The organism is Neochlamydia sp. AcF65, from assembly GCF_018342435.1.
GTDB lineage: Bacteria > Chlamydiota > Chlamydiia > Chlamydiales > Parachlamydiaceae > Neochlamydia.
On record NZ_JAEMUE010000015.1, the window covers coordinates 1 to 92,373 of the forward strand.

Sequence of the window (92,373 nt, forward strand, 5' to 3'; positions counted from 1 at the left end):
GGATTTTGGATGTAGTCTTTGAAGAAGACAAGCAAAAATATAAAGACAAAACAATGGCACAAAATTTAAGTTGTTTGCGAAAAATGGCTTTAAATCTTTTAAAAAAGGATCCTCGCAAAGCATCTTTGCAAGCAAAGCGCTTGAGAGCTGCATGTAATATTACTTACAGAGAAGAACTTTTAAAAAATTTATTTATAATGCGTTAACCCTGATATAGGCAAAAAATGGGTTGAAGTTTGCCACTCAATAGTTTTGATAGATTCATATAGTTTCTCTAACTTGGAGATATTCCAGCACTCCTCTATTTTTTTTTGAATATCTTTCAATTCATTGACGATATCCTGACAATTAGATATTTCTTTTTCTGTTTGGTTTAAAATTAAAGAAAATTTACGACGTTCTTTAATGCTAGGGGGTACTAACCTTTTAACTATTCCAAAACTTTCATAAAGTTCTTTCAAATCTTTCCTTTGAGAAACACTACGAATTTTCTCTTTGAATGAACGCAATATCGACCGGTACTGTGTTTCACGTTTGCCAGTTCCATCATTAATTTCTTTACATTTCTTTTCTAAAAAATTCATTTCCAAAGAAGGAATGATTGCTGTAGGTTGAACTTCTAAGCTCATGATAGTTCCTTATAGTTAATCAAAAAAAATTAAAATAACATCAAAAAAAAAAATACCAACTAAAATTTTTGGTAACTATTCAGGACCGGGTGTAATTAAAAGTGTTTGCAAGATAAAGAAGAATTAATACATACTGAAAGTGTAGCAAAAGGAGGTTGCATATGCTTAACAAAGAAGAAGTTAATAACTCACCTTACGCAGGCATAAAACTCCTTTGTAAATTTTGCAGTTCCTGATAGGCCATCTGATTGGCTTTAAGAATTAACTTATATTTTAAAGCAAAGTGTTTGAGTAAGGTGTTAATTTTAAGAAATTCAAGTTTGCAGTAAGCGATAAGAGATGAAAAAATATGATTTCTTTGAGAGCGAGCAATTTTGGTGGGTGATTTTTCAAGGCTAGCATTTTGCTTTATTGATTTGTGATACTCCTCTATGCGCCACCGTTTGTGGTAGATTTCATAGATTCGGCCAGCCTCATAATTTAGATCGTTAGTTACGATGTGGAGAATGCCTGTAGAGCCGTCTTTGTTTTTAAAGAACTTTGTGATTAAAGCTACGGGGAAGGCTAATTCTTTAAGCCAAACTATCCTTTTATCTCCATCTTTGAAATTAAACGTATTTAAATTTTGATACTGGCTTTTTTTCTTTCTTTGTTTTCACCTCACAAAAATACATATCTTTTTTGATTACTTCAAAGCCGATGGGAAAAGCGTGGTCTCCATAGCTAATAAGGCAGGAAAGTAGATTGATCCCTTTTACACACTTCCTTGAGAATGGGAAAAATGCCAGCAGACGATTTCGTTTTCATCTGTATAGGGCTTTTCCTCTATCGTATCGTCAATAATCAATACATTTCCTTTATCTTGCTCTAGATGGCGCACTTGCTTTTTAACATACTGCCATAGTTCTTTCGATCCCCCTGGATTGCTGTTAAGAAAACGGGGGATTTTATCATGGCTAACCTGGCCATCTAAAAGATTGGATAGCCCTGTAGCTGTAGCTTGTTGGTCTTGGCTAATAAGATAATCTGTATAAATATCAAGAAGATCAAGTTTCATTTTTTTCTCCTCTTTTCAAAGAAAAAAATATATTCTTAGAATAATTTTTTCAACTCATCTGTGCGTAAGGTGAGTTATTAACTTCTTTTTTGTTAAGCATATGCAATCTCCTTTTGCTATACTTTCAGTATGTATTAATCCTTCCTTATCTTGCCAACACTTTTAATTACACCCCTAATTCTCTAATTTCTTATTTGCTTGCTAGAGAAAAATTTATTGAGTAAAATTGGCGCTAACCCTTGTTCTTCATATATTATCCATGCCACTCTTCACTAAAGAAAGCCTTGAAAATCTCCGTCAAAGAATAGACCTTGTCGATGTTTTGAATGCCCATCTCGATCTTAAGCGGGCTGGGGCCGCCTATAAAGGGCTATGCCCCTTCCACGATGAAAAAACCCCCTCCTTTATGATTCAGCGGGGAGACACCCATTATCATTGCTTTGGCTGTGGAGCGCATGGCGACGCCATCCAGTTTTTGATGGCGCATCTTAAAATGAGTTTTTCTGAGGCCGTTGAAAGCTTAGCTGAGCGTTTTCATGTGCCTTTAGAAGTTATGGAAGAGGCCGACTCTAATAAAGGCCCTAGTAAGACTCTCTTAAAAGAAGCTCTTGAGCAGGCTTGCCGTTTTTACCATTTCTATCTTCTTCATACTCAGGAAGGGCATGAAGTGTTACATTACTTATATAAAAGGGGACTGGATCTTGATTTTATTAGACATTTTCAGATTGGGTTAGCTCCTAAAGTTCCGGGTCATTTTCGCCAAGTTATGCATGCAAAGCATATCAAAGATGAAATTTTACGCACGGTTGGACTGATAGCAGAAGGTAAGGAGGGCCGCTGGCGTGATTTTTTTTCGGATAGAATTACTTTTCCTATTCGCGATGCGGCAGGAGCAGTGATTGGATTTTCTGCTCGAAAGTATAAAGAGCAAACTTTTGGGGGTAAATATATTAATACCCCTGAAACTACTCTTTTTAAAAAATCTCGCGTTCTTTTTGGATTAAATTATTGCCGTAGACGCCTTGCTAAAGAAGGTAGAGTAATCATTGTAGAAGGCCAAATTGATGCATTGCGCCTGATCCAAGAAGGCTTTAACTTTACAGTTGCCGGGCAAGGTACCGCTTTTGGAGAGGGACATGCCAAAGAACTATTGATGCTAGGCATAAATTTAGTTTATTTAGCATTGGATGGAGATAGTGCAGGACAAGAGGCGAGTGTAAAAATTGGAGATCTTTTCCAGCGCGAAGGGGTAGAAGTCCGAATGGCTCAGATGCCTAAAGGATTAGATCCCGATGTTTTTCTACGGGAAAAAGGACCTGAAGCTTTTTTGAAGCTACTGGAAACAAGTTCTGATTATTTAGATTTTCTTGTTAAGCATTACTCCCAGCAGTATGATTTGCGTTCACCTGCTGCTAAGCATCAGTGCATCGAGAGAATTGCTAAGCAAATCCGCCAATGGGATCAACCTGTATTAGTGCAAGAAAGCTTACGTAAGTTAGCTCATTTGATGCAAGTTCCTGAAAATACACTCTTACTTGAGCAAATTCATACGCCTAATTTGTATATTAAAAAAGCAGCAAATATTGGATTACAGACTATTGATCCGGATCGTATTCTAGAAATGGACTTGCTGCGTTGGCTGCTCATGATGCCAGAGGAACGTGCCCGTCTTTTAAAAATTGCCCAAGAAAATCTAAAGCCCTCAGATTTTCGTGTGCCTATCTGTCAAAAAATGTATTTAGCCTTATTGGATGCATGCCAAAAGAATGAATTTATTGATGTCATTTCCCTTATTTTAAAAATAGATGATTTAGAAAGCCAATTGATCATTTCTGATCTACTTGAAAAGAAAATTAATAAGGAGAAAGCTGAAGCTAATTTTGTAGAAACCCTGCAAAAGATTCTAACGCGAAATTGGATGGGTACTTGCGAGCTTGTTAAAATGAAAATTCAGAGTGGTCAATGTACGGATGATGAAGTTTTGGAATTAGTCAAAGAATATAATACGCTTAGAAAAAGCCTTCCTAAGGTTAATGTTTCTCTGTAAGGAATGTCTTTTTATGGAGAAAACATAGAGTAGGGTAAAAGCTTTGAGTAGGATAAAAGCTTTAAAAAAATTAAACCTGTTTTAATAGAGCTTGCTGTATGCATTCTTCTACCTCTTCCTCGCTACAACCCATTTGGTTAATGAAGTTCTCATAAATATCTTAGCGCGAGTTAAAGGATAGCTAAGTGTAAAGCAGAAGTTCCATTTTTTATAAGGTTAAAGGGGATAATTAGTTTATTATTAAACCCTTAGGCTTTTTTATTAAAAATTGTAGTCGCCAAAAAATTACTTAGACTGGTTTTCAGCAAATTCCAGAACTACTTCACCAAAATAGATAAATGCTTGAGGCTTTAAAGATAGAGTTACCAAAAGTTTTGCCAAAAAATCATGCGCATGTAGTCACTAGGAAAAAACGCCGGCAACAAATATAAACTGTTAACAATCAATAAATTGTTTACTACTGGTGGTGTCTAAAAAAATGGAACTTCCGGTATAATGGCAAGAAGTTTCTCTCTTTTTTTACAGAGTGTTATGGCTGGGAGAACAACCTTTCTTGCAGGAAGAAGCTAGGCGTATTGTATTCCATCATACGATAAAAGAATTAAAGAATTGCATCAAAAAGAACCATTTTCTCAAATAAGGCAAAGAATCAATCTCATTCTTTTAGCCAAACTAAGATTGCCGCTTCACTTACTCTCCAAAAACTGTGGCTGCTATTAAATGCTTGAAAGGTCTCCACCCTTTTTGTGGATCTATCTGGAAAAAAAGCACCGGTAGGTCATCTGTAAATTGTCTTTTATGGATAAGGATATGAATTGGTTTGACTTGCTTTTTTAATTTTTTTATATTGCCTTTAATAAATAAGAGGCTGAAAAGTTATCATTCTCAAAGGAAATAAAATGCATCCTATCTCTTCGGCCTCTATTGAAAGCTTACCTAATGAATTGCTGCTCCCTATCTTAGAGGCCTGTGCAGTGCCTTCCTTATTTAGCGTTAGTAAAAGATGGCGTCATCTGCTGGCTTCTGAAGTAATGCCTTCTCTTTATAAACAAATAGGTAAAGTACATGTTTCCCAAGAGGATATTAGCAAGCAGGCTTTTATTTTAGATAGGATTTATAAGCTAGAAAGTAGCCTCTCTGAAACAGCAAAGGTAAATGCAATTTTTAGGCAAATCTTTACTTTAGCTAGTTCTCTTTCTCCTCTAGAATTTAAAGGGAAGACTGAAGAAAAGAAATATTTTACTTTAGCTAACTACTCCTCTTATCTGCAAAATATTAATCGTCTTTTACTTTGGAAAAAACTTCCTGGTGGGGAAGAATACTTGAGCCGAGAAGAAATTAAGCACTTGCCTCTAGAGAAAAAAGGAGAGCTTCTTAGAGATTGGATTAAAGAAAATTGTAAAAACATCACAGCTTTAGATTTATCTAAAGTAGGCTTGACTTATTTACCATCGGAAATATACCAGTTATCTCAGCTGCAAAGGCTTAAATTAAATCAAAACCAGCTCACCAGTCTGCCTGGAGAAATCGGGCAATTGTCTCAGCTGCATACCCTTGGCTTAAATCAAAACCAGCTCACCAGTCTTCCTGCAGAAATAGGTCAATTGTCTCAGCTCATACGGCTTGGCTTAAATCAAAACCAGCTCACCGCTCAGCCTGCAGAAATGGGGCAGCTGTCTCAGCTGCAGGAGCTTTCCTTAAATCAAAACCAGCTCACCAGCCTGCCTGGAGAAATCGTCCAACTGTTTGAGCTCCAAACGCTTGATTTAAGCCAAAACCAGCTCACCAGCCTGCCTACAGAAATCGGGCAATTGTCTCAGCTGCAGGAGCTTTCCTTAAATCAAAACCAGCTCACCAGTCTGCCTGCAGAAATAGGTCAATTGTCTCAGCTGATACGACTTGGCTTAAATCAAAACCAGTTCACCAGCCTGCCTACAGAAATTGGGCGATTGCCTCAGCTGCAATGGCTTGATTTAAGCCAAAACCAGCTCACCAGCCTGCCTTTAGAAATCGGGCAATTGTCTCAGCTGCAAGGGCTTGATTTAAGCCAAAACCAGCTCACCAGTCTGCCTTTAGAAATCGGGCAATTGTCTCAGCTGCAAGGGCTTGATTTAAGCCAAAACCAGCTCACCAGTCTGCCTACAGAAATCGTGCAACTTTTTGAGCTCCAAGCGCTTGATTTAAGCCAAAACCAGCTCACCAGCCTGCCTACAGAAATCGGACAATTGTCTCAGCTGCAAGGGCTTGATTTAAGCCAAAACCAGCTCGCCAGTCTGCCTGCAGAAATTGGGCAATTGTCTCAGCTGCAAGGGCTTTACTTAAATCAAAACCAGCTTACCAGTCTTCCTGCAGTAATCGGGCAGCTGTCTCAGCTGCAAGAGCTTGAGTTAAGCCAAAACCAGCTCATCAGCCTGCCTACAGAAATTGGGCAGCTGCCTCAGCTTACCAAGCTTGAATTAGCGGAAAATCCTTTGAAAGATATTCCAGAAAAAATAAGGCAGCGTTTTCCATTGTAGAATGGCCATAAGTACTTTGTAGATTGGGAGGGGCTAAAATGGAATAAAAAACTTTTAGCGGAAGTTCCATTTTTTATAAGGTTAAAATTTCTAATTGGTTTATTATTAAACCCTTAGAGGTTGTTTATAAAAAATTATAGTCGCCAAAAAACTACTTAAACTGGTTTTCAGCAAATTCCAAAACCACGTCACCAAATAGATAAATGCTTGAGGCTTTAAAAATAGAGTTACCAAAAGTTTTGCCAAAGAATCATGCGCATGTAGTCACTAGGAAAAAGCGTCGGCAATAACATAACCTGTTAATATTCAAAAATTTATTTACTACTGATTATTTCAAAAAAATGGAACTGCCGGTAAAAAGGTAACTTAAGCTTGGAATAAATCTTAAATGGTTGGTTTAGAAAATTTTTTGTTTCCTAAAAAAACAAGAGATCTAAGGAAATGGCCCTTAGATCTCTTGGATTTTAGCTACCTATTATCTATCATCAATGAGTACCTATTACCAAGTAACTGTTACGCCTCCAGCAAGGTTCCAGGCAGAAAAACGATCCCACACTTCGCCAGAAAACTCAACATAGCCTTGCCAGCAGTTATAAAAGGTTTTAGCAATATTAACTGAACCTTCAAAACCGCTAGTTTTTTGGTGGACGCCTTTAATTCTAAATTGCGAGCCTAAGTTTTTAAAGTGGGCTTGGAAACGTTCTTGTAACAAGTTAAAGCGATATTTCCAGGCAGCATCGGCATTTAAATGAAGCTCCCACCAAGGTAGATTAGTGCTCAAGTGTGTTCCTAAATAACCCACAGAGGCACTGATGTTTTTGCCACGCACATGTAAGTTGAGTGATTGAGCTCCATGTTCGCTAAGAGCATGGCGACGGTAAGAAGCATGTTCTAGTCGTGCAAAAGGCTGAACATAGAAGTTCTCGTAACCTAAATTTAGGCCAAGTTCTGTAAAAGATGTCCATTCGCTGACTCTAGCTTTTCCTCTAGCTTTTCTCGTAAGGTTACCCACATCAATAGAACGTTTGACTCTTACGCAGTCGGCACCAAGAATTGTTCCAGAAAAAGAATAGAAGTGGGGATTATTCCACATGTAGTAAATAGCTCCTTGCCAATTATTACCCTTGCCATGCCCATTTTGCTTAAAATGAATATGGTCTTTTTCATAAGAACCGGCAATACCAACCGTTAGCCACGAGTTTAAGAAATTAAAATTTAATGGCTTTTGGGCACCAAAGGTAATATTGAAATCATCCATTCTATAACCTTTAGCTCCATGAGAGTTACGTAGACGGCTCTGGCCTCCGCCTACAGCTCCCCATAGTCTATATTCATCACAGTTTTCTCCACATTGTAAGCCTAAGCTATCATTGATGATAGGTTGGTACATCCTACGAATAAATGTTTGGGAAGCTGTTTGATTAGGCTGCATTAAATTAGCATATTGCTCGCCAGACAAATCATTGAGAGCTTCTCTTTGCTCCTTAGAAGAAAGATTAGAGAGGTTATTAATTACCAGCGCTTCATCGGCAGATCCTGTAGTAGTAGAGCTCCATTGCTGAGCGATGTGTCTCTCATTATAGGTAGAGGTAGAAAATGAGGCACTCATCAAATTGCCCAAAGGGCAAATTAAAGTACAACTACTCAAGCAAATTGTTAAAAGGGCTTTTAAATTATTTTTCATACGCATGTCCTATGCTGGTTGATAATGGAAAAACTCACTGATAGGTTTTTTTTAAATTTATCTCAAGAAAAAATTGATAAAGAGGGGGATGAGGTTGATTTGCTTTATTTGCTTTCTTAGCTCTAAGCTTGTTTTGGAGGTTATTTTCTTAATAAATAATTTAGGGGAGAAAACGATTTTTATCCTGTTCTTTTGGGAGCAAGCAGCTATTTTGCAAGAAAAAACTTTGACGATTTTGAGCGATTAATCGATACATCCAATTATATAAAAAAGAAGGAAGAAAGGAAATCCAGCCAATAAGCATCCATCTTCCGCCTAATAGCCATAAAACTTGCAAGGCAGCTTGCCCCCATAAATAAACTTCTTTTTGAGAAGAAGCATAATTTTTAAGAAGAATTAAAGAATTGGCTGTATGAACCTTTCTAGGCAGAGTTCCTAGTAGTTTTCCTGCCGTTAAGCCTTGTAAAGGTGCAAAGACAAATAGTTGCTTGGTATCATGTTTTATAAGAAAATATACAACATGGCTGCAGAGGGCACAGGTGCCATCATAAAAAATTAAATGTTTGTCCATGCTGTTTTTTTTCATCCATCGTTTAAGAAAGGCAAAACAAAGCTCTAAGAGCTAGTTATCTAGATATAATTTTTAACATTAATAAATGTGTTTCATAAGCAAAAAATTATCAAGTAAAAATATCCATCGTATTGCCAGTGATCTGGCATGCAAGCACCTGCTGAGTAATCAACGCGCTAGCAAGCGGCAAGCTCGCTGGGAGGGTTAAAATCCTAAACATGCTCACGATAAAGTGAAGCTTAAGAAAGGTGTGTTTTTCATCATATCTTTAACTTCCTCTTAAAAGCCCTGATCTTTGAGCCTTTCTTTAAGGAATGTTTTGAAGCCTAGCTTGTATTCAATAGGCTAATCAGAGTAGTTTTTTTACGCTTTTTTTCATGGAAAAAAGTTAAAGTTGCTGCTCTCTGGATGAAAAATTGCAAAAAATAAGAAAAGCTTTTTAATCAATCCTATCCACCTAAGCAGCTAGCCATATTCATAGAGGCCTTCCTACTGGCCTTTATTCTTAGGGAGTTTTGAGCAAATAAGCCTCTTCAAATGCTTTTCCCACAATAGATTGGGCTTCATCTAATATTTGCTCTAAATGCTCTTGACCTCGAAAACTTTCTCCATAAATCTTGTAAATGTCTTCTGTCCCTGAAGGGCGAGCAGCAAACCATCCATTTTCGGTAACGACCTTTACCCCTCCTATGGCAGCACTGTTTCCTGCTGCATGAGTAAAGATACCCTGGATAGCTTCGCCTGCTATTTTCTTTGCTTGTATCTGCAAGGCAGAAAAGTTTTTTAATATCTGTCTTTGCTTAAGACTGGCGGGTGCTTCTACTCTATCATAAGCTGGGTTTCCAAATTCGCGAGTTAAATCCTGATAAATTTCACCTGGGTCTTTACCTAGTTTGGCCGTCATTTCAGCAGCTAGTAAGGACAGGATAATCCCATCTTTATCCGTCGTCCAAGTTTTACCATCTAAACGAGCAAAAGAGGCGCCAGCACTTTCTTCGCCACAAAAACCTAAAGATTCATTAAGAAGTCCATCGACAAACCATTTAAACCCTACTGGTACCTCATAAATTTTTCGATTTAATTGAGTGGCCACACGATCAATCATTTGGCTGCTGACGAGCGTTTTGCCTATTGCTGCCCCGGGATTCCATAAAGGCCGATGTTGAAAAAGATAAAAGATGGCGGCAGCGAGATAATGATTAGGGGGAAGTAAGCCTGAACTTTTAGTGACAATGCCATGTCTATCGTGATCAGTATCGCAGGCAAATGCGACATCGAAGCGATTTTTTAAATTGATTAGCCCTTGCATAGCATAGGCTGAAGAGGGATCCATACGAATTTGACCGTCCCAATCTAGAGTCATAAATTGGAAGGTTGGATCAATCGTCTTGTTAACTACGGTAAGGTTTAGCTTGTAACGTTCTGCTATAGGCTCCCAATAATGAATTCCCGCTCCACCTAGTGGATCTACTCCCAAGTTTATCTGGGATTTTTGAATAATCTCCATATTGATTACATTTTTAAGATCGCCAACATAGGCTTCAAGGTAGTTATAGCGTTTAGTGGTAGGCAAGCTTAAGGCTTTTTCATAGGAAATTCTCTTAAGGCCTCTTAGCTCATTACGCATTAGTTCATTGGCTTTTGTTTCAATCCATTGGGTAATATGAAGGTCAGCGGGTCCTCCGCTAGGGGGGTTATATTTGATGCCACCTTGACTAGGGGGATTATGGGAAGGGGTAATGACGATACCATCGGCTAAATTTTTGGTGCGATGGCGGTTATATGACACTATAGCATGGGAGATAACGGGCGTAGGTGTATACTCTTCTCCTTCAGCTAGCAAAATTTCTATTCCATTGGCTGCTAATACTTCTAGAGCACTCATTAAAGCTGGCTTAGAAAGCGCATGCGTATCCATACCCAGAAATAAAGGACCATCAATCCCTTGCTGCTTGCGATACTGGCAAATCGCTTGGCTAATAGCTAGAATATGATGTTCATTGAAGCTTTTCTGTAATGCAGACCCACGGTGGCCCGATGTTCCAAAAGCTACCTGTTGAGCGGTGTCTAGGGGATCGGGCTTTTCAGCGTAATAAGCTGCGATAAGTTGGGGTATATTTACAAGTTTATCAGAAGGACTGATTTTTCCGGCTAGTGGGCTGACTCTCATTTATTTCCTCTTCATATTATATGATAGCATGTTAGCTTAAAGTTTTATTAAGTCCTACTATGAGATTCCTTACAAGGAAAAGGTTTTTAACTTTAACTTGCACCAATAAAATAGTTTATTAGCTTTTTAACCTTCTTCGTTTAAAGGATTCTCCAAGCGGCTTATGGGTGCCAGCTTTGAAGCTTAATATGTGTTTTAAAATATTTTATGTATATAAAATTTATAGGTAACCTTGCAAAAATGTAAAGATGTTGATAAGGTCTGTGCAGGATAAAAAGCAACCCTATCTGCGAAAAAGATAAAGATTCTACAAAATTTTTTTTGCGTTAAGTTGAAAAATACAGAAAGCTTACAAGAGGAGCCTATATGAAAAATACATACAATCCTGTCCCTTCCACCCTGGCAGTATCCACTCATCTCCAAGCGGAAGCAAGTCATGAAATTTCTCAAGTTCTCAATCCCTTAATTGCGGATGCTTTTGCTCTATATGTAAAAACAAAAAGCTATCATTGGCATATGTTTGGCCCTCACTTTCGCGATTATCATCTCTTGATGGATGAGCAAGCCGAGCAGATCTTTGCGATGATCGATGTGCTTGCAGAAAGGGTACGTAAGCTGGGAGCTCTTACCATTCACTCTATCAAACAGATTAGCCAATTGCAAAATGTGCAAGATGATGACGAGCTATCCGTTGAAGCCATCCAGATGCTTAAGCGTTTAGAAGAGGAAAATAGAAACTTGGCTGCTCGCATGCTTGCTGCCCATAAAGTTTGTCAAGAGTACCAGGATGTGGCTACGACTAGCATCCTTGAAGTTTATATCGACGAGGCCGAGCGGCGAGCCTGGTTTCTTTTCGAAACGCAACAGAGCTAAATCCTTTGCTGATCAGGGCTTAAGATACCATAAACTTGGGGGAGCTTGACTTGGATCTTTGAACAAGCTTTATTTCTTGGCTTTGTGTACTTTCTTCTTAAAGAAGAATTTAAAGCTGGTTGATTTTTTTGCAAGAAAATCCTAGAAAGTAAGGAAAAGCTTTTTGAAGCTTACAGGGATAAGTTCCTAACTTAAGGTAGAAAAACAATGAGCAAGACTTAAAGAGGATAGAAATGTTTCATCTGCCTGAATTTCCTTAATCTATTCATAGCTAACCATCAAAAAAAAGTTGATTTGAATTCGGAAATAAAAGATTTATTGTTCATTCTTTCATTTATCTAGACAAAGTGGCTCGCCTCAGATAAAAGGATAAAGAAAAATTTGAATAAATAGATAGGGGTACCAGCAAAGTAGCGGGTGTCTATTATCTTTTTAGGAATTGAAAAAGATGAACAAAATCTACAAATCAGCCTTTTTTATTGTTTCTCTTCTTGCCATCTTCCTCGTAGTAGGATGGTTTGTGCATACTAGCGATATCGCTGTGCTCAATCCCAAAGGAGCGATCGCTCAAAGAGAACTGGACTTAATCATTCAAGCTACTCTTCTGATGTTGATTGTGGTTATTCCAGTATTTATCTTGATGATTGCTATTGCTTGCCGCTATAGAGCCAGCAACTCCAAAGCAAAATATACACCCGATTGGGATCACAGCCATCTTGTTGAGTTTATCTGGTGGGCAATTCCTTTTGTGATTGTTCTGATCCTTTCGGTTATCACTTGGAAAAGTAGTTTTGAATTAGATCCTTTCAAGCCGCTACAGGCAAGCACTAAGCCTCTGACCATACAAGCTGTAGCTCTACAGTGGAAATGGCTATTTATCTATCCTGAGCAGAAAATTGCTACGGTAAATTTTCTTCAGTTTCCCAAAGACACGCCTCTTAATTTTGAAGTCACTGCTGACGCTCCTATGAATGCATTTTGGATCCCGCAACTGGGCGGGCAAGTGTATGCGATGCCCGGCATGAAAGCAAAACTACATCTTATAGCGCATGAGCTAGGCAGCTTTAGAGGTTCTTCTGCAAACTTTAGTGGAGAAGGCTTTGCTGGCATGAAATTTACGGCTAAGGCCACTTCATCCGAAGATTTCGAGCAATGGGTAGAAAAAGCAAAGCAATCACCTAAGCAACTTAGCTTAAACGAGTATAAAAAATTAATCCTACCCACTCACAATTCCTCCGCAGAGACCTATATTTTGCAAAAAGAAAATTTGTTTGATTGGATCCTTATGAGCTACATGATGCCCATGGGCTCAAATCCAAGCAAAAGCGATGCCTCTTTAGAATAATTAGTAAGTATTTGATCTTAATCCATATAGGGAAATGACATGTTTGGAAAATTAAACCTTGAAGCTTTCAAGCACGACCCCATTGAAAGTGGTGCGGGTATAGGCATGGCTATAGCTGGCTTAATGATTGTGGCTCTCTTATTTTATTTCCGTCGGTGGAAATGGCTTTGGAATGAATGGTTAACCTCACTGGACCATAAAAAAATTGGCATGATGTATATCATTGTTTCTCTTTTAATGCTCTTCAAAGGCGTGGTAGATGCTTTGATGTTACGGGCTCAGCAGATACTCGCAGTAGGGGAATCGCAGGGCTTTTTGACCCCTTCCCATTTCCAGCAAGTATTCTCTGCTCATGGGACCACCATGATTTTCTTTGTGAGCATGGGAGCCGTGTTCGGCTTGTTGAACTTAATCGTGCCTTTACAGATAGGCGCTCGGGATGTGGCTTTTCCTTTTATGAATTCCTTGAGCTTTTGGCTGTTTGCAGCAGGTGCATTTTTGGTCAATCTTTCCCTTGTTATAGGAAATTTCTCGGCGACAGGATGGTTAGCTTATCCACCACTTTCAAGCCTACAATACAGCCCTGATGTAGGCGTAGATTACTGGATATGGAGTATACAGATTGCTGGTATGGGCAGCTTGCTCTCGGGAATTAATTTCTTAGTGACTATTTTAAAGATGCGTTGTCCTGGCATGACGCTGATGAAAATGCCTTTATTTACCTGGAGTGCTTTAAATAGCATGGTTTTAGTCATTTTTGCTTTCCCTATTTTAACAGCTACCCTTGTCATGTTGAGCCTAGATCGTACCGTAGGAACCCATTTTTTCACGGCCGATTTTGGAGGCAATCCTATGATGTATATCAACCTCATCTGGGCCTGGGGGCATCCCGAAGTTTATATTCTCATGTTGCCAGGTTTTGGAATTTTCTCAGAAGTTGTGGCAACTTTTTCACATAAGCGCTTATTCGGCTATACCTCCATGGTATGGGCGCTAGCTTCCATTACTTTTCTATCTTTTATCGTCTGGCTGCATCACTTCTTTACGATGGGAGCAGGCGCCAATGTTAACGCCTTCTTTGGCATTATGACCATGCTTGTTGCTATTCCCACGGGCGTAAAAATTTTTAACTGGCTATTTACTATGTGTAGAGGACGTATTCAATTTTCACGGCCTATGCTTTGGTTTTTAGGTTTCGTAGTCATCTTTACGAGTGGAGGCATGACAGGTGTGTTAATGTCTGTGCCTGCTGCTGATTTCCAGGTGCATAATAGCTTATTTTTGGTAGCCCATTTTCATTCCATGGTCATTGGAGGCGTCTTATTTGCTTTTTTCGCCGGCCTTGCTTATTGGCTTCCTAAGTTTTTAGGGTTCAAATTGCATGAAAAGCTGGGAAGATATGCTTTTTGGTGTTGGATTATAGGTTTTTTCTTGGCCTTCATGCCGCTCTATCTCATTGGCTTAATGGGGGCCACCCGCCGTTTAAATCATTATGAGGAGGCCACTGGCTGGCATCCCTTATTTGTGATTGCCGGGGTAGGCGTTTGCATCATTATTGTTGGCGCTTCCCTCCAATTTTTACAACTTATGGTAGGTGTGATTCAACGTAAACAAAATAGGGTGGGTGACGATCCCTGGAATGGCAGGACACTGGAATGGTCCATTTCTTCTCCTCCACCCCTTTATAATTTTGCTATGATCCCTGAAGTGAACGAGCGCGATCCTTATTGGGCTAAAAAACAGGCGCATGTGCTGGATGCAAAGAAGCCTTGTTATCAAGATATTCATCTGCCTAAAAACTCTGCCATGGGTATCTATGTGGCTAGCTTTAGCCTCCTCTTTGGCTTTGCAGTTATTTGGCATATTTGGTGGCTTGCTCTCTTGAGCTTGCTAGGCACTATAATAGGCACCCTTATACGTCTCTTAGATGATAATACCGACTACTACCTATCAGCTGCAGAGGTAGAAAAAATAGAGTTAGCACATGCCAGGAGTAGGGGATAGCTATGACAGATTTAACGACGCTTTCATCCATCAATCATGCGGACTCTTCTCAAGCCACCTCTGCTAAAACGCTCTTTGGCTTTTGGATCTACTTAATGACCGACTGCATTTTGTTTGCCACCTTTTTTGCTACCTATGCCGTGCTGCACAATAGTACATATGGTGGACCTTCTGCTGGTCAATTGTTTAGCCCTACCTTTGCTTTGATAGAAACTCTTATCTTATTAACCAGCAGCTTTACCAGCGGATTGGTTATGTTAGCGGCTCACCGACAAGAAAAAAATAAGACGTTAAGCTATTTAAGCTTAACATTTTTATTAGGGCTATCCTTTTTGATCCTGGAAATAATGGAATTTAACTATCTTATCCAGGAGGGACATAGCTGGCAAAAAAGTGCTTTCCTTTCAGCCTATTTCACCTTGGTTAGCACCCATGGCTTGCATATTCTAGCAGGCTTACTATGGATAGTAGTCCTGGGAATGCAAATTTTGTCCCGGGGTTTGAGCGCAAATACGCTTAGACGATTAGCTTGCTTTAGCATGTTTTGGCATTTTTTAGATATTATATGGATTTTTATCTTCACCTTTGTCTACTTAATGGGAGCGCAGTAACATGAAAGATAATCTTTATCCTATAAAAACTCCGCAAGCTTCTAGGCATGGAAGCTTTAAATCCTATGGAATAGGGTTTGTTTTATCCATCGTATTGACTTTAGCTGCCTATATAGCTGTCCAGGAGCATTTATTCAGCGGTAAAATTTTAGCTCTTACCTTGGTTAGCCTAGGGGGCATGCAAGCTTTAATTCAGCTTTTATTTTTTCTTCACCTTAAGGAAGAGGCCAAGCCCCGCTGGAATCTAGTGGCTTTAACTTTTATGATAGCGGTGATTGCCATTTTAGTAGTCGGCTCGCTATGGATTATGAATGATTTAGATGAAAGATTGATGTCTATGCAAACGATGTTTCACCCCAGCGAATAGAAAATATGGCTATAAACTCCAGGATTAAATCATAAGGCTATTTAAGACGATGACCATTAAAACTTATTACATGTTGACTAAACCTGGCATCATAGCAGGTAATGCGGTAACAACTTTTGGCGGCTTTATGCTTGCTTCAAAAGGACCTTTTAACTTCTGGTTGTTTTGCTTGACTCTTATAGGTCTATCTTTAGTGATTGCCTCAGCATGCGTGTTTAACAACTATATGGATCGAGAGATAGATAAGAAAATGGCCAGGACTAAAAATCGCGCGCTTGTTAAGGGTCTGGTCTCTAAACAAAACGCACTCCTATTTGGTACTTTTCTTGGTTTTTTAGGAATGGGCGTGTTAGCTTTATATGTTAATTTTTTGACAGCCATGATAGCTCTAACTGGTTTTTTATTCTATGTAGTCGTGTATGGCCTATCAAAATATAGATCTTCTTATGGCACGGTAATAGGAAGCCTAGCAGGAGGCGTCCCTCCCGTTGTAGGTTATTGCGCGGCCAGCAATCAATTAGACTTAGGTGCTTTCCTCCTGTTTACCATTATGGTCCTATGGCAAATGCCCCATTTCTTTGCGATTACCCTCTATCGCCTAGAGGATTATGCTGCCGCCTCCATCCCAGTTTTGCCGCTTGAAAAGGGTATATACACAACCAAAATACAAATGTGGCTATATATCATGGCTTTTATCTTGGCGACTGTCATGTTAACGTTCATGGGATATACTGGCTATGCCTATTTAACCGTGGCTGTCCTGATGGGGTTAATGTGGTATGTATTATGTTTAAAAGGTTTTAAAAGTGATAACGACAAGCAATGGGCCCGCCAAATGTTTTTATTTTCTATCGTAGTGATTATGGTCGAATATTTCATGATGGCTATCGATAGGGTTTAAAAGGAAGCGATGGCTGGCTAATCAACCTGATGGCTCTGCTTGGCTATCTTGTAAAAGAGTTTAAGAATCAAGATAATCATTTCTACCGCATTTTTCGCTAGCAAATAGCAAGAATAGATAGACAGTATTAACAGTAACTAAGAATTTATTTTAAGATCCAAGCCTAAAAACTATAAAAGAATCCATTAATACTAAATCAAAGAAATAGCCAAAAAAAATTTACCTTCGCGATTTTAGGTTTATCTCCTTGCTTTTTTAAAGGTGCAAATAGATTTATGAACGAAAAAGGTTGATAGGGTTTAAAAATCTTTGGAGAAAAATTGTTAAATTTTTTTGCAGCAGCATATCTAAAGCTTCCTAGAGGATTAAAACCTATTTCTCACTAATTTTACTAAAGTCTAGCAATTGAGAGAACATGTCAAAAACGCGCTGCAGCAAAGCTAGGCGGTTGCCGCGCAATTTTAGATCATCCGCCAAGATTTTAACTTCATCAAAAAGCTGGGCTAAAGCTGGTTGAATATCTGCAATTAGTTCGTAAGCTTTATCATAATCATGCGTGATAATCGCTTGGCTAAGTTGTATTTGCTTTTGGCCTAGCAAAGCATCCAAGTTTTTCTCAGCATTCTCTTTAAGTAATTCTTTTGAAAAAGCGGCACTTGGAATGTTTGCTAATTGGCCTTTAGCTCTTTTATAAACTTCAAAGAGAAGGGGGAACTTTTTGCTGGTTTGCCTAAAATGGTGAAGGGATTTAGCTTTGCAAAAAGTATCGTAGATATCACTAAAGTTAGAAGAAAGAGAAGCTTCGATTTCATCTTTAGAAAGGTCATATTCTTGGAAAACTGATTTAATACGGTTGGTAATGAAAGCTTCTATCTCTTGTAATAAATGCTCTTTATCTCCTATTAAAGCTGCAGGAAAATGATCAAAACATTGCCGGAAGACCTCCATTAAGGGTAGGCGGTAGCGCCCATTGATAAGCATTTTAATCACGCCGAGAGTCTGGCGCCTTAGCGCATAGGGGTCACTAGAAGAGGTAGGCTTAAGATTCACACAATAGCAACCGATTAAATTATCGATTTTGTCAGCAAGGCTTACTAAGGTGCCTGTAAGGGTTTGGGGTAAAGGAGCATTCTCTCCTCGCGGCATCCAATGTTCATCGAGGGCTTCGGCTACCTCGGGATCCTCGCCTGAAGCTAGCGCATAGTATTTTCCTATTGTACCTTGTAGGTTGGGAAATTCATAAACCATTTCCGAGGCTAAATCGGCTTTACATAACCAAGCTGCTCGTTTAGCTTTTTCTAAGCTACCTTTTTTAAGCAATTTTTGCAAAATTTCTACATGGGAGACAATCCGTTTAACCTTATCCCATACGCTCCCTAAGTGAGCTTGGAAAGTCACTTGTTTAAGCTTTTCATTGTAAGAATCTAAGGATACTTTCAAGCCCTGCTCATATAAAAAAGCTCCATCAGAGAGCCTAGCTGATAAGACACGCTCATTGCCGGCCCGTATATAATCCGAAGGATTGTTGTCAGCGGTGATAATGAAGATGTTTTGCAGTTGCCCGTGAGCATCGGTAACAGGAAAATATTTTTGATGTTCCACCATCTCAGAAATCAATACTTCTTTAGGAACCTTAAGAAAAGAGGCATTGAAGTAGGCATAAGTTACTTGGGGCCACTCCACCAAGTTCAAAACTTGGGGGATGACAGCCTTTCGACAGATAATCTTTGCTTGTAAAGAGTGTTCTAGCTTATCTAGGGTAGCAATGATGGTATTTTCTCTTTCCCCCATATCTACCATCACCTGATGTTTCTTTAAAATTTCCACATACTCTTGGGCTTTATTAAGAGCAAAAGCCTCAGGGCACAGCTGACGATGCCCAAAGGATTTCCGACCGGCCTGAATATTGCCCACGCTAAAGGGGATGATATGAGGGCCATGAAGGCAGGTGATCCAGCGCAGAGGACGTGCGTAAGAAATTTCAAGAGAACCCCAGCGCATTTTTTTAGGAAAATCGAGGCTTAAAATGAGACTAGGTAAGCTTTTAGCTAAGATTTGCGCTGTCGGTATTCCTGGTGTTTGCATGGAGGCAAATAGATAATCGATTCCTTTGATTTGTTGAATGCGGATGGAACCGTCGGTAGCTTCACGGATAGCAGCTAAGGAAATAGGGGAAATGCCAAGCGAGCGAAAGAAACCTTCACCTGCCGGTTTTAATTGCCCATCGCTGCCATAGGCTTGCTCTAAAGAGGGCCCCTTTTTTTCTAGGATTTGCGGGGGCTTAAGGTAAGGAAGATCTTCAACATACAAGGTCAGGCGGCGAGGAGTTCCATAAGTTTTAATGTCTCCATAAGCAATACCTTCTTTATTTAAAAAAGCTTTAAATGCTTTTTCTAGATTTTGACAGCCCAAGCTGACAAATGCTGCGGGGAGCTCTTCAGAGCCAATTTCTAAAAGAAAAGCCTCTTTTTTATTAGAATCAAGCATTTCCATTTCTTCTTCTTTAGAAGGCGTAGGAGCTATAATCTCTTCCTTTCCCGTTGGAGGTTCAAAGTTAAATTTGCCTAGTAACGGGTAGTTAAGTTGCTCGCGGCTCTTTGTATAACTTTCGGCAATTTGCTTAGTAAGATTACGTATACGGGCAATATAACCTGTTCGCTCAGTAACAGAAATGGCGCCGCGTGCATCCAGAATATTAAAAGCATGCGAAGCTTTCATGACAAAATCATAGGCGGGCAGCGGCAAGCCTGCAGCCATTAATGCTTGAGCCTCTTTCTCAAAATCATTAAAGTGTCGAAACCACATTTCGGTTGAAGCGTTTTCGAAATTGTAATGGCTCCATTCCACTTCATTACGATGATAGATATCTTTATAGGTAATCTCTTCATTCCATTGTAAATCAAAGATATTATTGACTTTTTGTAGATACATGGCCAAACGCTCAATCCCATAGGTAATCTCACCGGTGATGGGTTTTAAATTGAGCCCCCCCACGCATTGAAAATAAGTAAATTGGGTAACTTCCATTCCATCCATCCAGACTTCCCATCCTAATCCCCAAGCTCCAAGTGTAGGGGCCTCCCAATCATCATGCACAAAGCGGATATCATGCTCACTTAAGTTAAAGCCAATAGCTTCTAAGGATTTTAGATAAAGATCCTGAATATGCGAGGGTGAGGGCTTGAGAATCACCTGGTATTGAAAATAGTGTTGAAGCCGGTTGGGGTTGGTTCCATAACGTCCATCTGCAGGGCGGCGTGAGGGCTCAATGTAAGCTGCACGATAAGGCTCGGGACCTAAGCAGCGTAGAAAGGTGGCAGGGTTAAAGGTCCCGGCTCCTACTTCAAGATCATATCCTTGATGGATAATACATCCTTGCTGTTCCCAAAAAAGCGAGAGACGTCTTAAAACTTCCTGAAAGGTAATCATATAGATACTCATTTTTTATAAAAGGCATGATGTTATCTTATTTAAGAAAAATAACGCTACATTTTCATCATCTTCACTTCTCTCCTATTGCTTTCCCTTTTATTTTTTATTATAGAGCCCAAAGTTCTTTACTTGCGTTTTCGTCTTGTAAATAGCTTAAACTGAACCCTCCCTAGCTAGGAAATCATAAAAATCGAGGAAGAAAACTTCTAACTAGCCAATAAATAGCTCCCTACATCTTTAGATATATGTATAACTTTTCTATTCTTACCAGGGAAGCTGGCCTTTAATAAAGGAGGTAAGGCACTTTCTCTTATCCCAACAAGCAAGTTTTGAGGCAGGCTCTACAGATTTTTAGTAGGCTTGTTTTTTTAACGCCAGCTAAAATAATTAGTAAGGAATTAACTAGTAGTTATTTAATACATATGGTATGCTGCACTATAAATAAAATTATTGATTGAGAAAATAATGACAAATTTTTGTGACTTAACTTATTCAGAGCTTGTAGATTGGTTAGAAACTTATGAGGAAAAAAAGTTTCATGCACGCCAACTCTTTGAATGGGTGTATAAAAAATCGATCCTGGATTGGGATTTGATGTCTAACCTGAGTAAGCCTCTGCGCGAAAAGCTAAAAAAAGGCTTGTTGTTGCCTACCTTGCAATTGGTAAAAATTACTCCTTCCACAGACTTAGAAACTTATAAATTTCTCTGGAAGTTAAGGGATGGTAATCTGGTCGAATCAGTACTGATCTGCTCTGGTGAGCGTCGTACTGTTTGTGTTTCCTCGCAAGTAGGATGTCCTGCTAACTGCGCCTTTTGTGCTTCGGGAAAACAGGGTTTTTTTCGTAATCTACGACCTGGGGAAATTGTCGAGCAGATCGTACAGATTAACCATTGGTTAAAGCAAAAAGAAGAACGTGTTTGTCATGTGGTTTATATGGGAATGGGTGAGCCTCTTAAAAATTATGAGGCCGTGATGAAATCCATTCATCTCATCATTGATGAGGCAACTCTTAATATTTCTCAAAGAAGGATTACGGTCTCTACGGTAGGAATTGTGGATGGAATCAAGCGTTTAAGCACCGAAAACCTTAAAGTCAATTTGGTTCTTTCTCTTCATGCTCCTAATCAAAATATTCGTAAAAAGATTATTCCCTATGCGCGCAAATATCCTTTAGAAGATATTTTAGCTGCTATGGATGAATATAGTATGAAAACGAAGCGCGATATTACCTATGAATACACTCTGCTTGCGGGTATCAATGATCATCCTGATCATGCGCATGAATTGGCTCATCTATTAAAAGGCAAGCAATGTACAGTTAATTTAATTCCCTACAACCCTATTCCAAATGTTAGGCTGCAGCGGCCTGATAGGAAAGCGATTAAAGAATTTAGAAGCGTTTTGTTTGGATGCAAGATCGTTAACACTTGCCGCTACACCAAAGGTGATGATATTGCGGCAGCCTGTGGGCAATTGGCGATGCAGCAGCAGAACTTACCAAAGCCCGCTTTAGCAATGATGCCAGAGTAAACAAAAGTGATCTGCTTTTTAATCCATTAAGGGGGATGCTTTAAGCAACTGCTAATTCAGAAGTAGGCTTTCGGTATCATTGTAAAAAAAAAAGCTTAGGGAGTGAATTTATCATGATGAAACCCACCTATGAAGATCTTTTCATACTTGTCCAGCATCAGAGCCAGATGGTTTTTGAGCAGGAACAGACGATTAAACGTCTTGAAAAGCGCATTCTCGAGCTTGAAATAATGCTAAATCTTCCTCCCAGCAATCGCTCTAAATCGCCTAGATCTGAGCAAAAGAAAAATCGTCGGTCTCCTAAAAGAGGAGCTAAACCTTAAGTATAAAGGTTGTTTCGGCTATTACTCCCTTCAGAAAAAACCAAGGCTATCATTCTTTCATTTTTGTCTATCGGCTATCCTTATGGATCTAGTTAAACCAGCAATTATTCCCTTAATCTTTGGTAGGATGATATAGAAAAAGATGGCAAGAGAAAAATTTTAAACTTGAAAGAATTGACTTTACTCAAGCGGTTGATGGATTAAATAGGCAGCGCTAGGGCCTAACCACTTGGCGGTAAAGCTTTTTAGGGAAGAATTATTTAAGTTTTCTCTTACTAAACGGCTACCTTTAAAAAGGGGTGAAAAGCCTTAAAAGGAGGTTTTTTCCTGGCTTTCTAGGGAGGAAGGAAAAAGCATTTTTATTTATTAGGTTGCTTAAGATAAGAAGCTCCCTTTAAAATTACGCTCTGCAATAAAAGGTGTTTATGTCTTTTGATCTCAAAAAACTCGATCTTTTTCCTACCCAGCCTGGTGTTTACTTGATGAAGGGGGAGCAAAATGAGATTCTTTACGTGGGCAAAGCCAACAATTTGCGCCAACGGGTCAAGCAATATTTTGCTGCAGGTAGAGATGGGCGTCTAATGGTCCCTTTTTTAATTGCAAAAGTTGAAGAAATTGATACGATTGTTGTTAATTCAGAAAAAGAAGCCTTGTTGTTAGAAAACAATCTGATTAAGCAATACCAGCCTAGATATAATGCTTTACTCAAAGATGATAAAAGTTATATTGCTTTAAAAATTAACAATCGACATCCCTGGCCTATGGTCAGCCTTATACGCTATCGGGGTAAACCTAAATCCGATGGTTACTATTTTGGACCTTATACAAGTGCTCTAGCTGCTCGCCATACTTTAGATTTAATTCAACGTATTTTTCCCTTAAGGCAATGTTCTGATCAGGAACTCGTCCGTCGCCATCGTCCCTGTATTCTTTACGATATCAAGCGTTGCATAGCCCCTTGTGTCAATAAATGTACAAAAGAAGAGTATAATCATTACATGGATGGAGCTATCAAGTTTTTGAGGGGGCAAGATAAGGAAGTTTTGCAAGACTTAAAAGCTGAAATGGAGCGTCAGTCGGAAGCTTTAGAGTTTGAAAGGGCAGGAGAGATTTTACAGACCATTCGTCAGATTGAGAGAACGATTGAAACGCAAAAAGTAGATAAGCCTCTCGGGGAGGATGCCGATGCTTTTGGAATTTTTCGCCAAGGCGATGAGGCCATTCTTTGCCAGCTTTTATTTAGGGCAGGTAAGCTTGTAGGATCAAGGCGCCATAACTTTAGTCAGATCGCTCAAAATGATCATGAGTTGCTCGAATCTTTCCTATTACAAAATTATGATGAGCAGGCTGAATTGCCTCATGAAATTTTACTTTCCGCGCCTGTTAATAACCCGTCGGCTATTGCTGAAATTCTCTCTAGCCAAAGAAAAAGAGGAGTACGCATTTATCATCCGCAGAGGGGTAACAAATTAGCGATGGTTGAAATGGCTATCGCTAATGCCAAAGCTTCTTTTCATCAAGAAAAAGATTTGCAAGCTGTTAGGGAGCGAACCTTATTAGAAATGGAAGAGAGGTTCCATTTGAATAGGTATCCTGAGCGCATCGAATGTTTTGATATTTCTAATATGGCAGGCACCACCATTGTCGCTACGATGGTTGCTTTTACTAATGGTCAAAAAGACTCCAATCGTTATCGCAAGTATAAGATTCGTACGATCGATCAATCGAATGACTATGCTTCTATGCAAGAGGCTTTAAATAGACGTTATCTAAGAGCTAAAGAAGAAAATGATTTACCTGATTTGTTGATAGTGGATGGAGGAAAAGGACATCTTAACATGGCTTTAAAGCTGCTAGCCGATTTAGATATCGCCACCGTCGATGTGATCGGCTTAGCAAAAGAAAGAGGGCGGCACGATCGCGGCATGACAGAAGAGCAGGTGTTCTTGCCAGGTGTTAAAGATCCCCTTTTATTGCATAAGACCTCACCTGTTTTGTTTTTACTCCAGCAAATTCGTGATGAAGCTCACCGTACGGCCATCACCTACCATCGCCATTTAAGAACAAAAAAAACAATTAAAAGTTCCCTCGATGATATCCCGGGCATAGGTCCTAAAAAACGTGCTTTGCTGCTAAAGCATTTCGGTAGTGTTAAAAAAATAAGGGAAGCTACCCTAGAAGAGATCTCGCAACTTCCCCGCCTTACCCAAAAAGATATAAAGGCTTTAACCGAATATTTAAAAAATGCAAAGTGATGGGGCTGCTTATTAAAAATTAAGGGATCATTCTTTTTTGATTGAATAAATTCAGTACTCTCCGTTAACATGCCTTCTTCACTAATCCCGATGGGATATTAGCTCAGTTGGTTAGAGCGCCACGTTGACATCGTGGAGGTCAGCTGTTCGAGTCAGCTATATCCCACCATTTTATGGTTATGACTAATCCGCTAAAAACTCTAAGACAATCGGCTGCAGAGTTATTAGCGCTTGCTATTTGTAGCCTTTTTCCAAAAGCACAGCTATTCCAAGGCGAGGCCACAGATCTGGGCTTCTACTACGATTTTTTTCTTCCCGAAGCTATTACTCACGAGCAATTCTTGTATATCGAAGAGCGCATGCGTGACTTTATGCGGCAAAGCCTGCCCTTCAAGCCTATGGAAATGATGCGCAAAAATGCTATCGAGCTATTTAAACATCAGGGGCAAACCCTTAAAGTTATTTTATTAAAGGCTTGTGCAGAGACTTTAGTGCATGTTTGTCAAGTGGGTGAGTTTTACGATTGGGTGGCACCTCCTTTTGTTGAGACGACTAAGCAGGTGGGAGCCTTTAAATTATTAGAGGTAAGTTCTTTTAAAGTTTCCTTACCCGGTAGACCTAATCTTTCATTAACACGCATCCAGGGAACCGTATTTTCTGAAAGCTATAGCCTTAAGCAATTTCTGAAGAAAAGAGAGATTGCCAAGCAATGCGATCACCGGCAACTGGGTCAGCAGATGAATCTATTCACTATTTTGGACGAGACATGTCCAGGCTGCTGGACCTGGTACCCTAAAGGAGTTATCCTTCGGGAAACATTGCTAAATTGGTTGAAAGCCGAGTATCAACGACAAGGGTGTCAATGGGTAACAACTCCCACGCTGGTAAAGCAGCCTTTTGCCGATTCAATAGAGCCTTTGACTTTACGTTTTAAAGCCGAAGGATTAGATTATGCTTTATGTGCTAGTAAAGCTTCTTTGCATGCCTCTCTTTACAAATCTAAGCCACATTCTTACCAAGAACTGCCCCTCGCTTATGCAGAATACGCTGAATTTTACAATCAAGGGAAAGAGATCCACCAATGGGGAATGTTAAGGTCCCGTTCCTTTCATGCCGATCAGTCTCATATCTTCTGTGGTGCCGAGCAACTTTTAGATGTGCTCATTTCTTCCTTGCAATTCATTAATAAAACTATTAAAGTAATGGGGTTTGGGATCCAATGGCATCTGATTGTTAAAAGCAGAAAGTATAAGAAGCTTCCTAAAAAGTGGGAGGAATCTCAAGCTAGTTTAGTCAGAGCCTTGGATGTAAGCGGCTTTAAATATGTGATTGACAAAGAGCCTCAAGAGTATTATGGTCCTGCTATAGAAGCGCGATTCACTGATATACTGGGGCGTGATTGGAAAAGCTCTTGCATTTATATTGACTTGTACCATCCCGATAAAATGGGCTTATCCTATCCAGGGCAAGATAGCAAAATACATGCGCCTGTCATGGTAGGTCGAGCGGTACTAGGTTCAATTGAACGTTTAACAGCTATTCTCCTTGAACACTATGCCGGGAACTTGCCTCTATGGCTTGCTCCTGAACAGATACGCATCATTCCAGAGATGAATAAAAATTTCGATTATGCTATTCAGGTGTTTGAGGAGATAGAAAAAGCTGGTTTCCGGGTGAGTATGGATGATTCTACTCACAATGCTGGGTTAAAGATTCAAGCCGCTCACTATGAAAAAATTCCTTATCTTGTAAGAGTAGGGGATAAAGAAGAAGAAAATCGCACCGTTATATTTAAGAAATATCAGCAAGAAAGCGTGCAAGAGGAAGTTTTAAATAAATTTCTTGAGCAATTGAAGTTAGAAAACGAATTAAAAACTTAAATGAAGTCTACCTCTTTAAGAAAGAGGTCTAATAAAAACTAAGAAGTGCAAGGTAACATTTTTGTGCTTCTATAACGAGGGTGGAATTTCGGTTGAAAGTTAACAGAGAAATACGTGCTCCGCGCGTTCGTTTGATTACGCAAACTGGTGAGCAAATTGGTGTAGTCCCTTTGCATGAAGCCTTAGCTAGAGCTGAAGAAGATGGATTAGATTTGGTAGAAATATCAGCAGGCTCTAATCCACCCGTATGTAAAATTATCAACTACGGCAAATTTCGTTACGATCAAACGAAACGAGAAAAAGAGAGCAAGAAAGCTCAACATCAAGTTAAAGTAAAAGAAATTAAGGTCAAGCCGAATATCGATATCCATGACCTAGAGACAAAGATTAGACATGCTCGAGATTTTATCGCTAAAGGCAATAAAGTCAAGTTAACATGCATGTTTAGAGGGCGAGAGATGGCTCATCCAGAGATTGGAGAAAAGGTTCTTCGTAAAGTGTGCGAAGATCTAGAAGAAATCGCCACTGTAGAGTCTCCTTCTAAGCTATTTGGAAGAATGCTCATTGTCATATTAGCACCTGGTGGAAAGAAGAAAAAAGAAGGCGCGAAAGGCCCCTCGAATGAGAGCCAGCCTACCAGGGAAGAAGAAAGCGCATAGGCAAAATGAAAAGATATGTAGGGAGAAGTTCACGTGCCTAAGATGAAAACAAAAAAGGCTGTTGCGGCCAGATTCAAATTGACGGCAACTGGTAAGCTCAAAAGAGGGCGTCCAGGTAAGCGGCATATTTTGAATAAAAAAACACCTAAGCGTAAACGCCAGCTATCCAAACCGGCGTTAGTTAATGAGGCGCAATTGAAAACGTACAAACGATTAATGTGCGTATAAAATATAGATCTGACTAGCTAAAAGTCAGAAAGATGAATGAAACGATCTAATATTTTAATAATTAAAGAATTAGACAAATAACAGTGGAGATAAGCTATGGTTAGAGTAACCAATGCTGTTGCTTCACATCGTCGCAAAAAAAGACTACTTAAGAGAGCTAAAGGGTTTTTCGGTGATCGAAAAAACCACTTGCGTCTTACAAGTGATGCGGTTAATAAAGCGTTGGCCTATAATTACCGCCATCGCAAAGAGAAAAAACGCGAGTTCCGTAGCTTATGGATCATGCGAATTGGAGCCGCTGCAAAAATCCATGGAATTTCTTATAGCAAGTTTATTCATGGTTTGCAAAAAGCGCGATGTGATTTAGATAGAAAAATGTTAGCCGATATGGCTATTCGTGATCCCCAAGGCTTCGCCGCCGTGGTGAATCATGCAAAACAAGCCCTTGCATAACAAGGTATTGATTTCCTACATTTTTAGCAGAGCCACCGAGTGTGACTCTGCTATTTTTTTATTTTTATTTTTTGAGGAAGATTGTGCATAGCTCCATTCAAGCCATCCATAGCGATTTTACTGCCGATATAGCTGCCGTAAAGACCACGGCAGAGATAGAAAATTTGAAAATAAAGTATTTAGGGAAAAAGGGTCTTATCCAAAATTTGATGAAACTCTTAAAAGAGGTTAATCCTGACCAGCGGCCCGCCTTTGGCAAGGAAATTAATGAGCTTAAAGAAAAAGTTTTGCATCAAATTGAGGAGCATGAAAAGCAGCTGATAGCTAAAGAAGAAGATCAGCAATTGGCTCAAGAAAAGATTGACATTACTTTACCTGGCAGGCGACATTCCATTGGGCGTAAGCATATAATTACGCAAGCCTTAGACAGTATTCTAGATATTTTAGTAGGCATGGGCTTCTCTGTACAATATGGCCCTGATATTGATACCGATTATTACAACTTTGAAGCCCTTAATTTCTCCTCTGATCATCCAGCGCGTGATATGCAAGATACTTTTTATATCACACCTGATGTCCTTCTACGCACTCATACCAGTAATGTGCAAGTGCGCGTCATGGAGGCTCATCAGCCCCCTATTCGCATCATTACCCCTGGTAAAGCTTATCGCAATGAAACCATTACAGCTCGTTCCCATGTTTTCTTCCATCAGGTGGAAGGCCTATATATCGATAAAGGTGTGACCTTTGCCGATCTTTTAGCTACCATGCAAGAGTTTTTTAAAAAACTATTTCGACGAGAAATTGAGACGCGTTATCGTCCAAGTTACTTTCCTTTTGTTGAACCAGGCTTAGAGGTAGATATCTCCTGTCTTTCTTGCAAGGGAACAGGATGCCAGCTCTGTAAGCACTCTGGTTGGCTGGAAGTTGCAGGGGCTGGAATGGTGCATCCCGAAGTATTAAAGAATGGAGGAATTGACCCGGAAGTTTATTCGGGCTATGCTTGGGGAATAGGCGTAGAAAGAATGGTATTGCTAAAACATGGAGTAAAAGATATTCGTCTATTTACAGAAAATGATCTGCGTTTTTTAGAGCAATTCACCCATTTTTAATCCCTTCTAATTAAGGATACTTAAAAAGTTGTAGAAAAAGAATAGGAGTAAATTTTTTAGCCTGTTTAAATTTTTTTTAAGGGTTAATATGCAATGGATGGTAGATACAGCAGAAAGTGGCCAAAAGCTGGTCAATTTTCTTAAAGAAAAGTTAGGTTCAAGCTATTCTGCTCGCCAAATTAAGAGCTGTATTGAATATAATGGATGTTATGTAAATCATCGCCTCGAGCATTTTGCTTCTACAGTTCTTGCTAAAGGAGATAAAGTTTCCTTGCCCGCAGGAATTCTACAGAAAAAACCTTCTGCTTCTTTCCAATTCTTACCTAGCCAGATTATTTATGAGGATAAAGAATTACTTGTCTATAATAAGCCTGCAGGAGTAGCCTCGGATGGCCAAATATTGATAGAAGCTTTAAAAGCTTATAATGGGAGGTGGGAGCTTTTGCATCGTCTAGATCGGGATACGACCGGGCTGTTGATGTTTACGCAAGGTAAGGCGTTTCGCGAAAAGATGGTAACTGCTTTTAAAAAGCAGGAGATCGATAAAGTTTACTTAGCTCTTATTGATGGAATTCCTAGGCAAGAAGCAGGAAGCATTAACAACTATTTAGGTAAAATTCATGGTTATCTTGGACAGTCGTTATGGGGGTCTGTCCCTCCCGCTGAGGGCCAGCAGGCCGTTACAGCCTGGAAAGTTCAGAAAAAAGGCCCAAAAGCCTCTTTAGTGCACTGCTACCCGCGCACAGGCCGCACCCATCAAATCCGCGTGCACATGAGTGAAATGGGACATCCTATTTTAGGAGATGGGCAGTATGGAAAGCTCTTTCATTGTTCTTATTATAGCCCGCGTTGTCTTTTACATGCTTATGAGCTATCCTTTATCCATCCCACTCTTCTACGCAAAATGCACTTTCAAGCCCCTATTCCTCTAGATTTTCAGCAAGCCATGGCGCAGGTGTTATGAGAATATTGATCGTTAAGACCTCTTCCCTAGGGGATATTATTCATGGCTTTCCGGTACTTGCTTTTCTTCATCAGCAATTTCCAAATATTAAAGTGGATTGGGTAGTGGAGAAGAGCTTTGCCGAAATTGTTAAAAGCCACCCTTTAGTTGAACGCGTCATTGAAATAGATACAAAAAATTGGCGAAAAAGGCCTTTTAGCTTAAAAACATGGAGCAGCATATTAAGCTTTCGCTCCGCCCTACAACAGCAAGAATATGCGGCTGTGATTGACTTGCAAGGTAACACTAAATCAGCCATTCCTACTTTTTTAGCAAGAAGTGCTCATAAAGTAGGGTTTGGATCTAAATCTCTCCAGGAGTGGCCTAACCGGTGGGTAACCCATCATCATTTCGATCCTCCAAAAGAATTAAATGTGCGAGATGAAAACGTATATCTGGTTCAGCACTATTTTCAATGTTATTCTCCCTTAAAAGAGGAAAAATTAATTTTAAATTTAAATGAGGAACAAAAAGGCATTTTTGATCTTCTTTGGACCCAGATAAAAGCGTTACCTGGGCCAAAGATTTTAGTCTGTGCAGGCTCTGCTTGGAGAAATAAAAGGCTTTCTTATGAAGCCCTTGAAAGCTTTTTATATGAAATTTCTAGCAACCTGAAAGTTTCGCTCATTTTAGTATGGGGAAATTCCGAAGAATTAGCCATAGCCCAAAAGCTTCAGTCTGCCTTATTGACAAACGTAAGCCTTTTGGATAAAGTCTCTCTTGCGGTTTTACAAAATTTAATGAGTCGGATAGATGCTGTCATTGCGATGGATTCCTTGCCTTTACATTTAGCTGGAATGTCGGGGACACCTTCCTTTAGTGTGTTTGGAGCTTCTTCTGCTCGTAAATATAAGCCTAAGGGTAGCCTCCATGAAGCTATACAAGGCGAGTGCCCTTATGGCCAGACTTTTGAAAGGCGTTGTCCCGTATTAAGGTCTTGTACGACGGGGTTGTGCATGCGTGGCTTATCAGGAAAATATTTGTTTCAGCAGTTTGCCCATTTTTATTCACAGTTAGAAATTTAAGAGGATCTTTTTAAGCTTTAATAAAATCTTTAAAGGATATTGCTATTGTCTATTCATCAGATTAATTAATAGATAATTTTAGGAGGGGCTTGATGAGCTTTAATGTAGACAAAGGGGCGGAAAAGGGAAGAGAGCTTTTATATAGCTTTTATAAAGATACTCGGCCTCATGGAGGGCGAGCGAAGCTAAGGAATGCTATTGCAACTTTTAATCGCCTTAAAATTGATAAAACGCTTACTCCTGAAGGGCGCTTACGAGAGTCTATACAGCGTTTAATCGATAGAAATTGCTCAGATAGAGAGATAAAAGTTGAGCAGGCGGTAGCTTATCTAGCTTCTAAAATAGAGGATGATAATCATGATACAACTAAGCGATTAGAAAAGCTATTCGATAAAATTAATCACCCCGAGAGGGAAGCTTTTATCACTGGGGAAGAAAAAGCCTTTAAAAAAAGCCCCGCTTATAAAAAGCAATGGCTGCAAGAGAAAATAGCTCAAAGCAAAGAGGAGCGTTCTGCTCTATTAAAAGCCAATCAAGCAGTTCTTAAGGATATAGAGGGTCCTTCCTTTATCTACTTATCGCCTTTGATTGAGAAGCTTGATGCGTTTATTTTAAAAGAGGAGAATTCTCTCCTTGGGCAGCATAAAGCCCATATAATTAAAATCTTGCGTACCTTCAACGATTTAAATAAAAAAAGCCTTTCCGAAGCGGAGCAAGCTAGGATGCGCGAATTTCTCGCAAGGGTGGACTGGGGAATTTTCGAACCCGAAAACATTTCCTACCTTCACAAAGCCAATATTCATAATATTGAAATACTAAGTGACTTGCCTGCAGGCAATCAACTGCTAGACTCTGAAGTGAGAAAAACTTTGAATGAAAATGCTTATAAAATTCTAGCGCTTGAAGAAGAGATTGCTGATAAAGAAAGAGAGCTTGATCGATTATATGGCGAGCAACATGAACTGTTTATTCAAAGCCCACTCCCTCCTTCTTCTGTAAACAGAGGAGAAACTCCTCCTACATCGCAAGATGACATTTATCAAAAGGAAGAAAAAGACCTAGCAGACTTATTAGCTGTAATAGCAGCCATGGATGAAGAAGAAGAAAGGGCGAGAGAAGAGCCAAGTGTGGAAAGGGCCTCACCCCGGGAAGAAAATCCTCTTACCTTTGCAAGCTATGATGAAGAAAAAGCACTAGCAGAAGCATTAGCTGCAAGCTTAGAAGAATTTGAAGAATCAAACCCACCTAAAAAAAATGGGGGGGAGCGAAAGGCAGCTAAAAACTTTGGCAGAGGCCCTTTATCTTCGCTTGAGGGCATGCAACGGACAGAAGAAAAAGTTAAAGAGGGGATGCAGCCAGCTACCTTTAACATTTCTCCTCTTGCTTCCCTCCATATCAAAGAAGGGAACGGGGGGTTACCAGAAGCCTTTACAGCACCTGACATAACTTCTCAAAAGGATAGAGTAGGAGCAGGGTCATCTATGCAGGCGTCCCCCTTAAGAGCTGCTTCTACAAAGAGGGTAGAAGCAAAACTAGACACAGCTCAAAAGGTAAAGGATAAAGAGAAAATGGCTGAAGTTAAGCAAGAATCCCTAGTCACAAAGGTTTTCAAGTTTTTAGCGGCTCCTTTTATTAAAATTGGCCAATGGCTTTTAGCCTGTTTTTGGTGGATTTTTAAAAGAAAAAATTCATGGATAAAGCTTAGTTAAAAAGTAGGAGAATGGATACAAAGCTAGAAGCCTATGGCTCCCTTAATGGACACTAGGTCTCTAGCTTTTTAAGCTTGCCATTCTAAAACCCTTTCTTTGTAGATTTTAAGTCTCCTCCAAGAGTTTGCTCCTACAAGCTTGCTAGCTTTCTCATCTTAATAAAGTATCCTGAGCACTAATTTTTGCAATAAAATGAGTGCCTAGCTGCATGGGTTTATTTTTATATGAGGGACATGGAGTACAAAAATATAAATTTTATGCATTTCGTTAAAAGGTCTAGGAGGGCCAATAGAGGGGCTGACTGGCAAGAATGAATCCTTCTTTGGAAATCTTTACCTTCCCTTGATAAGTTTTCCTTATATCTTTTAAGGGTGAATTTCGCTAATATTTTTTGTTGAAGCGGGAAGGTAATAAGAATGAAAGGGGAGGAAGTGCATTCTTTGGCCTTTTGTATTGATGATTAGAGTTTTACTTTTTTCTAAGACTTTCTTGGGGGCCATATTTTTTAAAAACCTCTTAAGAAAAGATGACGAAGCGTTTGCTGGGTTTCCACAAAAATCTCTCCGTCCGGCTTTAAAGCTTCTATCTCTTCTAGGGTAAACCAGCGTATCCCATTAGTCTCACTAGGGTTTTCTTTGATCTCGCCTCCGATAGGGCGGGTAATATAAATAAAATCAACATGTTGATGGGCAGGTTGATCTCCGAAAGGAGGAATTTCTTCTAACAAGCATAGATAGGGACGTTCAAAACTATGCGCATTCCATCGCTCAATCCATATATTTTCTTGAAGAATAATCTCAACCTCAAGGCCCGTTTCTTCTTTAGCCTCTCGTCTGGCTGCCATAGGAGGAGTTTCGTGAGGATACATATGCCCCCCAGGAGGCAACCATTTGCTTAATTTTCGATGGAAAACGAGTAAAACTTTTTCATGATCAAAAATATAAGCGGTGGCGGTGCATTGTTTTTCCATATAACCTTATCTAAAATTTTAACCTCCTACCCTATCACTTACGGAAGGATTATTCTAGTTTTTTTACATCACCTTAGTTTATAAATGAGAAGGCCTATTAAGGCTATAAACCTAAAAGTCAGATTTTATTTATCGGGTAGCTAAGGGAATATTTACTTCTGTTTTGTCCTATCTTGTCTAGTGAATGGCTGGCTTTTAAGCTGTTTTTAAAAGGAAAGAACCCCAGGATAAAAATAAAATTCCTTAATAGGGCCCCTATGAACATGTAATCCTCGATTATTTATTTAATCATCTAAACTTAAAGTGGCTATGCAAGAATTTAATCAACTGATAGAAATTATTGAGCGTTTGTTAGCGCCAGGCGGATGCCCTTGGGATCAGGCACAAACGTTACATTCGCTAAGATCTTCGCTTTTAGAAGAAAGCTGTGAAGTCATTGAAGCGATAGATTTAGGCAACAATAGCCATATTCAAGAAGAGCTAGGGGATCTTTTTTTTAATGCTGTTTTTCTGTGCAAGATAGCAGAAAAAGAGAAGCGTTTTACTTTTGGTGCCGTGCTTAACGAGCTTAATGAGAAATTAGTTCGACGCCATCCCCATGTTTTTGGTGAGGGAAAAAAGATAAATACTTCTCAAGAGCTTTCTCAACAGTGGGAAGAAATAAAAAAGCGTGAAAAAGGTAAAGATACGCGCAAAAGTGCCCTGGATGGCATTTCTAAGGGTTTGCCTGCTTTATCACGCGCTCAAAAAGTCCTTAAAAAAATAAAAAATTCTGGCTATTTAAGAGATTTACCCACCGGTGATCTTGCTGGTATCCATAATGAAAATGAATTAGGTAAACATCTTCTTTTCTTGGTAGAAGTAGCTCAAAAGCAGGGCCTAGATGCTGAGCATGCTTTAAGAAAAACTCTCACCCATTTAGAAAAAGATTTTCAACTTTTTGAAAAAAAAGCATTTATAAATAACGAGGAATAAGCTATCTTTATAGCTGCCGGGGACCTTGTGGAATGAAATAGTTCGAACCAGGTCAGGACAGGAATGTAGCAGCCTTAAGGATAATGTTTATGCCTTGAGATAATCTCCGGCACTCTTTTTAATTTAATTTTTCTTAAAGTTAAACGATAGTATGTCCTCTAAATAAGCTATCTTTCTAACAACTTTTTCCTTGTAACGTCTAAGGTTATTGTTTTTTTACCTTCCTTTATTCTAGAGAATAGGGTGGGAAAAATATATTTCTTTATTTATTCTTCTCCTACTCGGCTGCTAGTGCTTTGATGTTAAAATTTTTATAGAGAAATAATAATTTTTTTTGATAAAATTGCATCTTATAAAACTAATTTCTTATTAATAACAGATTTTTATGTCTATTTGAGGTGAAATTGATGAACAAAATTATATTATCTTTAATAATCTGTTTACTTACTATTTCTTGTGGTTCGCGCTATGGAGATTTTTATCCCATGCATGATGACGGTAGAGCCAAACCACGTGTAGTACTATTGCCTACCGTTGATGCTGCGGAAAGATCCTCTAGGAACGATTATCTGCTAAAGAAAACGCGTCAGCAATTGAGAGAAAGGGGAAGTTTATATCTTTATCCCCAAGAGTTCGTCGAAAGACACTTAGATAAGATGAAAAAAGTTTCCTTTTTTGATCCCGATTTTTCTTTTGTAAAGAATTTTGGGGGAGCGGATGTAATAGTAGCTACCGAACTTGTAGAATATCGAAAAGATAGGTATGGAGAGGTAGAGATGAAATGCATGCCCCCTCATCTACATAACAAATACCTACTCACTATGAAGTTAAAGGTGCGTATAATTGATCTACGTGGAGAGCAACCAATAGTAGCTCTGCAAGAGATTATGACAGAGCAGCTCTTGCTCCCTCATGCAGCCTGGGACAGTGATAAGGAAAACTATTATTTTAAAAAATTAAGCGAGCGTTTAGTAAGAGATCTTATCATACGCTTAGAAAATGTAGCATTACACGTTCTGTAGATGAAAAAAGAGAGAGGGAGGGAGATCAAGCAAGCCTTACTCTTTCTAATTTATAAACTTAAGTTTAAGAAGTGGAAAACATGCAAACAGTGATGATTGAGCGGTTACAGATTTTTGCAAGCGCAAGCTTTATATTTATAATGTTTTTGTTAATGGCCTGGAAAAATGATTATTTTAGCTCCAGTAGAAGATTGTCTGAAACCAAGCAAACGTTAGCGGTAAAGTTATGGAGTTATTCTTTTGCTATTTTCTTTCTTTTACAAATTGTATGGGTTCCTGCCTCTTTTAAGCTTTGGACTTTTTTTTATCCACAAGAAGAGCCCTCTTTCCCTTCATCTCTTACTGCAGAAATGCAAGGGTGGTACACTATCTACGCTATTTTTATAACAGGCATAGGAATGGGCGCCTACTACTTTTCTTTATCTAAAGAAAATCAAGAGATAATTTTAGGAGCATGTGCTTCAAAGGGCAGTCTTTATAAGCTACAAGATTTTTTTATTGCTTGCCTCAGTGGGGTCTTAAGTTATCCTTTAGTGATCGCAACAGGTCAATTTGTTGCGCTTTTGTTAATGCTCACCTACCAAAATGTTGAAATTGAACAAGTAGCTGTGCAGCAAATTAGGATGGCAACCTCTTCTCTACCTCTGTTAATGACTTTAAGTGTATGCATTATATTCATCGTCCCCATCATTGAGGAATTGCTTTTTAGGGGGTTTTTACAAAATGGATTGAAGAAATATATGACCTCCCAGCAAGCGATTGGATTGACTTCCTTAATCTTTGCCCTCCTACATTTTTCTTCCCTGCAGGGCTGGGGAAATGTTGAATTAATTGCTTCGCTTTTTGTCTTGTCTTGCTTTCTAGGATTTATTTACGAACGGCAGCAATCGATTTGGGCATCTGTTAGCTTACATGCTATTTTCAATGCGGTTAATATTATGCTAATTTTTTACACAAAAAGAGAGGTTTAATGAAGCACATCTTTACAAAAGCTTGGTTTAAATTAGTGATATTAGGATGGATAAGTCTATTCTCCCTACCTATACAATCGGAGGAAGAAAAAGTCTCTCAGGATGAGCTGAGTGAAATACTTTTAGTCTCTCAAGGGGCGAATGCGTTTGCTATAGATATGTACAATCAGCTGCCCTCCAGGGATAACCTTTGCTTTTCTCCCTACAGTATTTTTTCTTCGTTTGCGATGGCTTATAGCGGTGCTGATGAAAATACCCATAAAGAAATCTCCACTGCTTTTCATTATCCTTCTTCTGTTGAGAAGTTGGGAAAAGGCTTAGCAGAGCTAAACCACTTTTTTACTTTTTATCCAAGCAGTGCTTCTGAGGAAATACGCGTCCGGGTAGCCAATTCTTTATGGATTCAAACCAATTTTTCCTTACTTCCTTCTTATAAAGAAGAAATGAAAAAATATTTCAATGGCACATTTAGAATCGTCGACTTTAAAGGACAAACTGAAACTGCACGGGCTACCATTAATGCTTGGGTTAAGCATCATACCTTTGGCAAAATCGTTGACATTTTGCATCCCCAAGCTATAGATTCCTCTACCCGCATGGTCCTAGTGAGTGCTCTCTATTTGAAAGCAAAATGGAAAAGCCCTTTTGATCCCCATTTAACTACTCAACAACCTTTCTTTTCAGAGGATGGGATCGTTCAGACAGCTTTATCCATGACTCAAACAGCTCATTTTCCTTATCTAGATACTCCCGAAGCTGCCATCGTGGAGCTTCCTTACATTCTTTCGCGAAAGGAGGGTCCTGAATTTTCTATGATGATTATTTTACCTCATCAAAAAGAGGCTTTAAGGGAAGTAGAAAAAGGGTTAACAGCAAGAAAGCTAGAGGAATGGAGAAAAAATTTAAAAAATACTAAGGTACTCGTAACAATCCCTAAATTTAAGGTTCTCCAATTTAGCAATCTAAAAGAGATCTTAGAAAAGATGGGGATGCACACACCTTTTAGTGATCAAGCCAATTTCTCCAAGATAACTGAATTTAAAGGGTTAAAGATTGGAAATGTTCTACATAAAGTCTATCTATCTATAGATGAAAATGGCAGTGAAGCTGCAGCAGCTACCTCTATTAGCATGAATGTTACCTCAATTTTGGAGCCAAAAGCTCCTGTGATCTTTCAAGTAGACCATCCTTTTATCTATATGATTTATGAGAAAAAGACAGGTGCTATCCTCTTTATGGGCAGGGTAACCGACCCTAATAAAAGTTAGCTATTAACTTGTTAAAAAGCTTACCCTCTATCAAGTGCCTAAGCAATTTTGATAGAGGGCAAGAATTACCCATTGAGCTTGCTTTCCTTCTCTCTACTCCCATCTAGTAAAAAAATCTGTAATGAGTTATGATTTCTTCATTAAAATGCAGCTGATTAGTAAGGCCTTTCCTCAAAAATTCTATGTTTATGAACTTAAAGTATTATAAGGTCTCCGTTTACGGCATTTCAGATAAAGGCCTTGTACGCTCAAATAATGAAGATTTTTGGACGCATGTGCATGAGTTAGACTTTGTGGTCTTAACAGATGGCATGGGGGGACATCGTGCAGGGGAGGTAGCGGCACGTGAGGCAGCTAAAGCTCTTTGTGAGCACTTGCAGCAAACACTTGCTATCGCTGGCCCTTCGCTCTCAATTGATGAAGCACATGGTCTTATTCAGCTATCTATCGAGCATGCTAATCATACTGTCTATGAGCTGAGCAAAGCTGAAAAGGAGTGGCGGGGAATGGGAACCACCCTATGCTGCTTACTCTGCCATCCGCAGGGTATTATTTATGCTCACGTAGGGGACAGTAGAATTTATCGTTTACACAACGCTCGTCTTCAACAATTAACTAAAGATCATTCTTTGCTAAGGGAGTTAGTGGACTTAGGTCAAGTGAATGAACGAAGTAAAGATAAATTTATCTATAAAAACATTATCACTAAAGCGGTAGGCACAGAAAAATCGGTGGAGCCTTCTGTGCATATTAGCGATGTAGCTAAAAATGACATTTATCTAATGTGTTCGGATGGCCTTACCGATATGCTGAGCACCAAAGAAATTGAATCCGTTCTCAACAACATTCAAAATATTGAGGCCGCTGCCCACATCCTAGTTGCCAAAGCTAATGCAAAAGGTGGGCATGATAATATCACCTTAGTGATTATTAAAATCGATGAAACGCGTGAATAGAATTTATCTAGATAACAACGCCAGCACTTGTGTGGATCCTCATGTCATCCAGGTAATGACTGAAGTCTTACGCACCTATCCAGGAAATCCTTCTAGTCCTCATTCCTTTGGCCGTGAAGCCCGCCAGGTTTTAAGCCAAGCACGCCAGGCTATTGCTAGCTATCTTAAAGTACGTCCTCAAGAGATCATCTTTACTTCTGGAGGTACAGAGGGAGCGAATATGGCCATTCGCGGTATCCTAGGTGCGTTAACTGAAGGGCATATAGTGACCTCTAACGTTGAACATGCCTGTGTGCATAGCGTGATGGATTTATTGCAGCATCAAGGAATTGAGGTTACATCTCTTGCGGCAGGTTTGCATGGGGCTGTTCTGCCAAAAGATGTAGCTGCTGCTATTCGCCCCCATACCCGATTGATTGCTTTAATAGGGGCAAATAATGAAACAGGAGTGAAAACAGATATTAAAGCGATCGCCAAGATAGCAGAAGAGGCAAATGTTCCTTTTTTTGTAGACGGTGTAGCTTTGCTTGGTAAAGAGCCATTAGAAATTCCTGCAGGTGTGTCAGCAATGTCCTTTAGTGGGCATAAAATTCATGCTCCTAAAGGCTCTGGATTTATTTATCTAAAATCTTCTCAAAAATTACTCCCCTTATTGCACGGAGGGCTGCAAGAATATAACCGTCGCGGAGGAACTGAAAATCTGGCCGATATTGCTGGAATGGCTGCAGCCATGCAAATACTCGCCCAAGCTTTACCAGAAGCTTCTGAAAAGATGCTAAAATTAAGGATCTATTTTGAAGAGTCTTTAAAAAAGCATTTAGGCGAGGCAGTGCACGTGAATGGAGAGGGGGACAGAGTTTGCAATACAGTCAACCTAAGTTTTGACGAGGTAGATGGAGAAACATTGTTAGCGGCTTTAGATATGGCAGGAATTGCTGCTAGCCATGGGTCTGCCTGTTCCTCAGGAGCCATGGAGCCTTCACGTATTCTTCTTAACATGGGGATTCCTTTAAAAAGAGTAAGAGAGTCGATTCGCTTTTCTTTAAGCCGGTATGTCACTCAAGAAGAAATAGATCGTGCAATTAATATAATTGTGAACTTGGTAACCAAACTAAAGGCTTTATAAGCTATCTTTAAGAATAGAGGCTTGCAAATAAGCCAGACATACATGGAAAAAAATGCTGACGTTCTTTCTAGAAGAGGTCGATTGATAATTTTTTATAGCACATAAAATGTTTCCAGTTATCCTACCCTATAAAATTTCTCCTTAAACCTTAAAGCGCTTTAATATATTTTGGATGTGTTAGAGAGCTAACCTTTCTTGTTAAATTAAATTTTGTTTTATTTCACTTAAATTTACAGGTCATCCAAAAACACCTTTGTTTTCCCTTACGGAGATATTGGCAAATAATAGGCTTTAAAAAAACTTAGCCTACATATCCAACTTTCTCCAAGGTGTCTTTCTTCTTAATGATAGGGGTTTTTATAAAGTACCGGGCTGCATAAGAAGTAGCTGAAAAGCCTATAAGGAGTTTCTTTTTCAAGATAAATTTATCTTTTACTTCCTAAGAAATTTTTCCCATATCTTTCCTTATAGAAAATGAAAATAAATATAAGCGGTAAAAATAGCAGCTATAGCTTCTACCCGATGCGAGCAAAGCTTCTCTTCCTTTTTTCTTTAAAATAAAAATTGATCAATAAAGATGAAAAGAATAAGTTAATGGCGAAAAGTTAAGACAAGACCTTAAAAAGCAGGTTACATCAGCATTTAAGGTAATCACTTATCCTAAAACTTTAAGGAGCTTATTATGATCCCTTCATCTTCAACTTCTAGTACTCAGGTAACTTTCCGCACTACAGTCTCAGAGAATATAGAAGATGCGGTTTCAGGTGAGCTGATGACTCGGGCTGTTACTTTGTTTCCTTGTGGTCATACCTTTAACGAAGATACCGTCATCCAATGCTTAGCGCGCAATAAGCTTTGTCCTCTAGATAGAAGGCGTATTGAAAGACATGCTCCCAACTACACGGTGAGGCACCTAGCTGAAACGGCTGAATCCCATCCCTTGGAAGAAATTAAGCATGAACCTAGCCAAGAAGCTGTAGGACATTTCCTACGGGGTAAAGAACTGGCTGAAAAAGGAGAGTATGCAACTGCTATAGAAACTTTACTGCAAGCTTTGCAATTAACTCCTACGTATGAAAAAGCCCAAGCCTATCTTGAATTTTGCCTTAAACGCTCTTCCGAAAATTCTTTATCTTCGCAGCAAGTTCCTCCTCTTATTTCGATTAAAAATAAAGGCCAAGAAAAAAGCTTTTCTTCTACAGAGTCTTCTAAAGAACGCTATACGGAACTTTTATTCAATTTGCTAGAAGAGCCTTCTATACAAGAAAATTCTATATTAAAGAAGATATTAGAGAATCAAGTCGAAGAGTTGATGAGCCAGGAGAGCGAAGAACTAACGGAGAAAGAAAAGACAAGCTATAAATGGACCGAAAAATTACTAGGAGAAAATAAAAAGGTTAGGCAATTTGTCGGTGAAAAGCTGCGGCAAATCCACCAGCAGTCTTCCTCTCTTGCCCCAGGCGTTCCTCACTCTTTTATTTCTTCTTTATCTGCTATCTCGTCTAAAGAAATTCAACCTCTTGTTTCTCCATCTCCTATTTCTATGACCTCGCTTTACAACGCTATTATGCAGGTTCATTTTCCTGAGGGGAATGAGAATCTTATAGAACAAGCTTATATTTTGGATAAAATTTATGAAATAGAGTCCAATCTTTCTAGTGAAGAAAAAGTACCCTACATCTTTCAAAAGCTTTTTACCTTAGCCGCTTCTCTTTCTCCTACAGAATTTGAAGGAAATACTAAGGAGAGCCAAGCCTTTACCCTTTCTAATTATTCCTCCTTTCTACTAAATATTAACCGCCTCTTAATTTGGCAAAAGCTACCTGGAGGAAACGATTATCTCAATCAACCTCAGATCAAAGCTTTACCTTTAAAGAAAAGAGGAGAGCTGTTAACGCAGTGGATAGAAAAGCATGGTAAAAACATTACCAAACTGGATTTAGATGAGGAGTTAGATTTGACCATTTTACCGCCAGAGATAGGGCAGCTCTCTCAGCTGCAAACGCTTAACTTAAGTAATAATCAGTTAACTACTCTTCCACCAGAAATAGGACAGCTTTCTCAGCTGCAAGGGCTTTGGTTATATAACAACCAGCTAACCGCTATTCCTGCTGAAATAGGACAGCTTACTAAGCTAGAAGTGCTTAACTTAGGCGATAATCAGTTAACCGCTCTACCTGCCGAGATAGGGCAGCTTACTAAACTGCAAAGCCTTGCCTTATGCCGCAACCAGTTTACCATTATTCCTGCAGAGATATGGCAACTCTCTCAGCTGCAAATGCTTACCTTAAGTGATAACCAGCTAACCATTATTCCTGCAGAGATAGGGCAGCTCTCTCAGCTGCAATCGCTTAACTTAAGTAATAACCAGCTAACTATTATTCCTGCCGAGATAGGGCAGCTTTCTCATCTGGATACGCTTTGGTTAAGCAACAACCAGCGAGCCTGTATTCCGCGGAAATTGAGTCTCGGCTTTCTCAGCTGCATACGCATGCGCTTTGGTTAAGCAATAACAGGCTAACCCCTTGCCTAATGAGACTGAGATAGGGCAGCTTTCTCGTTTGCAAGCGCTTTTGTTAGATAGCAACCAATTAGCCGTTATTCCATACCTTCCTAAGCTAAGATCACTCAAGATTGATGATAACCCTCTTAAGAAGATATTATGAAGGGAAACTTGCTTTTTATATTCTTCTTTACTTTGGTGAATAAACGGGAATCTATCTTTCCTAGCCTTTGGGCCAAGGTTTCAGATAGGTAGCTTACAATTGGCAAAAATTTTCCCTTTTAAGCCTTTTAGTAGGTTATTCAGGCTATAAAATGAAAGATTTGAGAGCAAAAACGTTGAGACGCTAATCCAAAAAGATGAGATAAAAATTGATAAAAGGTAAGAACAGCGACTATAGCTTCTATCAAGTAGGAATGTTTTTTTTCTCTTAAAATAAAAATTGATCAATAAAGATGAAAAGAATAAGTTAATGGCGAAAAGATAAGACACGACCTTAAAAAGCAGGTCAGGCCAGCATTTGTGGCAATCGCTTATCTTAAAACTTTAAGGAGCTTATCATGATCCCTTCATCTTCTACTTCTAGCACCCAGCTAACTTTCCGTACTACAGTCTCAGAGAATATAGAAGATGCCGTCTCAGGAGAGCTGATGACTCGGGCTGTTACTTTGTTCCCTTGTGGCCATACCTTCAATGAAGATACCGTTATCCAATGCTTAGCGCGCAATAAACTTTGTCCTCTAGATAGAAGGCTTATTGAAAGACATGCACCTAACTACACGGTGCGACACCTAGCCGAAACGGCTGAAGCCCATCCATTAGAAGAACTTAAGCATGAGCCTAGCGAAGAAGCTGTAGGACATTTCCTACGAGGTAAAGAACTGGCTGAAAAAGGAGAGTATACAACTGCTATAGAAGCTTTACTTCAAGCTTTGCAATTAACTCCTACCTATGAAAAAGCTCAAGCTTATCTTGAATTTTGCCTTAAACGCTCTTCCAAAGCTTCTTTATCTTCCCAGCAACTTCCCCCTCTTTTTACTGAGAGTAGAGATAAAGGTAAAGAGAAAAGCCTTTCTTCTATAAACTCTCCTAAAGAAGACTATACTGAACTCTTATTCAACCTGTTAGAAGAGCCCTCCATTCAAGAAAACTCTATTTTAAAGAAGATATTAGAGAATCAAGTCGAAGAGTTGATGAGCCAAGAGGGTGAAGAGCTAAATGAGAAAGAAAAGATAAGCTATAAATGGACGGAGAAATTATTAGGAGAAAATAAAAAGGTTAGGCAGTTTGTCGTTGAAAAACTGCGGCAAATCCACCAGCAGTCCTCTTGTCTAGCCTCGGTTGCTCCTCAACCTTCTATTTCTACTTCATCTACTACCCCTATTTCCATGGTTTCGCTTTACAAGGCAATCGTCCAAGTTCATTTTCCTGAGGGAAGCGGGGATTCCATAGCACAAGCTGGCATTTTAGATAGGATTTATGGAATTAAGCCTACTCTTTCTGCTGAAGAAAAAGTTCCTTATATTTTTCAAAAACTTTTTACCTTAGCTGCTTCTCTTTCTCCTACAGAATTTAAAGAAAATTCTAAGGAAAGCAAGGTCTTGACCCTTTCTAATTATTCTTCCTATCTACTAAATATTAACCGCCTCTTACTTTGGCAAAATCTACCTGGAGGAACCGATTATCTCAACCAGCCAAAGATAAAAGCTTTACCTTTAAAGAAAAAAGGAGAACTGCTAAAGCAGTGGATAGAAAAGCATGGCAAAAACATTATCAAACTGAACTTAGATGAGGTAGAGGTAGGCCTGACCTTTTTACCGCCCGAGATCTGGCAACTTTCTCGGCTATCCTGCCTTTCCATAAGCAATGATCAACTAACTACTCTTCCTCCAGAAATAGGGCAGCTTTCTCATCTACAAACGCTTGACTTATGTTGCAACCAGCTAACAACCCTGCCTGGAGAACTCTGGCAGCTTTTTGAACTGCGAGAGCTCTACTTAACCCTCAATCTCAATCAACTAGCTGCTATTCCTGTCGAGATAGGCCAGCTCTCTAGGCTGCAAAAGCTTGACTTACGCTACCACCAGATAGCCAATATTTCTGCCGAGATAAGTCAGCTCTCTAGGCTGCAAAAGCTTGACTTAAGCTTCAACAATCTAACTGCTATTCCTGCAGCCATTGGGCAGCTTTCTAAGCTACAAAGGCTTTGTTTAGGTAGTAACCAGCTAACCGCTATTCCTCCGGAAATAGGGCAGCTTTCTGAGCTAAATTGGCTTGACTTAAGCTCCAACCAGTTAACGGCTATTCCTGCAGCCATTGGGCAGCTTTCTAAGCTACAAAGGCTTGAATTAGGTTGCAACCAGCTAACCGTTATTCCTGCTGAGGTAGGGCAGCTTTTTCAGCTACAAATGCTTAGCTTACATAACAACCAGCTAACCGCTATTCCTGCGGAAATCGGGCAGCTTTCCCAGCTAGATTGGCTTGACTTAATCCGCAACCAGCTAGCCGTTGTTCCACACCTTCCTAAGGTAAGAATGCTTAATATTGAGAGTAATCTCATTTAGATGGTATTATGAAGGTAGATCTGTCTTTTGTGCACTTCTTTACGTTGGTAAATAAAGGTAAATCTACCTTCCCTAGCCTTATTTAAGGCAATCGCTTATCATAAAACTTTAAGGAGCTTATTATGATTCCTTCATCTTCTACTTCTAGCACCCAGGTAACTTTCCGCACTACAGTCTCAGAGAATATAGAAGATGCGGTCTCAGGTGAGCTGATGACTCGAGCAGTTACTTTGTTTCCTTGTGGCCATACCTTCAACGAAAATACCGTCATCCAATGTTTAGCACGTAATAAGCTTTGTCCTCTAGATAGAAGGCTTATTGAAAGGCATGCACCCAACTACACGGTGAGGCACTTAGCCGAAACAGCTGAATCCCATCCCTTAGAAGAAATTAAGCATGAACCTAGCGAAGAAGCTGTAGGACATTTCTTACGGGGTAAAGAACTTGCTGAACAAGGAGAGCATGCCAGTGCCATAGAAGCTTTACTACAAGCTTTGCAATTAACTCCTACCTATGAAAAAGCCCAAGCCTACCTTGAATTTTGCCTTAAATGCTCTTCCGAAGCTTCTTCATCTTCGCAGCAAGTTCCTCCTCTTTTTTTGATTAAAGATAAAGGCAAAGAAAAAAGCCTTTCCTCTACAGGCTCTTCTAAAGAAAGTTATACTGAACTTTTATTCAATCTGTTAGAAGAGCCTTCCATTCAAGAAAACTCTATATTAAAGAAGATACTAGAAAATCAAGTTGAAGAATTGATGAGCCAGGAGAGTGAAGAGCTAAATGAGAAAGAAAAGATAAGCTATAAATGGGCGGAAAAATTATTAGGAGAAAATAAAAAGGTTAGGCAATTTGTTGTTGAAAAACTGCGTCAAATTTACTCGGACTTTTCTTGCCTTGTCTCGGTTGCTCCTCAACCTTCTATTTCCAGCTCTTCATTATTTAGTCCTATTTCTCAACCTGCTATTATTAACACTTCTTGGTTTAACGCTACTTCTCAACCTTCTATTTCTAGCTCGTCTTTGTTTAGCTCTGCTGAAGAACTTCAACCTCTTTCTCCTTCATCTATAACACCTCTCTCCATGACCTCGCTTTACAATGCAATTGTCCAGGTTCATTTTCCTGAGGGGAAGGAGAATTTTATAGTACAAGCTGATTTTGTAGATAAGATTTATGAAATTAAACCTACTCTTTCTATTGAAGAAAAAGTACCCTACATCTTTCAACAGCTTTTTACCTTAGCCACTTTTTTTTCTCCTACAGAGTTTGAAGGAAATACTAAGGAAAGTAAGGCTTTTACCATCTCTAATTACTCCTCTTACCTGCTGGGCATTAACCGCCTCTTAATCTGGCAGAAGCTGCCAGGAGGAGCAGGGTTCTTGAACCAACCACAGATTAAATCTTTACCTTTAAAGCAAAAAGGAGAGTTGTTAGCGCAGTGGATAGAAGAACATGGTAAAAATATCACCCACCTGAACTTAGAGGAGTTAGGCTTGACCTCTTTACCCCCAGAGCTTTGGCAGCTTTCTCAGCTGCAAGTGCTTTGTTTAAGCAACAACCTGCTAACCGCTATTCCTGCAGAAATTGGGCAGCTTTCTCAGCTGTGCCAGCTTAAATTAGATCGCAACCAGTTAACTGCTCTGCCTGCTGCCATCGGGCAACTTTCTCAGCTGAAAAAACTTTGGTTAAGCAATAACAAGCTAACTACTATTCCTGCAGAAATTGGGCAACTTTCTCAGCTGGAATGGCTTTGGTTAAGCAATAACAAGCTAACCACTATTCCTGCAGAAATAGGGCAGCTTTCTCAACTGCGAAACCTTGGCTTAACTAACAACCAGCTAACCATCCTTCCATCGCCCACCTATCATCTTTCTCAGTTGTTTCAGCTTAAATTAGATAACAATCAGCTAACCACTCTTTCTCCATCCATTGGGCAACTTTCTCATCTGCAAGTTCTTTCTTTAAACGGCAACCAACTAACCGCTATTCCTGCAGAAATTGGGCAGCTTTCTCAGCTGAAAGGGCTTTGTTTAGACGGCAACCATCTAACCTCTATCCCTGCAGACATCATCGGGCTGATTCCTAAGCTTTGGTTGTTTTCAGCTAATGGTAATCCCCTTTAGAGTATACCATGAAAAGGGTAAAAGCTTTTCTTAAACTCAAAGCTTTAGTGCAAAAAGGAAGCATAACTTTATAGTTCTCGGATGAAACCATTAAAGGATGGAGGGAAAATAAAAGCACGGGTAAGAAGGGACTCCCAAGAATTTACTCTGCTGAAGCTATCTTATGCGTGTTGATGATTAAAGCGATTTATCATTTGCCCCTCCTAAGCTGTTTTAAAGATTCCTTTGTCGCTGGCTACTTTGCTGACTTCCAAAAGCTGCCTGTTCCTTTTCACACTCGCATCTGCCGGCTCATTAAAGAGGCTTGGGCAGGAGCTTAAAAAGTTAAACCGCAAGCGTTCCAACAGGCATAGTCTTTGATTCTACTTGGATGAAATTTTATGGCAAAGGAGAGTGGAAAGTACGCCAGCATGGCAAAGCATGAAGGACTTGGAGAAAGATTCACTTAAGCGTTTGCACAGGCTTGCATGAGATCATTTTTAAATAAATTGATCTCGATTAATCAAGCCGATGATTTAGTGGCGAGCCAAATGATCCCCAAGCTGCCAAAGGGCGTAAAAACCACTTATAGAGAGGGTGCCTATGATAAGCAACCTTTCTATCGATCATCATATGTTCGGGGCATAGATCTTGTAGGGCCTCTAAGAAGAGGAGGAAGATTATGCCAAGATGCGGACAAACCTTGGGTGAAAAAAGAAATGATAACTTAAAAGTCATTCAAGACTTGGGAAGAGACGATGAGGCTAGGCAATTTTAGAAAAAGCTTTGTGGTTATCATAGAAGATCGCTTGTCGAAACGGCGATGTATTGCTTTAAAAAAAGCTTTGTAAATGATGTTCGCTATAGGAAACTACCCTCATAGAAAGTGAAAATAAATATAAGCGGTAAAAAAAGCGGCTATAGCTTCTACCAAAGGTAAACAAAGCTCTTCTTATTTCTCTTAAAATAAAAATTGATCAATAAAGATAAAAAAAGTAATTTAATGGCGAAAAGGTAAGGCAAAACCTTAAAAATCAACTTGAACCAGCATTTAAGGCAGTCACTTATCCTAAAACTTTAAGGAGCTTATTATGATCCCTTCATCTTCAACTTCTAGTACTCAGGTAACTTTCCGCACTACAGTCTCAGAGAATATAGAAGATGCGGTCTCAGGTGAGCTGATGACTCGAGCAGTTACTTTGTTTCCTTGTGGCCATACCTTTAACGAAGATACCGTGATCCAATGCTTAGCACGCAATAAACTTTGTCCTCTAGATAGAAGGCTTATTGAAAGGCATGCACCCAACTACACAGTGAGGCACTTGGCTGAAACAGCTGAGTCTCATCCATTAGAAGAACTTAAGCATGAACCTAACGAAGAAGCTGTAGGACATTTCTTACGAGGTAAAGAACTGGCTGAACAAGGAGAGCATGCAACTGCTATAGAAGCTTTACTGCAAGCTTTGCAATTAGCTCCTACATATGAAAAAGCCCAAGCCTATCTTGAATTTTGCCTTAAGCGCACTTCCAAAGCTTCTTTATCTTCCCAGCAACTTCCTCCTCTTCCCCCTTCTTTTCATAGTAAAGATAAAGGTAAAGAAAAAAGCCTATCTTCTACAGAGTCTTCTAAAGAACGCTATACGGAACTTCTATTCAATCTGCTAGAAGAGCCCTCCATTCAAGAAAACTCTAGATTAAAGAAGATATTAGAGAATCAAGTCGAAGAGTTGATGAGCCAAGAGGGTGAAGAACTAAATGAGAAAGAAAAGATAAGTTATAAATGGACGGAGAAATTATTAGGAGAAAATAAAAAGGTTAGACAATTTGTCGTTGAAAAGCTGCTTCAAATCCACCAGCAGTCCTCCTGTCTTGCCCCAGGTGCTCTCCAACCTTCTATTTCTTCTTCATCTGCTATCTCGTCTAAAGGGATTCAACCTCTTTCTCCTCCATCTACTACTCCTATTTCCATGACCTCGCTTTATAAAGCAATCCTTCAGGTTCATTTTCCTGAGGGGAATAGGGATTTCATAGCACAAGCTGGCATTTTAGATAGGATTTATGGAATTAAGCCTACTCTTTCTGCTGAAGAAAAAGTTCCTTATATTTTTCAAAAACTTTTTAACTTAGCTGCTTCTCTTTCTCCTACAGAATTTAAAGAAAATGCTAAGGAAAGCAAGGCTATTACCCTTTCTAATTATTCCTCCTATCTACTAAATATTAACCGCCTCTTAATTTGGCAAAAGCTACCGGGAGGAAACGATTATCTCAACCAACCCCAGATAAAAGCTCTGCCTTTAAAGAAAAAAGGAGAGCTGTTAACGCAGTGGATAGAAAAGCATAGTAAAAATATTATTACCTTGGACTTAGATTGGGTAGGCTTGACTTATTTACCGCCAGAAATCTGGCAGCTTTCTCATCTTCAAGCGCTTAACTTAAGTAACAACCAGCTAACTGTTATTCCTTCATCTATTGGACACCTTTCTCAGCTGCAGACGCTTTACTTAAACTTCAACCAGTTAACTGCTATTCCTGCAGAGGTAGGGCGGCTTTCTCAGCTGCAAATGTTTAGGCTAGATAGCAACCTGCTAACCGCTGTTCCTGCAACCATTGGGCAGCTTTCTCAGCTGAGAGAACTTTGGTTATGCAATAACCAACTCACCACTATTCCTATAGAGATAGGGCAGCTTTCTCAACTGCAAACGCTTGACTTAACCAACAACAAACTCACCAATATTCCTGTAGAGGTAGGGCAGCTTTCTCAGCTACAACTGCTTTTATTAAGCAACAACTGGCTAACCACCATCCCTGCGGAAATGGGGCAACTTTCTCAGCTACAAAGCCTTGGCTTAGACGGCAACCAGTTAACGGCTATTCCTACATCTATTGGGCAGCTTTCCAAGCTGCAAGAGCTTGACTTAAGAAAAAACCAGTTAACGGCTATCCCTACATCTATTGGGCAGCTTTCCCGGCTGCAAATGTTTTGTTTACATAACAACCAGTTAACTGCTCTTCCTGCGGAAATCGGGCAGCTTTCTCGGCTGCAAACGTTTAGGTTAGATAGCAACCTGCTAACCGCTGTTCCTGCAGCCATTGGGCAGCTTTCTCAGCTGAGAGAGCTTTGGCTAAGCGAAAACAAGCTAACCACTATTCCTGCAGAGATAGGGCAGCTTTCTCAGCTGAGAGCGCTTTCCTTACATAACAACCATCTAACCACTCTTCCTGCAGAGATAGGGCAGCTTTCTCAGTTGCAAGGGCTTGGCTTAAGTAACAACCAGTTAATTGCTTTACCTGCTGAGATAGGGCAGTTATCGCAGTTGCAAACTCTTGTCTTAAGCAATAATCAGCTAACTGCTCTTCCCTCAGAGATAGGGCAGCTTTCTCAACTGCAAGTCTTTAACTTAAGCTACAACCAGATAAGCAGTATCTCTGCGGAAATAAGGCAGTTTCAGTGGGATCAGTTGGAAGAGTTGGAAGGACTTGATCTAAGTGTAAGCTTTCCCCAGCTGCCCGCTGTTCCTGCGGAAATAGGGCAGTTATCTCGGCTGCTAGCACTTAACTTAGATCACAATCAGCTCACCACTGTTCCTAAGGAGATAGCACAGCTCTCTAAGCTGCAAGAGCTTGACTTGAGCTACAACCAAATAACCAGCATTCCTATGGAAATAGTGCAGTTGTCTCATCTGCAAGAGCTTAATTTAAGCCATAACCAGCTAACCATTATTCCTCATCTTCCTAAGCTAAGATTACTCAAGATTGATGGTAATCTCCTTTAGATGGCATTATGAAGTCAATCCTATCTTTTGTATGCTTGTTTACTTGGGTGAATAAACGGGAATCTATCTTTCCTAGCCTTTGGGCCAAGTTTTCAGATAGGTAGCCTACAATTGACAAAAATTTTTTCTCTTAAGCCTTTTAGCGGGTTATTCAGACTATGAAATGAAAGATTTGAGAGTAAAAACTTTGAGAGGCTAATCCAAAGAGAGGAGATAAAAATTGATAAGCGGTAAAAACAGCGGCTATAGCTTCTACCAAATGCCAACAAAGCTTTTCTTTTTTTTCCTTAAAATAAAAATTGATCAATAAAGATGAAAGGAATAAGTTAATGGCGAAAAGGTAAGGCAAGAACTTAAAAAACAGGTTAGACCAGCATTTAAGGCAATCACTTATCCTAAAACTTTAAGGAGCTTATCATGATCCCTTCATCTTCTACTCCTGGCACCCAGGTAACTTTCCGCAACACAGTCTCAGAAAATATAAAAGATGCCGTATCAGGAGAGCTGATGACTCGGGCGGTTACTTTGTTTCCTTGTGGCCATACCTTCAACGAAGATACCGTCATCCAATGCTTAGCGCGCAATAAGCTTTGCCCTCTAGATAGAAAGCTTATTGAAAGACATGCACCCAACTACACGATGAGGCAACTGGCTGAAACGGCTGACTCCCATCCATTAGAGGAAATTAAGCATGAACCTAGCCAAGAAGCTGTAGGACATTTCTTACGAGGTAAAGAACTGGCTGAACAAGGAGAGCATACAACTGCTATAGAAGCTTTACTGCAAGCTTTGCAATTAACTCCTACCTATGAAAAAGCTCAAGCGTACCTTGAATTTTGCCTTAAACGTTCTTCCGAAGCTTCTTCATCTTCACAGCAAGTTCCTTCTCTTCCACCTTCTTTTCATAGTAAAGATAAAGGTAAAGAAAAAAGCCTTTCTTCTACAGAGACTCCTAAAGAAGGCTATACTGAACTCTTATTCAATCTGTTAGAAGAGCCTTCCATTCAAGAAAACTCTATTTTAAAGAAGATATTAGAGAATCAAGTCGAAGAGTTGATGAGCCAAGAGGGTGAAGAGCTAAATGAGAAAGAAAAGATAAGCTATAAATGGATGGAAAAATTATTAGGAGAAAATAAAAAGGTTAGGCAATTTGTCGTTGAAAAATTGCGCCAAATCCACCAAGAGTCCTCCTCTGTTGCCCCAGGCGTTCCTCAACCTTCTATTCCTTCTTCATCTATCAGCTCGACTAATGAAATTCAACCTCTTTCTCTTTCTTCCACAGCGTCTATTTCCATGACCTTGCTTTACAATGGAATCCTCCAGGTTCATTTTCCTAAAGGCAATGGGGATTTCATAGCACAAGCTGGCATTTTAGATAAGATTTATGAAATTAAACCTAATCTTTCTATTGAAGAAAAAGTCCTTTATATTTTTCAAAAGCTTTTTACCTTAGCTGCTTCTCTTTCTCCTACAGAATTTGAAGAAAATGCTAAGGAAAGCAAGGCCTTCACTCTTTCTAATTATTCCTCCTATCTACTAAATATTAACCGGCTCTTATTCTGGCAAAAGCTACCGGGAGGAACCGATTATCTCAACCAGCCCCAGATAAAAGCTTTATCTTTAAAGAAAAAAGGAGAGCTGTTAACACAGTGGATAGAAGAGCATGCTAAAAATATCACTATCCTGAAATTAATGAGGCTAGGCTTGACCTTTTTGCCGCCAGAACTGTGGCAGCTTTCTCAGCTACAAGACCTTGACTTAAGCAACAATCAGCTAACCGTTCTTTCTCCAGAAATCAGGCAGCTTTCTCAGCTGAAAAAACTTTATTTACGCAATAACAAGCTAACCACTATTCCTGCAGAAATTGGACAACTCTCTCAACTCAAACATCTTATCTTAGATCGCAATCAGCTAACCTTCCTTCCCGCAGAAATAAGGCAACTTTCTCAACTGGAGAGTCTTTGGCTACGTAGTAACCAGCTAATAATGCTTCCTGCAGAGATAGGGCAGCTTTCGCAGCTACAAAAGCTTCATTTAAACAGCAACCAGCTAACTTTCCTGCCCGTAGAAATAGGGCAACTTTCTCAACTGGAGAATCTTTGGTTACGTGGTAACCAGCTCACCGCTATTCCTGCAGAGATAGGGCAGCTTTCTCAGCTACTCGATCTTGACTTAAGCTATAACCAGCTAACCGCTCTTCCCAAGCTTCCAGATAGTGTTTGGCTTACAGTAACAGCAGATGGCAACCCTCTTCAAAGCATATCCTAAAGTAGGAATAATTGTTGTTTTGTAAATGAATAGTGAGGAATATAATATATTTCTTGGTTTGAAAATATATTGGTTATTAAAACAATATTGATGTGGTTACCACCCTTACTATATATTTTTTTGCCGGGAAAGTAATGCCATGCTTCTAGATTTTAGTTAATCCTGTTAGAGATGATGAAGCTAAAATAATTATTTATATAATGCCATTTGTTCTCATCCAGATTAAGCTTTAGGGTTACATGAGGGCGAAATGAAAAGGTGGAGCTTAAAAGAAATCATACTCTTTTTAAGAGCATGATAACTAGTTCGATTTAAAAGCAACAACCCACGGAATGAGAAGATAAAAATTTATGAAGGAGTAAAAGAGATTGTGAATGCTCTATAAAACTTACATACATCCTCTGTTTTTATTTATTAAAAATAAAAATTGCTTGTAAAAGAGAGAAAAGAGTAAGTTTTTGACGAAAAGGTAAGGCAAACCTTAAAAAAAGTAGGCTCCACCTACACATAAGGCAATTGCTTATCCTAAAACTTTAAGGAGTTTATTATGATCCCTTCATCTTCTACTTCTAGCACCCAGGTACCTTTCCGCACAACAGTTTCAGAGAATATAGAAGATGCGGTTTCAGGAGAGCTGATGACTCGGGCAGTTACTTTGTTTCCTTGTGGCCATACTTTTAATGAAGATACCGTTATCCAATGCTTGGCGCGCAATAAACTTTGTCCTCTAGATAGAAGGCTTATTGAAAGGCATGCACCCAACTACACAGTGAGGCACCTAGCTGAAACGGCTGAATCCCATCCATTAGAGGAAATTAAGCATGAACCTAGCCAAGAAGCTGTAGGACATTTTTTACGAGGTAAAGAACTGGCTGAACAAGGAGAGCATACAACTGCTATAGAAGCTTTACTGCAAGCTTTGCAATTAACTCCTACCTATGAAAAAGCTCAAGCGTACCTTGAATTTTGCCTTAAACGTTCTTCCGAAGCTTCTTCATCTTCACAGCAAGTTCCTTCTCTTCCACCTTCTTTTCATAGTAAAGATAAAGGTAAAGAGAAAAGTCTTTCTTCTACAAACTCTCCTAAAAAAGGCTATACTGAACTCTTATTCAATCTGTTAGAAGAGCCTTCCATTCAAGAAAATTCTATTTTAAAGAAGATATTAGAGAATCAAGTTGAAGAATTGATGAGCCAGGAGGGCGAAGAGCTAAGTGAGAAAGAAAAGATAAGCTATAAATGGACGGAAAAATTACTAGGAGAAAATAAAAAGGTTAGGCAATTTGTCGTTGAAAAGCTGCGCCAAATTCACCAGCAGTCCTCCTGTCTTGCCCCAGGTGCTCTCCAACCTTCTATTTCTTCTTCATCTACTATCTCGTCTAAAGAAATTCAAGCTCTTGCCTCTTCATCTACTACTCCTGTTTCCATGGCTTCGCTTTACAACGCTATTATGCAGGTTCATTTTCCTGAGGGGGAGGGGGATTTCATAGCACAAGCTGGCATTTTAGATAAGATTTATGAAATTAAGCCAAATCTTTCTATTGAAGAAAAAGTACCCTACATTTTTCAAAAACTCTTTAACTTAGCCGCTTCTCTTTCTCCTGCAAAATTTGAAGGAAATACTAAGGAGAGCCAAGCCTTTACCCTTTCTAATTATTCCTCCTATCTACTCAATATTAACCGTCTTTTACTCTGGCAGAAGCTACCCGGGGGAACAGACTACTTAAACCAACCTCAGATCAAAGCTTTACCTTTAAAGAAAAAAGGAGAGCTGTTAAAGCAGTGGATAAAAAAACATGGTAATAATATCACCGACCTGAGCTTAGATGGGATAGGCTTGACTTATTTACCACCCGAGATTTGGCAGCTTTCTCATCTTAAAGCGCTTGACTTAAGTAACAACCAGCTAACTGTTATTCCCCCAGAAATTGGGCAGCTTTCCCAGCTGATAGCTCTAGTCTTAGGCGATAACCATCTGACCATCATTTCTCCAGAAATTGGACAGCTTTCCCAGCTGATAGCTCTAAGCTTAGACGGTAACCATCTAACCATCATTCCTCCTGAAATCGGGCAGCTTTCTCACCTGCAATGGCTTAGCTTAAGGAGGAACCAGCTAGCCGCTATTCCTGCAGCCCTGGGGCAGCTTTTTCAGCTGCAAGGACTTGCCTTAAACAATAACCATCTGACCGTTATTCCTGCGGCTATCGGGCAGCTTTCTCGGCTGCAAACGCTTGGCTTAAGTAGCAACCTGTTAACTGTCATCCCTGCAGAGATAGGGCAGCTATCGCAGTTACAAACTCTTAACTTAGACAATAATCAGATAATTGCTATTCCTACAGCCATCGGGCAGCTTTCTCAGTTACAAACGCTCAACTTAAACGATAACCAGCTAACCATTGTTCCCGAAGAGGTATGTCACCTTTCTCAGCTGCAAACTCTTGCCTTAAGCAATAATCAGTTAACCGCTATTCCTGCAGAAATCGGGCAGCTTTCTCAACTGCAAAAGCTTGGCTTAAGTAACAACCACTTAAATGCCCTGTCTGCAGAGATATGGCAACTCTCTCAGCTGCAAATGCTTACCTTAAGTGATAACCAGCTAACCATTATTCCTGCAGAGATAGGGCAGTTATCTCAGCTACAAACGCTTGACTTAAGCAACAACCAGCTAAACGCTCTTCCTGCCGAGATAGGGCAGCTATTGCAGCTGCAAGCCCTTAACTTAAGTTGTAACTATCTGACGGTTATTCCTGCGGCTATCGGGCAGCTTTCTCAGCTAGAACTGCTTTTGTTAAGAGGCAATCGGCTAAAAGCTCTTTCTGCCGAGATAGGGCAGCTTTCTCATCTACAAGGACTTGCCTTATACAATAACCAGTTAACTGCTCTTCCTGCTGAGATAGGGCAACTTTCTCAGCTCGAAAAGCTTGATTTAAGCTTCAACCAATTAATTGCCCTGCCTGCAGAGATAGGGCAGCTTGCTGAGTTGGCAGTGCTTAATTTAAACTATAACCAGCTAACCGCTCTTCCTGCTGAGATAGGGCAGTTATCCCAACTGCAAGAGCTTGGCTTACATGCCAACCAGCTAGCCGTTATTCCTTTAGAGATAGGGCAGCTTTCTCAGCTGAAAATACTTGCCGTAAGTATTAATCAGCTAACTGCTATTCCTGCTGAGATAGGGCAACTTTCTCAGCTGCAAAAGCTTTGGTTAAGCAGCAACCAGTTAACCGCTGTTCCTGCAGCGATAGGGCAGCTTTCTCAGCTGAGAAAGCTTTTCCTAGATAACAACCAGCTAACCGCTCTGCCTACAGAGATAGGGCAGCTATCGCAGCTGAAAACTCTTGACTTAAGTAATAATCAGCTAATGGCTATTCCTTTAGAGATAGGGCAGCTTTCTCAGCTACATTTGCTTGACCTAAGGAACAACCAGCTAGCCGTTCTTCCTGCAGCCATCGAGCAGCTTTCTCAGCTGCAAGAGCTTGACTTAAGCTATAACCAGCTAACCATTATTTCTCACCTTCCTAAGGTAGGGAGGCTTAATATGGAGGGCAATCCACTTTAGACGGCATTATGAAGAAAGGATTATCTTTCGTGCAGTTCTTTGCTGTGGTAAAGAAACGAGGAACTATCTTCCCTAGCCTTTAAGCTACGTTTGTAGATTAAGCTTTAGTATGTTATGCAGGCGATAAAATGAAAGATTTGTGAGCAAAAAACTTGAGAAGCTAGCCTAAAGAGGTGAAAGAAAATTGATAAAATAATACATTTAATTTTAAGAAAGTAAAATTTTTATTTTTTTTAGGTTTCAAATTTGAAGAGTGGTAATCATCACGCTTTTGATTTCTAGTAAAGTCGCTTCGTTGACTGTAATAACGAAGGGCTCGATATAAATCGATTCTCCCTCTTCAGGCATATGCCCTAACTTAGAAAGGACTAGTTCTGATAGCTTTAATTTTTTCTCATCAGCTAGTTTTACATCAAATTGCTTATAAAACTCTTCGATCGTCATATCACCAGGTAGAGTTCTATCGATGATTAACTGATTAGTTAAAGTGTCTTGCTTGTGGATAGGGTGAGGGTGAGATCCAAAGATGGCTTGCATAATGCAGTCAAGGCTAAGGATGCCGGAGGCTTGTCCGTTGACATCTAAGACCACGGCTACGCTCTGATTATTGTTTTTAAATTGCTTGAGGATCTGCATGATGTTAGTATTTTGGGTGATAAACCAAGGAGGAAGGCAATAGTCACGCAGCCGTTTATTATCGGCAGCGCGAATCAATAGCCGCGGAAAAGCTATTCCTATAATATGATGGATCTCCCCGAGGTGGACGGTTAAGAAACGCTCTTTTGTTTTAGCCATTAAACGTTTAGCATCTAAGATCGTAGCAGTAGCACCTATGGTAGGAATCTGCTCAATAGGGATCATGAGCTGACGTGCTTCTTTATTATTCATCTTAAAGATATTGGCAGTAATCGTTTCAAATTCCTTGTTTTCCGAGCTGTGGAGTTTAATGTCATCTTGCTCTTCTAAAAGCTTCTGAAGCTCTTTTTGACTAAGGTAGAAGTTGGCATTAGATTCTCGTCCTCCAATTAAATAATTGGCTAATTTTGAAAGTCCGCTAATCACCCATAAAATGGGAGCCATCAATTTGGCAGTAAAGTAAACAATCGGTACTCCCATCATGGCAATATGCTCAGGATAGCGTCTGGCTGCCAAGATAGGGGCTAACTCGCCAAAAATTACGACTAGGATAACCTGCGATAAAGGGGCAAGATCAGGATCAAGACCTATGCTTTGATGAAAAACTCGAGCACATTCCGATCCAAACACCATGGCTAAATTAACGATAATTAAGGTAGTTCCAAATAATCGCGAAGGGTTATGAAGAAGATCATTGAGCCAAATTGCTCGTGTATGACCTTTGCTATAGTAATATTGCAGTCTTATCTTATTAAAAGAAACACAAGCCATTTCTGCCATGGAGAAAAAAGCTAAAACGAAAATAGAAAAAATATTAAAAAATAGCCACCAGCCTGCCGAAAGATTCATTTAATGCTACCTGCTTTTAAGCCTTCGAACGTATATTCTTCTTATCCTATTTGGATCAGCCGATAAAACTTGAAAGAGAAAGGCGTGGTTTTCAAATTTAGTGCCACTTTTAGGGATATCTCCCAACTGTTCTGTTAGCCATCCCCCTAAGGTAACCATACTTTCACTTTTTAAATCCGTTTCAAAATAGTTATTAAATTCATCCAATTCCATCTTCCCACTGGCAATAATCTCGTCTTTTCCTGCTTGGGTAAAGATAACTTTTTGATCGCGTAAATCTTTGATTTTCCCTACGACGACTTCGACGATATCTTCATAGGTAACTAAGCCCGAAATAGACCCATACTCATCTACTACCAGAGCTATTTCTTGGCCACTTTCTTCAAATCGCCTTAATAAGGTACGCGAAGGCGTGGTTTCTGGAATATAATAGGGGCGCCATAAGAAATTATTTAAATCTTGAGAGGTATGGATGGCTTGTCGATGGAGAAAATATTGCTTAGCATCAATAATTCCCAAAACATTTTCAATGCCATTTTCACAGACGGGGAGACGAGTACATTGTTTATCCACGAAAAGATGAACTAATTTGGTTAAAGGATCTTCTCTATTGTAAAATAGAATTTCTTGGCGCGGACGCATGATCTCTCTTACATTCGTATCCTGAAGATTTAAATATCCTCCAATTAATTCTCGTTCCTCATGGTTAAGAATCCCCGCTTCCTCAGATTTTTTTAGCACGTGATGAAGCTCTTCGCGCGATATATCGGCATCTTTTTTTAAAAAGAAAAAGAATACACGCGAAATGGGAGAGAGAATGTAAATGATAAATGTTTTGATCGGATATAGCAGACGTTGTAGAGAAGCTAAAGCAGGTGCGGTATGCTTAGAAAGCTTAACATTGTTTTGTATCCCCAGGTACTTCGGTACAATTTCGCCAAAAACTAGTAAAAGTACAAAAGGCAAGCCTACGGCCATTAGCCATCCACCAGCGTTTGTAAAAGCATGAGAGATGACGTTTTGCAGGAGAATATTGACGATCGTGTTAAGCAGAAAAACGGTAATTAGCAACTCACGCGGCTGTGCAAGTAGCCTAGAGATCAAGCGCTCACGCGAATCCTCACTGTTTTTAAAGCTTTTAACTCTTGTAGAAGAAAGAGAAAAAAGCGCTGCTTCTGAAGCAGAGCACCAACCAGAAGCAAGTGTGAGTAATAAGATAACTGCAATTAAAATTAAACTACTTATCATGGCTTGCTTGCCATTGATTTATCAAAAAAGACTTTAATTTGACCCTCGGGTACAAGGCCTAGACCTTTCATAAGAACTTGCTCGACCCACGCCGGATCGCTTTGGCTATTAATTTCAATTAAAAGCTTTTCTTGCAAAGCATACGCTTCTTTCTTTTGTTTTTCTAACTCTTGATAATGCTCTTGAAGGGTAGCATATTCTTTATTCTGTACTTTCATACCCTGTTCCAATAGCATATAGATAAAAAGGCCAAACAGAATGACCCACCAAGCTTGAAAAAAAAACTGTTCTACGTATCGATTAATTTTAAGAAGAAAGAGCTGCATACATCAAATTTATATTCTTTTGCTGTTTTTCTATCCAGCGTTTTAACAAAAGTTAACCATCTAGCAGCTTATCAATCAATGGCGACATGCAAAATCTCTGGATAGATGCACTAACAGATGTTTTTTCTTTGATAGGAAAAAAGCCAAAGAATGATCTTTTTATAGGGTTTTTCAAGGGCAAGAGTTTAGATGAAAGTTTACTTTGCCTGTTAGAATCCATTGGGCTGAAGCTAGGCCTGCTTCTCCTAGATTAAAATTCACCCATTCGGTACTTTTTCTATCTGGCTGCAGGACTCTTACAACTAATTTTTAAGTGACCAATAGATTTACTTAAACTTTCTCCATGAACCCTTTATTTTTTAGGGACGAAGATCTTAGCTTTCATTTCTAAGAAGAAATGCATCCACATAAAAGCTGCGAATCTTAAAGAAGATCTTAAGTGAATAAATCCCTATTTAAGTTGAAGTAAATAGATTTTAATGCTGCCCGGTGGCCAGCTTCTTTTCAGCTTTTTTGCCTATTGATAAGATTTTTTTTATCCCTCTCTATTCTCTTTGTTTATTGGAGAAATTAGGCTTTATAGATGTCTTTAAACTTTATAATTTTTTTATCGTTAACAAGGCAAATTCCATGTCTTTCTAGCATTTTCTAAACTATTAAAGCAAGCAAGCTCTTGTCAAATATTTTTAGATGAGATAAAAGCCTATCCTGCTTATTACTTTGCTAAAACCTATAAATTTTTCTTAAGTTTTTGGTTAACCCACAATGCTTAAGGGATGCTTAAAAAAAGGAGAATTGATGAAAAAAACTATTTTGGTCCACGGGATAATAGCCTTACTCTGTCATGCAGGAGCTTTAATGGCACACTGCCAAATGCCTTGTGGAGTCTATCATGATGAGCTGGTTTTCAATCAAGTCGATCAATACATCGAAACTATGTATAAAGGGATCACCGAGCTTAACAATAGCAAATTTTCTACTCCCTTTGAACGCAATAACTTCATCCGATGGGTAAAACTTAAAGATTCAGCTTCGGATGAAATTGCCAATCTTATTACGGCATACTTTCTTCAGCAAAAGATAAAGCCGGCTGAAGCTGACACTCCTAAACGTCTAATAAGTGCTCATAAAATGTTATTTGAGCTTACCGCTATTAAGCAGAACGTAAATATAAAGATGATAGAAACCTTTGCTGACGAGTGGGAAAATTTTAAACAGATGTTTCACGTTATTAATTATGAATGTCAGATTGACCTCATTAAACGCAGAAAACGAGAAAGAGATTTCCAACTTAAGGATCAGCAGAAGCTGAATGACAAGCTTCCCTCTGCGGAAAATCCTTCTTCCAATGAGCAGCATGAGCATTCTTCAGATGATCATGAGCATATTCATTAAGAATAAGAGCTTGGTGGGGGCAGATATAGCGAAAGGGTGCGGGTTTGAAAATAAAGAATAGAAAGCTTCTAAACTCTAACTTTAGAAATAATTAAATTTGCTTTTCTGCCCTTTTTCCAAGTTTCTTATTCCTTATGAAAGAGCCAGGCTCTTTCATAAGGAATAAGAATAATAGGGATTATCTTACTTGCTCTTCTAGGTGCTGCTTAAGCTTCTTTCTCGTAATTTTATTTTGTATGGATGAAAATGATCTAAAAGGTGTGTAAAAAGGATGGTTAGGCTTGAAAGCAAATTTTAGGCAGTTTATTCTTTGTTTTTCATCAAAGTCATTAAAAAGCGTAAAACCCATGTAGGATGCTTAAAAAAATATTTTATCAAATTTATATAGGTTACATGATTTAATGATCGATAGATAACATGGGGCTCATCTTTAAGTGTATCTTGAAGCCATTCCTTATGTAAGAAAAAAAAGTGCTTAGGAAGTTGTTGAAGGGGGAAAAAATCAATCTCTCTTGTTTCGGCGCCTTTTTGTAAGTTGCCCTTTAAAGGGGAACATTCATAAATTTCCGTAAAGCGTGCGAGTTTATTGATGGGAGTATATTCGGCTACTTTCCTTAGAACTTGTACGGTGAGACCCGTTTCTTCTAGTACTTCTCTAATAACAGCTTGGCAAGAGCTTTCATTATCTTCAACGCCCCCACCAGGTAGGACCCAAAGAGGAATATCTTGACGTTTGACTAATAGCACTTGAGATTTATTAGAATTAAAAATTACCCCTATTGCCGCATTCTTTCTCATATAAATATAGGTTCCAGAGACAGTTAAACAAATAGTGTAAAGCATAGAATCATAAGAAGCAAATGAAGTATTCTTAACGTACTATAACTAGCTTATTCTTTATGTTTTGCTGACAGTATTGTTAATTGACATATAATATCTTTTTCTATATAATTGGCCTGCTAAGCCCCTTTTTGAGGCTTGATATTGAATAGATAATTTATTAGCTAAAGTTTTTTTAGCATTCTTTGTAGGAGCTCTTAAAGGAATGCTTGAAGAAAAAACAAGGAAGGGAGTGTTGTTCACCATTTTCCTCTTTAACTCATCAATTTTTTCTTTTTTAGTTCATCTTATCCTTTTGAATCTCTAAGGCCCTTAGCGCACGTGCCTTTTGAAAAAGCATATTGCCTTTTTGAAGAGTTTAATTGTATTATTTATAGCTTTGCTTATTATTTGAATGGAGAAAAATATGTCTCTTAAAAAGTCATCTAGTGTAATGGCAGCAGGGCTAGCATTGTTTTCCATGTTTTTTGGTGCCGGTGATCTCATTTGGCCCTTAATCTTAGGAGGAAATGCTGGCGATAAAAACTTTTTTGCTATGCTGGGCTTACTAGTAACAGGTGTAAGTCTACCTTTACTAGGCTTGATAGCCATGATGATGTTTCGAGGTGACTATCGACAATTTTTTGGCCAAACAGGTAAATGGCCAGGTCTTATCCTAGTATTTATCATACAGGCAATTTTGGGTCCCATTGGCTCTATTCCGCGCTTAATTACACTTTCCTTTGCAACTTTAAAGCCTTATATGCCTGGAAATGTCACTCTTTTTACCTTTAGCATTTTATCCTCTCTACTCGTTTTGGGCTTTACTTTAAGAAAAAATAAAGTGATTAATTTTTTGGGATTGGTTTTGACTCCTCTTCTATTACTTTGTCTAGGATGTATTCTTGTTGTAGGTTTTATTCATCCACCCGAAGCTCATCTAGTTTCCTGGACATCCATAGAAGCATTTAATCAGGGCTTACATGTGGGTTATAATACTTTAGATTTAATTGCAGCTTTCATTTTTGCTCCTTTAGTTTTAAGCCATTTTATGACTGATCAAGAGGAGTCTAGCAGCGGAGAGCAACGACATGAGATTTTTAATAAAATGCTTAAAGCAAGCCTTTTAGCGGCAGGTCTACTCTCTGCAATGTATATTGGCCTGACCTCGGTGGCTTCCTTTTATACTCATGTATTGCCTGCTAACCATTTACCTGAGGAGCGCTTGTCAGCTATTGCGATGCATTTGCTAGGCCCCCAAGGCGCTTTTGTGGCATGTTTGGCGGTAGCCATGGCTTGTTTGACCACAGCAATTCCGCTGGTAAGTATCTGCGCCGATTACATCCAGAATGACCTTTTGCCTGTCGACAAAGGCCCTTTATTACCTTTAGGCATTACATTAGGTATCTCATTAGGAATTGCTAATTTAGGCTTTAGTGGAATTGCAAGCATGCTTTCCCCTTTGCTTAATATCTTATGTCCTAGCTTAATTGTGTTAAGCATTTCAAATATTATCAATAAGCTATACGAGATTAGAACACGAAAGGCACCCATTTTCATTACGTTTGCTTTGTCTACTATGAACTATTTTATTTAAGAAGCTAAGGTTTGCCTCAGCATCTGCATTCTAAAAATTTTTGGGGAAGGGATTTTTGGCAATCTTTAAAAATACCTTTAAGTTTTTTTGAAGTCTTTAGAATAAATAATATCTTTTAAAGAAATTAGATCTGCATAGCCAAAAAAATTAACTTTTTTCCAAGCAGACTCTCTCCGTAAAAACAAGCTTTTTATTAAGTATATGACTACATAAAGAGTTGCTCAAAGGCGTATAATCTTTTCCCAGCATTTCCAAGGTGATTTCTTAAGAAAGTGTTGGAAAGCTAGTTTTGATTTTCCTAGATAAAAGCAGATATGTTTTGCAAAGCCAAAGGAAAGCTACCCTGTCTTTTCTATCCGCGCCATTATTACAACGATCATGAATCGCTGCTTGTTTTAAGCTTGAAGAGATTCTCTGAGCGGATTAGTGGCTTTCTGGATAGCTAGGCGAAAAGGGATTAATAATACAAAATCAAAAAGTATTTTAATACTTAAATCACTAAGAGCCCAGTTCATCAGCGGAACAGGTTCTCCCCAAAATGCTAGGCTCCAAAAGATGCAAGTATCTACAAAAGAGGCTCCTATTGAAGCAAATAAAGGGGCAAACCACCATGTTCTTTTTCGCATAGAAGCGAAGATGCTAATATCTAATAGCTGCGAGATCAAAAAAGCTAGCCCTGAAGCACAAGCTATCTTAGGTGTAGACAACCAAATAGATAATAAAAATGCCAGCATAAAGCCCACATAGACGACGCGTTTAGCAACTCTAGGGCCATGCAAGCAATTATTAACTTCAGTGACCAAAAAGGATAGTGGATAAGTAAAAGATCCCCAGGTAAGCCAATCATTAATGGGAAATTGAACTAAAAAATTGCAGCTGGTAACGATAGCAATCATAGCAAGGTAAGCGAATTGAATACTGAACATACAACCCTCTGATTAAAAGCGTTATCTTACATAAAATGAGAATTATATGCCTACACTTAGTGTGTTTTCTTTGCTAATAAATACTTCTTTTTTCTCTTAGTAGAATCTCCCTATGTTTAGATTTAATCGATAAGCTTAAAGCAGGTTTTGCTTGATTATTATGAAGCTCTTCTAAATGTTGATCACTTGAAGCCAGCAAATAGGAAAAAAACATCGCCGGGCAAAAAAGCTTTACCCTCGTCTCCTGAAAATTTTTTACTGATTGTTATTTTAAAACTTTTTACCGAGTGGATAAGCTTTATAGCCATCCTTTTTTATGATTGACCTTTATTCTTTCGTATGCGAATAAATAATTTTATTGCTTTTTGTCTGCCTACTAGAAAAATTTAGAGCTCATTTGGCTCTTAAAAATTTTAATCTTAAAAAATTGGGGAAGATATGCTAGAGGAGTTAAAGATTATCTGGATTTTAGCTATAGGCTTTGGACTAGCTTGTCTTTTGGGATATTCGGCTCATCGTATGAAATTATCGCCTATCCTAGGATACGTAATTGCTGGATATTTGATTGGACCTAATTTTCCCGGTTTTGTTGCCGATCCGCGTTTATCAGAACAATTAGCTAACATTGGGGTGACTTTGCTAATGTTCGCCGTAGGTCTTAATTTTAAGTGGAATGATTTGGCAGCTGTAAAGAAAATTGTATTGCCCGGGGCCCTGATTCTTTCCCTCCTCTCTATTGGAGCGGGCATATTTTTAAGTGTTAATCTGGGCCAAACAATGCAAGCTGGATTTGTGATTGGCTTGGCCATTTGCGTCTCTAGTACAGTAGTTATTGTACGAGGCCTAGCGGATCAAAATTTACTTCAAACTCCCCAGGGTCACACGGTATTAGGATGGACGATTGTAGAAGATATCATTTCCGTATTAGGGCTTATTTTGTTGCCTACTCTGATGCAATCTAATTTAGGTGGCGAAAATTCTGGTGTAGAATTTATGTATTCGCTAGGAACTCTAATTTTAAAAATTATGGCTTTAGGCGTCATCATTTATTATGTGGGAGAGAAGCTGGTTAAAGAAGTTTTAACTGTCGTCGCGCGGACCCGCTCGCATGAATTATTTACTTTAGCAATTTTGTCGTGTGTCTTTTTCATTGCTATTGGTAGTGCTTATCTATTTGGAGTGTCTTTAGCATTGGGCGCTTTTATTGCCGGAACTGTCGTAGGAAAAACAGAGGTTAGCCAACAAGCTGCCGCTAATGCTTTACCTATGCGCGATGCTTTTGCTGTTATTTTCTTTCTATCCGTAGGCATGCTCTTTAATCCTACGGTAGTTAAAAACAATTTACCTCTTTTTTTCGGCTTGCTTTTTATCATCCTGGCTTTAAGACCTATGATGGCATTTTTAATCATTAAGCTAGCCAAGTATCCGCAAAGTATAGCGATTTCAGTAGCGGTGGCCATCAGCCAAATAGGTGAATATTCCTTTATCTTAGCTGAAGAAGGAAACCAGCTGAAGATATTGTCAGACAACGCCTATGATATTTTAGTAGCCTGCGCCTTTATAAGCATTATGCTAAATCCTCTTTTATTTCAGCTATTTAAACCTTTAGCTTCCAAAAAAACAAAAAAACTTTTTCCTGAAAATAAGGAAGTTGATCAATCCTTAGAAGCGTTATATAAAAATGCGGATCTCCAACAATCTTTTCTGCCCCGAGCTTTAGTCATCGGTTACGGTCCTGTCGGCCGGGCGGTTACACATTATCTTAAAGAGAGCAACTTCCATCCTCTCGTGATAGATAGGAATATCGATACTGTAGCTGCCATGAAAGAAAAGGGAATTGAAGCCATATTTGGCGATGCCACCCAGTTTCAGATCATGGAAAAAGCTGATCTTACTAACCTTCAGCTAATGGTAGTTACTACGCCCGATTTGCATATAACTCAATCGATTATTCAAGTGGCCTATCATATTAACCCCTATATTAAAATCATTGCACGCTCCCATTATAAAGTAGATCATCAATTTCTTAAATTCGCAGAAGTACCCATGGTGTGGGATGAGGAAGCTGCTGCCGAAAAAATGGTTTCTCTTCTTCGCACTCAATTAGCTTAAGTTTCCTTATAGTATTTGAACGATAAAAAAAATTGAAGGGGATGCTTTCTAACAAAATTAAGCAAGCAAAACTGTCAGCTATTTTTAAAGGAATATAAAAGATGTTAAAATAGTTTAACCTGCTTTAGGGCACTTTTCTTGCTAACGGAAGATGTTGAGGAGAGACCTTATGAAGATTGCTATATTTCTTTCCTACAAATTATTACTCTGTCTTGATAGGAATGCAAACAAGCTTGGGCTTGATACGAGCACCCTCAAAGCAAACATCTCAATTAGACTCTCCCGAGAGTGTTAATCAAGCTTATAATACCTCTTGAAGAAACTTTATTTGTATAGCTAAAAAGGGAATTAACCCTTTAAGCTGGCTCTCTCCTTAAAAACACAGTTTTATTAAGTATAGGCTTGCATAAAGAGCTACTCAAAAGTGTATAACATAGAAAAGCAAACGCCTGGATTTTTTGAAAGTATAGTTAATGATAGCAATGCCAGTTCTTTAATTGTGCTTTCACCCAGCTTCAGATGGATTCAGCGTACCCTAGTTCCAAAAAATCTTTAACAATCTGAGTGGCTGTAGCTCGTTGCCTTATTGGATCCCACCCATCGCCTCTATCACGCCGTTTAGCAATATTTGCTTCTTTAGTCCAGCCTTCCCATTTAAATTGGCCGTTTTTTATTCTTTCAAAAATCTTTAAAATATGATCTTTTAAATGGCTGGTTGCTTCAAAAGGGGTTAGTGTTCCTTCTGCCACCTGGCTTAGTAAATCGAGAGCCAATGTTCTTCCTTCTACTTCTTCTTCAGCATCTATTTCGTTAATCACTTCATCCACTATGTCCACTGAATTAAGTTTTTGGTAAAGTTGCTTGTCTACAAATTCATTTTTATATCTTTCTTTCATTACATTAAATCGCGGAATAATAGAAATATGAGCTTTCACTTTTCCTTGAGGCAAAGGTGAAGGCGTATCGGCGGGGTAAAAATAGTGAAGGGCTTTGGTTATGGTCTTTGCAATTTTTACATTTTTAGCCTTAAAATCAGGAGTTTGGCAGTATTCACATAAATATGTAAAAATTTCGAGACGGGATTGCGTATGGATTTTCAGCTGCTCTACAAGATTGGCTCCCCCCTCTGTGCTCAGAACCTTTCCTGAACCTATCCTTTGTGTGTCTCTCATAGAGGAAGAGGGAAAGACTGTAAACCATTTATTTCCCGTAACGTCCTCTTCTATGTTGGTTAGCTCGATGTTTTCTAAACTTATAGAAGCAGAAAGTTGCAATCCTGGGAATGGCAAAGGTCTAGAAATGCTTGGCGATATAGGAAGGGTTGCTGCTGAGGAAGAAGGTAGCATTCCTGGTGGGAAATTCTGAGAAATAGGAGGAGGGATTAGGCTCTGGCAAGCGGGCAAAAATGGAGAACGAGCTGTTGGTTGGGATAAGCCTCTTGGCAAGCTTTGAAATGGAGAAGTCGCAGTCAAGGACGGAAGGGGTAATAGTCCTGCTGGTAAGTTGGTCGAGACAGGAGGTGGAAATAGGGGTTGATAAGCGGTTGGTAAATGAGAAGGTGCTGCTGGGCTCGTCGGTTGGGGATAAATATTAGACGGTTGCGAAGGATGCATCTGTGTATGCCAAGGAGGAAAAAGAGTTGGTGGATAGGATGGGAGGGGTAATATACCTTGAGAATAATAGGGAGGTTGTGGAGGAGGAGGCTGTATGTAAGTAGGCTGAGGAGGAGGTGTTAAGGGATAAGAAGATGGCAAGGGTGGCAAATTCCGTTCCTGAAGAGGAGCTGAGGGTAAATGGGAAGGGAGGGGTAATATACCTTGAGAGTAATAGTGAGGCTGCTGTGGAGGAGGAGGTTGTAAGTAAGTAAGCTGAGGAGGATGTGAGGGTAAAGTAGAAGAGACAGCAGCAGATTCTTCATTTTGCTGATTTTGCAACTCTTGGGAAAGCGTGGGTCTGATTTTCTTTGCACGATTGATTTCTTCCAACCTTACAGCTTGTATTTTCTCTGTATGAGAAGCATGTGGAAAAAGGGAAGCATGGCTTGATTCTTCGCTCGAAGGGGCTGGAGCTTCTCTTTTTCTTTTCTTTTCTTGTGTTTTTTCTGAAAGATAGGAAGTATTAGAGCTAGGACCTGGAGGTGGTATCGGGCTAGACATAAACTCTCCAAATAAAATATTATATTAAATAAAATAAATAATGAGGTTGATTATGTTTATAAATGATTCAAATATAAGTAGCAATTATAGTCCCTCCTTAGTTAAGGGGCAAGAAGTAAAAAACCCCGAGATTAGTTTTGAACTCTCTAGTCTCCTTGAAAAAATTGAGTGGTGCAGAAATAAACGTTTTGTAGAACTTGCGGATGAAAATGCTAAAAAAGATTTAGATTACATTTTAGCAGCAGTGGTAGATGAAGCCAATCAGACTACATTTTATGATGGATGCCAATTTACCCGCTTCCTTCAAGAAGTTGACGGAATATATAGCCCATCCACACAAGCAAAAATTAAGGATATTTATTATTACTCCCTCAATCCCAATAAACAAGAGCTTCAGCCTTTATTTACCAAAAAAGATTTAGAATCTCCTCTTTATTGGAATTACTTATTTGCTAATGATTCTCTTTTAGAAGAAAGTGCTAGGGCAGAATGTTTATTTCAGCTAGGAAATTGTTACTATCAGGGAAACGGCGTAGAAGTAGATATGAAATACGCTTTAGAATATTACAGACGAGCTATAAATCTAGCAAACCATGCAAAAGCGGAATTGATGTTGGCTTACTGCTATGAAAATGGAGAAGGAATAGAAAAAGATGAAAATTTAGCTCGCTATTGGTATAGCCAGGCAGCATTTCATTCTTCTGATCCAGTTGTAAAGCAATTGACAAGCCAAAAGCTTGCCTGCATTGAAAAAGAAGTTTAAATTAAAAAATCCCCCTTCAGCTAAAATAAAGCTGAATAAGAGAGCTTATATATGTTTAACGCAGAAGAAATAGTTATTGAAAAGGTAATTCTTCCTCTTTCCTCTACGTAAGAATTTTGCAACCTTGGAAATATTTTAAAGTTAAAAAAACAATTGCAATTAGAGGAGTGGTTTTTTTATACCCTTTCCTTCAAAAGGTTTAAACATGCGTTCAACTTCTTGTGAAACAGATAGAGCTACTGATAAGCCAAGCTTTGACAGCTCTATTAGCAACAACTCAGGGACTTGAGGCTCGCTTAAAACGCTGGCCTGTAATGGAAATGCGAAAAATCTTTTCAAACAATTTTAAATCATAGTAGATCGCTTTAGAGATAGATTTAAAAGATTTGTCCTTCGCTTCAACTTAATAGCAGGAATCCATAATTTGGAATTAGATATGTAGGATTTGCAAGAGGCTTGCTCTGTTTTAAGGTAACTAGATTTTTTTATGCTACATTATATCGATATTTGATATACTAGGATAAAAGTGAGATAAAAAGCTTGATTCAATCATTTGCTGATGACGCCACCGCAGACATTTTTCACGGAATAAATTCGAAGCGTGCAAGGAAAAGATTAGATCCCTCATTATACTCAATTGCTTGTAGAAAGTTAGATATGTTAAATGCCTCCCTTAATTTAAGTGACCTTAAAGTGCCACCAGCAAATAGACTGGAGGTCTTAAAAGGAAACTTTAAAGGTAAATACAGCATTCGTATTAATGCTCAATATCGAATTGTATTTTCTTGGGGCATCCAAGGACCAGAGCAAGTTGAAATTATAGATTATCATTAGGCAAGAAAAGAGGAAATCATGCTTCCAAAAAATAGATCACCCATACATCCTGGAGAGGTATTGCTAGAAGAATTTCTTAAGCCCCTTAAACTTTCACAAGCGCAATTTGCTAGTTACCTGGGTGGGACTTGGACTCAACCTAAAATTAGTGAAATCATCAACAAAAAACGAGGCGTAACGGAGGCAATAGCTCTAGATTTTGCGGATGCCTTAGGAACCTCGCCTGAATTTTGGCTTAATCTTCAAAATGGATATGATCTTTGGTTTGCAAGGCAAAACCATCAGCCGATTCCTCGAATACCTGCACTAAAAGTCGTAGGTTTTTAATTTTAATGTTCCTTCGATATTCAATCGAATAGCCGTCAGCGATTTAAAAACCTCTTCTCTTAAATGCAAGAATGACTTCTTAGGGCCATGGGTGTATGAAGTGCCAGCTAGGCTCTTATGTCAATGCCTATGAGCCAACAGATTAGTAGGCTTGTAAATGTATTTAATTAAAAAATTTCAGGAAAACGACAGCAAAGCATTCGTTTCTTTTCTTAACGAACAGTTTGAAGATAATGGATAGAAGAAAGAGAATGAGGATAAGCTGAGAGAAAGAGTTCTTTCTTGTTTGCAAGCCATGGAAGAAGCAAAACAATTAACTCTTCTTAATAGCTATGGATCAAAATGGCACAATTATTGGTTATATTCTTATTCAAGGGTTAAAGGAACTTTGGACGGATTTTCCCGAAGCTTTTGTTTCAAGCTTTTATGTGAGGCGTATTGCTAGGCAAAAAGGCGTTGGGACACAGTTATTAGAAGCTGTTGTAGAGGAAGCAAAAAAGCGAAATTGTATGAGATTGTTCTTAGAAAATAGTAAAGATAATCCTATTTATGAAAAAAAAATTTTTATCCTAAAAGAGGATGGAAAGAACGAGCAAACATTTCCATTTTTGAGTTTCCGATAAAATAGGAGGAGTATTTGAAAGGCTTTCCTTATCAAATATAAGCGGAAGATTTCTATTCATCTACCTTAATAACTACTTTTAAATCTAAAAAAGAGAGAAAGCAACAGCTTAAAAAAAGATTGAAAAGCCAGCTAGACTTTGCTTAAAAGAAGCAGAATTTCTGTATAAGGAATTAAAAGAGAAAGGAAGACAGTTATGAAAAAAGTGATTAAGTACGAAGAAAGTTCCGGGAATGTATTGGCTGATCTAAGCATTGAAAATCCTGAGGAAGCTTTAGCTAAAGCTGAACTTATTCGCCAGATTGCTAAACTTATTAAAAAGAAAAAACTCAATCAAAAGCAAGCTGCCGAAATTTTAGGAATAGACCAACCAAAAATCTCTGCTTTAATTCGCGGAAGATTGCGTAGCTTTTCACTTGAGCGACTTATCCGCTTCCTCAATGAATTAGGCCAAGATGTTAATATTATGATTAGTCCTGCCAAATCCGCATTACGCGGTTACACCCGGCTGAGTGAATCCCATTCGAATACACCCCTTGCTGCCTTAGGAAAATAAAAGGAATGGCTTAAACCCTAGATGATTTACAAATTAAAGATATGAGTTTTGAGAATATTTCAGGGGTTCTCGGACATATGCTGAAGCTTTTCCTAGATAAGCTCTTTCTGAGCCATATATCACATGTAACATTATTGTTTACCCGCGAATGAGGTTCTTGGTGGGCGAAATCGAGAGGAAAATTGTGGGGTATATCCCATAAGCTGCCATCTAAAGAGCTCGGATTGCGGTCGAAAATTGACCGAAAGTCACTCTTCTGGCCATTACAGCAAATAGGTTTGTTATCCACTGTCCTAGAAGATGTAGAGGGGACGTGAGTGCCTTAGGGATTAATGATAAGTTTGATATTTACTTGAAAAACCTTTGTCCTAATCCAGAAGAGGTAGAACTCTATTTAGCCATGATGGAAGCTGCTTTTGAAGCTAAAGAAGGTGATAGAGAGAGAGAGCAGCTCAGCAAATTCAAGAGCCAGCTAACTAACCATGAAGCTAACCTACGTAAGTTTGATCAGCAAGGATTTGTAACAGGCCAGCTGGAAGCTGACTTTTATAACCGTCTTAAACCTCATAGTCAGACTCAGATAGAGAAATTAAAGCTTGATAGGGAAGCCCTAAGGTTTAATGATCCAGCCTTTGAAAAATAGAGCAGGTAGGGCATTAACCTTTTGACACATAGGGATGTTTACTTCCAAATGGTGCCTTTGGGATGTGAAACGGAAAATGTTTGTTTTTTATGTAGCCTGGAAAATTAGTTTTATAGGGTGGAAAATATTGAGTCGCAAAAATAAAGCTAGTTCTAAGGCTTGTCCTACAAAAAAACCAACTACTTATAAAATGAAAAACCAGAAATATTACTATTTCTGGAAATTTGCCCAAGATAGGACTCGAACCTACACACCTTACGGCACCAGAACCTAAATCTGGCGTGTCTACCAATTTCACCACTTGGGCTTAAATATTATAAATATGCGGTTAGGTTAAGCAATTTCCACCCTTCTTGTCAATGTGTATTACTTAAAATCAGCAAAAGGAGAAAAAGTTTCTTTAATATTTCTTAACAATCCCTTGTTATACTCCGGAATAATATTTAATTTTTTAAAAATGACGGTTTATGCTTGATAAAATCTATCTTTTTTTCCTGTGCATCTGGCCTTTTTTTTCTCTTGAGAGCTTAGAAAACGCCCAATCTTTATCTTTTAACCCTGAGGATCTTGCCCAAGAGGTAGTTTTGGATGAAAAAGATTTCTTTACCCTTTCTATAAGTGAATGTCGCTTGAAAAATGGCATGAGAGTCATATTGAAGCAAACAAATGATGAAGAGAATGAGATCTCCGTGCGTTTGGTGGCCCTAGGTGGTTATGGATCTGTGGAACCTGAAGATCGCGCTTCAGCTGAATTGGCAGCAAGTGTTGCTATGGAATCTGGGATAGGGGAATGGTGTCCTGATAAGCTAGCGGCGCTCCTATATGATCAATCCATAGAATTGAATATTAAAATAGAGCCTTTCGTTCGATCCATTGATGCTTCTTTCCCCCCCGAGAGTCTGGAGACATTTTTTACGTTAGTTAAAAAGATCTTTCAGCAGCCCAGATGTACTCCTGAAGCTTTCAATCAGGTATTGAAAAGTAAAAAGGATGAATTGATACGAAGAGGTAGAGAAGTAGACAGCGATAAACTTTTAAGGGTTATTGCGGTGCATGAACAGCATGCTTTAAATCCTTTAAGTTTTAAGGATCTTAAAAAAGCTAACGTGGGTCAGTCTGAAAGGTTTTTTCGTGCAGCTTTTTCTAACCCTGCGGACTTTGTTTGCATCATTGTAGGTAAATTTAATATCGAAAAAATAAAAAAACTTTGTATGGATAGTTTCTCCACCCTGGATGTCCAAAAGATAGATCAGAAATTTATCCTTCCTCATTATAAGAGAGCTCCTAAAGTCAGGTTAACTAAAATTCACCATCTTCCCCATAGCCAAGAAAGTTTAGTTTATTTATCTCTGCCTCTTCATCTCTGCTTGAATCCTACTAACTTAGAACATCTGGAGCTTGCTTGCCAGATGATAGAGACTCGCTTAAGAAATCATATAGAAACTCATTTTTCTGAAAGCAGGGGAATGGATGTAAGGTATGAGCTACCTTTATACCCTTGTTTAGAATATCCGTGGATAACTGTGCAATTTCATGTGGATGATAAACAGATTGATTCTACTTTAAACTTGGCGCTCCAGCAGATAAAAATTATATGTAGAGATGGATTTTCTCTAGATGAAGTTACAGCTGCCTCTCAGCTTAAGCAAAAAAGGGCCAAGCTATGGGAGGGTAGTCAAGATTATTGGATTATTCTTTTGTCTAATTATTATCTTTGGAAATGGGATTCTAAAAAAATTACAGAAGGATTTCAAATGCCTCAAGTGGTGGATCCTAAAGAAATCCATTTTACGCTTTGTCATTCTTTATTAATTGATGAATATACCCCTTTACATTTAGAAGACTAGTATTTTTCTTGTTCTTTTTGCTTCAATTTGGGTAAATTGGAGAGCTTAATAAATGATTTGCCTTCTAAGTGAATTTTTAATAACTTAATAATAAATATAACCCCTGTTTATAACATTTTTTATACTTGCTTTTTTTTCAATTATAATTTAATAAAAGAGGATGTATGGGATTAATCGATCAAATTCAGTTTTATAGTACTCGGCTGATCAATGGAGACTGCCTCGATAATTTTCGCTTTAATAACACCGCGGAGATTCGAGACATATTGATAGCAAAGATAGCATCTGTGGCGCTTATAGCGGGTATCGTAACAGCCTTTTTTACGATTACTTGGGCGCCTATTGTATTTATTGGTGCAGGCGTAGCAGCCTTTGCTTACTACACAGCCGAAGGATTAGAGCCTCCTTCTAAAGAGTATGTGACAAACGTCATCGAAAGGATGAGAACAGCTTGCGAAAATGTTTAGTTAAGAGCTTCTTTTATCTTTTATCTGCTTAGGTTGAGTGAGCAACTTGCTTGAAAATTATTAAGAGAGAACTTTAAATAAGCTGTTATTCATGAAGAAAATATGCCTTTTAAGAAAGGATTAATTAAAAAAAATAACTTTAGATTTTTACCCATGATGGCTACGATATGTTTTCTCGATAAATGCTGAATCTATCTTAAGTTTTAAAAATAAAAGTAACTGCTTCATATTACGGGAAAGCTGGCTACCTTTCATTCATTTGCTTGCACCACGCCTATCATTCCATAACAGAAATTTGCTAAATAAGGAGTAAAAATTTTTTATTATCTCGCGATATAAATCCTCTTAAGCTTACCGAGCAAGAAAATTGTTTAAAGTACTAAAATAGTTTTCTTGAAAAATGTGTGCTCAATCATTTTTTTATAGTTCCTTAAGCGCAGAATAAAAGCGCTTATCATACTTGCCCTAAAGCTCTTATGATAAGGCTAGCTTTAAATGATAAAAAGCATTATCCCTAAGGTAGGCCGATGAATCTTTGGGTAGGTAGTCATATATTTCTTCTCAACCTACTGATTGGTTATCCAGCAAGAGTGAATAAGTCATAAAATTTATTTCATTTTTTCTCGGGGATAAGTTGCTTCTAGAGGTAAAATAGCTTGTATGTTGGGGATAGCATAAGAGGCTGGCGAAAATTTTTTACCAAAAAGCCATTGATTAAAAATTGTGAATAATTTCTGATAATAATTTAATGGTTTTAGTGTTTTTAAGTGCTTGATAGCAAGGTGAATTTAGGGATGCTGCTAACAGCTTTTAGAAGGTGAGATAAGCAGCGAGAGCTGTATACAAAAAAGTTGAGGTAGACATAATAAAGGATCTTGTATATCAATAAGATGAGCTTAAAGAAGGCTCATCTAGGTAAAGATTGTAAATTATCTTAAAAAAGTATAACATTTTATGAATAATAAGATGGTCGTTTATGGATAATGACATTTCAATTTCTAAAAAGCTGCAAGAAATTATAGAAAAAGAAGCTTTCGATTTATTAGATAGCTTCACCGCTTCCTATAACCTCCATTCTTTAGGGAATGAGGAAAAAATTCTTTTAGCTAAGTTATTCATTAAAAAAGGTGAGTTAGAACTTAAAAGAGGAAGTGTGAACTTCCAAGAGAGTTTTGCCTTGGCTGAAAGCCTGGCCCCTTCTCATGCTATTATTTATTTCCTTAAAGGAAAAGTGTTTGCTTCCCAAAAAGAAAATGCTCGCTGTCTTGCTGCTGCCATAGAAGCTTTTGCCCAAGCTATTGCTCGGGATGCTAACTTTTTTGAAGCCTATTTAATGGGGGCAGAAACTCTAATCTTAAGTGGCTTATTTCATCAAAATCCCTATTATTTTCAAAAAGCTCAGTATAAATTTCAGGCAGGGTATGCTCTGTTAGAAAATCAGCCGGTAGAAGTTAAATCCCGTTTTTTTTGGAAATGGGGATTAAGTTGCTACCTTATCGGCCTTTCTTCTGAAGAGCCGGTGGATTTTCATCAAGCTATCCAAAGATATCGACAAGCCCAGCAATTAGGCCACCAATGTGCAGATTTTTGGCAAGATATGGCAGAGGCATTAGTGGAGCTAAGCGAGCTTATTAAACAGCATAAATATTGCGAAGAGGCGATAGAGTATTATCATTTAGCTGTTTGTGAAGAGCCTGAATGCTCCGATCGATGGCTTAAGCTTGCTCTTTGCTATGAGAAGCTCTACGATCTTAAAGGTGATCTGCAGCATTTTGAACTTGCTCAAACTGCTTTTGAAGAGGCTGCCAAAGGGCAGGAAGCTAACTTTTTCTTATGGCTACGGTGGGGGAAACTCTATTTAAACGCCTGTAAGTTACAAAAAAACCCCACTTATAATGTTGCTTGCATTGAGAAATTTACTAAAGCTACCCAAATTGATCCAGATCATCCCTTGCTTCTTGCTTTTGGGGGAGAGGCTGAAATGATTTTCGGCATACATACAGAATCTCTTGCTCTTTTGCATTCAGCCGAACACAAGATTACGCGTAGCCTTAAGTTAATTCCTAGAAATCCACACATTTGGGCTTTATACGGTGCTTGCTTAAATGAGCTCGGGCGCTACTTTGGTGAGGAAAGCTATTACGTGCAAGCTGCCGATAAATTCCAGCATGGGCTTACCCTTCATAAGCAAGATTCTGCATTATGGTATGGCCTTGCCACCTCGTATTTTTATATTGGTGAATATTGGAATGATTCTCAGCAAGTGGAAAATGCTGTGAGTTGTTTTCAAAAAGCTTGCGATTTAGGAGGACAATTCCCTTTTCAGTTTTGGAATGATTGGGGCTTAGCTTTAATGAAGCTTTCTGAGCTTACAAATGATAAAAATTATTTGGAAGCAGCCATCCAAAAATTTGAGAAGGTAATTAACCTACAGGAAGAAGCTTTTTATCATCGACACTATGAACCTGAATGGCTCTATAATTATGGCTGTGCCCTTGATTTTTTAGGGGATTTTTCAGAAGAGGTTTCTCATTATGAAAAAGCTATCACTGTTTTAAATAAAGCTTTAGAAATGGATCCCAATTTTACGAATGCTCGCTATAATTTAGCTGTAACTTTATCACATCTAGGAGAAGCAACCTCGGATGTAGATATTTTGCACAGTGCTATTGAACATTTTCGATTGGTCTTGAATATAGACATCGAAGATGAGATGGCTTGGAATGATTGTGGATTAGCTTTTTTAAATATAGCAGAATTGGTGCATGAAGAAATTCGTCCAGAGCGCAGTAAAACTTATTATCAGGAAGCCGAGCAAAAATTCATGCATGCGTTGTCTTTAGGCTGTGCCCATACTTTTTATAATTTAGCCTGTATGCATTCTTTATTACAGAACTATCCTTCGGCTATGCACTATTTAGAGCGAGCCGAGCAGGCAGGAACGCTGCCAGCCTTAGAGGATATGCTTAATGATGAATGGTTAGAAAACCTAATTGACACGCCTGCCTTTAGACAATTTATCTCTCACCTTGCCTCTAAGCACAACCATTTAGAAGATTGAAGGCACCCAAGAGATAAGGAAACTAAAAAGTAAGCTGCAGGATGAATAAAATTAGGAGGCTAGCTAGCCGAAGAGCTGCCTAATTTAGGATTTTTATTTAAGCAAATTCTAAATATTTTCCTTTGCTTTGCTATTGCTTAACTATTGGCCCCTTTAAGGACAAAAAAAAGACAGCTTTAGCAAGGGATTTGCGGTTGGCTAATTTATTTAATTCTTGTTAAGGCTCGTGGATTAGATAAGAAAACCGTAAATGCCAGCAAAAAAGCTTTTGCACGTTAAACTTATCTACCGGCAAAGGTCCAAATGAAAATTCCCTTAGAAGTGAGACGGGAAGGATTGTATTGTTGCCCGGGGCAATTTTATATTGATGCATGGAAACCCGTGCCCTTATCTATCATTACCCATGCCCACGGAGATCACGCTTATCGTGGCCATCAGCATTATATCGCTTCAAAAGATTCAAAAGATTTACTGCTCCATAGATTAGGAAGTAATATTTCGTTACAGGTGCTTTCCTATGGGGAAAAGGTGAAAATAAAAGATTGTTGGGTATCGCTTCATCCAGCAGGTCATATTTTGGGCTCTTCGCAAATACGTATAGAAACCAATAGCACCGTCACCGTTATCTCCGGTGACTATAAAAGAGCTTTAGATCCCACTTGCCAGCCTTTTGAAACATTAGAATGCGATATATTTGTTACCGAATCTACCTTTGGTTTACCTATCTATCGCTGGCAAGATAGTTTGGAAATAGCTAAGGAGATGTTTGAGTGGTGGGAAGAAAACAAAGCCGACAATCATCCTTCCATTATTTATTCTTATTCATTAGGAAAAGCTCAACGTATCCTCTCTTTATTAAAGTCTTACACAGACCAGCCCGCCTACTTGCATGGAGCCATGATGCCCTTAACGAAAATCTATGCAGAAAAGAGGATTGAGATGCTGCCCTTCATGGCCTGTAGTGAACAGCCAAAAAGCTATACATTTTCAAAAGATCTGATTTTAGCGCCTCCTTCTGCCGCAGGCTCACCTTGGCTAAAACGTTTTCCTCACTTTCGTGCAGCTGCAGCTTCAGGATGGATGCTAGTAAGGGGCGCCCGTAAAAGAAAAGGCATGGACCAAGGATTTGTGCTATCCGATCATGCGGATTGGGAAGGATTAATACAAACGATTAAGCAGAGCCAAGCTAAAGTTGTGCTAACTACCCATGGCAACACCGATGGATTAGCAAGATATTTGCGCGAGCAGTTGCATATTGATGCGAGGGAATTAAAAGGATTAGATGTTCTAGAGGAAGAGATCGATTGAAAAATTTTACAGAATTATTTGATCTGATTGATCAAACTTCATCGACTAATGAAAAGCTACGCTATATGGAAGAATACTTTAAAAAGGTTCCTTCCGAAGATGGCGCCTGGGCATTATTTTTCTTAAGCGGGCATAGGTTAAAAAGGTTAATAGGCTCTAAGACTTTACTCACCTGGTGTGGAGAGATTACCCAATTGCCAGCTTGGCTGATTGAAGAATCCTATGCTTCAGTAGGAGATACCGCCGAAACAATATCTTTATTGTTAGAGCAATCTTCCAGTAAAAATCATTTGATTGATTTATCTTTGTCTGCCTGGATGGCAAACCTTATTCTACCTTTAAAATCCAAGAAAGAGGAAGAGCAAAAAAGTACAGTTGTAGAAATCTGGAAGAGTCTCAGTAAAAAAGAGATTTTTATCTTTAATAAAATTCTTACCGGGGGCTTTCGCATCGGTGTTTCTCAGCTATCGGCTATTAAAGCTGTAAGCCAAGCTCTTGAGGTACCCAAAGAGGTGTTAAGTCAACGTGTCATGGGCCATTGGCAGCCTACTGCCAAATTTTTTGATAGCTTAAGAGTTGTCGAAGAGAAAAATAACTATTTAAATCCTTATCCTTTTTACCTAGCTTCGCCTTTGGAAGGAAACTTGGAAGCTTTATCCCATCCCCATGAATGGCAGGCAGAATGGAAGTGGGATGGTATCCGTGCGCAAGTTGTTTTTAGAGAAAAAGCAGCAGCTATTTGGTCGCGCGGTAATGAGCTTATCTCCGATCAATTTCCTGAGATCTTAGAAGGAATCCAAAAATTTCCCCCTGGAACAGTGTTAGATGGCGAAATCCTTGCTTATGAGAATGAAACCCCTTTATCCTTTGGGGTCTTGCAAAAAAGGCTAGGAAGAAAAGCGCCTTCCAAAGCTATCCAAAAAGAAGCTCCCGTCGTATTTATGATTTATGATCTTTTAGAATATAACGGTGTAGACCTCCGAAAAGAAGCTTTAATCAATCGACGTAAGATTTTAGAAGAATTAGCAGAAATTCATCCAAAATTTTTAATCTCTCCTCTTATTGCTTTTAACGTATGGGAACAGATCCATGAAAAACGCTTAATGGCTAAGCATACTTTAACCGAAGGGATTATGCTTAAGCGCTTGAACTCCCCCTATGGTACAGGGAGGCAAAGAGGAAATTGGTGGAAATATAAAATAGATCCTATGACAATTGATGCTGTCCTTCTTTATGCTCAAGCAGGCACGGGTAGAAGAGCAAATTTATATACAGATTATACTTTTGGCGTATGGCATCAACAGGAATTAATCCCTATTACCAAAGCTTATTCGGGATTATCTCAGCAAGAGATTGATAAGCTCGATCGATGGATTAGGCGTAACACCGAAGAAAAATTTGGCCCTGTGCGTAAAGTGAAAGCTGAACAAGTTTTTGAAATAGCCTTCGAAGGGATCCAGAGTTCTAAAAGGCATAAATCGGGGATCGCTTTACGTTTTCCTCGCATTGCACGCTGGAGAAATGATAAGCCTTTTACAGAATGCGACACCCTGCAACAAATTAAGCTAGAATTTTTGAATGAGCAATAAAGAATTAGCTTTTATTCTGGATTGGTTAAAAATAAAAGAATGGAGCCCTCTTGCCTTTCAGCAAGAAGCTTGGAAAGCCTTTTTTGAAGCAAAGGATGGGTTAATTTCGGTCCCTACGGGGGCAGGTAAGACCTATGCCGCTTACCTTGCCGCTTTATCCCACCTCCATCATCATCGCGCTAAAGGTGTGCAAATTCTCTATGTTACCCCTTTAAGAGCCTTGGCTAGTGATATTCAACTAGCCCTTCAACAGCCTATTCTTGATCTTAAGCTTCCCTATCGAGTAGAAAAAAGAACAGGAGACACCACGACAAGCCGAAGAGCTAAGCAAGCTAAGAATCCTCCGGAGATTTTGCTGATTACCCCCGAAAGTTTGGCGCTGGTGATAAGCAACGCAGGAGCCAAGGAGCAGTTTGCCCACTTACAGGCTATTATTATCGATGAGTGGCATGAACTTTTGGGAACAAAACGTGGCGTTTTACTAGAACTTTGTATAGCTCGCTTGAAAAGCTGGAGTAAAAGTGTAAGGATATGGGGACTGACAGCCACGCTTGGCAATTTGGAGCAAGCTGCGCAGGTTTGTGTAGGCATAGATCGTAAAGCTTCTTTGATTGTGACTAAGATGCCAAGGGAAGTTATCCTAGAGACTTTATTGCCGAGTAGCATAGAAAAGCTGCCATGGGCAGGAAAATCGGGTCTAGGCATGCTTCCCTATGTTCTTGCTAAGCTTTCTCCTCATCAATCGACCTTGATATTTACCAATACTCGCTCGCAAGCCGAGCGCTGGTATCAAGCAATAGAAGAGGCTAAGCCAGAATGGAAAAATTTAATAGGCCTGCATCACAGCTCGATCGATAAAAAAGAAAGAGAACTCATTGAACAACGTCTGAAAGAGGGGATCCTAAAATGCGTAGTGTGTACTTCTTCGCTGGATTTAGGAATTGATTTTTCTCCTGTCGAGCAAGTGATTCAAGTAGGATCGCCTAAAAGTATTGCTCGTCTCTTGCAAAGAGCAGGTCGTTCCTCTCACCGTCCTCTTACTCCTTGCCGTTTGTTGATTGTTCCTACCCATGCTTTAGAGATTGCTGAATTGAAAAGTTATCGCAAAGCTTTACAGCAGCAATTGATTGAAAATCGTCTACCCTTAACGCATACATTCGATGTTCTTATCCAGCACTTAGTGACTTGTGCGATTGGTGGAGGATTTAATAAGGATGAAATGTTTAAAGAGATTAAAACGACCTATGCCTTTAAAGATCTAACCTTAGAAGAGCTGGATAGCTGCCTAGAATTTTTAATTCATGGAGGAAAAGCTTTAACGGCCTATCCTGAATATAAAAAGCTTATTATAGAAAAAGATCTTTATAAAGTTGTCGATAGAAAAATTATACAGTTTCATCGCTTGAATATCGGTACGATCACCTCCGAACCTCATATCCCTGTTAAAATGAGTAATGGAAAATCCTTAGGGATCATTGAAGAAAACTTTTTATCTAGCTTGAAAAAAGGCGATCGTTTTTTATTTGGGGGCCGTCTTTTAGAACTTATTCAATTTCGTGACCTAACAGCTTATGTGCGCCTCAGTAAAGGGGTGCCTAAGACTGCTGCCGTATGGCGCGGTGGCAGGCTTCCCTTTTCTGCTCATCTAGGAAAAATGTTAAGGGAATCTTTAAATCCATCTCAAGAGATCTACCCGGAAAATGCTTTTTTAGAGCAAATTCTTGCCATACAAAAAAAGCTCTCCTCCATTCCCCATGAAAATGAGATGCTTATCGAGAGTTTGAAATCACGAGAGGGCTGGCATCTTTTTTTCTATCCTTTTGAAGGAAAAGCTGTCCATCAGGGGCTTGCTTATATTATTGCTTCCCGCTTATCTAAATGCAACTCCGGTACGTTTACCTTAAGTTCTAACGATTACGGCCTGGAAATTCTTAGTTGCACGCCTTTCAACGAAGAAAGTTTAAATAATGCTTTATTTGCTTTCGATAAGCTTGAAGAAGAGATTACCTCGCTGATCAATCTTCATGAGTTAGCGCGCTCTTCTTTTCGAGACATCGCTCGCATTTCAGGGCTTATTTTTCAAGGGTATCCAGGTAAGCATAAAACCCATCGTCAAGTGCAGGTGAGTAGTAGTTTACTCTATGAGGTTTTTAGTAAATACGACCCCTCGAATTTATTGATACAACAGGCAAAAAGCGAGGTAATCCATCAACAATTTGAGTTAAATAGAATTTTGCAAGTGTTGAAAAGATTGTCCACCTCCCTTATCATTCTTACGCACCCTCCCAAGTTAAGTCCATTGGCTCTGCCTCTCTATATTGAAAGAGTGAGTGGCCATCTTACCAATGAAACTTTAGAAGAGCGTATTGAGAAAATTAAAAATAGCTGGAAAAGAAAATGATAGCGATAAAAATCCGCGAGCAAACTATTCAATTGTTACCGCAAAGGGCTGCTTATTGGGAAGAAAATAAGGCTTTAATAGTTGCGGATATTCACCTTGGAAAAGCAGCCACTATGCAAAGAGCGGGAATTGCTGTACCTGAAGGGGCCATGGATCAAGACTTGATCAACCTTAGAAATATAATCGAACATACAGGCGCCCAACGCTGTATCGTGGTAGGCGATCTTATTCACGCGCAAAATGGCCTCTCAGAAGGTGTGCAATCAAAATTTGGCGAGTGGCTTTCTACCATCGATTGCTCAGTAGATCTTATCCTGGGCAACCACGATCAAGCGTTAAAAAATTATATGCCGGCAAGCTGGAAATTACAGGTCCATCAAGAATACTTGGCGATCAAGCCTTTTTACTTCAACCATTTTCCTATAACCATAGAAAACTACTTTGTTTGGTCAGGGCATCTTCACCCTCAGATTTTACTCAAAAGTAGGCACGATCAACTGAATTTGCGTTGCTTTCAGATTTCTGACTCTCTAGCTATTTTGCCCGCCTTCAGCGATTTTGTAGGAGGCTCTACTGTCACTAAGAATGCAGACAATCGCATCTTTGCGCTTGCTGGTAAAAAGGTGGTCGAAATATAGGCAGCAGGCCTTATTCTCATGCTGTCTTAGCATAAAGCCTTATTTTTTGAGCTTTGTGTCAGATTGTTATCTGAGCGAGTAGTTTATCGATATATTCACTTATTATTTTTGCCTCTGTTAAAAGCAGGGTAGAGCTTATCCTCAAAGGTTGGTAATCTGAAAAGGCATTAGACCTCTTTCGAAACTGGAATAAAATGTAAATTTTAGTAAAATGGTGACTCAACATTTAAAGGAGGCACCATGAAATTTGATAAGATAGAGAAATTAGATGATGAACGGTTTCGCAGATTGACAGGGGTAAAGCGTAGTACTTTTGATAAGATGGTGCAAATTTTACAGGAAGCCGATACGGCCAAGAAGATTAAAGGCGGGCGTAAATATAAACTGCGTTTAGAAGACATGCTGTTGATGGCATTGGAATATATGCGAGAATATAGAACCTATTTCCATATTAGCCAAAGCTATGGAATCAGTGAAAGCTCAGCTTATAAAGCGGTGAAGTGGATTGAAGATACATTAATCAAGCATCCAGATTTTGCTTTACCGGGACGTAAAGAGCTTTTGAAAAGCGATGCGGAATACGAGGTTATTTTAATTGATGCTACAGAAACGCCTATTGAGCGCCCTAAAAAAAACAAAAGCGCTATTATTCAGGGAAAAAGAAAAAACATACCCTAAAGACGCAGCTTGTAGTCGATAAGAAAAGCAAGAAAGTGATTTGCACTTCCTATAACAATGGCAAAAAGCATGATTTTAGGCTATTCAAAGAATCCCAGGTTAAAATCAATCCACAAATAAGAGTGTTAACCGATTCAGGATATCAAGGATTAAAAAAGCTGCATGCCCAAACCCAGATGCCCAAGAAAAGAAGTAAGAAGAATCCTTTAACTCAAGAGGATAAAAGAACAAATCAAAGTTTATCCAGAGAAAGAGTTACCAATGAAAACGTCATTGGCCTCCTTAAGCGATTTAAAATTATAGCAGATCGCTACAGAAATAGACGTAAAAGATTTGCACTTCGCTTCAACTGTAATAGATAAGACTTAATCTTACATTTATGATAAAAGTAAAGGAAACGCGATTTAAAAGCCGCGAAGCTTGAGGCCCTGTGGCTCATTAACGTGATAGGGCTAAAGTTGAAGGGGGTGGCCCCAAGACCAACAAGGAGTGTCAAAATGTCAAATCTAGCAATTCATCAAAAAGATATAAAAAACAAGCTTAAGTGTTTTAAAGCTAGCTGAAACACTAGGAAATGTATCTCACGCATGTAAAATGAGGGGATATTCTAGAGATAGCTTTTATAGATTTAAAGAGCCGTATAGAACAGGTGGAGAAGTAGCCCTTCAAAATATAACACGTAGAAAACCTTGTATAAAAACAAGGTGGACGAGTCTATCGAAAAAGCAGTGGTTGATTTTGCTCTTCAAAAGCCTGCTTATGGATAATTAAGAGTATGTAACGAGCTTGAAGAAACAAGGAGTTTTCATTTCACCGGGGGGCGTGCGTTCTGTTTGGCTTAAGATATAATCTTTAAGACTTTCCGAAAACGTCTCAAATCATTCGAAGCTTAAGATGGCTTTAAGAAGAAATAATATTAACAGAGGACCAACTAAAAGCTTCTGAAAAAGCCAAGAAAGAAAAAGAAGCGCATGGCGAAATTAAAACTGCACATCCAGGTTATCTATTATTCCAAGGTACTTATTATGTTATGTAGGCACTATTAAAGGCGTTTAGGGGCATTTATCAACAGACAGTGATTGATACATACTTATTCTAAGTTGGCTTTTGTCAAACTATACGATAGGAAAAATGCGTTAGTAGCAGCGAATATGCTAAATGACCGAGTCACTCCTTGATTTGAAGAGCAGGATGTTCGGATTTTGAAAGTGTTAACCGATCGTGGGACAGAGTACTGGGGCGCAAGAGAGCATGATGAGTATGAACTTTATCTAGCTATCGAAGATATTGATCATTCTCGCACCAAAGCCAGACATCCTCAAACCAATGGAATCTGCGAAAGGTTTCATCAGACCATGCAGAACGAATTTTATGCCATAGTTTTAGGAAGAAAGTGTTTAAAAATGTTGAAGAATTACAAGAGGATGTGGATAAATGGATGAATGAGTATAATAACGAGAGAACCCATACAGGGAAGTATTGTTTTGGCAATACGCCTTTACAAACATTCTTAGATGCAAAACATCTTGCGCAAGAAAAGATGTTAGATAAGTTACAACTGACATAAATAGTACCTGCCAGGTAACTCATGTTTGTCAGGTCAAGTACTGTCTAGGACACACGATGGAAATGCTAAATGGCAAATAAAATCTTCATGCAATTTTCCTGCAATGCTCCTCCCTTATCTTGTTCTATTTTGCGTACTTCTTTTTTAACATACTGCCATAATTCTTTTGATTCTCCTGATTGTTATTAAGAAAGTGGGTGATTTTATTATGGCTAATCTGGCCGTCTAAAAGATTGGATAGCCCTGTATCTGAAGCTGTGGGGAGCTGATAAGATAATGGTATAAATATTAAGAATATCTGGCTTCATTTTCTTCTCTTGTTTTCAAAGGAAAAATATATCTTTAAATTAACTTTTTTAATTAATTTATGGGTAAAAGGAGCTATTCACTTGCAAAAAACATTTTTATAGTAGATTTATTTGAAAAGAAAAAGTATTATTTTTTTTAAACATTTAGAGATAAGTAAAAAAACAGTATAGCAAAAAAACTTTAAGCCGTAACTATATGGCCGTTAGAATTCAAGTAAGCATAAAATTAGCCAAACAATGGATAAACTTATGAGTTCAGAAATTTCACGTACTAACCCTTCTCTGTTTCCTGCATTCAAGAAAATAGAAAAAAAATTTTTACCTTTTATACCACACACGGGCTTATATGCAGCAATTAGCTTAAAGATATTCGCACAATTGAGGCCGCAAGATTTGTACCGAGCTAGTTTAGTTTGCAAAGAATGGAATCAGTTAATTGAACAAGCCGATTTATGGAAAAAGCTTTATTCAGAAAGCTTTAGAGTTAGCTCCCCTGAAGAAAGGCTACATGATAGTAAGGCAAATTTTGCAGATCTTTCTTCTCCTCCATGGAACTTATCTCAAATAGTTAAATCCTTGTGGCATGATCCTACCTCCATTATTAGTGACACAATGGTAGCCAAGGTAAATACTGCGGCTCACTTTCTAAGCAAGGAAGGCTTTGAATTAAAAGGTGTGGCGAGTGACGGCGACTGCTTCTTTAGCGCTTTTTTAGGAAGCTATGCTTGTCTTTCTAGAAAAATTCCTTTATTAGACGGTTGTGAAGATAAAATTTCCTATTTAAGGCAAGTGCTCGCTGATATTGTTAAACACACCGACAGCGAAAGAGCCGAAGAAATAAAAAGAAAATCTACTTGGGTAAGTGGCTTAGGTGAAGGTGATCTATTAGCCTCATCCTTATCTATTCCTATTAGGCTAGTAACAATTAATGAAGAGAAGTTGGTTTGCGGTATACATGATAGGCTGATCTTTTCAGAACAAGGCTTATGTGAAGAGAATAGATCGCAGGAATGGAAAACTATCCCTCAAAAAGAAAGACCTCAAGAATACATTTTTATCGTGGACTTAGGAGGCCACTTTGTTTATGCACAGCCCATAAAGCGAGATTTTTCTCTTTCCTTAGATTCGAAAAGCTCTTCTAACATTTTTCTTTCTAATTCCCTACCTGCAAATGCATTAAAAAGCCCCCTAGAGACATTGAATAGTAAGGAGCTTTTATCTGACAAGGAGATAAAAGAAGCAGAAGAAGCCTATACGCAAGCTTTAAAACGTGCTGTTGAAGAGAAAGACCTTATCCAAGAAAGCCTTTGTATAGAAAGATTAGGTGATATTTATTTAAGAAAAGAGACATCAGAAACGCTTTTGCAAGCGGCAGGGCTTTACAATTATGCCTTACGCCTAGCTTCTCAGGAAAGACAAGAAATCCTTAGAAATAGACTTTTTCAAGTACAAAATTTACTTGTTAAACAATGTAACGGAAAACCTTTTGATTTCAAGGTAATGAAGAACCAATTTGAAAGTAATCGCAGCACCTTAAAGATTTTTAGAGAAAAAATAGAGGAGAAAATACAAATTCTGCCAGAGAATCCTTCTTCTCAAGAAGTAAGAGAGCTTTATAAGGAAATTGCCCAAGGAATGAAAGATTTCTTTAAAATTCTTGTCGAGCAGAGTATTGATACCTTAGAACCTGCTCCTTGTGAATACTCGATGATAGGCTTTGGTTCACTAGCTAGAGAAGAGATGACTCCTTATTCTGACTTAGAATTTGGTATTCTTATACAACAAGATACTCCAGTAAACAGGAAGTACTTTAGGAATCTTACAAATTTACTTCATCTAAAAGTTATTAACTTAGGGGAAACCATTCTTCCTGCTTTAAACATTCCTTGCTTAAAAGCCATCAATTTTTTTGATGGCATGACACCACGAGGCTTTGCCTTTGATGGGGCAGGAGTAGAAGGAAAGGGGTGTAAAACCCCTTTTGGCAATGGTAAGACATTTGAGCTTATTCAAACTCCTGGACAGATGGCCCAGTATATGGGTAAAGATGAAGAAGGCCAGTGGTGGCATGAAAAAGAGCCCCATCTTCCTATGGAACTTTTAAACTTCACTCATTTGTTCGGTGATCGTGAATTAACAGCAGAATATGCTAGAAAAATTCAACTAAATCTTAACATGCCTTATCAAGAAGGGCTTAATCTTCGCCAGCACTTAGCCAAGCAACATTTGTTTTACGAAGATATGGCGGCATTTGAACCCGAAACACGCAATTTAGAAAGACATGAAATGCTTTTTCGAGTTAAAAATGATTTTTACCGTTTTCCTCATTTGGCGTTGGACCGTTTAGCTCTCATTAAAAAATTAGAAGCTTCAGACATATTTACTAGAATTGATGAGCTGAACAAGCAAGGGGTTCTCACTCAAACCGCATCTGAAAAATTGAAGGATTGGATGAGTATAGCATTATTCATGCGTCTAAAAACTTATTTCCATTATCAGGCCCAGCAAGAGATGATGAACCCTCTGATTAAACCCTTTGGATTTGAAAATCCCCACCTTATTAAAAAGCAGTTTACTTTAGATTCAGAAACCTTAGAAAAAATTAAAGCAATCTACTGTGTTTGTATTCCATTCTATCAAGCTATGCGAGAATTTCTAGCAGGGAATGAAGACGACCTTAAATTTTCTAAGTTAGAGGATGACTCACCAAAAACTCAAGGAGATATAGCTTTCAGACTTTTTCAATATGAAGAGGCAAAAAAATGGTATCACATTGTTCTACAAGAAAATCCACAAAATGCCCAAGTATTAAATGCGTTGGGGATGCTTTATCAAGCTCAAGAAGCTTATGAGAAAGCGGCTAAGTATATTAATCAATCGCTCTCAATTAATCTTGCGTGTTTTGGCGAAAATCATCCAGCTGTAGCAAGGTGTTACAGCAATCTAGGATTAATTTATCAAAACCAAGGAAATATAAAAAAAGCTTTTAAGTGTATCAATAAAGCACTTGCTATTAATATTAAACTTTACGGGGAAAACTTCTTTTTAGTGGCAATAATTTATAACCAATTGAGAATGCTTTATGAAGAAGTTGGGAATTTAGGAGAAGCTTTTAAATATATCAAAAAAGTGCTAGAAATTGATCCGAATGTTATTAGCGAAAATTATCCAGCGGTGGCAAGAGACTATAACAGTTTAGGCCAAATCTATCAGGAACAAGGAAATTTAAAGGAAGCTTTTAATTATATCAAAAAAGCGCTAGAAATTGATCGTAATATTTTTTGTGAAAATCATCCGGTGGTAGCAAGAGATTACAGTAATTTGGGAGGAATCTATAAAGAGCAAGGGGATTTAGAACAGTCAATTAAGTATGTTAAGAAAGCTCTTAAAATCAACAAGAAACTTTTTGAGAAGGATAATCCGGTTGTAGCAAGGCTTTATAATAACCTAGGGATAATTTATCAAGCTCAAGGAGACCTAGAAAAGGCCGCTGAATATGTTAATCAAGGGCTAGCAATAAATATTAAGTTGTATGGTAATAATCATCCTAATGTAGCGAGAGATTTTAATACCTTAGGGGAAATTTATAAAGAGCAAGAAAAGTTAGAAATAGCTGTAAGATATGCCAAGAAAGCTATAAAAATTGACATTGGACTTTACGGTAAAAATCATCCTGTTTTAGCTAGAGATTTTAGTACTCTGGGGGAGATTTATAAAGAACAAAGTAAGTTAGAAAAGGCGGCAGAATATGTCAAGAAAGCTAAAGAAATTGATATTAAACTTTATGGGGAGGATCATCCCGATGTAGCAGCAAGTTACAATAACTTGGGAACAATCTATCAGACCCAAGGTAATTTAGAACAAGCGGCTGAATATATTAAAAAAGCACTCGCTATTAACCTTAAGCTTTATGGGGAGAATCATCCCACTGTGGCAACGCGTTACAATAATTTAGGAACAATTTACCTGGAACAAGGTAATCTAGAAAGAGCGGCTGAGTATATTAAAAAAGCGCTCGTTATTAACTTTAAGCTTTATGGGGAGATTCATCCCACTGTGGCAATGCGTTACAATAATTTAGGAACAATTTACCTGGAGCTAGCCAATTTAAAAAAGGCGGCTGAATATATTAAAAAAGCGCTCGTTATTAACCTTAAGCTTTATGGTGAAAATCATCCTAATGTGGCAGCAAGCTATCATAACTTAGGAACAATCTATATGGAACAAGGCAATCTAAAAAAGGCGGCTGAGTATATTAGCAAAGCGCTAACTATCAACTTTAAGCTTTTGGGTGAAAATCATCCCGATGTAGCAGCAAGTTACAATAACTTGGGAACAATCTATCAGACCCAAGGTAATTTAAAAAAGGCCGGTAAATATATCAAAAAGGCTCTTGCTATTAACCTTAGGCTTGATGATGAAAATCATCCTGACGTGGCAATTCGCTACAATAACCTAGCAGAAATTTTCCGAGAACAAGGTAAGTTAGAAAAAGCAGTTGAATATGCTCAAAAAGCTCTTACTCTCAATCTTAATCTTTTAGGTAAAAATCATTCAGAGGTGGCAACAAATTATCACGTTTTAGGAAAAATTTACCAAGAACAAGGTAGATTAGAAGAGGCGACTAAATATTCTAAGAAAGCGCTCTCTTTGAACCTTAGGCTTTATGGTAAGAATCATCCTAGATTGGCAAAAAACTACACAAACTTGGGAATAATCCATACAAAACAAGGAGATTTAGGCCAAGCGATTGCTTATACTACTCAAGCATTGACTATTAGCCGCATGGTTTATGACGAAAATTCTCCAGATAGAGCTATAATTTATAACAACTTAGGACAAATCTATCAGAATCAAGGTAATCTAGAGGAAGCGCGTGAATATTCTAAAAAAGCTCTTGTTATTAAACTTAAACTGTATGGTGAGAATCATCCTGATGTGGCAATTAGCTACAATAACTTGGGAACAATCTATCAGACCCAAGGTAATTTAGAAAAGGCGACTGAATATACTAAAAAAGCGCTCGCTATTAACCTTAAACTTTATGGGGAGAATCATCCCACTGTGGCAACGCGTTACAATAATTTAGGACAAATCTACAAAAAATATGGCGATTTAGAAAAAGCCTCTGAGTATACTAGCAAAGCTCTTGATATTAACCTTAAGCTTTATGGTGAAAATCATCCCCATATGGCAATAGGTTACGATAATTTGAAAGAAATCTATCAGTATCGAAGGGATTTAGAAAAGCAGACAAATATATGAAAAAAGAGATTGTAATTAAACAAGGAAGTCTAGGAAAGGTATGTGGCTAGATTTATAGAGGTGTTAGCTTCAAGAAAAGTTTATTTGTAATAGATAGGACTTAACCTGACATTTGTGATAAAAATAAAGGAAACACGATTTATAAGTCGCGAAGCTTGAGGCCCTGTTGCTCATTAAAAGTGATAGCAGGAAAAGTGAAGTGAGCGACTTAAACCAATAAGGAGTGTCAAAATGTCAAATTTAGCAACTCATCAAAAAGTTATAAAAAATAAACTTGGTGTTTTAAAGCTAGCTGAAACATTAGGAAATGTATCCCAAGCGTGTAAGATGATGGGATATTCTAGAGATAGCTTTTATAGATTCAAAGAACTATATGAAACAGGTGGAGAGGCAGCTCTTCAGGATATGACGCGTAAAAAACCCTGCATAAAAAACAGAGTGGACGAGTCTATCGAAAAAGCTGTGGTTGATTTTGCTCTTCAAAAGCCTGCTTATGGACAATTGAGAGTATGTAACGAGCTTAAGAAACAAGGGGTTTTCATTTCGCCAGGAGGTGTGCGTTCTGTTTGGCTACGATACAATCTTGAGACCTTTCAAAAACGTCTCAAAGCATTGGAAGCTAAAATGGCTCAAGAAGAAATGATATTAACAGAGGACCAACTAAAAGCTCTTGAAAAAGCCAAGGAAGAAAAAGAGGCACATGGTGAAATTGAAACTGAACATCCAGGCTATTTATTATCTCAAGATACCTATTACGTAGGCACTATTAAAGGTGTGGGACGCATTTATCAACAGACAGTGATAGATACCTATTCTAAGGTAGCTTTTGTCAAACTATACGATAGAAAAAATGCATTGGTAGCAGCGGATATGCTGAATGACCAAGTCATTCCCTGGTTTGAAGAGCAAGATATTCGTATCTTAAGAATATTGACCGATCGTGGTACAGAGTACTGCGGAGCAAGAGAGCATCATGAGTATGAACTTTATCTGGCCATTGAAG

General features: G+C 38.8%; 64 protein-coding genes, 2 tRNA genes, 1 other RNA gene and 3 pseudogenes. 56 read left to right on the forward strand and 14 right to left on the reverse strand.

All coding sequences use genetic code 11. The annotated features are described in order from the left end of the window. Positions 1-206, forward strand: a pseudogene (locus NEOC65_RS01145) (ISAs1 family transposase); the annotation flags it as partial. Here the strand turns inward: NEOC65_RS01145 and NEOC65_RS01150 are convergent. After that, positions 189-629, reverse strand: a complete 441-nt coding sequence (locus NEOC65_RS01150) for a hypothetical protein (protein ID WP_213155428.1) — start codon at positions 627-629, stop codon at positions 189-191. The pseudogene NEOC65_RS01145 and the gene NEOC65_RS01150 overlap by 18 nt on opposite strands. A 193-nt stretch (positions 630-822) precedes the next feature. Next, positions 823-1,686 (reverse strand): annotated as a pseudogene (locus NEOC65_RS09900) (transposase). A 226-nt stretch (positions 1,687-1,912) separates the two neighbouring features. Here NEOC65_RS09900 and dnaG point away from each other — a divergent pair. Further along, the gene (gene dnaG / locus NEOC65_RS01165; RefSeq protein WP_249298954.1) at positions 1,913-3,733 is read left to right on the forward strand and encodes a DNA primase; all 1,821 of its coding nucleotides are present in this window, start codon (positions 1,913-1,915) and stop codon (positions 3,731-3,733) included. 899 nt (positions 3,734-4,632) lie between these two features. Then, positions 4,633-6,249, forward strand: a complete 1,617-nt coding sequence (locus NEOC65_RS01170) for a leucine-rich repeat domain-containing protein (RefSeq protein ID WP_213155430.1) — start codon at positions 4,633-4,635, stop codon at positions 6,247-6,249. Between the two features lie 499 nt (positions 6,250-6,748). Here the strand turns inward: NEOC65_RS01170 and NEOC65_RS01175 are convergent, their stop codons facing one another. From NEOC65_RS01175 to pgm, 3 genes are all read right to left on the reverse strand, one after another. Then, on the reverse strand, positions 6,749-7,858 hold the full coding sequence (locus tag NEOC65_RS01175; protein ID WP_213155431.1) for an autotransporter outer membrane beta-barrel domain-containing protein: 1,110 nt from the start codon (positions 7,856-7,858) through the stop codon (positions 6,749-6,751). A gap of 235 nt (positions 7,859-8,093) precedes the next feature. After that, the gene (locus NEOC65_RS01180; protein WP_213155432.1) at positions 8,094-8,504 is read right to left on the reverse strand and encodes a thiol-disulfide oxidoreductase DCC family protein; all 411 of its coding nucleotides are present in this window, start codon (positions 8,502-8,504) and stop codon (positions 8,094-8,096) included. A 505-nt stretch (positions 8,505-9,009) separates the two neighbouring features. Further along, positions 9,010-10,674 carry a phosphoglucomutase (alpha-D-glucose-1,6-bisphosphate-dependent) gene (pgm, locus tag NEOC65_RS01185; protein ID WP_213155433.1) on the reverse strand — a complete coding sequence of 555 codons (1,665 nt, stop codon included), beginning with the start codon at positions 10,672-10,674 and terminating at the stop codon, positions 9,010-9,012. A 366-nt stretch (positions 10,675-11,040) separates the two neighbouring features. Between pgm and NEOC65_RS01190 the strand changes: the two genes are divergently transcribed. The 6 genes from NEOC65_RS01190 to cyoE all read left to right on the forward strand — a co-directional run bounded on the left by NEOC65_RS01190 (position 11,041) and on the right by cyoE (position 16,775). Continuing rightward, on the forward strand, positions 11,041-11,547 hold the full coding sequence (locus tag NEOC65_RS01190; RefSeq protein ID WP_213155434.1) for a Dps family protein: 507 nt from the start codon (positions 11,041-11,043) through the stop codon (positions 11,545-11,547). Positions 11,548-11,995: 448 nt separating this feature from the next. Further along, complete coding sequence (gene cyoA / locus NEOC65_RS01195) at positions 11,996-12,892, forward strand: ubiquinol oxidase subunit II (RefSeq protein ID WP_213155435.1); 897 nt, start codon at positions 11,996-11,998, stop codon at positions 12,890-12,892. A gap of 39 nt (positions 12,893-12,931) precedes the next feature. Continuing rightward, a complete protein-coding gene (gene cyoB / locus NEOC65_RS01200; protein WP_213155436.1) occupies positions 12,932-14,896 on the forward strand; it encodes a cytochrome o ubiquinol oxidase subunit I in 1,965 nt (654 codons plus the stop codon). A 2-nt stretch (positions 14,897-14,898) separates the two neighbouring features. Then, the gene (cyoC, locus tag NEOC65_RS01205; RefSeq protein WP_213152219.1) at positions 14,899-15,507 is read left to right on the forward strand and encodes a cytochrome o ubiquinol oxidase subunit III; all 609 of its coding nucleotides are present in this window, start codon (positions 14,899-14,901) and stop codon (positions 15,505-15,507) included. Position 15,508: 1 nt separating this feature from the next. Next, positions 15,509-15,874, forward strand: a complete 366-nt coding sequence (gene cyoD / locus NEOC65_RS01210) for a cytochrome o ubiquinol oxidase subunit IV (RefSeq protein ID WP_213155437.1) — start codon at positions 15,509-15,511, stop codon at positions 15,872-15,874. A gap of 49 nt (positions 15,875-15,923) precedes the next feature. After that, positions 15,924-16,775 carry a heme o synthase gene (gene cyoE / locus NEOC65_RS01215; RefSeq protein WP_249298956.1) on the forward strand — a complete coding sequence of 284 codons (852 nt, stop codon included), beginning with the start codon at positions 15,924-15,926 and terminating at the stop codon, positions 16,773-16,775. Positions 16,776-17,147: 372 nt separating this feature from the next. Here the strand turns inward: cyoE and NEOC65_RS01220 are convergent, their stop codons facing one another. Beyond that, the gene (locus NEOC65_RS01220; protein ID WP_213155438.1) at positions 17,148-20,204 is read right to left on the reverse strand and encodes a glycine--tRNA ligase; all 3,057 of its coding nucleotides are present in this window, start codon (positions 20,202-20,204) and stop codon (positions 17,148-17,150) included. A 468-nt stretch (positions 20,205-20,672) separates the two neighbouring features. Here NEOC65_RS01220 and rlmN point away from each other — a divergent pair, with 468 nt between their 5' ends. From rlmN to NEOC65_RS01280, 12 genes are all read left to right on the forward strand, one after another. Further along, complete coding sequence (rlmN, locus tag NEOC65_RS01225; RefSeq protein WP_213155439.1) at positions 20,673-21,740, forward strand: dual-specificity RNA methyltransferase RlmN; 1,068 nt, start codon at positions 20,673-20,675, stop codon at positions 21,738-21,740. A 113-nt stretch (positions 21,741-21,853) separates the two neighbouring features. Continuing rightward, the gene (locus tag NEOC65_RS01230) at positions 21,854-22,063 is read left to right on the forward strand and encodes a hypothetical protein (protein ID WP_213152223.1); all 210 of its coding nucleotides are present in this window, start codon (positions 21,854-21,856) and stop codon (positions 22,061-22,063) included. A 425-nt stretch (positions 22,064-22,488) separates the two neighbouring features. Then, on the forward strand, positions 22,489-24,318 hold the full coding sequence (gene uvrC / locus NEOC65_RS01235; protein WP_213155440.1) for an excinuclease ABC subunit UvrC: 1,830 nt from the start codon (positions 22,489-22,491) through the stop codon (positions 24,316-24,318). A gap of 92 nt (positions 24,319-24,410) precedes the next feature. Further along, a tRNA-Val gene (locus tag NEOC65_RS01240) sits at positions 24,411-24,487 on the forward strand. Between the two features lie 10 nt (positions 24,488-24,497). Continuing rightward, positions 24,498-26,198, forward strand: a complete 1,701-nt coding sequence (locus NEOC65_RS01245) for an aminoacyl--tRNA ligase-related protein (RefSeq protein WP_213155441.1) — start codon at positions 24,498-24,500, stop codon at positions 26,196-26,198. An 80-nt stretch (positions 26,199-26,278) separates the two neighbouring features. Beyond that, a complete protein-coding gene (gene infC, locus NEOC65_RS01250) occupies positions 26,279-26,857 on the forward strand; it encodes a translation initiation factor IF-3 (RefSeq protein WP_347566662.1) in 579 nt (192 codons plus the stop codon). 42 nt (positions 26,858-26,899) lie between these two features. Further along, on the forward strand, positions 26,900-27,085 hold the full coding sequence (rpmI, locus tag NEOC65_RS01255; protein WP_249298967.1) for a 50S ribosomal protein L35: 186 nt from the start codon (positions 26,900-26,902) through the stop codon (positions 27,083-27,085). Between the two features lie 96 nt (positions 27,086-27,181). Beyond that, entirely contained in the window at positions 27,182-27,538 is a 357-nt protein-coding gene (gene rplT / locus NEOC65_RS01260; RefSeq protein WP_166157757.1) for a 50S ribosomal protein L20, read from the forward strand. Between the two features lie 80 nt (positions 27,539-27,618). Beyond that, complete coding sequence (gene pheS / locus NEOC65_RS01265; RefSeq protein ID WP_502710343.1) at positions 27,619-28,650, forward strand: phenylalanine--tRNA ligase subunit alpha; 1,032 nt, start codon at positions 27,619-27,621, stop codon at positions 28,648-28,650. Positions 28,651-28,738: 88 nt separating this feature from the next. After that, the gene (locus tag NEOC65_RS01270; RefSeq protein ID WP_213155444.1) at positions 28,739-29,614 is read left to right on the forward strand and encodes an RluA family pseudouridine synthase; all 876 of its coding nucleotides are present in this window, start codon (positions 28,739-28,741) and stop codon (positions 29,612-29,614) included. Continuing rightward, positions 29,611-30,678 (forward strand): lipopolysaccharide heptosyltransferase I, encoded by a 1,068-nt coding sequence (gene waaC, locus NEOC65_RS01275; protein WP_213155445.1) that lies wholly within the window; start codon positions 29,611-29,613, stop codon positions 30,676-30,678. Before NEOC65_RS01270 ends, waaC begins: the two co-directional genes overlap by 4 nt. Positions 30,679-30,770: 92 nt before the next feature. Continuing rightward, the gene (locus tag NEOC65_RS01280; protein ID WP_213155446.1) at positions 30,771-32,387 is read left to right on the forward strand and encodes a hypothetical protein; all 1,617 of its coding nucleotides are present in this window, start codon (positions 30,771-30,773) and stop codon (positions 32,385-32,387) included. Positions 32,388-32,892: 505 nt separating this feature from the next. Here NEOC65_RS01280 and NEOC65_RS01285 read toward each other — a convergent pair. Next, positions 32,893-33,357: an NUDIX hydrolase gene (locus NEOC65_RS01285; protein WP_213155447.1), complete on the reverse strand. Its 465-nt coding sequence runs from the start codon at positions 33,355-33,357 to the stop codon at positions 32,893-32,895. A gap of 309 nt (positions 33,358-33,666) precedes the next feature. Here NEOC65_RS01285 and NEOC65_RS01290 point away from each other — a divergent pair, with 309 nt between their 5' ends. The 15 genes from NEOC65_RS01290 to NEOC65_RS01360 all read left to right on the forward strand — a co-directional run bounded on the left by NEOC65_RS01290 (position 33,667) and on the right by NEOC65_RS01360 (position 56,432). Continuing rightward, positions 33,667-34,332, forward strand: coding sequence for a MazG family protein (locus tag NEOC65_RS01290; RefSeq protein ID WP_213155448.1), 666 nt, complete (start codon positions 33,667-33,669; stop codon positions 34,330-34,332). 15 nt (positions 34,333-34,347) lie between these two features. Beyond that, positions 34,348-34,446, forward strand: an RNA gene (gene ffs, locus NEOC65_RS01295) — signal recognition particle sRNA small type. Between the two features lie 293 nt (positions 34,447-34,739). Then, positions 34,740-35,354 carry a DUF7499 family protein gene (locus tag NEOC65_RS01300; RefSeq protein WP_213155449.1) on the forward strand — a complete coding sequence of 205 codons (615 nt, stop codon included), beginning with the start codon at positions 34,740-34,742 and terminating at the stop codon, positions 35,352-35,354. 80 nt (positions 35,355-35,434) lie between these two features. After that, positions 35,435-36,325, forward strand: a complete 891-nt coding sequence (locus NEOC65_RS01305; protein WP_213155450.1) for a CPBP family intramembrane glutamic endopeptidase — start codon at positions 35,435-35,437, stop codon at positions 36,323-36,325. Continuing rightward, positions 36,325-37,593: a serpin family protein gene (locus NEOC65_RS01310; RefSeq protein ID WP_213155451.1), complete on the forward strand. Its 1,269-nt coding sequence runs from the start codon at positions 36,325-36,327 to the stop codon at positions 37,591-37,593. The genes NEOC65_RS01305 and NEOC65_RS01310 overlap by 1 nt, the downstream gene beginning before the upstream one ends. A 188-nt stretch (positions 37,594-37,781) precedes the next feature. Continuing rightward, complete coding sequence (locus NEOC65_RS01315) at positions 37,782-38,549, forward strand: Stp1/IreP family PP2C-type Ser/Thr phosphatase (RefSeq protein ID WP_249298958.1); 768 nt, start codon at positions 37,782-37,784, stop codon at positions 38,547-38,549. Then, on the forward strand, positions 38,533-39,675 hold the full coding sequence (locus NEOC65_RS01320) for a cysteine desulfurase family protein (RefSeq protein ID WP_213155453.1): 1,143 nt from the start codon (positions 38,533-38,535) through the stop codon (positions 39,673-39,675). Before NEOC65_RS01315 ends, NEOC65_RS01320 begins: the two co-directional genes overlap by 17 nt. Positions 39,676-40,357: 682 nt before the next feature. Continuing rightward, positions 40,358-42,181, forward strand: a complete 1,824-nt coding sequence (locus tag NEOC65_RS01325; RefSeq protein ID WP_213155454.1) for a leucine-rich repeat domain-containing protein — start codon at positions 40,358-40,360, stop codon at positions 42,179-42,181. Between the two features lie 19 nt (positions 42,182-42,200). Beyond that, positions 42,201-42,341, forward strand: a complete 141-nt coding sequence (locus tag NEOC65_RS01330; RefSeq protein WP_213155455.1) for a hypothetical protein — start codon at positions 42,201-42,203, stop codon at positions 42,339-42,341. Positions 42,342-42,738: 397 nt separating this feature from the next. Then, positions 42,739-44,742, forward strand: a complete 2,004-nt coding sequence (locus NEOC65_RS01335; RefSeq protein WP_213155456.1) for a leucine-rich repeat domain-containing protein — start codon at positions 42,739-42,741, stop codon at positions 44,740-44,742. A 122-nt stretch (positions 44,743-44,864) separates the two neighbouring features. Continuing rightward, positions 44,865-46,859, forward strand: a complete 1,995-nt coding sequence (locus NEOC65_RS01340; protein ID WP_213155457.1) for a leucine-rich repeat domain-containing protein — start codon at positions 44,865-44,867, stop codon at positions 46,857-46,859. Positions 46,860-46,948: 89 nt separating this feature from the next. Then, positions 46,949-47,179 carry a transposase gene (locus NEOC65_RS09905; RefSeq protein WP_213155480.1) on the forward strand — a complete coding sequence of 77 codons (231 nt, stop codon included), beginning with the start codon at positions 46,949-46,951 and terminating at the stop codon, positions 47,177-47,179. A gap of 750 nt (positions 47,180-47,929) precedes the next feature. Then, the gene (locus tag NEOC65_RS01350; RefSeq protein ID WP_213155458.1) at positions 47,930-50,611 is read left to right on the forward strand and encodes a leucine-rich repeat domain-containing protein; all 2,682 of its coding nucleotides are present in this window, start codon (positions 47,930-47,932) and stop codon (positions 50,609-50,611) included. A gap of 417 nt (positions 50,612-51,028) precedes the next feature. Further along, positions 51,029-52,879 (forward strand): leucine-rich repeat domain-containing protein, encoded by a 1,851-nt coding sequence (locus NEOC65_RS01355; RefSeq protein WP_213155459.1) that lies wholly within the window; start codon positions 51,029-51,031, stop codon positions 52,877-52,879. A gap of 547 nt (positions 52,880-53,426) precedes the next feature. Further along, on the forward strand, positions 53,427-56,432 hold the full coding sequence (locus NEOC65_RS01360) for a leucine-rich repeat domain-containing protein (protein ID WP_213155460.1): 3,006 nt from the start codon (positions 53,427-53,429) through the stop codon (positions 56,430-56,432). A gap of 240 nt (positions 56,433-56,672) precedes the next feature. On the opposite strand, the gene NEOC65_RS01365 is transcribed toward NEOC65_RS01360, so the two are convergent. From NEOC65_RS01365 to NEOC65_RS01375, 3 genes are read right to left on the reverse strand one after another with little or no spacing between them, the layout of a single operon-like run. Next, complete coding sequence (locus NEOC65_RS01365) at positions 56,673-57,917, reverse strand: CNNM domain-containing protein (RefSeq protein ID WP_213155461.1); 1,245 nt, start codon at positions 57,915-57,917, stop codon at positions 56,673-56,675. A 6-nt stretch (positions 57,918-57,923) separates the two neighbouring features. After that, complete coding sequence (locus NEOC65_RS01370; RefSeq protein ID WP_213155462.1) at positions 57,924-59,165, reverse strand: hemolysin family protein; 1,242 nt, start codon at positions 59,163-59,165, stop codon at positions 57,924-57,926. Beyond that, entirely contained in the window at positions 59,162-59,383 is a 222-nt protein-coding gene (locus NEOC65_RS01375; protein ID WP_242678235.1) for a hypothetical protein, read from the reverse strand. The genes NEOC65_RS01370 and NEOC65_RS01375 overlap by 4 nt, the downstream gene beginning before the upstream one ends. Before the next feature lie 906 nt (positions 59,384-60,289). Here NEOC65_RS01375 and NEOC65_RS01380 point away from each other — a divergent pair. Continuing rightward, entirely contained in the window at positions 60,290-60,886 is a 597-nt protein-coding gene (locus tag NEOC65_RS01380; RefSeq protein WP_213155463.1) for a superoxide dismutase [Ni], read from the forward strand. Positions 60,887-61,189: 303 nt separating this feature from the next. On the opposite strand, the gene NEOC65_RS01385 is transcribed toward NEOC65_RS01380, so the two are convergent. After that, on the reverse strand, positions 61,190-61,729 hold the full coding sequence (locus NEOC65_RS01385; RefSeq protein ID WP_249298960.1) for an NUDIX hydrolase: 540 nt from the start codon (positions 61,727-61,729) through the stop codon (positions 61,190-61,192). Between the two features lie 403 nt (positions 61,730-62,132). Between NEOC65_RS01385 and NEOC65_RS01390 the strand changes: the two genes are divergently transcribed. Then, entirely contained in the window at positions 62,133-63,302 is a 1,170-nt protein-coding gene (locus NEOC65_RS01390; RefSeq protein ID WP_249298962.1) for a branched-chain amino acid transport system II carrier protein, read from the forward strand. 395 nt (positions 63,303-63,697) lie between these two features. Here the strand turns inward: NEOC65_RS01390 and NEOC65_RS01395 are convergent, their stop codons facing one another. Next, positions 63,698-64,228 (reverse strand): VUT family protein, encoded by a 531-nt coding sequence (locus NEOC65_RS01395; RefSeq protein WP_039385714.1) that lies wholly within the window; start codon positions 64,226-64,228, stop codon positions 63,698-63,700. A gap of 438 nt (positions 64,229-64,666) precedes the next feature. On the opposite strand from NEOC65_RS01395, the gene NEOC65_RS01400 reads away from it, so the two are divergent. Then, positions 64,667-66,340: a cation:proton antiporter gene (locus NEOC65_RS01400; RefSeq protein WP_213155464.1), complete on the forward strand. Its 1,674-nt coding sequence runs from the start codon at positions 64,667-64,669 to the stop codon at positions 66,338-66,340. Between the two features lie 515 nt (positions 66,341-66,855). Here the strand turns inward: NEOC65_RS01400 and NEOC65_RS01405 are convergent. Continuing rightward, a complete protein-coding gene (locus NEOC65_RS01405; protein ID WP_213155465.1) occupies positions 66,856-68,496 on the reverse strand; it encodes an atrophin-1 family protein in 1,641 nt (546 codons plus the stop codon). A gap of 52 nt (positions 68,497-68,548) precedes the next feature. On the opposite strand from NEOC65_RS01405, the gene NEOC65_RS01410 reads away from it, so the two are divergent. The 6 genes from NEOC65_RS01410 to NEOC65_RS01435 all read left to right on the forward strand — a co-directional run bounded on the left by NEOC65_RS01410 (position 68,549) and on the right by NEOC65_RS01435 (position 72,241). Further along, entirely contained in the window at positions 68,549-69,259 is a 711-nt protein-coding gene (locus NEOC65_RS01410) for a sel1 repeat family protein (protein ID WP_166157694.1), read from the forward strand. Between the two features lie 540 nt (positions 69,260-69,799). After that, a complete protein-coding gene (locus NEOC65_RS09765) occupies positions 69,800-70,093 on the forward strand; it encodes a type II toxin-antitoxin system RelE/ParE family toxin (protein WP_249298964.1) in 294 nt (97 codons plus the stop codon). Between the two features lie 18 nt (positions 70,094-70,111). Next, positions 70,112-70,420: a HigA family addiction module antitoxin gene (locus NEOC65_RS01420; RefSeq protein ID WP_166155451.1), complete on the forward strand. Its 309-nt coding sequence runs from the start codon at positions 70,112-70,114 to the stop codon at positions 70,418-70,420. A 332-nt stretch (positions 70,421-70,752) separates the two neighbouring features. Next, positions 70,753-71,043 carry a GNAT family N-acetyltransferase gene (locus NEOC65_RS01425; protein WP_213155466.1) on the forward strand — a complete coding sequence of 97 codons (291 nt, stop codon included), beginning with the start codon at positions 70,753-70,755 and terminating at the stop codon, positions 71,041-71,043. A gap of 195 nt (positions 71,044-71,238) precedes the next feature. Next, positions 71,239-71,598: a helix-turn-helix domain-containing protein gene (locus NEOC65_RS01430; RefSeq protein ID WP_166155455.1), complete on the forward strand. Its 360-nt coding sequence runs from the start codon at positions 71,239-71,241 to the stop codon at positions 71,596-71,598. A 313-nt stretch (positions 71,599-71,911) separates the two neighbouring features. Next, positions 71,912-72,241, forward strand: coding sequence for a hypothetical protein (locus NEOC65_RS01435; protein WP_213155467.1), 330 nt, complete (start codon positions 71,912-71,914; stop codon positions 72,239-72,241). A 225-nt stretch (positions 72,242-72,466) separates the two neighbouring features. Here the strand turns inward: NEOC65_RS01435 and NEOC65_RS01440 are convergent. Beyond that, positions 72,467-72,548, reverse strand: a tRNA-Leu gene (locus tag NEOC65_RS01440). A 160-nt stretch (positions 72,549-72,708) separates the two neighbouring features. Here NEOC65_RS01440 and NEOC65_RS01445 point away from each other — a divergent pair. From NEOC65_RS01445 to NEOC65_RS01495, 11 genes and pseudogenes are all read left to right on the forward strand, one after another. Beyond that, a complete protein-coding gene (locus tag NEOC65_RS01445; RefSeq protein ID WP_213155468.1) occupies positions 72,709-74,088 on the forward strand; it encodes an insulinase family protein in 1,380 nt (459 codons plus the stop codon). A gap of 164 nt (positions 74,089-74,252) precedes the next feature. Further along, on the forward strand, positions 74,253-74,555 hold the full coding sequence (locus tag NEOC65_RS01450; RefSeq protein WP_166155461.1) for a hypothetical protein: 303 nt from the start codon (positions 74,253-74,255) through the stop codon (positions 74,553-74,555). Between the two features lie 976 nt (positions 74,556-75,531). Beyond that, positions 75,532-77,616 carry a tetratricopeptide repeat protein gene (locus NEOC65_RS01455; protein WP_213155469.1) on the forward strand — a complete coding sequence of 695 codons (2,085 nt, stop codon included), beginning with the start codon at positions 75,532-75,534 and terminating at the stop codon, positions 77,614-77,616. A gap of 303 nt (positions 77,617-77,919) precedes the next feature. Further along, positions 77,920-78,924, forward strand: a complete 1,005-nt coding sequence (locus NEOC65_RS01460; protein WP_213155470.1) for a ligase-associated DNA damage response exonuclease — start codon at positions 77,920-77,922, stop codon at positions 78,922-78,924. Beyond that, positions 78,921-80,513: an ATP-dependent DNA ligase gene (locus NEOC65_RS01465; RefSeq protein ID WP_213155471.1), complete on the forward strand. Its 1,593-nt coding sequence runs from the start codon at positions 78,921-78,923 to the stop codon at positions 80,511-80,513. Before NEOC65_RS01460 ends, NEOC65_RS01465 begins: the two co-directional genes overlap by 4 nt. Then, a complete protein-coding gene (locus NEOC65_RS01470; protein WP_213155472.1) occupies positions 80,503-82,914 on the forward strand; it encodes a ligase-associated DNA damage response DEXH box helicase in 2,412 nt (803 codons plus the stop codon). Before NEOC65_RS01465 ends, NEOC65_RS01470 begins: the two co-directional genes overlap by 11 nt. Continuing rightward, the gene (gene pdeM, locus NEOC65_RS01475) at positions 82,911-83,552 is read left to right on the forward strand and encodes a ligase-associated DNA damage response endonuclease PdeM (RefSeq protein ID WP_213155473.1); all 642 of its coding nucleotides are present in this window, start codon (positions 82,911-82,913) and stop codon (positions 83,550-83,552) included. Before NEOC65_RS01470 ends, pdeM begins: the two co-directional genes overlap by 4 nt. Positions 83,553-83,792: 240 nt before the next feature. Continuing rightward, a protein-coding gene (locus tag NEOC65_RS01480; RefSeq protein WP_213155474.1) for an IS5 family transposase occupies positions 83,793-84,592 on the forward strand; the annotation gives its coding sequence in 2 pieces (ribosomal slippage) (positions 83,793-84,180 and positions 84,180-84,592; 801 coding nt in all). Between the two features lie 169 nt (positions 84,593-84,761). Beyond that, positions 84,762-85,797 (forward strand): annotated as a pseudogene (locus NEOC65_RS01485) (integrase core domain-containing protein); the annotation flags it as partial. Between the two features lie 557 nt (positions 85,798-86,354). Then, positions 86,355-91,370 carry a tetratricopeptide repeat protein gene (locus NEOC65_RS01490; RefSeq protein WP_213155475.1) on the forward strand — a complete coding sequence of 1,672 codons (5,016 nt, stop codon included), beginning with the start codon at positions 86,355-86,357 and terminating at the stop codon, positions 91,368-91,370. A gap of 231 nt (positions 91,371-91,601) precedes the next feature. Beyond that, positions 91,602-92,373: helix-turn-helix domain-containing protein (locus NEOC65_RS01495; RefSeq protein WP_213155476.1), on the forward strand; the 772-nt coding region annotated here is incomplete at its 3' end.

What these genes read in the sequence shown, in the direction of transcription:
- NEOC65_RS01150 (WP_213155428.1), bottom strand. Translation starts at nt 629, where the DNA reads ATGAGCTTAGAAGTTCAACCTACAGCAATCATTCCTTCTTTGGAAATG.
- NEOC65_RS01170 (WP_213155430.1), top strand. Translation starts at nt 4,633, where the DNA reads ATGCATCCTATCTCTTCGGCCTCTATTGAAAGCTTACCTAATGAATTG.
- NEOC65_RS01175 (WP_213155431.1), bottom strand. Translation starts at nt 7,858, where the DNA reads ATGAGTGCCTCATTTTCTACCTCTACCTATAATGAGAGACACATCGCT.
- NEOC65_RS01180 (WP_213155432.1), bottom strand. Translation starts at nt 8,504, where the DNA reads ATGGACAAACATTTAATTTTTTATGATGGCACCTGTGCCCTCTGCAGC.
- pgm (WP_213155433.1), bottom strand. Translation starts at nt 10,674, where the DNA reads ATGAGAGTCAGCCCACTAGCCGGAAAAATCAGTCCTTCTGATAAACTT.
- NEOC65_RS01190 (WP_213155434.1), top strand. Translation starts at nt 11,041, where the DNA reads ATGAAAAATACATACAATCCTGTCCCTTCCACCCTGGCAGTATCCACT.
- cyoA (WP_213155435.1), top strand. Translation starts at nt 11,996, where the DNA reads ATGAACAAAATCTACAAATCAGCCTTTTTTATTGTTTCTCTTCTTGCC.
- cyoB (WP_213155436.1), top strand. Translation starts at nt 12,932, where the DNA reads ATGTTTGGAAAATTAAACCTTGAAGCTTTCAAGCACGACCCCATTGAA.
- cyoC (WP_213152219.1), top strand. Translation starts at nt 14,899, where the DNA reads ATGACAGATTTAACGACGCTTTCATCCATCAATCATGCGGACTCTTCT.
- cyoD (WP_213155437.1), top strand. Translation starts at nt 15,509, where the DNA reads ATGAAAGATAATCTTTATCCTATAAAAACTCCGCAAGCTTCTAGGCAT.
- cyoE (WP_249298956.1), top strand. Translation starts at nt 15,924, where the DNA reads ATGACCATTAAAACTTATTACATGTTGACTAAACCTGGCATCATAGCA.
- NEOC65_RS01220 (WP_213155438.1), bottom strand. Translation starts at nt 20,204, where the DNA reads ATGATTACCTTTCAGGAAGTTTTAAGACGTCTCTCGCTTTTTTGGGAA.
- rlmN (WP_213155439.1), top strand. Translation starts at nt 20,673, where the DNA reads ATGACAAATTTTTGTGACTTAACTTATTCAGAGCTTGTAGATTGGTTA.
- NEOC65_RS01230 (WP_213152223.1), top strand. Translation starts at nt 21,854, where the DNA reads ATGATGAAACCCACCTATGAAGATCTTTTCATACTTGTCCAGCATCAG.
- uvrC (WP_213155440.1), top strand. Translation starts at nt 22,489, where the DNA reads ATGTCTTTTGATCTCAAAAAACTCGATCTTTTTCCTACCCAGCCTGGT.
- NEOC65_RS01245 (WP_213155441.1), top strand. Translation starts at nt 24,498, where the DNA reads ATGACTAATCCGCTAAAAACTCTAAGACAATCGGCTGCAGAGTTATTA.
- rpmI (WP_249298967.1), top strand. Translation starts at nt 26,900, where the DNA reads ATGAAAACAAAAAAGGCTGTTGCGGCCAGATTCAAATTGACGGCAACT.
- rplT (WP_166157757.1), top strand. Translation starts at nt 27,182, where the DNA reads ATGGTTAGAGTAACCAATGCTGTTGCTTCACATCGTCGCAAAAAAAGA.
- NEOC65_RS01270 (WP_213155444.1), top strand. Translation starts at nt 28,739, where the DNA reads ATGCAATGGATGGTAGATACAGCAGAAAGTGGCCAAAAGCTGGTCAAT.
- waaC (WP_213155445.1), top strand. Translation starts at nt 29,611, where the DNA reads ATGAGAATATTGATCGTTAAGACCTCTTCCCTAGGGGATATTATTCAT.
- NEOC65_RS01280 (WP_213155446.1), top strand. Translation starts at nt 30,771, where the DNA reads ATGAGCTTTAATGTAGACAAAGGGGCGGAAAAGGGAAGAGAGCTTTTA.
- NEOC65_RS01285 (WP_213155447.1), bottom strand. Translation starts at nt 33,357, where the DNA reads ATGGAAAAACAATGCACCGCCACCGCTTATATTTTTGATCATGAAAAA.
- NEOC65_RS01290 (WP_213155448.1), top strand. Translation starts at nt 33,667, where the DNA reads ATGCAAGAATTTAATCAACTGATAGAAATTATTGAGCGTTTGTTAGCG.
- NEOC65_RS01300 (WP_213155449.1), top strand. Translation starts at nt 34,740, where the DNA reads ATGAACAAAATTATATTATCTTTAATAATCTGTTTACTTACTATTTCT.
- NEOC65_RS01305 (WP_213155450.1), top strand. Translation starts at nt 35,435, where the DNA reads ATGCAAACAGTGATGATTGAGCGGTTACAGATTTTTGCAAGCGCAAGC.
- NEOC65_RS01310 (WP_213155451.1), top strand. Translation starts at nt 36,325, where the DNA reads ATGAAGCACATCTTTACAAAAGCTTGGTTTAAATTAGTGATATTAGGA.
- NEOC65_RS01315 (WP_249298958.1), top strand. Translation starts at nt 37,782, where the DNA reads ATGAACTTAAAGTATTATAAGGTCTCCGTTTACGGCATTTCAGATAAA.
- NEOC65_RS01320 (WP_213155453.1), top strand. Translation starts at nt 38,533, where the DNA reads ATGAAACGCGTGAATAGAATTTATCTAGATAACAACGCCAGCACTTGT.
- NEOC65_RS01325 (WP_213155454.1), top strand. Translation starts at nt 40,358, where the DNA reads ATGATCCCTTCATCTTCAACTTCTAGTACTCAGGTAACTTTCCGCACT.
- NEOC65_RS01335 (WP_213155456.1), top strand. Translation starts at nt 42,739, where the DNA reads ATGATCCCTTCATCTTCTACTTCTAGCACCCAGCTAACTTTCCGTACT.
- NEOC65_RS01340 (WP_213155457.1), top strand. Translation starts at nt 44,865, where the DNA reads ATGATTCCTTCATCTTCTACTTCTAGCACCCAGGTAACTTTCCGCACT.
- NEOC65_RS01350 (WP_213155458.1), top strand. Translation starts at nt 47,930, where the DNA reads ATGATCCCTTCATCTTCAACTTCTAGTACTCAGGTAACTTTCCGCACT.
- NEOC65_RS01355 (WP_213155459.1), top strand. Translation starts at nt 51,029, where the DNA reads ATGATCCCTTCATCTTCTACTCCTGGCACCCAGGTAACTTTCCGCAAC.
- NEOC65_RS01360 (WP_213155460.1), top strand. Translation starts at nt 53,427, where the DNA reads ATGATCCCTTCATCTTCTACTTCTAGCACCCAGGTACCTTTCCGCACA.
- NEOC65_RS01365 (WP_213155461.1), bottom strand. Translation starts at nt 57,917, where the DNA reads ATGAATCTTTCGGCAGGCTGGTGGCTATTTTTTAATATTTTTTCTATT.
- NEOC65_RS01370 (WP_213155462.1), bottom strand. Translation starts at nt 59,165, where the DNA reads ATGATAAGTAGTTTAATTTTAATTGCAGTTATCTTATTACTCACACTT.
- NEOC65_RS01375 (WP_242678235.1), bottom strand. Translation starts at nt 59,383, where the DNA reads ATGAAAGTACAGAATAAAGAATATGCTACCCTTCAAGAGCATTATCAA.
- NEOC65_RS01380 (WP_213155463.1), top strand. Translation starts at nt 60,290, where the DNA reads ATGAAAAAAACTATTTTGGTCCACGGGATAATAGCCTTACTCTGTCAT.
- NEOC65_RS01385 (WP_249298960.1), bottom strand. Translation starts at nt 61,729, where the DNA reads ATGCTTTACACTATTTGTTTAACTGTCTCTGGAACCTATATTTATATG.
- NEOC65_RS01390 (WP_249298962.1), top strand. Translation starts at nt 62,133, where the DNA reads ATGTCTCTTAAAAAGTCATCTAGTGTAATGGCAGCAGGGCTAGCATTG.
- NEOC65_RS01395 (WP_039385714.1), bottom strand. Translation starts at nt 64,228, where the DNA reads ATGTTCAGTATTCAATTCGCTTACCTTGCTATGATTGCTATCGTTACC.
- NEOC65_RS01400 (WP_213155464.1), top strand. Translation starts at nt 64,667, where the DNA reads ATGCTAGAGGAGTTAAAGATTATCTGGATTTTAGCTATAGGCTTTGGA.
- NEOC65_RS01405 (WP_213155465.1), bottom strand. Translation starts at nt 68,496, where the DNA reads ATGTCTAGCCCGATACCACCTCCAGGTCCTAGCTCTAATACTTCCTAT.
- NEOC65_RS01410 (WP_166157694.1), top strand. Translation starts at nt 68,549, where the DNA reads ATGTTTATAAATGATTCAAATATAAGTAGCAATTATAGTCCCTCCTTA.
- NEOC65_RS01420 (WP_166155451.1), top strand. Translation starts at nt 70,112, where the DNA reads ATGCTTCCAAAAAATAGATCACCCATACATCCTGGAGAGGTATTGCTA.
- NEOC65_RS01425 (WP_213155466.1), top strand. Translation starts at nt 70,753, where the DNA reads ATGGATCAAAATGGCACAATTATTGGTTATATTCTTATTCAAGGGTTA.
- NEOC65_RS01430 (WP_166155455.1), top strand. Translation starts at nt 71,239, where the DNA reads ATGAAAAAAGTGATTAAGTACGAAGAAAGTTCCGGGAATGTATTGGCT.
- NEOC65_RS01445 (WP_213155468.1), top strand. Translation starts at nt 72,709, where the DNA reads ATGCTTGATAAAATCTATCTTTTTTTCCTGTGCATCTGGCCTTTTTTT.
- NEOC65_RS01450 (WP_166155461.1), top strand. Translation starts at nt 74,253, where the DNA reads ATGGGATTAATCGATCAAATTCAGTTTTATAGTACTCGGCTGATCAAT.
- NEOC65_RS01455 (WP_213155469.1), top strand. Translation starts at nt 75,532, where the DNA reads ATGGATAATGACATTTCAATTTCTAAAAAGCTGCAAGAAATTATAGAA.
- NEOC65_RS01460 (WP_213155470.1), top strand. Translation starts at nt 77,920, where the DNA reads ATGAAAATTCCCTTAGAAGTGAGACGGGAAGGATTGTATTGTTGCCCG.
- NEOC65_RS01470 (WP_213155472.1), top strand. Translation starts at nt 80,503, where the DNA reads ATGAGCAATAAAGAATTAGCTTTTATTCTGGATTGGTTAAAAATAAAA.
- pdeM (WP_213155473.1), top strand. Translation starts at nt 82,911, where the DNA reads ATGATAGCGATAAAAATCCGCGAGCAAACTATTCAATTGTTACCGCAA.
- NEOC65_RS01490 (WP_213155475.1), top strand. Translation starts at nt 86,355, where the DNA reads ATGAGTTCAGAAATTTCACGTACTAACCCTTCTCTGTTTCCTGCATTC.